Genomic DNA, 99,093 nt, shown 5'->3' with positions numbered 1-99,093 from the left:
TTTGACTGCCATCTCAGCCAGGTCTTAGCTGAGACTGCCTGCGTTACCGCAGGACTCTTGATCCTGGCGTCCCCACGGGGATTCGAACCCCGGTTATCGCCGTGAAAGGGCGGTGTCCTAGGCCTCTAGACGATGGGGACTCTATTTGATGCCAAGTCGTTTGGTGGAGGTAAGCGGGATCGAACCGCTGACCTCTTGCATGCCATGCAAGCGCTCTCCCAGCTGAGCTATACCCCCGTGCAACGAGAAGCGCATTATAGACACCACTCCGCTCTCTGTAAACCCCTTTCTGAATTTTCTTCAAAAAAACTGCGTCAGATCGCCTCGAACGGAGCACGCAACACCTTACCGGGGTTCATCAGACCCTGCGGATCGAAGGCCAGCTTGATGCGCGCCATCAGTTCCAGCTCGACCGCCGACTTGTAGTCGGGCAGCAGATCGCGCTTCAACTGACCGATGCCGTGCTCCGCCGAGATCGAACCGCCGTACGCCTGAACCAGGTCGTAGACGACCCGATTCACTTCCAGAGTGCGTGCGATGAAGGCGTCGTTCTCGCCGCGCAGCGGACGCGAGGGGTTGTAGTGCAGGTTGCCGTCGCCAAGATGGCCGAAACACACCACGCGCAAGCCCGGATACGCAGCTTCGAGCGCCCGCCCGGCCGCATCCAGAAAGGCCGGAATCGCGCTGACCGGCACCGAGATATCGTGCTTGATGCTCACGCCTTCGCGCTTTTGCGCCTCGGAGATGTTCTCGCGCAGCCGCCACAAGACCGCGGCCTGGGCGCCACTGACCGCGACACTGCCGTCGAGAACACCCCCCTCCTCCAACGCCTTCTGCAAGGCAGACTGCAGCAGATCGTCCAGCCCAGAATCGGCGCGGGTATCCGACAATTCGACGAGGACGTACCACGGGTACGGCGCATCCAGCGGATCGCGGGCATCGGGAAAATGCTTCAGCACCAGGGCCAGCGACGGCCGACTGATCAGCTCGAAGGCCGTCACCCGATCTCCCGCCACGGCACGCAGACGGGCGAGGAGCGCGACCGCCGCCGCCGGATCGGCCAGCGCGACCCACCCGGTGGCGGTGCTCGCCAGGGCAGGAAAGAGCTTCAACGTTGCCGCCGTGACAATCCCTAGCGTGCCTTCGGCCCCGATGAAAAGCTGCTTCAGATCGTAGCCGGTGTTGTCCTTGCGCAGCGCCCGCAGCCCATCCCAGATACGCCCGTCGGGCAGCACCACCTCCAGGCCGAGCACGAGCTCACGGGTATTGCCGTATCGCAGCACCTGCACGCCCCCGGCATTGGTGGACACGAAGCCGCCCACCTCGCAGCTGCCCTCGCTGGCAAGCGAAAGCGGAAAAAGCCGATCGACCCCCTGCGCCGCCGCCTGCACCGCCGCGAGCGTGACGCCTGCCTCGACGGTGATCGCGTTGTTGGCCGCATCCACCGCGCGCACTGCGCGCAACCGGGAAAGGTTGAGCACCACTGCCGCGCCATCGTCGAGCGGCGTGGCACCGCCGCACAGCCCGGTGTTGCCGCCCTGGGGAACGATGCCGCAGCCGACGTCGGCACAGGCCCGCACCACCGCCGCCACCTGGGCGGTGTCGGCGGGCAGCACGACGGCCCGGGCACGGCCGGTGTAGCGCCCCCGCCAGTCGGTGAGGTAAGTCGCCGTGTCCGCATCGGCGACGAGACAATGGGCTGCGCCGACGATGTAGCGCAGGCGGTCGATCAGGTCTGGCATGGCGTGACGCTCCCGGTCGGGGAAGGAACGGAATCAGTGCGCGAGGGCGCGGCGGATCGACGGCAAGGCCACCTCGACAGCCGCCTCGCCTTCGGCGATCGCCTCGGCACCGCGGTGGTAATCCATCAAGCCGAGCTGGGCGAGACGCGGTGAGATCAGCACGTCGGCCGGCTCGCCGGCGAGTCGGCTGCGGGCGATGCGGACCGACATGATCGAGATGCTGCTCTGCATCACGGTGAGCATCGAGGGCAGACTCTCGGACGGCTCGGGCGGCGGCGCCTCGGAGGGCGCGGGCTCGCTGCGTCCGAACCGGGCGAGCAGACGCTTCGACCAGCCGTTGGCGCCATCGGGGCTGCGCTCGGGTTCCGGACGATTTCGCCAGGCGGCCCCGACCACGTCGGAGTTGAGATCGACCGCGATCACGATATCGGCGCCCATCGCCCGCGCCAGCGAGACCGGCACCGGATTGACCAGCCCGCCATCGACCAGCAGCCGGCCATCCTGCCACGACGGCGTGAGCAGGCCCGGCAAGGCGATCGAGGCACGTACGGCGGCGGAGACGCTGCCTTCGCGCAGCCACACTTCGTGACCGCTCTGCAGATCGGTCGCGACACAGCCGAAGCTGCGTCCCAGAGACACGAAGTCGCGATCGACGAAATTTCGCTCGAAGAAGGTGATCAGCTTGTCGCCCTTGATGAGCCCGCCGCGCAAGCCCATGTCCATCAGGCCCACCACGTCCTGCCAGCCTAGGGTTTCGACCCAGCCACCGAGCTTTTCGAGATCGCCGGCCGCCGCCACCGCACCGACGAAGGCGCCGATCGAGCAACCCGCGATGATCTGCGGTTCGATCCCCTCGCGCGCCAGGGCGCGCAACACGCCGACGTGCGCCCAGCCGCGGGCGGAACCGCTGCCGAGGGCGATACCGATCCGTGGTGCGCGTTTCACGCCGGCTGCGCTCAGAGCGGCTCGGCGTAGAGGTCGTGCACGTCGCAGTCGGTGATGCGCACGCGGGCAAACTCGCCGGGTTCGAGGTTTTCGCCAGCGGGAATGATGACGAGGCCGTCGATCTCCGGCGCATCGCCGGGCGAGCGGGCCAGGGCGCCCTCCTCGTCGATCTCGTCCACCAGCACCGTCATCTCGCGGCCGATGAAGCGCTCGAGGCGTTCGGTGGAGATGTCCTCCTGGAATTCCATCAGCTGAATGCGGCGTTCCTCGCGAATCTCCTCCGGCACGGGGTCGGCCAGATCGTTAGCCGCGGCGCCCTCGACCGGCGAATACGCGAAGGCGCCCACGCGGTCGAGCTTGGCCTCTTCGAGGAATTGCAGCAGCGCCTCGAAATCGGCATCGGTCTCGCCGGGGAAGCCGGTGATGAAGGTCGAACGGATCGTGAGATCCGGGCAGATCTCGCGCCAGCGGCGAATGCGCTCGAGGTTGTTCTCGGCGCTGGCCGGCCGCTTCATGGCCTTGAGAATGCGCGGGCTGGCGTGCTGGAAGGGCACGTCGAGGTAGGGGAGAATCTTGCCCTCGGCCATCAGCGGGATGATGTCGTCCACGCTCGGATAGGGATAGACATAGTGCAGGCGCACCCACACATCCAGCTCGCCGAGCGCCTTGCACAGGTCATAGAGCTTGGTGCGCATCGGGCGACCACCCCAGAAGCCGGTGCGATATTTGGTGTCGACGCCGTAGGCGGAGGTGTCCTGCGAGACCACCAGCAGCTCCTTGACGCCGGCATTGACGAGGTTCTCCGCCTCGCGCATGACCTCGCCGATCGGTCGGCTGACGAGGTCGCCGCGCATCGACGGGATGATGCAGAAGGTGCAGCGGTGGTTGCACCCCTCGGAAATCTTCAGGTAGGCGTAATGATTCGGGGTCAGCTTGACGCCCTGAGGCGGCAGCAGATCGATGAACGGGTCGTGCGGCTTGGGCAGGTGCTTGTGAACCTCCTGCATGACCTGCTCGGTCGCGTGCGGGCCGGTGACCGCGAGTACCTGGGGGTGCGCCGCCATGACCACGTCTTCCTTGGCGCCGAGGCAGCCGGTGACGATCACCTTGCCGTTTTCACTGAGCGCCTCGCCGATCGCATCGAGCGATTCCTCGACCGCGGCGTCGATGAAGCCGCAGGTGTTGATGACCACCAGGTCCGAGCCCTCGTAGGACGGCGAGATCTCGTAGCCCTCGGCCCGCAGGCGGGTGAGGATGTGTTCGGAGTCAACGAGCGCCTTGGGGCAGCCGAGGGAAACGAAGCCCACTTTGGGGGCCGCTGCGAGCTTGGTGGTCTGAGTCATGCGTCAAGAAAATCGAAGGGTGAAAAGCGCAAGGGCCGCGACGTTTGCGCGGCCCGGTGATTATTTTTTGGACGGTTCCGTCGGCTCGCCGCCGGACGTGGGCGGCTCGCCCTTGTCACCCGGAAAACCACCCGCCCCGAAGTTGGGGAACTGGAATCCGGAGAACAGATTGCGCGTCTGGCTGTCGAGCTGCTCCTGCATCTGGGCGTACATCTTCTTGCTCTGTTCCATGTAGGCGCCCATCATGCTCTGCATCGCCGGGCCCTGGAAATTCAGGAACTGGGCCCACAGATCCTGGCTCACGGTGGCGTTTTCGCCATACACGGAGCGTACCTGTTCCTGCAGCTTGCCCTGCATGTCGGTGAAGGCCTTGATGTTGTTCTCAAGGTACTTGCCCATCATTCCCTGCATGGCATTGCCGTAGAAGCGGATCATCTGGGAAAGCAGGTCGCTCGTGAACATCGGCGCACCACCCGCTTCCTCCTCGAGGATGATCTGCAGCAGGATATTGCGGGTCAGATCTTCGCCGGTCTTGGCGTCGACCACCTGGAAGCTTCCGTGTTCAAGAACGAGTTCCTTCACGTCTGCGAGCGTGATGTAGGAACTGGTCTGAGTATCGTAAAGGCGGCGGTTCGGGTACTTTTTTATCAGGCGAATTTGATCGGCCATCTGTGTTTTCTCCTCGGTGGCGATAGAGTCGCCTTCGGAGATTATACTGCGGTGCGCAAAAAAAAACCCCGCCATGCGGCGGGGTTCATGTGACGCTTGTTGCAGCCGCTTACTGGTAGTACAGGCCGCCGTTCACGTTCAGGGTGGCACCGGTCACGTAGCCAGCCAGCTCGGAAGCCAGATAGACCACGGCCGCACCGATTTCTTCCGGCTTGCCAAGACGCTTGACCGGCACGGTGTCGATGATGCCCTGACGGATTTCTTCCTTGATCGCCATGACCATATCGGTGCCGATGTAGCCCGGGGCGATGGCGTTGACGGTCACGCCCTTGGTGGCCAGCTCAGCAGCCAGCGCCTTGGAGAAACCGATCACGCCGGCCTTGGCGGCGGAGTAGTTGGTCTGACCGGCCTGACCCTTGACGCCGTTCACCGAGGAGATGTTGATGATGCGGCCCCAGCCACGTTCCGCCATCTTCGGGGAAATGGTGTGGGTCACATTGAAGAGGCTGGAGAGGTTGGTCGCGATGACCGCATCCCACTGACCCTTTTCCATCTTCGGGAAGAACTTGTCGCGGGTGATGCCGGCGTTGTTCACCAGGATGTCGATCGGGCCGACTTCGTTGGTGATCGCCTCAACGGCCGCCTTGCACTGTTCGTAGTCGGAAACGTCGAAACCGTACAGCGGGATATCGAGGCCTTCCGCCTTGCGAGCTTCGACCCAGGCGTCCTTGGCGGGATCGCCAGGGAAGAAGTTCCCCACCACGCGGACACCCGCGGCGGACAGGGATTTACAGATCGCGGTGCCAAGACCACCGACGGCACCAGTTACAAGGGCGATGCGTTGAGACATTTTGACTTCCTTCTTTTGTTGCGGTGCGAAAACCTTATTAGAACATATGCTGCCCGCCGTTGATAGAGATGTTGGCGCCCGTCACGAAGGCGGCTTCATCGGAGGCGAGGTATGCAATCAGACCGGCGATTTCCTCGGGCTTGCCGAGGCGGCTCATCGGAATCTGGGGCAGGATCTTGGTTTCGAGAACCTCCTGCGGGATGGCCAGAACCATCTTGGTCCCGATGTAACCCGGGGAGATGGTGTTGACGGTGACGCCGGACTTGGCGGTCTCGAGGGCCAGGGATTTGGTGAAGCCGTGCATGCCGGCCTTGGCGGCAGCGTAGTTGGTCTGACCGAATGCGCCCTTGATGCCGTTCAGCGACGAGACGTTGATGACACGCCCCCACTTGCGCTCGACCATGCCGTCCATGACCTGCTTGGTCATGTTGAACACGCTGTCGAGGTTGGTGTGAATGACGGCGTCCCAGTCGGCTTTGGTCATGCGCTTGAACGTCATGTCGCGGGTGATGCCGGCGTTATTGACCAGCACGTCCACGGGACCGATGTCGTTGGTGATCTGCTCGACGCAGGCCTTGCACGAGTCGAAGTCGGCCACGTCGCAGGGGTAGGCCTTGAAGCCGTAACCCATGTTGTTCATGGTCTGAAGCCATTCAGCGGCGCCGGCGTTGCCCGGCGAATGGGTGGTGACAACCTTGTATCCGAGCGCCGCCAGCTTAATGCAGATCGATTCGCCCAGACCGCCCATACCGCCAGTTACGAGTGCTACACGTGCCATGTCTCTCTCCCTCAAAGATGTGAGTGCGGGGGTAAGCTGAAATCGGCAGCGCCCCCCTTTTTTATCCCGCTGCCGACTTTTCTTGATTTTCTCTCCGGGGTCGCCCCCGGAGGCGTGCTGCAGCGATCAGACCGTTTCCTTGACGTAGCGCCCCGGCGCGGCCTCGATCACCTTGTACTTCGCGTTGCCGGGCTTGTTGCGGGCAGCGACCATGCTGCCGCTGCGCGGCTTGAGCCATTCGATCCAGTGCAACCACCAACTGCCCTTCTGCTCGGCGGCAGTCGCCAGCCACTCTTCGGGCACCGACGCCTTGGATTCGCTGGTCCAGTAGCTGCGGCGGTTCTTCGAGGCCGGGTTGATGGCGCCGGCGATGTGGCCGCTGGCGCCGAGCACGAAGGTTGATTCGCCGCCGAGGATCTGGCGCACCAGGTAGGCGCTGGTCCAGGGCACGATGTGATCTTCACGGGTCGCGAGCAGGTAGGACGGCAGATCGACCTTGCCCATATCCACCTTGACGCCGAGCATCTCCAGCTTGCCCGGCACGCGCAGGTTGTTCTCGAGGTACATGTTGCGCAGGTACCAGGCGATGAACGGACCGGACAGATTGGTGCTGTCGGAATTCCAGTACAACAGGTCGAAGGCGTCCGGCGTCTTGCCCTTGAGGTAGTTGCCGACCACGTACTGCCAGATCAGATCGTTGGCGCGCAAACTCGAAAACACCTGCGCCAGTTCGCGGCCGGAGAACACGCCACCGCGGCCGATGGAAGCTTCGCGGGCGGCCACCGAGGCCTCGTCCACCAGGCAGCCGATCTCGCCGGCATCGGCGAAGTCGAGCAGGGTCGTCATCAACGTGAGGCTCTCGGCCGGATCTTCGCCCTTGCCGCGCGCCACCGCCAGGGCCGACGACAGGATGGTTCCGCCGACGCAGAAACCCAGCACGTTGGGCTTGGCAACCTTGGTCACATCGCGCACCACCTGCAGCGCCGTGAGCGGGCCCTTCTCGAGGTAGTCGTCCCAACCGAAATGGGCTTCGCTCTCCTTGGCGTTCTTCCAGGACACCAGGAACACCGTGAAACCCTGCTCGACAATGAAGCGCACCAGCGAATTCGCCGGCTGCAGGTCCATGATGTAGAACTTGTTGATGCAGGGCGGGACGATCAGCAGCGGCGTCTTGTAGACCTTCTCGGTCATCGGCGCGTACTGGATGAGCTGGATCAGCTCGTTCTCGTAGATCACCGAACCCGGGGTGGTCGCGAGGTTACGGCCGATCTCGAAGGCCGAATCGTCGGTCATCGAGATGCGACCCTTCTCCATGTCGGCAATCAGGTTCTTGATGCCCTGGGTGATGCTCTCGCCCTTGGAATCGAGCGCCGCCTGGATGAACTCGGGATTGGTCGCCGCAAAGTTGGACGGCGCCATCGCGTCCACGTACTGGCGGGTCAGGTACTGCATGCGCGCCTTGGCACGGCCATCGGCGACCGGCATGGCGTCCGCGACCTTGTTCAGGTAGTCGGCGTTGAGCAGATAAGCCTGGCGGATGTAATCGAAGACCGGGCTGGACGACCACTCGGGCGCGCTGAAGCGACGATCGCCCGGCGGCGGGGACACCATCGGCTCGGTGGCCTCGCCGGGACGCGCCTGCGCCATGGCGGCCCACAGGCGGGCGTGGGACTCGGCGAGCTCCTGCTGCAGGCGGGCGAACGCCTCGGCCTCCGGCAACGGCAGCTGCGGCGCCTGGGCCGGCGCGGCCTGCTGGAAGGCGGCGCTCTGCTTGTTGAGGAAATCGAAGAAATTGGCCGCCATCGACTGGCCAAACTTGAACATGCCTTGCAGCGCTTCGGCAGACTGCTCCGGTGTTACAGACATCCACCTCTCCTTTGTGTCGTCGGATTCGGGCTACGCATCGGCCGGCTGCACACCGGCAGACTCCCTCCTGCCACAGCAGCGATCGCAACGGGCCGCACTTCACCCCGGCCTGCTTGCGCCGAGTAGAATCCGGGTATGTATATCGTTGCTATTGCTTGGCTTTACGTCGCGCTGCTGGCTACCGCAGCGGAAACCACCGTGGTCGGCGGGGTGCTGACTTTCTTGTTCTATGGCGTTGCGCCGCTCTCCCTGTTTCTCTGGCTGTTCGGTACGCCGGCCCGCCGTCGCCGCTCAGCCCAGCGCTCGCTCCGCGAGGGGGTGGGCAAAGACGATCGAGGCGATCCCGGCAGCGATCAATAATACCTGCTGCGCCGTGGCGCGCAATTCCGTTCGCTTGTGCAAGCCTGGAATGAGATCGGCCACCGCGACGTAAATCATACTCGCGGCGGCCAGCGCGAGGAACACCGGCACCAGCGACTGCACATGGGATAGCGCGAAGTAGGCGAGGATGCCCCCGACCAGCGTCGCGAGACTCGAAAGCAGGTTGAACACCAGGGCCCGGGTACGGCTGTAGCCCGAGTGCAGCAGGATCAGGAAATCCCCGACTTCCTGCGGAATTTCGTGGGCGATGATCGCCAGCGCGGTGACGATGCCCAGCGGCGTGCTCTCGACGAAGGCAGCGGCGATGAGGATACCATCGACGAAGTTGTGGAAGGTGTCGCCGACCAGGATCAGCAGGCCGCTGCGCCCATGATCATGGCCATGACCGTGGCCGTGCTGTCCGCCGCCGTGTTCGTGGCCGGCACAGCCTTCGTCGTGGCAATGTCGCCACAGAACCAGTTTTTCGAGCACGAAGAACAGCATGATTCCGGCCAGCACGTTCATCGCCGCTTTCTCGGGGCTTTCGGCGGCCTCGATGGCGTGGGGCAGGACTTCAAGGAAGGATGCCCCCAGCAGCGCGCCGATGGCGTAGCTGATCAGCACCGGCACCCAGTTCGGGCGAGCGGCAAAGGCAAAAACGGAAGCCACCAACACGCTGAGCAGCCCGCCGGCAAAACTCATTACAACAATCCAGGCGAGGGGCGTCATGGTCATTCGGGAAGCAAGAGGGCCACGCAGTATACCGTCAGTCGCGCGCCGCGCCGCGGCGGCTCAGGTCAGCCAGACCAGCGACGCCATGCGTCCGGTCGTGCCATCGCGGCGATAAGAGAAGAACCGCCCCGACTCGGCCACCGTGCAGAAATCGCCTCCGAAGACGGCGGACACGCCGAGCGCCGCGAGTCGCCGGCGCGCCAGCAGGTAGAGATCGGCGAGCCATTTGCCCGGCGCACCTGCCGACTGGAAGGCCGCTTCGGCGCCCGGATCGACAACCACAAAGGCCGCTCTCACCTCGTCGCCAACCTCGAAAGCCTTGGGGCCGATGGCCGGACCGAGCCAGGCGATCAGCTCGCCGGGCGCCACCCGCATCGCTGCCACCGTCGCCTCGATCACGCCACCGTGCAACCCACGCCAGCCAGCGTGGGCCGCGCCGACCACGCTGCCGGCACGGTCGCACAGGAGCACCGGCAGGCAGTCGGCGGTCATCACGACGCACACCGCGCCGGGCGTGCGACTGACGGACGCATCGGCGTCGGGCACGTCGCCATCGCCCGCGGCATCCACCACCTGGATGCCATGCACCTGGTTGAGCCAGCGCGGCTCGGACGGCACGACGTGCCGCAACCTGGCGCGGTTGGCGGCCACGCGCGCCGGCAGGTCGCCCACGTGGGTGCCGAGATTGAGGCTGTCGTAGGGCGTCTCGCTGAAGCCGCCGGCGCGGGTCGTCGACAAGGCGCGCACGCGGGCCGGCGCCGGCCATTCGGGAACGATCCAGGCATCACTCATGGGTCGATGCACCTCGCAAGGTTTCGAGCAGGCCGGCGAAATCGGCCGGCAGGGGCGTCTGCCAACGGCAGGCTTCGCCACTGACTGGATGAATCAGGCCGAGTTGCCAGGCGTGCAGGGCCTGGCGCGCAAAGGCGTCGAGCCGCGGATCGGCGCTGCGGGCCTTGCCGTAGGTGGCGTCGCCCACCAACGGGTGGCCGATGTGCGCCATATGAACGCGAATCTGGTGGGTGCGCCCCGTGGCGAGCTCGCACTCGAGCAGCGTGGCGCGAGCAAAGCGCTCCAGGACGCGATAACGGGTCAGCGCCTCGCGCCCGCCCGGCACCACCGCCATCTTGGTGCGCTGCACCGGATGGCGGCCAATGGGCGCATTGACCTCGCCGCTCGGCGCGGGCTCACCGTGCACCAGCGCGAGGTAATGCCGCTTCACGGTTCGGGCCTGCAACTGGCGCACCAGATCGGTCTGCGCCTGCAGCGTTTTGGCCACCACCAGCAGACCGCTGGTGTCCTTGTCGAGGCGATGCACGATGCCGGCACGGGGCAGCTCGCGAAACCCGGCGCCGTGGTGGAGCAACGCATTGAGCAGCGTGCCCGACCAATTTCCACTGCCGGGGTGGACGACCAGCCCCACCGGCTTGTCGATCACCACCAGGGTGTCGTCCTCGAACACGATCTGCAGCGGGATGTCCTCGGCCTGCTCGGCCAGCATCGCCTGGCTCGGCTCCGGGCTGACGAACACCACTTCGCCTCCCCACACCTTGCTCTTGGCGTCGGGTGAGGCGTCGTCGATGAGGATCCGCCCCGACTTGAGCCAGGCCTGCAGGCGGCTGCGGGAATGCTCGGGAAACAGCTGCGCCAGCGCCTGATCGGCGCGCAAGCCGGCGCAGCCGTCGGGAATCACGACGCGCTGCGGCATCGCACTGGCGGACGAGGGGGAATCGGAAGGATCGGCTGGGCTATAATCGAGCCAGTCTTCTTCCAAAGAGTTTTCGATGGCGCATTTCACCCTGCGTAGTTTAACGCTTGTCGGCGCGCTGCTGCTCGCCGGCTGCGGCCTTCCCGACCAGATCGATGAAACCCTCGGCTGGAACGCCCAGAAGCTCTACGCCGAAGCAAAGGAGTCGATGGCCGACGGCGCCTGGGATCGCGCCATCAAGATGTTCGAGAAGCTGGAAGCGCGCTACCCCTACGGCCGCTACGCCCAGCAGTCGCAGCTCGAGGTCGCCTACGCCTACTACAAATCGGGCGAACAGGCCTCGGCGGTGGCGGCCTGCGACCGCTTCATCAAGCTGCACCCCAACCACCCGAACGTCGACTACGCCTACTACCTCAAGGGTCTGGCCTACTTCAACGAAGACCTCGGCATGCTCGGCACCCTGGCCGACCAGGATTTGTCCGAGCGCGACCCGAAGGCCACCCGCGAGTCGTTTGCCACCTTCAAGGAACTCAGCCAGCGCTTCCCCGAGAGCAAATACACGCCCGACGCGCAGCTGCGGATGCGTTATCTGGTCAATGCCCTCGCCAACCACGAGGTCCACGTCGCCCGGTACTACTACAAGCGTGGCGCCTACGTGGCCGCCGCCAACCGCGCCCAGGCGGCGATCAAGGATTTCCCCCAATCGCCGGCCGTCGAGGAAGCCCTGTTCCTGCTCGTCCAGAGCTACGACGCGATGAACCTGCCGGCGCTGCGCAAGGACGCCGAACGGGTCATGCGTCAGAACTTCCCGAACAGCCGCTATTTCGCCGGCAACCCGCAACCCGCCGACGCCACCACGCCGTGGTGGAAGCTCTGGTAAGCAGGACGCGCCGCGATGGATGGAGCGGTACGGCTGGCCCTGGCCAAGTGGCCGAACGTGCCGGCCTGCACCGGATGGTTGCGTCTGTCGCGGCGGGGCGAATGGTGCGTCCCCGAAGGGCCGATCCGCCACCCCGGTCTGCGCGCCTTCATCGGCCGCAATTACTCGGCCACACCGGACGGGCAGTGGTTTTTCCAGAACGGCCCGCAGCGGGTGTTCGTGGATCTCGACTACACGCCGACGGTGCTCCACCTGGCCACCCCCAACCGCCTCGAAACCCATACCGGGGCGGCGGTCGACACGCTCTCGGGAGCCTGGCTCGACGACGAGGGCAGCCTGCTGCTCGCCAGCAAAGCCGGCATCGCGCTCCTCGACGATCGCGACCTCGTCGCGATCCTGCCCCACCTTTCGGGCGATCTGGAAGACCCGGACGCGCCGATGGCGCTCGATTGGGCCGGCGACCGCCTGCCCGTCGGCCGCATCCGCCGGGAGGCGGCAGCCTCGCACTTCGGCTTCGTCGCCAGGCCCTCCCTGACGACGGCCTGACCGCGGGTCACGGCCAGCCCCGCGCCTCGGGCCGGCCGGCGCGGCGCTCAGCCGCGACCGTAGGTATCCTCGAAGCGCACGATGTCGTCCTCACCCAGATAGCTGCCCGACTGCACCTCAATGATCTCGAGCGGCAGTTTGCCGGGGTTGGCGAGCCGATGCACGTGGCCCAGCGAGATGAAGGTCGATTCGTTCTCGCCCAGCAGAAACACCTTGTCGCCGTTAGTGACCTCCGCAGTGCCCTTCACCACGATCCAGTGCTCGGCCCGATGGTGGTGCATCTGCAGGCTCAGGCGGGCGCCCGGATTGACGACGATGCGCTTCACCTGGAAGCGCCCGCCGGCGTCGATGGAGTCGTACCAACCCCACGGGCGGTGAATCTTGCGGTGCGCCGAGGCCTGACTGCGGTTCTCGAGCTTCAGCGCCGCGACGATCTGCTTGACGTTCTGGGTCTTGTCCTTGCGCGCCACGAGCACGGCATCCGGCGTCTCGACGATCACCGCGTCGTCGAGCCCCACGCAGGCCACCATGCGATCCTGGGCGTACACGAGGGTGTTGCGGCTGTCCTCGAAGAGCACGTCGCCGCGGGCCACATTGCCGGCGGCGTCCTTGTCGGCGATCTGCCACAGGGCGTCCCAGGCGCCCACGTCCGACCAGCCGGCCGCCATCGGCACCACGCAGCCCGCGATGCCGAGCCCGACCGCATCGGCGAGCTTTTCCATCACCGCGTAATCGATGGAGTCCGACGGGCAGGCGGTGAAGATGTCCTTGTCGACGCGCACGAAATCCGCATCCCGCGCGCCCTTCTGCCAGGCCGCCCGGCAGGCTTCCGCCATGGCCGGCTGCAGCGCCGCCAGAGCCTTCAGCCAGGTGCTGGCGCGCACCATGAAGAGGCCGCTGTTCCAAAGGTATTCGCCGCTGTCGAGGTAGCGCTGGGCGGTGGCCGCGTCGGGCTTCTCGACGAAGGCAGCGATGGCCTTGCTGCCGTCGGGGCGCGCGGTACCGAAGCGGATGTAGCCGTAGCCGGTCTCGGCGCGGTCCGGCACGATGCCGAAGGTCACGATGGCACCGCCGAGGGCCGCCGGAATGCCGGCATCGATGGCCGCCTGGAAGGCCGCGAGATCGCGGATCACGTGGTCGGCCGGCATCACCAGCAGCACCGGATCGGCCTCCTCCACCGCCAGCGCGGCCAGAGCGAGCGCCGGCGCGGTGTTGCGCCCGATCGGTTCGAGCACGATGTGACGGCTGCCGCGCCCGATCGAGCGCAGCTGCTCGGCGGTGACGAAGCGGTATTCCTCGTTGCACACGACGATCGGCGCCGTGGCCACAGGCAGCCGGCCACCGAAACCGGCGAGCCGGCCGGCCGTCGCCTGCAGCATGGTTTCGTCGCCGACCAGGGCCAGCAGCTGCTTCGGGTACTGTTCGCGGGAGAGCGGCCACAGGCGCGTGCCAGAGCCACCGGAGAGGATGACGGGTTGGAGTTCCATGACAGGTCGGAAAATGGGAAGCGAAAAATCTAGGACCGGCCCGGACGCAAGGCCCGTCACCGGCAACCCGCCATTGATAGCACAGATTGGGGCCAAGAACCCGGCGTCATTTCACGCCAGCAGCCGGATCGGTGCAACGCTTCGTCAAACCTCGTCGGACGGCGCCAGCCAGGCGCCCACCACCCGCTCGACCTCCTCGACGCCGGTCTTCTTGAGGCTCGAGAACAGCTGCACGGTGACCTGCTCCCCGAAGGGCGCGAGCTCCTTGCGCACCGCCGCCAGCGTCGCAGCGGATTCGCTGCGGGTCAGCTTGTCGCTCTTGGTCAGCAGCACGTGGATCGGCCGCCCGCTCGGGGCGAACCAGCCGATCATCACCCGGTCGCGCTCCTTCAGCGGATGACGGGAATCCATGATGAGCACCAGCCCGACGAGGTTCGGACGCTTGGTCAGGTAGTCCTCGAGCAGGTTCTGCCACTGACGCCGCACCGCCTCCGGCACCTCGGCGTAGCCGTAGCCGGGCAGATCGACCAGCACCGCACCGTTGTTCAGGCGGAAGAAATTGATGAGCTGCGTGCGTCCCGGCGTCTTCGACACGAAGGCGAGTCGGGTATGGTTGGCGAGGGTATTGATCGCACTCGACTTGCCGGCATTGGAGCGGCCGGCAAAAGCCACCTCGGGCCCACTGGGCGGCGGCAGGCCGCTGGGCTTGGCAATCGAAATCTCGAACTGGGCGTTGCGGAACAGTGACATGGGGACGGAAAGATGTGCTGCAGGGGCGCGTCGGCACAATCCTGCTTCGCGCAAATGACTGGAATTGCTATAGAATAGCAGGTTTGAGACATCCACATTCTTGGCTTCCGAGGACATCATGATCAAGCGTTCCCTGCTGCTTTCGCTGTTTCTGGCCACCGGCGCGGTTCAGGCCCAAGACAAGGCTTCTGCCCAGCCCGACCTGGCCAAGGCAAAACAGACTGCAGAACAGGTTTGCGGTGCCTGCCACGGTGCCGATGGCAACAGCCAGATTCCCACGAATCCGAAGCTGGCCGGCCAGCACGCTGAGTACCTCAACAAGCAACTGAACAACTTCAAGAGCGACGGCGGCAAGCCGGCCGAGCGTGCCAACGCCATCATGGGCGGCATGGTCGCAGCCCTCTCCCCCGAAGACATGAAGGGTCTCGCCACCTACTTCGCCAGCCAGCAGCTCAAGCCCGAATCCGCCAAGAACAAGGCCACCATCGATCTCGGCCAGCGCCTGTGGCGCGCCGGCGACCTGAAGCGCGGCATCCCCGCCTGCGCCGCCTGTCACGGCCCGGCCGGCGCCGGCCTGCCCGCCCAATACCCGCGCCTGGCCGGCCAGTTCGCCGACTACACCGAAGCCCAGCTGCGCGCCTTCCGCGCCGGCGAGCGCGCCAACGATCCGGCCAAGATGATGCGCACCATCGCGCTCAAGATGACCGATCCTGAAATCAAGGCGGTCGCCGATTACGCCGCCGGCTTGCGCTGAGTCAAGGCGCTCTCCAGCGCCCGGCAGCTATAAAAAAGGGGTGGTTTAGGCCACCCCTTTTTCCATTGCAGCCAGGCTCGCCGGCACGCAATCGCCCACCGCCCTTCCCCCCCGCCCAACCGCTCGACACTGCCCATGCGACATCGCAGCACCCTCCGCGCCCTGTACGAACTGCTCAGTTCGATGCGCTTCGCGATCAGCCTGCTGACGATCCTCGGGATCGCCTCCATCATCGGGACGGTGCTCAAGCAGAACGAGCCCTACAACAACTACCTCAACCAGTTCGGTCCTTTCTGGTTCCCGGTCTTCGAGAAGCTCGGGCTCTACGCGGTCTATAACTCGAGCTGGTTTCTGCTCATCCTGGGCTTTCTGGTGCTCTCCACCAGCTTCTGCATCGTCCGCCAGACCCGCCCGATGCTGAAGGACATGCGCGGCTTTCGCGAGCACGCCCGGGAAAGCTCCCTCGCCCAGTTCCAGCACCACGCCCGGCTCGAAGTGCGCCTCGCCACCGCCGATGCCCAGACCGTCACCCGCAGCTATCTCGAACGGGCCGGCTTCACGGCGCGCGTCAATCCCCGCGACGATGGCGTGCTGCTCGCCGCCAAGCAGGGCAGTTGGACGCGCATCGGCTACTTCCTGGCCCACGCCGCCATCGTGCTGATCTGCATCGGCGGGCTGCTCGACGGCAACCTGCCCCTCAAGGCGCAGATGGCCCTCGGCGGCAAGACACCCACCTCCGGCAATCAGCTGATCGCCGACATCGGCCCCGGCAGCCGTCTCGGCCTCGACAACTGGAGCTTCCGCGGCAACGTGTTCATCCCCGAGGGCAAGAGCGCCAACGTGGCGGTGCTCAACGTGCAGGACGGCATCCTGCTGCAGGATCTACCCTTCACCGTCTCCCTCAAGAAGTTCCACATCGAGCACTACGACACCGGGATGCCCAAGCGCTTCGCCAGCGACATCATCATCACCGACAACACCAGCGGCCGCTCCGTCGAGAAGACCATCGAGGTCAATAAACCCTTCGAGTTCGACGGCGTCATGATGTACCAGGCCAGCTTCGAGGACGGCGGCTCGCGTCTGCGCCTCGTCGGTCACGATCTGCGCCCCGGCGCCCACGACACCGCCTTTCCCGTCGAGGGCGCCATTGGCGACTCGGTCAAGGTGAGCCACGCAGGCATCGAGCAGACCCTCGAACTGGGCACCTTCCGCGCCTTCAACATCGAAAACATGGCCGACGAGGACAAGACCGAGGTGGACACCGTCGCGCGCCTCGAAAAGCACCTGGGCAGCGGTGCCAAGTCGCCCACCAGGAAGGACATGCGCAACGTGGGGCCGAGCGTGCAGTACAAATTGCGCGACAGCGCCGGGCAGGCCCGGGAATACCAGAACTACATGCAGCCGATCGAACAGGACGGCGCCTGGTATCTGCTCTCCGGGATGCGCGAGTCGGCGTCGGCGCCATTCCGCTTCATGCGCATCCCGGTCGACGAAGACGGCAAGGCCGACACCTGGCTGGCCATCCGCGGCATGCTGATGGACAAGACCCGTCATGCCACCATCGCCCAGCGCTTCGCCGCCACCGCACTCGGCCCCGGCGTAGACGCCGGCGTGCGCGCCCGCATGGAGGACACGACCCGCAAGACGCTCGAGCTGTTCGCCATCGGGGGCTTCGAGAGCCTCGGCAAGTTCATCGAAAGCACCATTCCCGAGGCGGAGCGGGACAAGGCCGCCGACGTCTTCATCAAGATCCTCGAAGGCGCCACCTGGGAAGCCTGGAAGCAGCGCCGCGCCGACGCCGGCCTGCCTGCCATCGAACTCGACCCGAAGCGCGCGCGGCTGCTGCGCGACACCCTCAACGCCACCAGTGACAGCCTGCACTACGGAGCTCCCGTGTATCTGCAGCTCACCGGCTTCGAGGAAGTGCGCGCCACCGTCCTGCAGGTCACCCGCTCGCCAGGCAAGCCGATCGTCTATTTCGGCTCGCTGCTGCTCGTTCTCGGCGTGTTCGCCATGCTCTACATTCGCGAACGTCGGCTCTTCGTGCTGATCAAAGATTCGGGCGAGGCGCTGATCGCCCTCAGCTCGAACCGCAAGTCGATGGACGTCGAAGCCGCCTTCCGGCGTCATCGCGATGCGATCGCTGCCCTGCTCAAGCCCGGCGCCAACCCCTGACCCGCACCGTCGTTTTCCTGAGGTTTTCCTGAGAGGCCAAAGCCCATGGACATTGCCCACACCGACCCCAGCTCTTCATTCCGCCGCCTGAACTTTGGCGACTGGCTGTTCGCCCTCGCCCTGGCGGGCGCCGCCGCCTTCGCGCTGCGCCAGTACGGCGGCTTCATGGACATCTACGAGAAGGCCATCCTGCTCCTCGCCGTCCCGTCGCTCGCCGCCGTCGGCTGGGCCTGGAAACCGTTCCGGCTGTTCCTCGCCGTTTCCGCCGGCCTTGCGCTCGCCAGCATCGCGCTCTACCAAGGCGATCTGGCCCGGGCCGAAAAGGTGTTCTTCCTGAAGTACCTCATCTCCAGCCAGACGGCGATCATGTGGATGAGCGCCCTCGTCTTCATCGCCACCGGCGCCTACTGGCTGGGCCTGCTGGCGCGTTCCGACTTTGCCGAGAAAACCGGCTCCGCGCTCACCTGGAGCGCCGCCACGATGGGCACCACGGGCCTCTTCGTGCGCTGGTACGAGAGCTATCTGATCGGCACCGACGTGGGCCACATCCCCATCAGCAACTTGTACGAAGTCTTCGTGCTGTTCTCGCTGATCACCGCCCTGCTCTACCTCTATTACGAAGGCCGCTACGCCACGCGGCGGATGGGTGCCTTCGTACTGCTGGTGATCTCGGCGGCGGTGGCCTTCCTGCTGTGGTACACCTTCTCCCGCGAGGCCCAGGAGATCCAGCCGCTGATCCCCGCGCTGCAAAGCTACTGGATGAAGGTGCACGTGCCAGCCAACTTCATCGGCTACGGCGCCTTCGCGCTCGCCGCGATGATCGGCGTGGCCGACCTGCTGGTGCGCAAGGGCATCCTCGCCAGCCGCCTGCCCACCCCCGAAGTGCTCGACGACGTGATGTACAAAGCGATCGCCATCGGCTTTGCGTTCTTCACCATCGCCACCATTCTCGGCGCCCTGTGGGCCGCCGAGGCCTGGGGCACCTACTGGCAGTGGGACCCGAAGGAAACCTGGGCCTTCATCGTGTGGCTCAACTACGCCGCCTGGCTGCACATCCGCCTGACCAAGGGGCTGCGCGGCGCGCTGCTCGCGTGGTGGGCCGTGGTCGGTCTGGTCGTCACGGCCTTTGCATTCGTCGGCGTCAACATGTTCTTGTCGGGCCTGCACTCCTACGGATCGCTCTAAGGCGCCCGGCGCGGTCTGCCGCCCTCCAGCCGGGCAATCTCGGCCGCACTGAAGCCCGCCCTCCGGCGGGCTTCAACGTTCAAGGGCTTGGGTGGCCACGGCGCGTCGAAATCGGTCATCAGCGCCAGGTAAGTCGGCTCGGGGTCCAGCCCCCGTTCGGCACAGAAATGACGGAACCAGCGGTCGCCCAGCGCCACGTGACCGATCTCGTCACGCAGGATGATGTCGAGCACCGCGATGCTCGCCTCGTCGCCGATGCGGCGCAGACCGGCCACGATCGGCGGCGTCGCATCCAGCCCGCGCGCCTCCAGCACCCGGGGCACCAGCGCCATGCGGGCAAGCGGATCGTTGGCAGTCTTGACTGCCATGTCCCACAACCCGCGATGGGCCGGGAAATCCCCATAAACGTGGCCAAGCGCCGTCAGTCGATCGCACACCAGCCCGAAGTGGTAAGCCTCCTCGGCCGCCACCTGTAGCCAGCCGGCGTAAAAATCGGCAGGAAGCCCGCGGAAGCGATAGACGCAGTCGAGCGCCAGATTGATCGCGTTGAACTCGATGTGGGCGATGGCGTGCAGCAGGGCGGCATGCCCCTCGGGCGTGCCCGGTTTGCGCCGTGGCACGGCGGTATGGGCAATCAGGACTGGCAGCGCCGGCCGCCCGGCATCGTCCACCGCCACCACCGCACAAGCGCTGGCAACCGGAACGGACAGCCGGGCATCCTGCCAGTCGCGCCAAAGTTGCCCGGCGCGTCGGCACTTATCGGCCGGATCGGTGCTCATCAAAGCCTGCCAGGCCCGGGCATGGAGATCGTCGTCTTCGCTCATGGGGCGCGATGGTAGCGCGACGGCTGGCAGACAACGCAAAAAAAGGCCGCATTCTCGCGAATGCGGCCTAATACCCTTGAAACTCGGTTACGCGATCAGGCCGGCGTCTTGCGGCGCGCAGCGGCCGCCGGCTCGGCGATGCGCTTGAGCGCCTCCAGATTGGATTCGGCAATGCTGCCGAACTCGCCAGCCACCTTGGAGATGGAATCGAAGGCGGCCACCTGGCTGTCCAGGCTCTTGCGAATCGCCTCGAACAGCGGCGCAAAACCTTCCGGCGCCCCCTCGGCGATGCGCTCGATGTTCTCGCGAATCTGACGGGTGGCGTCGGTCGTCGACTGCTTGACGGCGTCGGCCAGGATGTCGCGCGTTTCGACGAGCACCGCGTACTGCTGGCGGGCTGCTTCCGCTGCACGATCGAAGTTGGGCTGGACGTAAGTCGCCTGCCAGACACTCAGCGCAGCGGGGTCCTTCACGCTCAGGAGCGCCTGCGTGGCCGCCAGCGCCTCGCGGGAAGACTGCATGCCGGCCTCGACCTGCAACCGGGTGATCTTCTCCACCTGCGTGGCAATGCTCTGCCCCAGTTCAATCAAACTGTCGAGGGTCGCGTCCCGAAACGGGCCGAACTGTGCAAAGCCTTGAGTCTGCATGTCTTCTCCTGAATCCACGGTGGGCGCCTGGGCTGCTTCGGGGGCGTCTCCTCCACCCGAGCTTGTCTTGGTTTCGTTTAGCCGCTTGGCAATCGTGACGGATTTTGCCAAATAAGGTGTTTCCACCAAATCCGGCCTTTCCCGATGGCCGATCCGGGAAAACCCGGATGTCCGCCTCAATGGGCGCCAGCCCGGACGACGATCCGGACCAGTTCGGCGAGCGAGTCCACCTGGAGTTTCTCCATGACGCGGGCACGGTGCTGCTCGACGGTTTTCATGCTGATCCCGAGATCCTCGGCGATCTGCTTGTTGAGCCGGCCCGCCACCATGCCTTCCATGACGTCGCGTTCGCGGGCGGTGAGGCTGTCGAGCCGGCCCAGCACTTCGGCCTGCCAGGCAGCCTCCTGACGGCGCCGCGCGGCGAGCTGGACGGCCTCGTGGACGCGATCGAGGAGCATCTGCTCGTTGAAGGGCTTCTGCAGAAAATCGAAGGCACCGTCCCGCATTGCGCGGGCCACCATCGGCACGTCGCCGTGGGCCGACACGAAAATGATCGGGGCATTGCAACCGAGCCGGATCAGCCGCTCCTGCAGCCCGACGCCGGACAGGCCCGGCATGCGCACGTCGAGCACCAGGCAGTGGGCCTGGGTCATCACCTCGGCATCGGCCAGCATGTCGACGGCGCTGGCAAAACTTCGCACCGGCAAGCCCAGGGTTTCGATGAGCAGGCCGATCGAAAGCCTGACCGCATCGTCGTCATCCACAACACAAACGAGCGCCTCGTCCATGTCAGCCTCCTCTCTGCCTTCGTTCTTTTTATGTCGTGCTGCCGGCGTTCAGGGCGCCACGGCCGAGGGTAGCGCGAAACAGAAAGTCGTGCCGCTCGCCGTACTGGATTCGACCCACAGTCGTCCGCCGTGGTTCTCGATGATCGTGCGACAAATTGCCAGACCGAGCCCGACGCCATCGGGCTTGGTGGTGGCGAAGGGGGCAAAGGGGTCGTGACGGACCGATTCGGCCAGGCCTTCGCCGACGTCGATCACCCCCACCTCGACGCTTCCGTCGCCCGCCACGCGGGTCCGGATCACCAGCTCCCGCTCGCCCGGGCTGGCGCTCATCGCATCGATGGCGTTCTTGACGAGGTTGCTCAGGACCTGCTCGAGCTGCACCTGGTCGCCGAGCACGCTCGGCAGCGGCTCCGACAGCTCGAGGCTCATCTGCACCGCGTGGGCGCGGGCCTCGAACTCGGCGAACCGCACCACGCTGCGCACCACGTCGTTGATCGCCACCGGTACCGGCACGAGACCGCCACGCCGCACGAAACCGCGCACCCGGTGGACGATGTCGCCGGCGCGCAGCGACTGTTCGGAGATCATCTTGAGCGGCTCGCGGATGCGCTCGCCGGCGGCACCGAGTTCCTCCAGCCGCCGCAGCGCGACCGCGCTGAAATTGCGCAACGCGGTGAGAGGCTGGTTGAGCTCGTGGGCCAGCGCCGAGGCCATCTCGCCCAGATGGATCAGACGGGCGGCGCGGGCCAGTTCGCCCTCCTGGCGCTTTTCGCGGGCCACGCTGAGATAGCGGTCGTGCACATCGCGCACCGTGCCGATCATCCGCGCCGGCCGGCCCTGGGCATCGCGCTCCATGACCTTGCCGCGCAGCGACATCCAGCGGTAGTTGCCGTCATCCACGCGCAGCCGGAACTCCACCTCCGTGATCGGACGGCCGCCGGCCAGATGAGCGTTGAAGGCCGCCATCGCCCGACGCAGGTCGTCCGGGTGCAGGCGCTCCGGCCAGATGTCGTTGCCGCGCAGCGGCACGTCGTCGGGCCAGCCGATGATGACCCGGAAGGACGGGCTCAGGTTGATCTCGCCGCTGTCGAGCGTCCAGTCCCACAAGGCGTCGCCGTGCCCCTCGAGGGCGAACTGCCAGAGGCGCTCTGAGGCCTTGAGGGTCTCGACGCGCTCCCGCGCCGCGGTGATATCCCGGTGAGTGCCGACAACCCGCAGCGGCTCCCCGGCGGGGCCGCGCTCGACCACCCCGCCGCGGGCCGATATCCAGCAGTAGCGACCATTCCGGCAGCGCAGCCGGAACTCCGCCTGATACGACGCCTGCTCGCCCGAGAGGCAGGCTTCGAGGCTGGCGAGGGCGGCTTCGCGGTCGTCCGGATGAAGCAGCGCGCGCCACCCCAGCCGCGCAGCCTCGGTCGGTGCGTAGCCCAGCATCGCCCCCCATCGCGGCGAGCGATAGACGCGGTCCTCGGCCAGGTTCCAGTCCCACAGCCCGTCGCCGGCAGCCTCGATGGCAAGCCGCCAGCGATCGTCCGCGGCCATCGCCCTCTCCTCCCCGGCGCGCGCCGCCGACATGGTTTCTGCCCGATGGCTGCGGAATCGACTCAGCGCAGGCCGCCGCCGGGCATCAGCCCCTTCATGGCACGCATCATCTTCTGCATGCCACCCTTGGAGAACTGCTTCATCATCTTCTGGGTTTGCTCGAACTGGCTCAGCAGGCGATTGACCTCCTGCACCGTCACCCCGGCGCCGGCGGCGATCCGCCGCTTGCGTGACGCCTTGAGGAGTTCCGGCTTGGCCCGCTCGAGCGGGGTCATCGAGTTGATGATGCCCTCGATGCGCTTGACGGCCTTCTCCTCGACGCCGCCCTGAAGCTGGCCCGCGGCCTGCGCGAACTGCGCCGGCAGCTTGTCGAGCAGGCTGGTGAGGCCACCCATCTTCTTCATCTGGCCGAGCTGGTCCTTGAAGTCGTTCAGGTCGAAGCCCTTGCCACTCTTGAGCTTCTGGGCGAACTCCTTGGCCTTCTCTTCATCGACGCCGCGGCGGGCATCCTCGACCAGCGACAGGATGTCGCCCATGCCAAGAATCCGGCTGGCCATCCGCTCGGGATGGAACTCCTCGAGGCCGGCCAGCTTCTCGCCGACCCCCGCAAACTTGAGCGGCTTGCCGGTCACGTGACGCACCGACAGGGCCGCGCCGCCGCGGGCATCGCCGTCGAGCTTGGTGAGCACCACGCCGGTGAGCGGCAGGGCATCGTTGAAAGCGCGGGCGGTATTCACCGCATCCTGGCCGAGCATCGCATCGACGACGAACAGGGTTTCGATCGGCTTCACCGTCGCGTGCAGCGCCTGGATTTCCTCCATCATCGCCTGGTCAATGGCGAGCCGGCCGGCGGTATCGACGAGCAGCACGTCAAAGTAGTGGCGACGGGCGTAATCGACGGCCGCCAGGGCGATGTCGACGGGCTTCTGATCGACGGAGGACGGGAAGAACGCGATGCCGGCCTGCTCGGCCACCGTCTGCAGCTGAGCGATGGCCGCCGGACGATAGACGTCGGTGGACACGGTCAGCACCTTCTTCTTCATCCGCTCGACGAGCATCTTGCCGAGCTTGCCGGTGGTCGTCGTCTTGCCGGCGCCCTGCAGACCCGCCATCAGGATGATCGCCGGCGGCTGGGTGGCCAGGTTGAGCCCGGCATGGGCGCCCCCCATCAGGTCGGTGAGTTCGCGATGCACCACGCCGACCAGGGCCTGGCCCGGCGTCAGCGAACTGAGCACCTCTGTGCCGACGGCCTTTTCCTTCACCCGGGCGATGAAGTCCTTCACCACCGGCAAGGCCACGTCGGCCTCCAGCAAGGCCATGCGGACCTCGCGCAGGGCGTCCTGGATGTTGTCTTCGGTCAGGCGAGCCTGACCGCGCAGGGTTTTAACGACTTTGGCAAGTCGCGTCGTGAGGTTATCCAGCATGATGGTTTGTAGCGGAGGCCTTGGGGTAAACTTCGAAGATGCCCGCGATTCTACTTCATCTCCTCCCCGCCTCCCTGTACGCACTGCTTGGCGTGCATTTCTGGCACAGCCGCTGGGTCGCGCCAACCGCCGCCCCACGCCAGGGCCTGCAGCCCAAGGAGCGCCTGTTGATGCTCGCGGCGCTGATCGCCCACGGCTTCGCGCTCAACAGCACGTTCTTCTCGGCGGAGGGCATTCATTTCGGTTTCAGTCTCGCGCTGTCGCTCATGCTGTGGCTGGCGATCCTGTTCTACTGGATCGAGAGCCTCTACGCCCGGCTCGAAGGCCTGCAGACCCTCGGCATGCCCGTTGCGGCCGTGTGCTCGCTGCTGCCGGCTTTCTTTCCCGACACCCACGTGCTCGAGAACGCCAACTCGCCGCTGTTCCGCGCCCACTTCGTGGTGGCGATGCTGGCCTACAGCCTCTTTACCCTGGCCGCCCTGCACGCGGTGCTGATGGCCGCCGCCGAACGTCGCCTGCACAGCGCGCGCCTCACCCGCGCGATCGCCGCGCTGCCGCCGCTGCTTACGATGGAAACCCTGCTGTTCCGGCTGATCGGGATCGCCTTCGTGCTGCTCACGCTGACCGTCGGCTCGGGCATCCTGTTCTCCGAAGCCTTGTTCGGCAAGGCCTTCCGCTTTGACCACAAGACGGTTTTCGCGGTCATCTCGTGGCTCATCTTCGGTGGCCTGCTGGCCGGCCGGCATTTCCAGGGCTGGCGCGGGCGCAAGGCGCAATACTGGACCCTGGCCGGCTTCATCGCGCTGATGCTGGCCTACGTCGGCAGCCGCTTCGTCGCCGAGGTGCTGCTCGGCCGCAGCGCTTGACAAGGCCCGACCCGGCCTGAATACTCGGTCGGCCTTTTCAACGGAATCACCCGCACCCCGCGTGGACGCCATCCCGCTTTACGCCCAGTCGGCCATCCTGGCCGCATTGCTGGCGCTTTCCGGTTTCTTCTCGATGGCCGAAACGGCCATGATGGCGGCCAACCGCTATCGCCTGCGCTCCGCCGCCAGCCTCGGCTCCCGTGGCGCTCGGCTGGCCCTCGAGCTGCTCGACCAGACCGACAAGCTGCTCGGCATCATCCTGCTGTTCAACAACCTCGTTAACGCCGCGGCGGCCACGCTGGTCAGCGTCATCACGATCCAGCTCTTCGGCAACGAGGAATGGGTGCTCGGCGTGAGCACCCTCGGCGTCACCTTCCTGATCCTCGTCTTTGCCGAGATCACCCCGAAGGTGATCGGCGCGAACCACGCTAATCGCCTCGCCAGCATCGTCAGCTACCCGCTTTCCGGGCTGCTCAAGGGGCTGTATTTCGTGGTGTGGTTCGTCAATCTCTTCGTGGCCGGCCTGCTCCGCCTGCTGCGCCTCGACAGCGATGGCAGCCAGACCGCCCAGCACTTGTCCACGGAAGAGCTGCGCACGATGGTGATCGAGTCGGGCGGCTTCATCCCGCCCAAACACCGCAGCATCCTGCTCAACCTGTTCGAGCTCGAGGACATTACCGTCGAGGACGTGATGACGCCGCGCAACCAGATCGAGGCCGTCAACATCGCCGATCCCATCGACGTGATCGAGGGCCACCTGGCCACCTGCTACCACACCCGGCAGCCGGTCTTCGACGGCGAGATGAACGCGGTGATCGGCATACTCCACGTCCGTCGCGTCCTCGGCCAGACCCTCGAACGCAGCCTGAGCGCCGCGGACATCCGCGAAACGCTGTCGCGCCCCTACTTCATTCCGGCCAGCACGCCGGTCTATTCGCAACTCCAGTTCTTCCAGGAAAACCGCGAGCGCCTCGGTCTGGTGGTGGACGAATACGGCGAGTTGCTGGGCCTCGTGACCCTCGAGGACATCATCGAGGAGCTGATCGGCAAGTTCACCACCAGCGCCCCCGGCGGCGCCGAACGCCTTGCCTGGCAGGGCGACAGTCTGCTCGTGGACGGCGGTCAGCACCTGCGCACCGTTAACCGCAAGCTCGGCCTCGACCTGCCGCTCGACGGCCCCAAGACGCTCAACGGGCTGCTCCTCGAACACCTGCAGGACATCCCCGAAGCCGGTCTGTCGATCAAGATCGCCGGCGTTCCCATCGAAGTGGTCCAGGCGGAGGACCGTCGCATCAAGACCGTGCGAATATTCCGCCCCAATGCAAAAAAGTAGCCACAAAACGTGTCGCGGCTTTACAAGCCCCGGGCCTGACGGCATGATCCAAGCACATTTCAGGCCGACCAACCACATCGACGTTCAGGCATGTCAGCAACTCCCCAAGCCGCCCTGAGCGGGCTCGCGCGCGCCCTGGTTCAACACGGCCGGCTCCTCGAGGCCGAGGCCGTCCAGTGCTCGTCGACCTCGGGAAACCCGAACGAGTTCGTCCTCGAAGTCATCAACCGGGGCCTGATGAGCGCCAACGACGTCGCCCGCTTCGCGGCCGAGACCTTCGGCTCGCCAGCCCTCGACCTCGGCGCCTTCGAACCCAGTTACCTGCCCGTCGACGCCATCGACCGCAAGCTGATGATCAAGCATCAGGTCGTCGCGCTCGGGCGGCGCGGCAACCGGCTCAGCCTGGCATTGGCCGATCCGTCCAATCTGCGCGTCCTCGACGAGATCCGCTTTCAGACCGGCCTGGTCGTCGATCCGGTGGTTGTCGAGGCGCCCAAGCTGGTTGCCCTGGTCGAACGACTCTCGGAAAGCGCCACCGCCACCCTCAAGGACCTCACCGGCGAAGAATTCGACATGGATCTGCTCGGCCAGGACAGCCCGGCCGACGCTCCGCCCATCGAAGACAGCGCCTCCGAAGTCGACGACGCGCCCGTCGTGCGCTTCATCCAGAAGCTGCTGATCGACGCCATCAACGAAGGCGCCTCGGACATCCACTTCGAGCCCTACGAGAAGTACTACCGCATCCGCTTCCGCACCGACGGCATCCTGCGCGAGATCGCCCAGCCGCCCCTCGTCCTGAAGGAAAAGATCGCTGCCCGAATCAAGGTCATCTCGCGGCTCGACATCTCCGAGAAGCGCGTGCCCCAGGACGGCCGGATGAAGCTGGTGCTCTCCAAGAACAAGGCCATCGACTTCCGGGTCTCGACGCTGCCCACGCTTCACGGCGAAAAGATCGTGATGCGGATCCTCGACCCCACCTCGGCCATGCTGGGCGTGGATGCCCTCGGTTACGAACCCGACCAGAAGGCCGCCCTGCTCGAAGCCATCGCCCGGCCTTACGGCATGGTCCTCGTCACCGGCCCGACCGGCAGCGGCAAGACGGTCTCGCTCTACACCTGCCTCAACATCCTCAACAAGCCGGGCGTCAACATCAGCACCGCCGAAGACCCGGCCGAAATCAACCTGCCCGGCATCAACCAGGTCAACGTCAACGAAAAGGCCGGCCTCACCTTCGCGTCGGCCCTGCGCGCCTTCCTGCGCCAGGATCCGGACGTCATCATGGTGGGCGAAATCCGCGATCTCGAAACCGCCGAGATTTCCATCAAGGCGGCGCAAACGGGCCACATCGTGCTGTCGACCCTGCACACCAACGATGCCCCGTCCACGCTCGAACGCCTCAAGAATATGGGCGTCGCGCCGTTCAATATAGCCTCGTCGGTGATCATGATCACCGCCCAGCGGCTAGCCCGCCGCCTGTGCAGCTGCAAACAGCCGGTCGACATCCCGATCGAAGCCCTCATCTCGGCGGGTTTCACCCAGGAGGACATCGACGGCACCTGGCAACCCTACGGCCCCAAGGGCTGCGAGCGATGCAAGGGTAGCGGCTACAAGGGGCGGCTCGGCATTTACCAAGTGATGCCGATCTCCGAAGAGATCGCACGTATAATCATGACGAACGGCAACTCGATGGATATCGCGGCCCAAGCCCAGATCGAGGGCGTCAGGGATCTGCGCCAGTCCGGCCTGCTGAAGGTGAAGCAAGGGGTCACGTCGCTGACCGAAGTCCTCGCCTGCACGAACGAGTGATTGCTTCACGCGGAAACTATCGATGGCCACTGCACCGAACAAGAAAGCCCCTTCCCGCGCCGCCTCCAACATCGCGCGCGAACACCTTTTCATCTGGGAAGGCAAGGACAAGACCGGCAAGATCATCCGGGGTGAAATGCGCGCCACGACGGAAACCGTCGTGCAGACCATCCTGCGCCGTCAGGGCATCCTGACCCACAAGATCCGCAAGCAGGCCTTCGCCCGCGGCCGCAAGATCACCGACAAGGACATCGCGCTCTTCACCCGGCAGCTCGCCACGATGATGCGATCCGGCGTGCCGTTGCTGCAATCCTTCGACATCTCGATCAAGGGCTGTGGCAACCCGTCGTTGGCCCGCTTGCTCAACGACGTTCGCGCCAACGTCGAGACCGGCAGCAGCCTTTCCCAGGCGTTCCGGCGCCACCCCGACCACTTCGACGCGCTGTTCTGCAACCTCGTCGCGGCCGGCGAACAGGCGGGCATCCTCGACTCCCTCCTCGATCGTCTTGCCACGTACAAGGAAAAAATCCTCGCCATCAAGAGCAAGATCAAGTCGGCGATGTTCTACCCGGTTGCGGTGGTCGTCGTGGCCGCACTGGTCGTCTCGGTCATGATGCTGTTCGTGGTGCCCGAGTTCAAGAAGGTGTTCGCGAGCTTCGGCGCCGACCTGCCCGCCCCGACGATGCTGGTCATTGCCATTTCCGACTTTTTCCTCGCCTATTGGTACATCGGCTTTACCTTGCTGATCGGCGGCCTGCTGGGCATTTCCTACGCGTACAAGCATTCCGTTCCGATGCAGGTGGCCGTCGACAAGATGACGCTGCAGATCCCCGTCATTGGCGAAGTCGTCCGGAAAGCCACCATCGCCCGCTGGACGCGTACGCTGTCCACGATGTTCGCCGCCGGTGTTCCCCTCGTCGAAGCCCTGGACTCGGTCGGTGGCGCAGCGGGCAACGTGGTCTATCGACAGGCCACCCGACAGATCCAGTCCGAGGTGAGCACCGGTACGAGCCTCACCGTCGCGATGCAAAATGCCCTCGTGTTCCCGACCATGGTCATCCAGATGGTGTCCATCGGCGAAGAATCCGGCCAGCTCGACTCGATGCTCAGCAAGGTCGCCGACTTCTTCGAGCGCGAGGTCGATGATGCCGTCGCCGGCCTGAGCCAGCTGCTCGAACCGATGATCATGGTTTTCCTCGGCGTAGTGATCGGCGGCCTCGTCGTCGCGATGTATCTTCCGATCTTCAAGATCGGCGCGGTCGTCGGCTAAGCCGGCGGATTTCGATGGACATCTTTCGCGATCCGCTGGTCTTCGCGGCTGTCTGCGCGCTGCTCGGACTCTTCATCGGCAGCTTCCTCAACGTCGTCATCCACCGCCTGCCGGTGATGATGGAACGCGAATGGCAAGCCGAGGCGGCAAGCCTGCGTGGCGAGGAAGCGATCGAGACGCCGCGCTTCAACCTCGCCACACCGCGCTCCCGCTGTCCGCACTGCGGACACCCGATCGGCGCGCTCGAGAACATCCCGGTGGTCAGCTACCTGCTGCTGCGTGGTCGCTGCCGCCATTGCAGCGGTCCGATCAGTGCCCGTTACCCCTTGATCGAGCTGCTCTGCGCCGCACTGTCGGGTGTCGCGGCCTTCCACTTCGGCTTCGGCGTTGCCGCCGCCGGCGCCCTGGTCTTCATCTGGGCCATGATCGCGCTGTGCTTCATCGACCTCGACACCCAACTGCTTCCCGACAGCATCACCCTCCCGCTGCTGTGGCTTGGCTTGCTGCTCAATCTGGGGGGCACCTACACCGACCTGCCCAGCGCGGTGATCGGTGCCGCGGCCGGCTACCTCTCGCTGTGGTCGGTGTTCTGGCTGTTCAAGCTCGCCACCGGCAAGGAAGGCATGGGCTACGGCGACTTCAAGCTGCTCGCGGCCATCGGTGCCTGGCTCGGCTGGCAGGTGCTCCCGCTCACCATCCTGCTGTCTTCGCTGGTCGGTGCGGTGGTCGGCATCGCCCTGATCGTGCTGCGCCAGCATGGCCGGGAGATTCCCATCCCCTTCGGCCCCTACCTGGGCGCCGCCGGGCTGCTCGCGCTGTTCTGGGGCGCACCGCTGACCGCCGCGTATCTCGGGATGCTCTGACCCCGCATCTTGAAAACAAGGGTTCCGCCCCCACCTCGGCGGAACCGGGCCGTGTTTCGCCCGATGTTGCGATGCGCTAAACTTCGCCCCATTGACTTTCCGGAGCTCGTCATGCCCATCTACGAGTATCGCTGCAGCACCTGCGGCCATCAAAAAGATCACCTTCAGAAAATGAGCGACGCACCGCTCACCACCTGCCCCGCCTGTGGCGCCGAGACCTACGCCAAGCAATTGTCGGCCGCGGGCTTCCAGCTCAAGGGTAGCGGCTGGTACGCCACCGACTTCAAGGGTGGCTCCGGCGCCAGCCCGAAATCCGAACCGGCGAAATCGGAGGCTCCGGCTTCGACACCCTGCGGCGGTAGCTGCGCGTGCCACTGAGCGCCCGCGCGCCCCTGACCGCTGAATGAAAAAATACTTTGTCACCGGCCTGCTGATCTGGATCCCGGTCGTCATCACCTTCGTGGTGCTGGCGTGGATCGTCACCACCCTCGACCAGATCCTGCTGCTCGTCCCCGCCTCGATCCGCCCGGACGCCCTGTTCGGTTTTCATGTGCCGGGTGTCGGCGTCGTCGTGTCGCTGCTGGTGATCCTCGCTACCGGGCTGGCCGCCGCGAACTTCGTCGGCCAGCGCATGGTGCGCTTCTGGGAAAGCCTCCTGTCGCGCATCCCGGTCGTCAAGTCGATCTACTACAGCGTCAAGCAGGTCTCCGACACCTTGCTGTCGAGCAACGGCCAGGCCTTCCGCAAGGCACTGCTGATCCAGTACCCGCGCGAGGGCATGTGGACCATCGGTTTTCAGACCGGCGCGCCCGGCGGCGATGCGGCCCATCACCTGGGCGGCGATTTCGTCAGCGTCTATGTGCCGACCACGCCCAACCCGACGTCCGGCTTCTTTCTGATGCTGCCCCGCAAGGACGCCATCGAGCTCGACATGAGCGTCGACGAGGCCCTCAAGTACATCATCTCGATGGGCGTCGTCGCCCCGCCGCCGCCCGCCCGGCCCGCGGCCCTTCAACCGGCGGCGGCCCTCCTGAACCAGTAAGCGAATCCACGACGCGTCTGCCCGGCAGGCGCGTTCCGTTCTTCCAGAAAACAAAGACTCCACCATGCGAACTCAATACTGCGGCCTTGTATCGACCGCCTACCTCGACCAGATCGTCACCCTTTGCGGCTGGGTTCACCGTCGTCGCGATCATGGCGGCGTGATCTTCATCGACCTGCGCGACCGCGAAGGTCTCGTCCAGGTGGTGTGCGATCCCGATCGCGCCGAGATGTTCCAGGTGGCCGAATCGATCCGTGGCGAGTTCGTCCTCAAGATCACCGGCAAGGTGCGCCGCCGCCCGGCCGGCACCGAGAACACCAACCTGGTCTCCGGCGAGATCGAAGTGCTGTGTCACGAGATCGAGATCCTCAACACCTCCGCCACGCCGCCGTTCCAGCTCGACGAGGAAAACCTCTCCGAGACGACCCGTCTGACCCACCGCGTCATCGACCTGCGCCGCCCGCAGATGCAGAAGAACATGATCCTGCGCTACCGCACGGCCATGGCCTTCCGCCGCTTCCTCGACGCCCAGGGCTTCATCGACATCGAAACGCCGATGCTCACCAAGAGCACCCCGGAAGGCGCCCGCGACTACCTCGTACCCTCCCGCGTGCATGACGGCCAGTTCTTCGCGCTTCCCCAGTCTCCCCAGCTGTTCAAGCAGATGCTGATGGTGGCCGGCTACGACCGCTACTACCAGATCGTCAAGTGCTTCCGCGACGAAGACCTCCGCGCCGACCGTCAGCCCGAATTCACCCAGGTCGATATCGAGACCTCCTTCCTCACCGAAGCCGAGATCACCGCGATGATGGAGGAGATGATCCGCACCATCTTCAAGGAAGTCCTCGCCGTCGAACTGCCCAACCCGTTCCCGCGCATGAGCTACGCCGAGGCGATGGACCGGTTCGGCTCCGACAAGCCCGACCTGCGCGTCACCCTCGAACTCACCGACGTCACCGACCTCGTCAAGGACGTGGCCTTCAAGGTCTTCTCGGGCCCCGCGACCTCCGGCGGCCGCGTGGCGGCGATCCGCGTCCCGGGCGGCGCCAGCCTGTCCCGCGGCGAGATCGACGAATACACCAAGTTCGTCGGCATCTACGGCGCCAAGGGCCTCGCCTACATCAAGGTCAACGATGCCAGCCAGCCCAACGAAACCGGTCTGCAGTCGCCGATCGTCAAGAACATCCACGCCACCGCGCTGTCGGCCATCCTCGAACGCACCGGCGCCCAGTCCGGCGACCTGATCTTCTTCGGCGCCGACAAGACCAAGATCGTCAACGACGCCCTCGGCGCGCTGCGCATCAAGCTCGGCCACGAGAAGGGCTACGTCAACGGCAAGGCCTGGGAGCCGCTGTGGGTCGTCGATTTCCCGATGTTCGAGTACGACGAGGACGACAAGCGCTGGACCGCCTGCCACCACCCCTTCACCAGCCCGAAGGACGAGCACCTCGAGCTGCTCACCAGCGACCCCGGCAAGTGCCTCGCCAAGGCCTATGACCTGGCCCTCAACGGCTGGGAAATCGGCGGCGGCTCGGTGCGCATCCACCGCGCCGAAGTTCAGGAAAAGGTCTTCTCCGCCCTCAACATCGGGCCGGAAGAACAGCAGGCCAAGTTCGGCTTCCTGCTCGACGCCCTGCGCTACGGTGCGCCCCCGCACGGCGGCCTCGCCTTCGGCCTCGACCGCATCGTCACCATGATGACCGGCGCCGAGTCCATCCGCGACGTGATCGCCTTCCCCAAGACCCAGCGCGCCCAGTGCCTGCTCACCGACGCCCCGTCGCCGGTGGACGAAAAGCAGCTGCGCGAACTGCACATCCGCCTGCGCAACAATCCGGGTGCGACGCCGGCCGCCTGATTGCCGCATTACAGCAGCACCAGAATGGGGCAGACGGTTCGCCGTCTGCCCCATTTTCTTGCATCAACCTATCAAGATTCACCACCGGCGGCCGTTTGCAGAGTCAATCGCCCCTGACCTGCCTCTGCCACCGTGATCGACCTGGACACCATCTCCGCCCTCATCGTCGAAGCCAATCCGAACATGCGGACTCAGCTTCGCAACATGCTCAACATGAGCGGCATCGCCAAGGTCCAGTTCGCCGTGACCGCCGGCGTGGCGGTGCGCAAGCTGCGCGACGCGCGCTTCGACCTGATCCTCTGCGAATACCACATCGGCGACGGCCAGGACGGCCAGCACCTGCTCGAAGACCTGCGCCACAACGCGATCATTCCGCTCTCGACGCTGTTCGTGATGGTCACCGGCGAGCGTCAGTATGAACGCGTCGTCAGTGCGGCCGAACTCGCACCCAACGACTACATCCTCAAGCCCTTCGCCGCCGACACCCTGCACGAGCGCATCCTGCGTGCCCTCGAGAAGCGCGACGCCTTCATGCCGGCCTACCGCCTCATCGAGCTCGGCAACGTTCCCGACGCGATCACCTACTGCGCCGACGCGGAAGAAAAATTCCCCCAGTGGCAGCTCGACTTCATGCGCCTGCGCGCCGAGCTCCACGTGGCCAGCGGCAACGCCGACGAAGCCCAGCGGCTTTACGAGCGCATCCTCAGCACCCGCAGCATTCCGTGGGCCCGGCTCGGTCTCGCGAAATCGCTGTTCATGCAGAAGTGCTATGCCGAGGCCGAGGACATGCTCCAGTCGCTGGTCAACGAGAACGACCTCTTCGTCGATGCCTACGACTGGCTGTCGCGCACCCGCGAGGCCGCCGGCGAGCTCGAATCCGCCCGCAGCATCCTCGCCAGCGCCACCGCCCTGTCGCCCCATCGCGTCGGCCGCCTGCGCCGCCTGGGCGAACTCTCCATCGAGACCGGCGATCACGAGGCCGCCGAGAAGATCCTCAGCGAGGTCGTGCGCAAGGGCAAGTATTCCGATTTCCGTGACCCGGAAGACCACGTCCGTCTGCTCCAGGCCCAGCTCGGCAAGGGCGACACCACCCAGGCCGAGGCCACCATCCGCGACCTCGAACGTTCGATGGCCGGGCTCGACAAGACGCGCTCGTGCTCGGCCCTGTCGAGTGCGCTGGTGCACGTCAAGAAGGGCGACACCGAGCGGGCCGGCGAAGCCATCAAGCAACTGCTGGCCGATCAGGGGGCCGCCCAGGCGCTTTCGCCCCGCCTCAAGGGCGAACTTGCCCGCGCCTGTTTCGCCACCCGGCTCGACGACCATGGAACGGAAGTGGTCCTCGACATCATGCGCAACGCCCCTGACGATCGGGCCGTCGCCCACGCCAAGGACATGCTGAAGGCCGTCGGCAAGGCCGAACTGGGCGAACAACTCGCCGGTCAGATCAACGGCGAGGTCAAGGATCTCGTCTCCGAAGGCGCCCGCAAGGCTCAGGACGGCGATTACGACGGCGCGGTGCAGTTCATGCTGAGCGCCGTGCGGCGCATGCCCGGCAACACCCACGTCCTGTTCAACGCCACGCTGGCACTGCTCAAGCACATTGAGCACTGCGGCTGGAACGAGCGCTTCGCCGAGCAGGCCCGCGGCATGATGGAACGCGCCCGCAGCCAGGACCCGGGCAACAGTCGCCTGCCCGCCCTCACCGCCTACTACTACAACCTGCTCAAGAAATACGGCATCCAGGCCTGAGACGGCGCTGCTAAACTGACGGCGGATTTCAACACGCCCGCTGCCCGCCATGCTCGCCCGTTGCCTTCGCCTCGTCGCCCTCGTCCTCCTCGTCGTCGCCCAGAGTGCCCATGCCCGCGACCTGCTCGACTGGCGCGGTGCAGACATCCCCGGCGTCGCTGTCGGCGCTCTGCCGGCCGAGGCCCGCGACACCCTGGCGTTGATCCACCAGGGCGGCCCCTACCCCTATCGACGGGACGGCATTCCCTTCCAGAACCGCGAAGGCCGCCTGCCCGACGCCGCCCGAGGCTATTACCGCGAATTCACCGTGACCACCCCCGGTGCCCGCGACCGGGGCGCCCGACGCATCATCAGCGGCGGCAATCCGCCCGCGGTGTTCTACTACTCCGACGACCACTACCGCAGCTTCCGCCGCATCCGGGAGTAACGCCATGTCCCGCGCACCTTTCCATTCCCTGCTCCCCCGCGCCGAACGGGCCGGGCTCTACCACATGCCCTACGCCGCCGACCTCGCCCTCGAAGAAGCCGCCGAAAGCCTCGACTACCCGATGCACCGGGTGGACCTCTCGAAGGTCACCGACAAGGCGGGTTTCCTCGCCGCCATCGGCACCGCCCTGAATTTTCCCGACTGGTACGGTCACAACTGGGACGCGCTGGCCGACTGCCTCACCGACCTGTCGTGGATGGCCGCCGACGGCTACGTGATCGTCCTCGACCACGCCGACGGCTTCGCCACCGCCAGCCCCACCGATTTCGCGACGGCCCTGTCGATCTTCCAGGATGCCGCCGACACCTGGCGCGAAGACGGCATTCCGTTCTGGACGCTGGTTGGCACCGCCAGCGACGGCATGGCCTGGCTGCAGGATCTGGAGTAAATCCGATTTACAAGCAGCCCGTCTCGGTGCTGGTGGTGATCCACACCCCACAGCGCGACGTCCTCGTCCTCGAGCGCGCCGGCAGCCCGGGCCTGTGGCAGTCGGTCACCGGCAGCCGCGAGGCCGACGAATCCCTCGCCACGACGGCGCTGCGCGAAGTGGCCGAAGAGACCGGCATCGTCGCCGAGGCGGCCGATCTCACCGATTGGCGACTCGCCAACCGCTTTCCGATCCTGCTCCGCTGGCGCGGTCGCTACGCGCCGGGCGTCACCCACAACACCGAGCACGTCTTCAGCCTGTGCGTGCCGACCGCCGTGGCGGTTCGCCTCGCCCCCGCAGAGCACACCGCATCCGCCTGGCTCCCGTGGCACCTCGCAGCCGGGCGGGTGTTCTCGTGGACCAATCGGGACGCGATCCAGCTGGTCGCGCAGCGCCTCAGCGCGGCGGTGCCGCCTCGATCCGCTTCCTGAGGCAATCCGGGCAATAGCAGCTACCCGTCTGTTCGTCGGCCGGCACCGCCAGCAGGGGCGGAAAGGCCGTGCACCAGCAGGTCGTCTCGCCGGCGTTCATGCCGCAGGTGAATTGCGCGCCGCACGCGGGACAGACATTGGTGGGCGGCGGGAACAGCGGTTTTTCCATGGGCAACTCCTTCGGTCGTCGAGGGCGGGAGTGTAGCCGCTCCGACCCACTTGAAGTCCTCCGACGCGCACCCTATATACGGATCAGAGAGGGCACCCGGCCCTCGATACCGCAACCAGGACAAGGAGATTTACGCATGAGCAACCTGACTCGCCGTGACCCTTTGGACGACTTTTTCCGCGGCTTTTTCGTCCGCCCGGTCGAATACGGCAGCACCGCCACCACCGAAGCCCCGCAGATGCGGGTCGATGTGAAGGAGATCGGCGACGCGTACCAGGTGCACGCCGAACTGCCCGGCATCAAGAAGGAAGACATCCACGTGCACATCGACGGCCCGGTGGTGTCGATCAGCGCGGAGCGCAAGCAGGACAAGGAAGAGAAGGAAGGCGAACGCGTGCTGCGCACCGAGCGTTACTTCGGTCAGGTGTCGCGCAGCTTCCAGCTCGGCCAGGACGTCGACGAATCCAGGGCCTCCGCCCGCTTCACCGACGGCGTGCTGGAACTGAACCTGCCCAAGAAGATCGCCGCCCAGGCCAAGCGCCTCGTGATCGACTGAACGCCGGAGCGGCCCAGCCACAAAAGCGGGAAGCGCAATCTTCCCGCTTTTTGTTTGCCGGTGGGCTCATTACAATCGCGCCTACCCGCAACCAACCTGCGCCGCAACCGATCATGACCCAGCACCTCGACACCTCCGACCTGTCCCCGGCCCAGAAGGCCGCCATCATCGCCGAAGCCCTGCCCTACATCCGCCGCTTCCAGGACAAGACCCTGGTCATCAAGTACGGCGGCAATGCGATGACCGATCCGCACCTCAAGGAATGCTTCGCCCACGACGTGGTGCTCCTCAAGCTGGTCGGCTTCAACCCGGTGGTCGTCCACGGCGGCGGCCCGCAGATCGAGACCATGCTCTCCCGTGTCGGCAAGAAGGGCGAGTTCGTCCAGGGCATGCGCGTCACCGACGGCGAGACGATGGAAGTGGTCGAAATGGTGCTCGGCGGCCAGGTGAACAAGGAAATCGTCAGCCTCATCAACCAGGCCGGCGGCAAGGCCGTGGGCCTCACCGGCAAGGACTCCAACTTCATCCGCGCCAAGAAGCTGATGATGGAAAACAAGGATGCGCCGGGCGAGTTCATCGACATCGGCCAGGTGGGCGACATCACCCAGATCGACCCGAGCCTGATCTCCTTCCTCGACAAGGGCGACTTCATCCCGGTGATCGCCCCGATCGGCGTCGGCGAGGACGGCGAGAGCTATAACATCAACGCAGACGTGGTTGCCGGCAAGCTCGCCGAAATCCTCAAGGCCGAGAAACTGGTGCTCCTCACCAACACCCCGGGCGTGCTCGACAAGCAGGGCAAGCTGCTCACCGGCCTCACCCCGCGCCAGATCGACGAACTCGTGGCTGACGGCACCCTGTCCGGCGGCATGCTGCCTAAGATCGGTTCGGCGCTCGACGCCGCCCGCAACGGCGTGAAGAGCGTGCACATCATCGACGGGCGCGTCGAACATTGCCTGCTCCTCGAGATCCTCACCGACCACGGCGTCGGCACGATGATCAAGAGCAAATAAGCCCACCGCCCACCGGCCCCGGCTCGAGACGAGGCGCTGCGGCGCCTCGTCTTGCGTTCACCCGCCGAAAAAATCCGGGAACTCTGTCAAATAGTGACAACGCTACGGAGTCCGTCCAATCGCTCACAGCCCCTCCCGCCGCACTCGGGGCATTTTGTAGCGATCTACAAAAACATCGCCGGCCAACGCCGGACCAGCCCGCGCACCATGACCCTCCTTTCCCGCACTACCGCCCAGCGCCTCGGTCTCGCCTGTTTCGTCTCCCTCGGTCTCGCCGCCTGTGGCGGCGGCGGTGGCGGTGGCAATCCCGCGGCGGCCCCCGGCAGTACCACGCCGCCCGTGACGATCACCCCGCAGAACGCCGCCCTGTGGTTCGGCAGCACCAGCACCGGCCGCAGCCTCAACATCGTCGTTCTCGACGGCGGGCGCAGCTTCATCCTCTACAGCGCGATCGGCAACCCCGCGACCACGGGCGGTGCCATCGTCGGCAGCGCCACCCAGAGCGGCGCCAGCCTGGCGATCGACGCCGTGGACTTCAGCTGGGAAGGCCTCAGCAGCGCCCGCGCGCGGGTTGCCGGCAGCCTGGACAGCAGCGTCGGCTACAACGGCATCACCACCTACGACAGCGACGCCAGCCGCAATTTCAGTTTCACCACCAGCTACCGCCAACCCAGCGCCCAGGTGATCGGCATGAGCGACGTGGCGGGCGCCTATGCCGGCACCGACCACGCCACCGTGCTCACCATTGGCGCCGACGGCACCATCCGCGGTATCGCCTTCTCGCCCGACTGCGCCTTCACCGGCACCATCGTCCCGTCCAAGAACTACACCACCCTGATGCACATGGCGCTCACCTTCCAGGGCGGCTCCTGCGCGTTCGGCACCAACACCCTCGAGGGCATCGCCATCTACGACCCCAGCCTCGCCACCATGCAGGGCATCGCGCTCGTCAATACCGGTGCCAGCATCGCCCTGTTCCAGGCCCACAAGTCCTGAGCACCAGCGGGGGCCGGGCAACGGCCCCCGACACGGCCCGGACCGCTACAATGAAGCTCGTTCCTACCCCGCGTTTTCCGACGATGTTCTCCCGCCTGCCCTTTCGCCTGCTCGCCCTCGCCCTCTTCGCAACCTGCGCCAGCCTGCTGGCCGCCGGCCTCTACATCCAACACGTGCAGGGCATCGAGCCGTGCCCGATGTGCATCCTGCAGCGCTATGCGCTGATGGTGTGCGGCGTGATCGGCCTCATTGCCGGCCTTCACAACCCGGGCCGCGGCGGCCAGAACGGCTACGCCACCCTGCTGGCCATCGCGGCCGTCGCCGGCGGCGGGGTGGCTGCCCGCCAGTCGTGGATCCAGTGGTATCCGCCGGCCGTGTCGGAATGCGGACCGGGCCTGGAATACATGCTCGAGCGCTTTCCCCTCGCCTCGTCGCTGCCGATGATCTTCCGCGGCGCCGGCGACTGCTCGGTGGTGGACTGGACCTTCCTCGGCCTGACCATCGCCAACTGGTCCTTCCTCGCCTTTGCCGCGATCCTCGCCGGCCTCGTCGCCTACCTGCTGCAGCGCCGCACCCGCGGCGCCTGAAAGACGCCCCAGCGCGGGGCCGGGCGCACCACCCAGGTGCGCCAGATATCGCCAATACCCCCCTTTCCACGCCGACTTTTCGTCAATGGCGCGGCCTTTCAAGGGTGGCACACCCTTTGCTTTAATTCCTCCAACAAATGCGGTGGGCGGCAACAACGATTTTGCTGCGCCGCCCGCAACCTGACTCCAGGTGCAAGCGCGCAGCTTCCCGCTCGAAGCCGCGACGCGGAACGGCCAACGGCGGCCCGCCCGCGATCAACGACGATTTCTCCTGCCAAGGCTTACCGCCCGCATCGGCCGCCCCGCGCCCGGTCCGGGGAGAATCAATCGTCGGAGGCATCATGCGCAAACTCAAACTGGTCATGGTCGGCAACGGGATGGCGGGCGTCCGCACCCTGGAAGAACTGCGGAAGATCGCCCCGGAGATGTACGACATCACCGTGTTCGGCGCCGAACCCCATCCGAACTACAACCGCATCCTGCTCTCGCCCGTCCTGGCCGGCGAGATGACGATCCAGGACATCATCCTCAACGACCTGGACTGGTACGCCGACAACGGGATCACCCTGCACCTGGGCGCCCGCGTCACCGAGATCGACCGTCGCAACCGTTCGGTCGTCGCCACCGGCAAGGACGGCGAGCGGATCGTCGCCGACTACGACCGCCTGCTGATCGCCACCGGCTCGACGCCTTTCATGCTGCCCATTCCAGGCAGCGACCTGCCGGGCGTCATCGCCTACCGCGACATCCAGGACACCGACGCGATGATCGACGCGGCGGCACGCTTCAAGCACGCGGTGGTGATCGGCGCCGGGCTGCTCGGCCTCGAAGCGGCCAACGGTCTGGCACTGCGCGGCATGGACGTGACCGTGGTGCATCTGTCCGAGTGGATCATGGAGCGTCAGCTCGACCGCACCGCCGGCAAGATGCTGCAGGCCGCGCTCGAGACCAAGGGCATGAAGTTCCGGCTGAACGCCCAGACGGCCGAGCTGGTGAAGGGTGAATCAGGCCGCGTCTGCGCCGTGAAGTTCAAGGACGGCGCCTGTATCCCGGCCGACCTCGTCTGCATGGCCGCCGGCATCCGCCCGAACGTTGCGCTGGCAGAGAAGGCCGGCATCCACTGCAACCGTGGCATCGTCGTCTCCGACACCCTGCAGACCTACGACCCGCGCATCTACGCCGTGGGCGAATGTGCCAACCACCGCGGCACCGCCTACGGCCTGGTCGCGCCGCTGTTCGAGCAGGCCAAGGTGTGCGCCAACCACCTGGCCATGCATGGCATCGGCCGCTACCAGGGCTCGGTGACCAGCACCAAGCTCAAGGTGACGGGCATCGACGTGTTCTCGGCGGGCGACTTCTCGGGGGCGGAAGGCACCGAGGACATCGTCCTCCACGACCCGGGCATGGGCGTTTACAAGCGCCTCGTGCTCAAGGACGACCGGCTCGTCGGCGCCGTGCTCTACGGCGACACCAAGGACGGCGCCTGGTATTTCCAGCTACTCAAGGACGCGCAGGACATCGGCGACATTCGCGACCACCTCGTCTTCGGCAACGCCCACCTGGGCGACGTGGGCCACAAGGGCAACAACCTGGCCGCCTCGATGCCCGACAGCGCCGAGGTGTGCGGCTGCAACGGCGTGTGCAAGGGCACCATCGTCAAGGCGATCCAGGAGCACGGCCTCTTCACCCTGGAGGACGTGCGCAAACACACCAAGGCGTCGAGCTCCTGCGGCTCGTGCACCGGGCTCGTCGAGCAGATCCTCGCCTCCACCGTCGGCGGCGCCTACCAGCCGGCCGACTCCAACAACAAGCCGGTGTGTGGCTGCACCGACCATTCCCACGGCGAGGTGCGCAAGGCGATCCGCGAGCACAGGCTGCTTTCCGTGGCCGCCGCCCAGCGCTTCCTCGACTGGAAGACGCCCAACGGCTGCGCCACCTGCCGGCCGGCGCTCAACTACTACTGCCTGTCCACCTGGCCCCACGAAGCCATCGACGACCCGCAGAGCCGCTTCATCAACGAGCGCGCCCACGCCAACATCCAGAAAGACGGCACCTACTCGGTGGTGCCGCGCATGTGGGGCGGCCTCACCAACCCCACCGAGCTGCGCGCCATCGCCGACGCCGCCGAGAAGTACCGGGTGCCCACCGTCAAGGTCACCGGCGGCCAGCGCATCGATCTGCTCGGCGTGAAGAAGGAAGACCTGCCCGCCATCTGGGCGGATTTAGCCAGGGCCGGCATGGTCTCCGGCCACGCCTACGGCAAGAGCCTGCGCACCGTGAAGACCTGCGTGGGCAGCGAGCACTGCCGCTTCGGCACCCAGCGCTCGATGGATCTGGGTGTCAAGCTCGAGAAAATGCTCTACGGCATGTGGAGCCCCCACAAGGTGAAACTGGCCGTCTCGGGCTGCCCGCGCAACTGCGCCGAATCGGGCATCAAGGACATCGGCGTGATCGGCGTCGATTCGGGCTACGAGCTTTACATCGGCGGCAATGGCGGCATCAAGACCGAGGTGGCGCAATTCTTCTGCAAGGTGAAGGACGACGACGAGGTGATGGAATACGGCGGCGCCTTCATCCAGCTCTACCGGGAGGAAGGCTTCTACCTCGAACGCACCTGCCACTACCTCGAACGCGTGGGCATGGAGCACATCCGCCAGCAGGTGCTGGACGACGCCGGCACGCGCAAGGCACTGCACGAGCGGCTGCTGTTCGCCCTCCAGCACTACCAGGACCCGTGGGCCGAGATCGTCGAGGACGTCGCCGGCGGCACCCACAAACGTCAATTCGAAATCATCAAGGTGTGAGGGCCGCCGCCATGCGCAACTGGAAGCGAATCTGCCCCGTGGTCGACATTCCGCTGCTCGGCTCGCGTGTCATCGACAGCCAGGTCCACGGCCGCATCGCGGTGTTCCGTGGCGACGGCGACGCGGTCTTCGCGGTGCGCGACAAGTGCCCGCACAAGGCCGGCCCCCTGTCCCAGGGCATCGTCCACGGCACGACTGTCACCTGTCCGCTGCACAGCTGGAAGATCCAGCTCACGGACGGGCAGGTGGTGGCGCCCGACGTGGGCTGCGTCAAGCCCTTCCCGGTCAAGGTCGAGGACGGCGACGTGTTCCTCGACCTCTAGCCGCTCACGTCACGGGGACGGCGTCCGCCCCGGCGTCTCCCCCGCCGCCCCCGGGGCGTGAATCTCCCGAATCCGCAAGCACCGCTCAGGCAGCGCCCCCAGGCGCCGCCAGGCCCAACTCATCCCAAGGAGTCCCGAAATGGATCGCAAATCCTTCCTCCAGGCCGGTCACACGCCCACGCTGCTGGCCGCCTTCCTCTACTTCGACCTCGCCTTCATGGTGTGGGTGCTGCTCGGCCCTCTGGGCGTGCAGATCGCCGCCGACCTTGGCCTGACCCATGCCCAGAAGGGCCTGATGGTCGCCACCCCGGTGCTCGCCGGCGCGCTGCTGCGCCTCGTCATGGGCGTGCTGGTGGACCACCTCAAGCCCAAGATGGCCGGCGCCATCGGCCAGCTCATCGTGATCGCCGCGCTGACCGTGGCCTGGAAGTTCGGCATCCACAGCTACGCGCAGACGCTGATTCTCGGCCTCTTCCTCGGAGTGGCCGGCGCGGCCTTCGCGGTGGCGCTGCCGCTCGCCTCACGCTGGTATCCGCCCGAACACCAGGGCACCGCGCTCGGCATCGCCGGCGCCGGCAACTCCGGCACCGCGCTGGCCGCGCTGTTCGGCCCCGGTCTCGCCGCCGCCTATGGCTGGACCAATGTCTTCGGCCTGGCGCTGATCCCGCTGTCGATGGTCTTCGTGGCCTACCTCGTCCTCGCCAAGGACGCCCCCGAATGCCCGCCGGCCAAGTCGCTCACCGAATACCTCGCCGTGTTGCGCGACAAGGACGCCTGGTGGTTCATGTTCTTCTACTCGGTGACCTTCGGCGGCTTCGTGGGGCTGGCTTCCTCGCTCACCATCTACTTCAACACCCAGTACGGGCTCGACCCGAAGACCGCCGGCTTCTTCACCGCCGCCTGCGTGTTCGCCGGCAGCCTGGTGCGCCCCATCGGCGGCAACGTGGCCGATCGCATCGGCGGCATCAAGAGCCTCACCGCCATGTACGTGCTGGCCGCGCTGTTCCTCGCCATCGTCAGCGTCGGCCTGCCCGAAGCGTGGCAGGCGCTGGCGATCTTCGTCTGTGCCATGCTGTCGCTCGGCATGGGCAACGGGGCAGTGTTCCAGCTGGTGCCGCAGCGCTTCCGCAAGGAGATCGGCGTGATGACCGGCCTCGTCGGCATGGCCGGCGGCGTGGGCGGCTTCTACCTCGCCTCCAGCCTCGGCTACAGCAAGCAGGTGACCGGCAGCTACCAGTCCGGCTTCCTGATCTTCGCCGCGCTGGCCATCGCCGCGCTGCTCGGCCTCACCGCCGTCAAGCGCCGCTGGCGCACCACCTGGGGCGCTCCGCACCTCACCGCCGCCAAGATCTGAACGGCGCGGGGGCCGTGGCATCCGGTGCCGCGGCCCGCCCCGACGGATCGTTCCACAACCCTCGCGTACGCACCCCGATGCCCCTCGCCCCCTCGCTCCAGACCGACCTCGGCCATGCCTCCCTCACCGGCCCCCGCCCGCACAACGAGGATTTCTGCGGCGCGGCGACGCCCGACGGCGCGGAGCTAAGCGCCAAAGGCATCCTCGCGGTGGTGGCCGACGGCGTCGGCGGTCACGCCAACGGGCGCGAAGCCTCCGAATACACCGTCCGCGGCCTGCTCTCCGACTACTACGCCACGCCCGACACCTGGGCGGTGAACAAGGCCCTCGACACCGTCCTGACGGCGCTCAACCGCTGGCTCGTCGCCCACGCCACGCGCACCCGCGAGGCCGCCGGCATGGCCACCACCCTGTCGGCCATCGTGCTGCGGGGGCGTCGCTACTATCTTGCCCACGTGGGCGACACGCGCATCTACCGATTGCGCGCCGGCCGGCTCGAACAGCTCACCACCGATCACGTTTGGGAGCACCCCGAACTCAAGAACGTACTCTCCCGCGCAGTCGGGCTCGACGCCCACCTGTCGGTGGATTACGCCGACGGGGAGCTGGAAACCGGCGACGTCTTCGCGCTGCTGAGCGACGGCGTCTGGGGCCAGCTCGGCGACGCGCGGATCGCCGAACTGCTCGCGGCCGCCAGCACCCCGCAGGCGGCCGCCGAGCGCCTCGCAGGCAGCGCCGAGGACGGTGGCAGCCAGGACAATTGCACGGCCCTGGTGCTGCGCGTCGATGCCCTGCCCCCCGACCGCCTGCGCGACACCATCGCCCGCCTGCACCGTCTGCCGCCGCCACCGCGCCTCAAACCCGGCCAGCAGCTCGACGGCCTGACGGTGGACGCCCTGCTCCACGAATCCATCGCCACCCTGCTCTACCGGGTGCGCGACGCCCGCGGCCAGCTCCGCGTGCTCAAAACCCTGCGCCCGGATCACGGCGACGCCGAGGCCGCAGCCGCCCTCGCCCACGAAGAATGGCTCGCCCGACGGGTCAACGATACCTGGTTCCCGGCCGTCGTCCCGCACCCGGCGCGCAGCCACCTCTATTACCTGATGAGCTGGCACGAGGGCGCCAGCCTCAAGGCCCGGCTCGACGCCGGCCACCGCTTCGGCCCCGGCGAGGTGACCGAGCTGGGCACCCGCATCCTCAAAGGCGTCGCCAGCCTGCACCGGCTCTCCATCGTCCACCGGGACATCAAGCCCGACAACCTGCATCTCGACAGCGAGGGCCGCCTGCGCATCCTCGACCTGGGCGTCGCCGCCTCCGACGCCGCCACCGCCGACGGCCAGAAGTTCGAGGAAATCAACAACCCCGGCACCCCCAGCTACATGGCCCCCGAGCTCCACGGCCCGCGCCCCGCCGCCGCCAACGAACAGACCGACCTCTACGCCGTCGGCGTCACCCTCTACGAACTGCTCACCCGCAAGTTTCCGTACGGCGAGATCGAACCCTTCCAGACACCCCGCTTCGGCGACCCGGTGCCGCCCACCCGCTATCGCCCCGACATCCCCGCCTGGCTCGAGGCCGTGCTGCTCAAGGCCGTCGCCCGCGAGCCCCGGGCCCGCTTCGAGACCGCCGAGGAATTCCTCCTCGCCATCGAGCGCGGCGCCCACCGGCCGCTGGTCGTGCCGCGCCGCTCGCCGCTACTCGAACGCGACCCGCAGTTCGGCCTCAAGCTCCTCGCCGCCGCCTCGCTGGTGCTCAACGTGCTGCTGATCTACCTGCTGCTGGCGCGCTGAACCCCGCGCCCCTTTGGCTCAGCCCGAACCCGCTTTACAATAGCGGGTTTTCCGGCACGCTCTGCCGGAAGCCTCTGAACATCAAAGGAATTCCATGGCTCTCCAATGCGGCATCGTCGGCCTGCCCAACGTCGGCAAATCGACCCTCTTCAACGCCCTCACCAAGGCCGGCATCGCCGCCGAGAACTACCCGTTCTGCACCATCGAGCCCAACGTCGGCATCGTCGAAGTGCCCGACCCGCGCCTCGATGCCCTGTCCGAAATCGTCAAGCCCCAGAAGGTTCAGCCGGCCATCGTCGAATTCGTCGACATCGCCGGCCTCGTCGCCGGCGCCTCCAAGGGCGAAGGCCTCGGCAACCAGTTCCTCGCCAACATCCGCGAGACCGACGCCATCGTCAACGTGGTGCGCTGCTTCGACGACGAGAACGTGGTCCACGTCAACGGCAAGGTCGATCCGCTCGCCGACATCGAAACCATCGTCACCGAGCTCGCCCTGGCCGACATGGCCGCCGTCGAAAAGGCCATCCACCGCGAAAGCAAGAAAGCCCGCGCCGGCGACAAGGACGCCCAGAAGCTAATCGCCGTCCTCGAAAAGCTCATGCCGCACCTCAACGAAGGTCAGCCGGTGCGCACCCTCAAGCTCTCCGACGACGAGAAGGCGCTCCTCAAGCCCCTGTGCCTGATGACCCTCAAGCCCGCCATGTACGTCGGCAACGTGATGGAAGACGGCTTCGAGAACAACCCCTACCTCGACCGCCTGCGCGAGCACGCCGCCAAGGAAGGCGCCCCGGTCGTCGCCCTGTGCGCCAAGATCGAAGCCGAACTGGCCGATCTCGACGACGAAGACAAGATGGCCTTCCTGGCCGACCTGGGCCTCGAAGAACCGGGCCTCAACCGCCTGATCCGCGCCGGCTACCAGTTGCTGGGCCTGCAGACCTACTTCACCGCCGGCGTCAAGGAAGTCCGCGCCTGGACCATCCACGTGGGCGACACCGCCCCCCAGGCCGCCGGCGTGATCCACACCGACTTCGAGCGCGGCTTCATCCGCGCCCAGACCATCGCCTTTGAAGACTTCATCAAGTACAAAGGCGAAGCCGGCGCCAAAGAAGCCGGCAAGATGCGCTCGGAAGGCAAGGAGTACGTGGTTAAAGATGGCGACGTACTGAACTTCCTGTTCAACGTCTGACCCACATCGACCACCTTTCCGCTACACGATCCAGCCCCGGCATGCCGGGGCTGTTTTTTTTTTGCCGCCCTCTTGGCGGACGCTTGGAGATGGCGCCTCGAACCGCAGCGGTGTCGTTTCGTCGCTTGCCGTGTGCCGCTGACCCGCCCGGGGCGTCTCAGCGGAAGTCGAACAGCTCGCGATGGAAGTCGGCGGGGCGCACGCGACCGTCGGCGGTGAGCGCCCGCGCCAGATGCTCGCCCCAGGCAGCCGGGCCGCAGAACCACACGCTCCCGCCGGGAGACACGCGGTCGCGGATCGCCGCGTCGCCCAGGCGCCCGTCGCGGCTCGACAGGTGGCGATGCAGCGTGACGCCGGCCGCCGCGCACAGCGCCGGCAGAGCGTCCGCGTAGCCGCCCGGCACCTCCGCATCGGTGCAATAGACCAGCGCAACCGGCGTCGACGCCCCGCCCTGCGCCGCCAGCGCCTGCAGGCGGCCGACGAAGGGCGTGATGCCGATGCCGCCGGCAATCCAGAGCTGCGGCCCGGCCGCGCCGGAGAACGTGAAGCCGCCGTATGGCCCTTCGATCGTCACGGCCTGGCCGACCGCGAGCCGGCCAGGCAGCAGCCGGGTGTAATCGCCAAGCGCCTTGATGGCGAAGCGCAGCGTCCCGTCCGCCGGATTCCAGGCGCCGGCGAGGGTGAAGGGATGCGCGCCCTCGCCCGGGTGGCCGAAATCCACCAGCGCGTGCTGCCCGGCCCGATGCCCCGGCCAGGGCCCGCTCGGGCGGCATACCACTTCGGTCACCGCGTCGGGGTAGCGGTGAATGGCCGTGATCCGCGCCTCGGTGCGCCGGCGACGACCAATGCGACCGGCCAGGGCGAGCCCGGCGGCGATCACGCCGGGCAGCGCGACGAGTGCCGTGAGCCATCCCAGCGGCCCCTGCCAGTAGCTGTCGGGCATCAGCATCAGACCGTGGTAGACACCGGCGACGAAGACCAGCGGAAACAGCTTGTGCAGCCAGCGGAAGTAGCGGTACGGGATGCGCCGCACCAGCGCGATCACCACCAGCGCCAGCAGGATGTAACCCGCCCACTCGCCGATGTCCTTGGCCAGCTCCACCCACAGGCTCTCGTCGCCGCCGGGCGGACGCGGCCCACGGGCCGGGCGGGTGATGAAGCCGGCCTTGGCGAGCTTCTTGGGCAGCCATTCGAGCATCCAGTGGGTGAACACGATGACCCCGGCGCCGATGCCAATGTGCTTGTGCAGGCGGTACAGGCGGTCGAGCCCGCCGAGACGGCGCTCCAGCAGCGGCGGACGTGCCGCCAGCAGCGTTCCGGTGCTCATCCACCACAAGGCCAGGGTGCCGGTGAGCAGGATCAGCGCGCGGCGCCAATCCCAGGCCGTACGGGCGGCGGCGGCGACATCCGGCATCACGAAAAGCCCCCACAACAGCAGGGGCACGCCGGCGAGGACGACAAGAGGGCGTTTCATTGCAAGAACTCCAGGAGACAGGCCTGCCAGACCAGACCAGACCAGACCAGACCAGACCAGCAGACGATAAAACACGCCAGGACCACGGCGCCCGACAGCATGGCGGCGGGGTGCGCAGTATCGCCGATCCCGGACAGGGCGCCGTCGGAAGCTTCGGTCGCCGACACGCCGCGTGCCCCGATGGCGCCATTCTGGAAACAGAATGTGCAGCAAATTTGGAGACATTGTGGAGATCGGGTGCCGCCGGTTGATCTTCGCAGCCCGGCGCGGCTTAATGGGGCCAACCGCCGCCGCCTCTCCCCGCCCATGAAGATCGGGATCACCACCAAAGCCTTCTGCGCCGTCCTGCTGGTCGCCCTCGCCGTGCTGCTGGCGATGGGCGTGGCCGGACGCTGGAGCTTCTCGCGCGGCTTCATCGGCTACCTGGACGAACTGGCCCAGGCCCGCCTCGAGGAAGTGGCCCCGCGCTTCACCCAGGCCTATCGCGAGCACGGCAGCTGGGATTTCCTGCGCGGCAACCGGCGCACCTGGTTCCACCTGTGCTCGCCCCACTCGCCCGACGACGATCTGCGCGCCCAGCGTACCGCGCCACCGCCCGAGTCCGACCTCACCGGCGCGGTGTTCCGCCTGAGCCTGCTCGACGCCGACGGCCGCTTCGTGATGGGCAACGCGGCAAGCGCCCGGGCCGCCGAAGCGGCCCGCCGGGCGGTGCTGATCGACGGGCAGCGCGTCGGCTGGCTGGTCATGGCGCCCTTCGAGAGCGCCAGCGGCACCGCGGTGCAGCGCTTCTTCGACGACCAGCTCCACGCCACCCTGTTGATCGGCGGACTCGCCGCCCTCGTCGCGGCGGCGGTGTCGCTGTGGATCGCCCGCAGCCTGGTCGCGCCGATCAAGCAGGTCGCCACCGCCACCCACCGCCTCGCCGCCGGCGACTACACCGGCCGGGTCACCCCCAGCAGTCACGACGAGGTCGGCCAGCTCGCCCGCGACTTCAACCGCCTCGCCCGCAGCCTCGAAGCCACCGAGAAGACGCGGCGCGCGTTCATGGCCGACGTCTCCCACGAACTGCGCACCCCGCTCGCGGTGCTGCGCGGCGAGCTCGAAGCGATGGAAGACGGCCTGCGCCCCGCGGACGCCGACGCCCTGCGCTCGCTGCAGGCCGAAGTGCGCACCCTCACCCAACTGGTGGACGACCTCAACGAACTGGCCCTCGCCGACGTGGGCGCCCTCGCCTACCGCAAGGCGCCGGTCGACCTGGCCGACTGCCTGGAACGCACCCTCGACGCCTGCCGCGACCGTCTCGCCGCCGTGCCGCTCGCGCTCGAAACCGCCTTCGCACCCGGTCTTGCCGTGCTGGCCGACGACGCCCGCCTGGGCCAGCTGTTTCGCAACCTCGTCGAGAACACCCTGCGCTACACCGACCCCGGCGGCACCCTCAAGGTCGTCACCCGGCGCGACGGCCCGACGGTCTGCATCGATTTCCTGGATTCGGCGCCCGGCGTGCCCGACGCGCTGCTGCCCCGACTCTTCGAGCGCTTCTTTCGCGGCGAGAACTCGCGCAGCCGCAGCACCGGCGGCGCCGGCCTCGGCCTGGCGATCTGCCGCAGCATCGTCGAGGCCCACCACGGCACCATCACCGCCCATCCCTCGCCGCTCGGCGGCGTGTGGGTCGCACTGCGCTTTCCGGCGCTGGAGAACTGACCGATGGGCACCCCCCAACAGATCCTGATCGTCGAGGACGAACCCAAGCTCGCCGCCCTGCTGGCCGACTACCTCAAGGCCGCCGGCTACGCTCCCCGTCACCTCGCCGACGGCCTTGCGGTGATCCCCGCGGTGCGCGCCGAGCCCCCCGATCTGATCCTCCTCGATCTCATGCTGCCCGGCCGCGACGGCCTCGACATCTGCCGCGAGCTGCGCGGCTTCAGCAACGTGCCGGTGATCATGATGACCGCGCGGGTCGATGAGATCGACCGCCTGCTCGGCCTCGAACTCGGCGCCGACGACTACATCTGCAAACCCTACAGCCCGCGCGAGGTCGTCGCCCGCTGCAAGGCCGTGCTGCGCCGCCTGCATCCGCCCGAACCCGCTGCCGCCCCCGCGCTGAGCATCGACGCCGACGCCTGGCGGGCCCGCTACCACGGCGTCGAGCTGGATCTCACGCCGGTCGAATTCCGACTGCTGCGCACCCTCGCCCGCGCGCCCGGACGGGTCTTCTCCCGTGAGCAGTTGCTCGACGGCCTCTACGACGACCACCGGGTCGTCACCGACCGCACCGTCGACAGCCACGTCAAGAACCTGCGCCGCAAGCTCGAACAGGCCGCCCCAGGCGAACCGCCGATTCGCTCGATCTACGGCGTCGGCTACCGCTTCGACTGACCCCACATCCCCCAACCACCGAGAGAGACGCCCGTGACGCTCCCCCTTGCCCCCACCCTCACCCTCGCCAACGGCGTCGCCATGCCCCAGCTGGGCCTCGGCACCTGGCCGATGAACGACGCCGAGGCCGCCGTGGCCGTCGCCACCGCCCTCGACCTGGGCTACCGCGCCATCGACACCGCCGAAAACTACGCGAACGAACGCGGCGTCGGCGAAGGCATCCGTCGTTCCTCGGTAAAGCGCGAAGACGTCTTCGTCACCACCAAGTTCAACCGCAAGTGGCACAGCTTCGACGGCGCCCGCCAGGCCTGCATCGCCAGCCTCGAGCGGCTCGGCCTCGACTACATCGACCTGCTCCTGATCCACTGGCCCAACCCCGACCAGGACCGCTTCGTCGAAGCTTACCTGGGCTTGGTGCGCCTGCTCGACGAAGGCCTGGTGCGCGCCATCGGCACCTCCAACTTCAAACCGGCGCACCTTGAACGACTGTTCAAACTCGGCCTCGTCCCGCACCTCAACCAGATCCAGCTCGACCCCTACCACCGCCGCGACGATCTTGTCGCGATCCACCGCGACCGCGGCATCGTCACCGAATCCTGGCGCCCGCTCGGCTTCGGCTCAGACCTGCTGGCCGACCCGGCCATTGCCGACATCGCCACCCGCCACGGCCGCACACCGGCGCAGATCGTGCTGCGCTGGACCGTCCAGCAGGGCTTCGCCACGGCGCCCAAGTCGGCCACGCCCGACCGCATGGCGCAGAACCTCAACATCTTCGACTTCGCCCTCTCGGCCTCCGAGATGGCCACCCTCGACGCGCTCGACCGCCCCGATCCGGGCATGTTCGACGCCGACAGCTTCGGCCACTAAACCCGTCGGGCACACGATGTTCAATCTTTCTTCAAAAAATGCTTGACCCAACGAAGCGACTTGTCTAATATGGCGTTTCTCCGACGCGGGGTGGAGCAGTCTGGCAGCTCGTCGGGCTCATAACCCGAAGGTCGCAGGTTCAAATCCTGCCCCCGCAACCAGTTTCAAGCATCAAGGCTCGATCACTCAGGTGGTCGGGCCTTTTTGTTTTGCGCGCCTGGAGCGCGGACGTGACCGACCCTCCCCGCGCCCGGGTTCGAGGGCCGACTGGCGAATCCGCATTCAACGCTGCGGCTTGGGCGCGGCGCGCACCATCACGGCGCACACCGCCCGGGTTCGGTGCAACAGGCTAGCGGCAACCCGGGCCGTCCGCCGGATGTTCGAAACCGTCGCCGTCGCGATCGTAGGCGGACAAGCCCAGCGTCGACAGCCGCGCCGAACGGCTCTGACGGGTGGTATCGGCGATCCAGTCGAGCACCGCGTGAAAGAGGGCGCTCCAGTGAATGGGTGCGTGCAAGAAGTTCATGACTGTGTCTCCTGTCTTTTGACTTATTGATTTCAGCAACTCTCGTACCAGTATTACGGTAATACCACAACGAGACTTGAGTCAGTGACAAAATCCACGCGACATGGCGTTTGACCTCGCCCGACCGCGGCCTGAAAGACCGCCTGAACAGGACTGGACGCAGACGTGCGCGGTCACGGGTTGGACCAAGCCGGCCCGCAGAAATTCAGGCGCGCCAGGGCTGGCGAGACCGCAGGCCGAAACAGCACCGACCCGTTTGGGTGGCGCGAAGACAGACGCAGCGGCAAGGGGGGCGGGGCGATGGCCCCGACGAAAAACCGGGCGATGCCGCTCAGTTCCGCCAGCCGCGCGCCTCGACGGCGGCGGCGCAGGTGGCGCAGCCTTCCCACGGCAGGCAGTCGCAGCTCAGCGCGAAGTAGCGCTCGCCGGTCTTTGCCGACGCCGCCTGAGCGCGAGTGGCGACAGGCCGCGCCGCAGCCGGAGCAGCATCGGACGGCGACGGCAGCCAGCGCGCGAAGGCGGCAAGGTTGGGCGCATTCTGCACGTACCAAACCTTGCGCGCCGCATCCCAGCGGGCGCCAAGGCGCTTGGCCTCGTCCTTCTCGGCAAACGGCACGCGCAGATCGGTTCTCATCGCTGTCTCACTTTCCCTTCAGGCGCGACGCAAGCCGGCGCCGCTTTTCTTCGGCCTGCCGGCTCCTGCGCACGTCCCAGACGAACGACGCCGCCGCGATGGCGACCAGGCAGACGCACCCGCCGATGATGATGTAACCCACAAGACCGTGCATTTCTGGATGCCGCTTTGAGACTGCCGGGCGCGAGAGAACCCTTGAGACGCCTCCGCCGGACCAGCCCGGTGGCGGCTCAACGAAAAAGCCGACCCTCGGGGATCGGCCTGTGCTTCGGGTGCGGTTGGTGCCGGTGAAAGGAATCGAACCCTCGACCTTCGCATTACAAGTGCGCTGCTCTACCAACTGAGCTACACCGGCGGGATCGCACATCTTCCGCAACGCCGGAAAGCCCGATACGCATGGACGGAAAAGGCTGGCCTGAACTATCCTTTGAGGCTGCGCAGGCCCTGCGAGGGCCGGATTATAAACAAAAGCGACTCATTCACGCAGCCCACTCGACACGTATGTCCCCTGCCCTCAAGCCGGACGCCCCCTCCGCCGGCGCGGACTGCCAGCCCAAACCGCCGATCCGACTGCTGTTCATCGAAGACGCCGAGAACGACGTCATCCTGCTGCTGCACCGCTTCCGCAACGCCGGCTACGCGCCCACCTACCTGCAGGTGGCCACCGAAGAGGGCGTGCGCGAGGCGCTGCAGCGGGAAAACTGGGACGTCATCCTGTGCGACCACAACCTGCCGGGCTTCAACGCCCAGGCGGCCCTGCGCACGACCCAGGAACTCGGCATCGACCTGCCCTTCATCATCGTTTCGGGCGTGATGCAGGAGGACGAAGCGATTGCCGCGATGCGGGCGGGCGCCCACGACTACCTCAGCAAGAACAACCTCGACCGCCTCGTTCCGGCGGTCGAACGGGAGATGCGCGAAGTCTGCAACCGCCGCGAGAAGCGCCGCGCCGAGCAGACCCTGCGCCAGAGCGCGGCACGCCTGCGGGCCCTCACCGACAACATCCCGGGCGTGGTGTTCCAGATGGGCTACACGCCCGACGGCATGCTCGGTTTCCAGTATCTCAGCGAGGCGGCGACGATGCTCTTCGGCACCTCGGCCGACGAGCTGATCGGCAGCGCCGCCGGCTGGATGAACTGGCTGCTGAAGGAAGACCTGCCCGGCTTCATGGAGGCCGCCTCGACCTCGGCCGAGCACCTGTCCACCCTCAACTGGGAAGGCCGCATCCAGCTGGCCACCGGCGAGCAGAAATGGATCAACCTGCGCAGCTCGCCGCGCCTCTCCGAGATGGGCGCGGTGGTGTGGGAGGGCGTGATGTGGAACATCACCCACAGCAAGCGCGTCGAGGCCGACCTGCGCGAATCCCGCAGTCAGCTCGCCGCGCTGTCCAACCACCTGCAGCGCATCAAGGAAGACGAGCGCGAGCGCATCGCCCGCGACGTGCACGACGTGCTCGGCGGCACCCTGGTCGCCATGAAGTTCGAGATGTCGCTGCTCGAGTCCAAGCTCGACAACAACCCGGCCCAGGCCCGCGAACGGGCCCGCAACGTGGGGCGGATGGTGGACGACGCCATCGCCACCGTCGGCCGCGTGACCCGCGAGCTGCGCCCCGGCATCCTCAAGGATTTCGGCCTCGCCGCGGCCATCGAATCCCAGGGCGAGGACTTCGCCCAGCGCACCGGCATCGCCTGTAACATTCTTTGTACCGACCATGATCTCGACCCGGACTACGATACGGCTCTGGCCTTTTTCCGCGTCTTCCAGGAGGCGCTGACCAATGTCAGCAAACACGCCCGCGCCACCGCGGTCACGGTCAGACTCATGCAAGAGGGAGACGAAGTGGTACTCGAGATCGCCGACAACGGCTGCGGCCTCGCCGCCACCGATCTGCAGAAGCCGCGCTCCTTCGGGTTGCGCGGCATCCGCGAGCGGCTCACCAGCCTGGGCGGCCATCTCGACCTGCGCGACGTCGAGCCCCACGGAACGCGCCTGACCCTGCGCGCGCCCCTCCTGACCACGCCTTCGGAGGAGGCGCCCACCCCCAACCGGAGCACCCCATGAGCAAGCCCATCCGGGTACTGATAGCCGACGACCACGCGATCGTCCGCCAGGGCCTGCGCCAGATCCTTTCCGACACCCCCGACCTCACCGTCGCCGGCGAAGCCGAGAACGGCGTCCAGGCCGTGCAGCTCGTGCGCCAGGGCGAGTGGGACGTCGTGCTGATGGACGTCTCGATGCCCGACCGCAACGGCATCGACGCCCTCAAGATCATCAAGAAGGAATTCCCGCGCCTGCCGGTACTGATCCTCAGCATGTACCCCGAGGAGCAATACGCGATCCGCGCCCTCAAGGCCGGCGCGGCCGGCTACCTCACCAAGCAGAGCGCGCCCGAGCTGCTGGTCACCGCGATCCGCCAGGTCGCGAGCGGCAAGAAATACGTCAGCCCGTCGCTGGCCGAGGAACTCGCCAACGCCATCGGCGAAGACACCGAGCGCCCTCCTCACGAAAAGCTCTCCGACCGCGAATACCAGACGCTGTGCATGATCGCCTCCGGCAAGACGCCCACCGAGATCGCCGAGGCACTCAACCTCAGCGTCAAGACGGTGAGCGTCTATCGCGCACGCCTCCTCGAGAAGATGAATCTGCGCAACAACGCCGAGCTGACCCATTACGGGCTCAAGCACGGACTGGCCGAGTAAACCCAACGGAATAACATTTTTTTCACATCGGGTCGCCCGACAGCCTCAAGGCATGTCGGGCACGGCCGTTATCTGACGCGTTCCACCCTGTTATGTTCTCGGACCTGCGGGCCCATCGCCCCAGCAGGATGTCGGATGCACCCCAAAGCCGCCGCTGCCCCGCGCAGACCCAAGATGATCGACACCACCCAGCCCTCGGACGTTGCCCGCGAGACGCTCCGCCAGCTCGCCCTGCGCCGGATCGCCCCGACACCCGACAATTACCGCGCGCTCTACCACGAGATCGCCGGTACGGTTGCCGAAGACATCTTCCCCGAGCGCGCCCTCAAGCAGCTCGCCGCCGCCCTTCCGCGCCACAACCACGAAGCCCTGCGCATCGCCCGCGAGTTCGAGAGCGCCATCGCCCAGGAGGACTGGCAGGCCGTGCGCACCGTCATCGTCGACAGCCTGTCGATCGCCGACGTCCCCGAACTCAACTGGGGCAGCCTGCTGCGCGAATTCGTGGCCGAATGGGACCGCCGTCAGGGCGGGCTCACCCAGGCCCGCAAGCGCGAAATGCTCGACCGCGTCCTCAGTGCGTCCGGCACCCACCCGGAACGGCTCGCCGAACGCCTACAGGGCCTGCTGCGCGCCTGGTCCCGCAACAGCGACGAAGACCAGCCCGCCGGTGACCTGGTCAGCCCGCCCGCGTCCCGCGCCACGACCATCGCCCAGGCCGACGACACCCCCACCTTCGCCGACCTCCTCGCCAGCCTGCTCGACAGCCTCGCGGGTCACGCCGGCGAATCCGAACTCGCCAGCGAGACCCGCGCACTCGCCGCCGCCCTGCGCCAGCAGCCCATCGCCATCGCCCGCGAAGCCCTCGAAGCACGCCTCGCCCAACTGCGAGCCCGCATCGAATGGACCGCCGAGGACCAGCAAGCCCTGCGCGACGCCCTCCAGCGCGTGCTCCAGCTCATCCTCGAGAACATCGGCGAACTGGTCGTGGACGACCGCTGGCTGCACGGCCAGATCGTCCTGATCGGCGAGATGTTCGCCCAGCCCCTCGACGTGCGCCTCCTCGGCGAACTCGAAAATCGCCTGCGCGACGTCATTCACCGCCAGGGCGCGCTCAAGGTCGAACTCTCCGACGCCCAGGCGCGCCTCAAGGAAATGCTCAGCCGCTTCGTCGACCGCCTCGGCGAGTTCTCCGACTCCACCGGCGACTACCACGACAAGATCGAACAATCCGCCGAACGCATCGCCGGCGCCCGCGACATCGCCGAACTCACCGACGTGATCGCCGACCTGATGCGCGAAACCCGCCTCGTCCAGCAGACCACTGCCCGCTCCCGCGACGAACTCGTCGAGCTGCGGGCGCGCGTCGACGACGCCAACGCCGAGATCACCCGCCTGCAGGGCGAACTCGAACAGACCAGCGAACTCATCCGCCACGACCCCCTCACCGGCGTGCTCAACCGCAAGGGCCTCGACGAAGCCCTGACCCGCGAAACCGCCTTCGCGCGGCGACGCGGCACCCCGCTGTGCCTCGGCCTGCTCGACATCGACAACTTCAAGCAGATCAACGACACCCACGGCCACCAGACCGGCGACGAAGCCCTCCAGCATCTCACCGAAGTCGTCCGCGAGAACATCCGCCCGCAGGACTCCGTCGCCCGCTACGGTGGCGAGGAGTTCGTCATCCTGCTCCCCGACACCCCGCTCGACGCCGCCGTCGCGGCCCTCGTGCGCCTCCAGCGCGCCCTCACCAAGCGCTTCTTCCTGGCCCGTCAGCAAAAGCTGCTCATCACCTTCAGCGCCGGCGTGGCCCAGCTCAAGGACGGCGAGGACACCGATCAGACCCTCGACCGGGCCGACAAGGCCATGTACATCGCCAAGCGCTCCGGCAAGAACCGCGTCCTCGCCGCCCACTGAGCAGCCTCGCCCTTCCGCCCCACCCGGCACGGACTATGCTAAATTCGTGCCGTCATGCCATTCAAATCCACCCGCCGGGGCGCCGTCCTCCTGCCGCTGCTCGTGCTGTCGAGCCTTTTGCTGGCGATCGTTCCGGCCCGCTACGGGTACGCCGAGCCCCTCGGCCGACTGTTCTTCACCCCCGCCGAGCGTCATCGCATCGACCGCCCGGTTCGCAGCCCAGAACCGCCCGCGCCGCCACCGCGGCTCGACGGCATCGTCACCCGCAGCGCCGGCCGGCCCACCGTCTTCCTTGACGGCGAGGCCATCCCCGCCGACGCCCGCCAGATCCGCATCGACACCGCCACCGCCCGCGTCACCGGCCCGGACGGGCGCTCGCACCGGCTGCGTGTCGGCGACCCGCCTCCCGACACCCCCTGATGCGGTGCGCCCGCCGCCAGCGCGGCATGATTCTCCCGGCCTTGCTCGTTCTCCTCGTCGTCGGCGGTCTCGGCTGGCTGCTGGCCCGGCAGGACAGCCGTGCCCACCGCGAGCTCGCCCACGAAATCCGCACCGGCCAGGCACTGGCGCAGGCCCGTGAAGCCCTCCTCGGCTTCGCCGCCACCTACCGCAACGCCGAGCACCCCAACGCCGACTTCGGCTACCTGCCCTGCCCCGACCTGGACGGCGACGGCTCCGCCGAAACCTGCGGCACCCAGGGCCAGGCCAGCATCGGCCGCCTGCCCTACCTCACCCTCAACCTGCCCGACCTGCGCGACGGCAGCGGCGAGTGCCTGTGGTACGCGGTGTCCGGTGCCGTCAAGAACAACCCCAAGCCGGACGTCCTCAACTGGGATAGCAGCGGCACCTTCCGACTCGAAGACGCCGCCGGCCAGCCGGTCATCCTCCCCGGCGACCAGGCCGGCCATGCCGTCGCCCTCGTCATCGCCGCCGGCCCGCCCCTGCCGACCCAGGCACGCAGCCCGGGCCCGGACCGCTGCGGAGGCGACTCGGACGCACGCCAGCTCCAGCACTACGTCGAAGCCCTCACGGCCAGCACCGGCAGCGTTCCCGTCGCCGTCCGCCCCGCCGCCGGCAACGACCGCATCGCCGCGATCACCATCGACGACATCTTCAGCCAGCTCAAACGTCGCCCGAGCTACGGGCCATGGCTGCAGAAAGTCCTCCAGGCCACCGCCGACTGCCTGGCCAAGCCCACCCTCCCGCCGGTCGTCGGCCCCAGCCGGCACGGCCCGGTCGAACTCGGCCGCGTGCCGCCGCTGACCCAGCTCAGCGGCACCTGTCGCACCGAAACCTTGCGCGACGCCACCGCCAACTGGGCCGACACCCTGCGCTACGCCCGCTGCATCGGCGACACCGACTGCCTTGCCGGCAACGGCCGGCGCTGTCGCGGTGCGCTGATCTTCGGGGGCGAGCGGGCCACCAGCGGCCAGCCTCGTCTCAGCCCCGCCGACAAGCTCGACACCGCCCACTACCTCGAACCCGCCACCCTGGCCGCGCTGGCCGCCGGGCAGCTCGCCGCGCTACCCGACACCCTCGTCCTGCCCACCACGCCCCATCCTCCCGCCGCCACCGCCGACGTCGCCCTATGCCTGCCCTGAATCGCCCCCACCACGGTTTCACCCTCGTCGAAATGGCGGTGGTGCTGCTGATCGTGACGCTGCTCGGTGGCGGAATCGCCACGGGCCTGTCCGCCCACCTCGCCCGCCGCGCCGAAGCCGCCACCGACGACGCCCTGACCGAGGCCCGCGACGCCCTGCTCGGCTACGCGATGCGCACCGGCAACCTCCCCTGCCCCGCCAGAAGCGCCACCGACGGCGCCGAAGACCGCAGCGGCACCACCACCTGCCGCAAATACACCGGCCTGCTGCCGTGGGCCACCCTTGGCATCGCCGGCCTGGACGGCTGGGCGCACCGCCTGCGCTATGCGGTCGCCCAAAAATACGTCGCCCCGCTCGGGGGCACCGGCAACACCGAAAAGGTCAGCCTCGCCGACGGCGACATCGAGATCAAGACCCGCAGCCTCGACGGCAGCGAACTCTTCCTCACCACCGAAGGCGGAAAAAGCCCCGCCCTGCTCCTCTCCCACGGCGCCAATGGCCTCGGCGCAATCGACGCCCAGGGCGTTGCGCTCGCCCCTCCGATGGCCGGCAGCGACGAAGCCCGCAACGCCGCCGCCGACGCCCGGCTCTTCTACAGCCGCGGCGTATCCGAAAACCCCACCGCGCCCGGCGGCGCCTTCGACGACCGGGTCACCTGGCTCTCGCCCAACCTCGTCGCCCACCGGCTCGTCAGCGCCGGCCGGCTCCCGTGATGCGGCCCATTGTGTAGCCATTGGTTTCACCCCCACGCCGCGTCGCCTCGACTGCGTACTACGACACACATCCCAACAATCAGCCCCGTCCGCCACCTTGACCCTGCTTTCCCGCCGGCGTGAAACTTGTCACGGTTTTCAGCCTCAGGACAGCCGATGCCGGACAACCGGCCCACCGACGCCCCGCCGCGCTCCACGCTCCGCCGCCTCCTGCGCGCCATCCTCGACATCGGGGCGCACGCGGACGACGACGACGAAACCAGCATCAGGAAGATCCTCCTGAACCTGGCCAGCGTGCTTTTCGCCACCGCCGCCCTCGTCTGGGTCGCGGTGGCCTGGGTCGTGGACGACGCGCCGGACGTGCTCCCCGCCGCCGGCGTGCCCGCCCTCGCGCTGCTCAACCTCGCCGTGTTCCAGCGCCACGGCCGCGCCGACACTTATGGCATCCTGCAGCTCGGGCTGATGCTCGCCTTCCCGTTCGTCGCCCAGGGCCTGCTCGGCGCGGCACCGATGGCCGCCGGACTGCCGGCCTGGGCCATCCTGGCCCCCGCGAGCGCCCTGCTCAGCCTCGGCGTGACGGGCGCCACGCCCTGGTTCGTCGCCTTCATCGTCGCGCTGACGGCCCTCGCGCTGCGCGCCCCCGCCGACGCACCCGGCCACGCGCCGCATCTCGCCGTTCACCTCGCCCTGGTGGGCTCGGTGCTCTTCATGCAGTGGCGCTTCGCCCTGGGCCAGCGCAACAAGACCCGCGAGCGCCTCGCCGACGCCCACCACCAGCTGCGGCTCGCCCAGGAGCGCTCCGAACGTCTGCTCCTGAGCATCCTGCCGGCGCCCATCGCCGCCCGCCTCAAGGACACCACCGCCACCATCGCCGACGGCCACCCGGAAGTCGTGGTGATGTTCGCCGACATCGTCGACTACACCCGCATCGCCAGCGGCATGACGCCGATCCAGGTGTTCGAGATGCTCAACCGCATCTTCTGCCGCTTCGACGAACTGTGCGAACAGCACGGCATGGAACGCATCAAGACCATCGGCGACGGCTACATGGTGGCCGGCGGGCTGCACGCCCACCCGGTCGAGCCCCACGCCGCGATGGCCGCCCTCGCCCTCGACATGCAGGCCGCCCTGCGCAACCACGACTTCACCGACGGGCTGGCCCTGGAGGTACGCATCGGCATCGCCTCCGGGCCGGTGGTGGCCGGCGTGGTCGGGCGCGGAAAGTTCATCTACGATCTGTGGGGCGACACGGTCAATCTCGCCTTCCGCCTGTGCACCGAAGGCGAACCCAGCGTGATCCAGTGCTGTGGCCGCAGCTTCGAGCGCCTGCGAGGCGCCTTCGTGTTCGCCAAACCGCTCCTGCTGCTGCTCAAGGGCAAGGGCTACGTGCCGGTCTATCGCCTGCAGAGCCCGCGCATCTTCGCCGTGCCCGCCTCGGCACGCAGCCAACCCCCCCAGGCCGCCTGACGGCACCGCCGCCGGCGTCAACCCGCTGTCGCAACCACCCAAACTGCATTAAACTATCCATCCTGTATGGATAGACACATCCGCCCGGGCGGGCGATGCACAACGGGAAATCCCATGAGAAACCGGCAACACGGCTTCACCCTCGTCGAGATCGCCATCGTCCTGGTCATCATCGGGCTGCTGCTCGGCGGCGTCCTGAAAGGCCAGGAACTCATCAACAGCGCCAAGGTAAAGAACGCCATCGGCGAATACCGCAACCTCTCGACCTATATCTATGCCTACCAGGATCGCTTCCGGGCGCTGCCGGGCGACGACCCGGGCGTGGCCAACCGCCTGAGCGGCGCGACCCGGGCCAGCACGGGAGGAACGGTCGGCAACGGACGCATCGACGGCGCCTGGAACTCCACCACCGGCAGCGACGAGAGCGTGCTGTTCTGGCAGCACATCCGGCTCGCCAATCTCGCCAGCGGCGACGGGCGCGATCCCATGGCCAATGGCGTCACCCTGCTCGACTGGCTGCCGCGCAACGCCTTCGGCGGGCGCATCGGCGTGACCGGCAACAGCCCGGTGACCGGCTGGAGCGGCAGCTTCTTCATCTGTCAGGACAACCTCGCCGGCAACTTCGCCCGCCAGATCGACATCGCGATGGACGACGGCCTGCCCTCGACCGGCTCCGTGCGCCTGCTGGCCAACAGTGCCGCGAGCGGCACGGCGATTGCCCCCACCGCCCTGAACGACGCCAGCCTCTACACCGTCTGCGCGGCTTTCTGACCGCCACCCGTGGCGGCGCGATCGAAACGCGCGCAACCCCGGGACGCAGGCGCCGATCGGGTCAAAGCCCCTTGTACAGACGCGTCTCGGCGTTGGTAAGCTGGGACGGGGTGCCGAGCAACACCAGCACGTCTTCCAGCTCGAGCATCAGATCGGGCGCCGGGTCGTCCATGCGCACCCGCTGCCGCCGCAGGGCGCTCACCTCGACGCCGAGTTCCTGCAGGCGCAGTTCGGCCAAGCGCTTGCCAATGGCGTAGGTGCCGGCATCCATCGTCACCGAGTGCAGACGCACCTGCTGGCGCTCCTCCAGCGACTCCTCGTGCAGGTGCTCGCCACCCCGATAGATGCCGCGCAGCAGATGGTAGCGCTCGGCGCGAATCTCTCGGATGCGCTTGAGGATGCGTGGCAGCGGAATGCCCACCAGCGCCAGCGCATGGGACGCCAGCATCAGCGACGACTCGACCGACTCGGGCACCACCTCAGCGGCACCGGCCTGCTGCAGGCGCTCCAGATCGACCTCGTCGGCGGTACGCACCACCACCGGCACGTCGGGCCGGCAGGCACGCACCATGCTCATCGCACGCAGCGCCGCATCCGTGTCGGCGTAGGTGATGACCACCACCGACGCCCGCGAGATGCCCGCAGCCATCAAGGTCTCGCGCTTCGCCGCGTCGCCGAACACCACCGTCTCGCCCGCCGCCGCCGCCTCGCGCACCCGCTCCGGATCGAGGTCCAGCGCAATGTAGGTGATGCCTTCCTGCTCCAGCAGCCGGCCCAGATACTGGCCATTGCGCCCGAAGCCGCAGAGGATCGCGTGCTTGTCCACGAACATCGACTGGGTGGCGATGCTGGTCAGCTGCAGCGAACGGCTCATCCACTCGGACGGCACCAGGCGCAGCACGATCTTCTCGCTCGCCTGCACGATCAGCGGGGCCAGCAGCATCGACAGCACCAGCGCCGCCACCACCACCTGCGACAAGGCCGCCGGCAGCAGGCGCGCCTCGTCGATCTGCGACAGCAGCACGAATCCGAACTCACCCCCGGCACACAGCCACAGACCGGTGCGCGCCGCCGTACCCTGTGGACTGCCCAGCAGCCGTGACGCCGCGCCGGCGATCAGGAACTTGCCCACCAGCAACGCCGCCAGCATGGCCAGCACCGCCGGCAGGCTGACGATGATCTGCCCCACGTCGAGGAACATCCCGACGGTGACGAAGAACAGGCCCAGCAGCACGTCGCGGAAAGGCTTGATGTCCTCCTCCACGTGGTAGCGATACTCGGTTTCGGAGATCAGCATACCGGCCAGGAAGGCACCGAGCGCCAGCGACAATCCCGCCGTCTCGGTGAGCCACGCCAGGCCCAGGGTGATCAGCAGCACGTTGAGCATGAACAGCTCGGCCGATTTCTGCCGTGCGACGTAGAAGAACCAGCGTCGCATGATCTTCTGGCCGAAGAACAGCACCACACCGAGCATCAGCACCGCCTTGCCGGTAGCCAGCGCCAGGGTATTGACCAGTTCGTCCGCGGGCCGCGAGAGTGCCGGGATCAGGATCAGCAGCGGCACCACCGCCAGATCCTGGAACAGCAGGACGCCGATCGTCTCGCGGCCATGGCGCGAATCCAGCTCCAGGCGGTCGGACAGCAGCTTGGACAGGATCGCCGTGGACGACATCGCCAGCGTGCCGCCGAGCGCGAATCCCGCCCCCCAGCCCAGACCGCCGAGCCAGCCGACCAGGGTCACCAGCACGATGGAGGCCAGCACCTGCGTCGCCCCCAGTCCGAACACGATGCGCTTCATGCTGTACAACCGCGGCAGCGAGAACTCCAGCCCGATCGTGAACATGAGGAACACCACCCCGAACTCGGCGAGATAGCGCGCGCCGCCCGTGTCGGGCAACAGGTTCATGGCGTGCGGGCCGACGGCCGCGCCAACCGTCAGATAGCCGAGCACCGGCGGCAGGTTGAGGGACCGGAAGATCCCCACCACCAGCACCGCACCGGCAAGAAGAGCGAGCACCAGCTCGAGGGTATTGACCATGGAAGGTGAACGGGGCGCCCGGGACGGGCTGAATAGTCGATCTGATATACTCCTGAGCCCGATTATACCCACGCCGCCATGAGCTCAGCCCCGAATCCCGCCGCGCCCGCCCACGTCATCGATCTCGCCCGCCGTGTGCTCGAGATCGAGGCCGACGCCGTGCGCGCCCTGGTCGACCGGCTGGACGAGCGCTTCGTCACCGCGGTGACGCTGATCCTCGCCTCGAAAGGCCGCGTGATCGTCTCCGGCGTCGGCAAGTCGGGCCACATCGGACGCAAGTTTGCGGCCACCCTCGCCAGCACCGGCACCCCGGCGTATTTCGTGCACGCCGCCGAAGCCGCCCACGGCGACCTCGGCATGATCACCGCCAACGACGTGCTGGTGGCGCTGTCCTATTCCGGCAGCGGCGAGGAACTTCTCAAGATCGTCCCCCTCGTCAAGCGCCAGGGCGCCCGGCTGATCGCCATCACCGGCAATCCCGACTCCCCCCTCGCCCGCGAGGCCGACGTTCACCTCGATGGCGCGGTCCGGGAAGAAGCCTGCCCGCTCAACCTCGCGCCCACCGCCAGCACCACCGCCGCGCTGGCCCTCACCGACGCCCTGGCGGTCGCGCTGCTCGACGCCCGCGGCTTCGGCCCCGACGATTTCGCCCGCTCCCACCCCGGCGGCGCACTGGGCCGCCGCCTGCTCACCCATGTCTCCGACGTGATGCGCAGCGGCGCGGCCGTCCCGCGGGTTGCCGAAGACGCCCTGCTGGCCGACGCCCTGATGGAAATGACCCGTGCCGGCATGGGCATGACCGCCATCGTCGACGCCAACGAGCACATCGTTGGCATCTACACCGACGGCGATCTGCGCCGCTCGCTGGCCAGCGGATGCGACTTCGGCACCGCCCGGGTCGCCGACGTGATGAGCCGCGGCCCCAAGACAATCCACGCCAACGCCCTGGCCGTCGAGGCCGCCGACATGATGGAAACCCGGCGCATCAGCCAACTGCTGGTGGCCGACGCCGGAGGCCGCCTGATCGGCGCGCTGAACCACCACGATCTGATGCTCGCCAAGGTCATCTGATGCGCGCCGCCCACTCTCGCCCGCGGAGCATCCGATGAACGGCCGCGGCCACAGCCTGTTCCCGCTTGTCGTTCTGACGCTGCTCGCCGGCGTGTCGGTGTGGCTCGACCGCGTCACCCAGCAACCGCCCGTCACCAAGACCGACAAGACCCGCCACGAGGCGGACTTCTCGGCCGACAAGCTCACCCTGCACCGCTACGACGTCACCGGCAAGATCCAGTACGTACTGGTCGCCGACCGCATGGTCCACTACGCCGACGACGAATCCACCGAACTCGTCAAACCGCGTCTCAACTACCTCAACCGGCCGGAACCGGTGTGGATCGAATCCAATTTCGCCCAGGTCAGCAAGGACGGCGAGACGGTCGTCCTCACCGACCAGGTCTTCCTGCGTCGCGACGCCCACGCCGACAAGCCCGAATCCACCCTGCGCACCGAAGAGATGACGGTGTGGCCCGACGACGAGAAGATGCGCGCCGACAAGCCCGTCACCCTCACCCAGGGAAAGACGGTGATCACCGCCGAGCGCATGGAAAGCGACAACATCGTCGGCGAGGTCCGGCTCCAAGGCCAGGTCCGCGGCATCCTTTACCGAAATACCCCGACGCCGAAACCATGAAATCCATCTTCCGGCTCAGCGCCTTCAGCCTCACCCTTGCCACGCTCGCCTTCACGGCCGCCCCGTCCTACGCCGAAAAGGCCGACCGGGGCAAACCCGTCAACATCGAGGCCGACAAGGTCACCGTCGACGACAAGAACAAGATCCATATCTTCGAAGGTCACGTGGTGCTCACCCAGGGCACGCTGACCATCCGCAGCGACAAGCTGGTGGTCAGCCAGGACACCGAAGGCTACCAGCGCGGCATCGCCACCGGCGGCGAGGGCGGACTCGCCCGCTTCCGCCAGAAGCGCGAAGGCAAGAACGAATGGGTCGACGGCGAAGGCGAGCGCATCGAGCACGACGCCCGCAGCGAACTGTCGCAGTTCTTCCTGCGCGCCCGCGTGAAGAGCGGCGAGGACGAAGTGCGCGGCCAGTACATCCAGTTCAACGGCGTCACCGAGACCTACCTCGTCACCAACGGCCCCAACGCCACCACGCTGCCGAGCCAGCAAGGCCGCGTGCAGGTCACGATCCAGCCCAAGAAGAAGGACGGCACCGCACCGCAATAAGTGCCTCCGCAGCGCGCAGACCCGCGCCAGCACTTGCTTTCCGGGCGCCACCCAAAACAGGTCAAGGCGCTGTTTACAAAGGAGTTACAGCAGCAAGAAATTTTCTTGTGCGACGCAACAAAAAAGTATTGACAGCACTCCCGTCGTGAATATAATAACCCTCAATGCTGCAACGCACAAAGCATTGCATCGCCAAAGTGTCATCAAAAGTATTCCACCCATTCACGAAGGAGATTGTCATGACCACCCCCGAGCAAATCGTCGCCGCCAACAAGGCCAACGTTGAAACCCTGCTGACCCTGGCCAACACCGCCTTCGCCAGCGCCGAGCGCATCGCCGCCCTGAACCTGAACACCGCCCGTGCCGTGCTGGAAGACTCCGTCGCTTCCGCCAAGGCCCTGCTGGCCGCCAAGGACGTGCAAGAGCTCGTCGCCCTGCAAACCTCCCTGGCCCAGCCGGTCGTCGAGAAGGCTGTCGCCTACTCCCGCAGCATCTACGAAATCGCTTCCCAGACCCAGGAAGAAGTTTCCAAGCTGTTCGAAGCCCAGGTCGCCGAAGCCAACAAGACCTTCGCCGCCGCCCTCGACAAGGCTGCCAAGTCCGCTCCGGCCGGTTCCGACGTTGCCGTCGCCGCCGTGAAGTCCGCGATCGCCGCCGCCAACTCCGCCTACGACAGCGTGACCAAGGCTGCCAAGCAAGTCGCCGAGATCGCCGAAGCCAACGTTGCCGCTGCCACCAGCGCCACCGTCAAGGCTGTCAGCGCCTCCACCCCGGCCAAGTCCTCCAAGAAGGTTGCCTGATCCGGCTTCCTGACGGAAGGACGGCGCCTCCGGGCGCCGCCCGACTGGCTCGAGAAAAGCCCGCCCTGCTTCGGCAGCGCGGGCTTTTTGCATTCCGAAGCCGCCACCGGCGTCGTCAAATTCTCGGCAAGCCCCACACTCAGGATGCAGAGGCGCGGGATACGTGATATTTTTCTCAGGTTGTGAAATCGCATTTCACAAGTAATCCGGGCCAGCGAGGGTTGCACCGGATCGTCGTCAAAAAAATTGAACACTGAGGGAAGACTAATGGCTACTGGGAACTCGAAGATCATCTACACGCTCACGGACGAAGCGCCGCTGCTCGCCACGTGTGCATTTCTTCCCATCATCCGGACCTTCACCAACCCGGCCGGCATCGAAATCGAAAAGGCGGACATCTCCGTCTCCGCCCGCGTGCTGGCCGAATTCGCCGAGTTCCTGACCGATGAGCAAAAGGTGCCGGACACCCTGGCTGAACTGGGCAAGAAGACCCTCGAGCCGGACGCCAACATCATCAAGCTGCCGAACATCAGCGCCTCCGTCGCTCAGCTGAAGGCCTGTGTGAAGGAGCTTCAGGCCAAGGGCTATGCCATCCCGGACTACCCAGAAGCCCCCGCCACCGACGAAGAAAAGGCCATCGCCACCCGCTACGGCAAGTGCCTCGGCTCCGCCGTGAACCCGGTGCTGCGCGAAGGCAACTCCGACCGCCGCGCGCCCCTCGCCGTCAAGAACTACGCCCGCAAGAACCCGCACTCCATGGGCGAATGGAAGCCCTGGTCGCGGACCCACGTGTCCCACATGCACCACGGCGACTTCTACCACGGCGAAAAGTCGATGACCGTCGACAAGGCTCGCAACGTGCGCATGGAACTGATCGCCAAGGGCGGCAAGACCACCGTGCTCAAGCCCAAGCTGGCCCTCCTCGAAGGCGAGATCATCGACTCGATGTTCATGAGCAAGAAGGCGCTGTGCGACTTCTACGAGAAGGAACTGGAAGACTGCCGCGAGTCCGGCATCCTGTTCTCGCTGCACGTGAAGGCCACGATGATGAAGGTCTCGCACCCGATCGTCTTCGGCCACTGCGTCAAGATCTTCTACAAGGAAGCCTTCGAGAAGCACGGCAAGCTGTTCGACGAACTGGGCATCAACGTCAACAACGGCATGGTCGACCTTTACGAGAAGATCAAGACCCTGCCCGAATCCAAGCGCGACGAGATCATCCGCGATCTGCACGCCTGCCAGGAGCACCGTCCGAAGCTGGCGATGGTCGACTCCGCCAAGGGCATCACCAACTTCCACTCGCCCAACGACGTGATCGTCGACGCCTCCATGCCGGCGATGATCCGCCAGGGCGGCAAGATGTGGGGCGCCGACGGCAAGCAGTACGACACCAAGGCCGTCATGCCGGAATCGACCTTCGCCCGCATCTACCAGGAGATGATCAACTTCTGCAAGACCAACGGCAATTTCGACCCGCGCACCATGGGCACCGTGCCGAACGTCGGCCTGATGGCGCAGAAGGCCGAGGAATACGGCTCCCACGACAAGACTTTCGAGATCGCCGAGGACGGCATCGCCAACATCGTCGACATCGACACCGGTGAAGTGCTGCTCACCCAGAACGTCGAAGCCGGCGACATCTGGCGCATGTGCCAGGTGAAGGACGCCCCGATCCGCGACTGGGTCAAGCTGGCCGTCACCCGCGCCCGCAACTCCAACACCCCGGCCGTATTCTGGCTCGACCCGTACCGCCCGCACGAGAACGAGCTGATCAAGAAGGTCCAGAAGTACCTGAAGGACCACGACACGACCGGCCTCGAGATCCACATCATGTCCCAGGTCCGCGCGATGCGCTTCACCCTGGAGCGCGTGATCCGCGGCCTCGACACCATCTCGGTGACCGGCAACATCCTGCGCGACTACCTGACCGACCTGTTCCCGATCATGGAACTGGGCACCAGCGCCAAGATGCTCTCCATCGTTCCGCTGATGGCGGGCGGCGGCATGTACGAAACCGGCGCCGGCGGCTCCGCGCCGAAGCATGTCCAGCAGCTCACCGAGGAAAACCACCTGCGCTGGGATTCGCTGGGCGAGTTCCTGGCGCTGGCCGTGTCGCTGGAAGACCTCGGCATCAAGGAAGGCAACAAGAAGGCCGTGCTGCTCGCCAAGACCCTGGACGCCGCCACCGGCAAGCTGCTCGACAACCGCAAGTCGCCGTCGCCCAAGACCGGGGAACTCGACAACCGCGGTTCGCAGTTCTATCTGGCCATGTACTGGGCCCAGGAACTGGCCAACCAGACCGAAGACGCGGAACTCGCCGCCCACTTCGCCAAGCTGGCCAAGACCCTCACCGACAGCGAAGCGCAGATCGTCGCCGAGCTGAAGACCGTCCAGGGCAAGGCCGTGGATATCGGCGGCTACTACAAGGCCGATTCCGACAAGTGCAAGGCCGTGATGCGTCCGAGCCCCACGCTCAACGCCGCCCTCAAGGCTGCCCGCGTCTAAGCCGCGCGTCGTCGTCAAGCAAAACGCCGTTTCCCTCACGGGAAACGGCGTTTTTTATTGGCGGGGCGACTGGCGCCCCGACCTGTCCCGGGATTACATCCGCGCGATCATTGCATCGCCGAACTCCGAGCACGACAACTCGTTGGCGCCGTCCATCAGGCGCGCGAAGTCGTAAGTGACCTGCTTGTCGCCGATCGCCGCCTCCATCGCGCGGATCACCAGATCGGCCGCCTCACGCCAGCCGATGTGGCGCAGCATCATCTCGGCCGAGAGAATCAACGAGCCGGGATTCACCTTGTCGAGACCGGCGTACTTGGGCGCGGTGCCATGGGTCGCCTCGAAGCAGGCGTACTGGTCGGAAATGTTCGCCCCCGGCGCGATGCCGATACCGCCCACCTGCGCCGCCAGCGCGTCGGAGATATAGTCGCCGTTGAGGTTGCAGCAGGCGATCACGTCGTACTCGGCCGGGCGCAGGAGGATCTGCTGCAGGAAGGCGTCCGCAATGGCGTCCTTGATGACGATCTCGCGGCCGGTCTTCGGGTTGGCGAACTTGCACCACGGGCCGCCGTCGATCGGCTGGGCGCCGAACTCGCTCTGCGCCAGCTTGTAGCCCACATCGCGAAAGAGGCCCTCGGTGAACTTCATGATGTTGCCCTTGTGCACCAGCGTCACCGAGCGGCGGTCGTTGTCGATGGCGTACTTGATGGCCGCCCGGACGAGGCGCGACGTGCCCTCCACCGACACCGGCTTGACACCGATGCCACAGTGCTCGGGGAAGCGGATCTTCTTGACGCCCATTTCCTCGCGCAGGAACTTGATGACCTTCTCGGCACCTTCCGAATCGGCCTGCCATTCGACCCCGGCGTAGATGTCCTCGGTGTTCTCGCGGAAGATCACCATGTCGGTCTTGGTCGGGTCCTTCAGGGGCGATGGCACGCCCTTGAAGTAGCGCACCGGCCGCAGGCACTGGTACAGATCGAGTTCCTGGCGCAGCGCGACGTTGAGGGAGCGGATGCCACCACCCACCGGCGTGGTCATCGGCCCCTTGATCGACACCGAGTATTCGCGCAGGGCGTCGAAGGTCTCCTTGGGCAGCCACTCGTCGGGGCCGTAGAGCTGGGTGGATTTCTCGCCGGCGTAGACCTCCATCCAGTGGATCTTCCGCTTGCCGCCGTAGGCCTTGGCGACCGCAGCGTCGATGACCTTGATCATCACCGGGGTGATGTCGACCCCGATGCCGTCACCCTCGATGAACGGGATGATCGGGTTGTCGGGCGTGGCCTGGCCCGGAACGATTTTTTGACCGCCGGCCGGCACCTTGATCAGAGAAGCACTCATTCCAACTCCCTCGCATAGATTTAGCATCGAACGGGCGGATCGGCCCGGGGAAGGAAACTGCGCCGCAAGGCTTTCCGCGAGGAACGCCACCGGCAGGACACACCCCGCCACCGACTCGCAGCCTACCCCGCCCATCCCGTTGCCGGACGGGGCAAACGCCATCGATTATGGACGAAACGGCAGCCGGGTCAAAGCCTCCGATCGCCGCGGCCAGCAAGGCTTTCCACGCCGCAGTGCACCAACTCCGGCCCTCCCTGCCGGGGCCCGTCGCGGTGCTAAACTCGTCGTTATTGAGGGCGCGCCGGGCCGCCGCCACGCGCCGGACACCGCATCGACAGCAGGGGAAAGGGAGGCACGATGGACAGCAGCACCCACGAAAACCCGGTCGCTCAGGCCATCGCCCAGGCGATGGTCGAAGGCTTCAACAAGCACTACCGGATCTTCCGCGAAACCTCCCGTCGTGCCAAGGAAAGCTACGAGGCCGCCGACTGGCAGGACCAGCTCTCGGCGGTGCGCGAGCGCGTGCAGTTCTACGACGACCGGGTGGTCGAGACCGTGCAGCGCCTGCATGAGGAGTTCAACGCCGAGGCGATCGACGATGCGACCTGGCAGGCGGTCAAGCTGCAGTACATCGGGCTGCTCATCAACCACAAGCAGCCCGAACTGGCCGAAACCTTCTTCAACTCGGTCACGACCAAAATCCTGCACCGCGACTACTTCAACAACGACTACATCTTCGCCCGTCCGGCCATTTCAACCGACTACATCGAATCCTTCCCGCCCACGTACTCGAGCTACTACCCGCAAGACCAGGGCCTGCGCGCGACGATTCGCCGGGTGATCGAGGATTTCGACTGGCAGCGCAGCTTCGAGGATCTCGACCGCGACGTGGATTACGTGATGCGCACCATCGAGAAGCACCTGGGCGAATGGCCGAAGATGGAGGTCAACTGCCAGATTCAGGTGCTCTACTCGGCCTTCTACCGCAACAAGACGGCCTACATCATCGGCAAGGCCATCAACGGCTATCAGGAATACCCCTTCGTGATCGCCGTGCGCCACGGCGCCTCGGGGATGCTGTACCTGGACACCATCCTCCTCGACACCTGGCGCATCTCGCTGCTGTTCTCGTTGTCGCGCGCTTACTTCCTGGTGGACATGGAGGTGCCGTCGGGCTACGTGCAGTTCCTGCGCAGCATCATGCCCACCAAGCCGCGCTCCGAGCTCTACACGATGCTGGGCCTCGGCAAGCAGGGCAAGACGATCTTCTTCCGCGATCTCATCGCCCACCTGCGCCACTCCAACGACCAGTTCATCGAGGCGCCGGGCATCCGCGGGCTGGTGATGCTGGTGTTCACGCTGCCGTCCTATCCCTACGTCTTCAAGATCATCAAGGACGTGTTCGGCAGCTCGAAGAACATGGACCGCGCCACGGTAAAGAAGAAATACCTGCTGGTCCGCCAGGTGGACCGGGTCGGGCGAATGGCCGACACCCTCGAGTTCTCCAACGTCGCCCTGCCGCGCAGCCGCTTCCATCCCGACCTCATCACCCAGCTCCGCCAGCTCGCCCCGTCGGTCATCGAGGAGGCCGGCGAAACGCTCGTCATCAAGCACCTGTACATCGAACGCCGCATGACGCCGCTCAACATCTACCTCGACAAGGCCACCGAGGAGCAGGTGGACCACGCCGTGCGCGAATACGGCCAGGCCATCAGCGAACTGGCCATCGCCAACATCTTCCCCGGCGACATGCTGTGGAAGAACTTCGGCGTCACCCGCTACGGCCGCGTCGTGTTCTACGACTACGACGAGATCGAGTACATGACCGACTGCAACTTCCGCAAGATCCCTCCGGCCCCCAACGAAGAAGCCGAGATGGCCAGCGAGCCGTGGTACACCGCCGGCCCGATGGACGTCTTTCCCGAAGAATTCGCCACCTTCCTGCTCGGCCAGATGAAGATCCGCAAGGCCTTCATGAAGCACCACCGCCGCCTGCTCGACCCCCGCTTCTGGCAGGACGCCCAGGAAAAGATCCGCAGCGGCTACGTCGAGGACTTTTACCCCTACCCGGTCGAACTGCGCTTCTGCAACGCCTTCGCTGACGCCGTGCCACCGCCCGACGCCTGAGGCCCACCCTCCCGCACCCCGCCGGCCCGTCCGGCGGCGGCCTCCCGTTCGCGTAAACCCCAGTGTCGCCCGCGCCCGCCAGGCACCACTATCCGATCCGGATGCCGCAGCAGCGGCACCATCCCGAACTCATAATCGGAGGAGACACATGAAGAACCGGTTTCGCCTGCGGGCCCTCACTCTCGCCGTCAGCGGCGCCCTGATCCTGACCGCCTGCGGCGGCAGCGGCAGCCACCACGACAGCCTCAGCGGTACCGCCGCCGAAGGCCTCGCCATCGCCAACACCACCGTCAGTGTCAAGGACGCGGGCGGCACCGTGCGCACCGCCACCACCGACGCCAGCGGCAACTACAGCCTCGACACCAGCGGCCTCAGCTACCCGCTGATGCTCCAGGTCACCGGCAGCAAGGGCACTTGGCACGCCCTCGTCACCGCCGATGACCGCGGCAAGCCGGCCAACATCAACAACGTCACCGACAGCATCGCCCTCGCCGCCCTCGGCGTTGCCGCCAATGCCGACCTGCAATCCGCCTTCGCCGCCGGCAGCTTCCGCAACGTGAGCGCCGCCGCCGTCGCGAGCGCCGACCAGAAGCTCCTCGACGCCCTCGAAGCCGAACTCGGCAAACGTCCCGAGAGCCTGCGCAGCGCCCGCTTCACCCCCGGCACCCCCGACGCCGATGGCGACGAGACCGACCGCCTGCTCACCCTCGTCGAAGCCCGCCCGAGCGGCGGCGGCTTCGGCACCTACAACGTGCTGCCCGAAAAAATCTGGGCCGACACCTACACCACCAAGACCTACGACGGCGTGAGCGACGATCTGCTCACTGCCGGCTACGGCAAGACCGGCCTCGCCGCCGCCACCACCGCGATCTTCGGTAGCGCCGCCGATCTGCGCCGCTACGCCATCCACACCAACTACCGGGCGCTGGTGGACGCCAACAAGGCCGCCGGCGGCTTCGGCACCCTGTACGGGCCCAACATCGACATCAACGGCAACGACACCCTCGGTGAAGGCAAGATCGCCGGTCTCGAAGCCATCGCATACTCGGGTGACGCCAGCGGCAAGCGCAAGGTCACGCTGATGGTCCAGGTGCCCGACAGCTTCGATCCCACCAAGCCGTGCATCGTCACCGCCACCTCGTCCGGCTCCCGCGGCATCTACGGCGCCATCGGCACCTCCGGCGAATGGGGCCTCAAGCACGGCTGCGCCGTCGCCTACACCGACAAGGGCAGTGGCAATGGCATGCACGACCTGGCGCGCGATACCGTCAACATGATCGACGGCACCGTCCAGACCGCCTCCAGCGCCGGCAAGAAGGCCCACTTCGCCGCCGATCTCAGCAAGACCCAGCTCGACGCCCTGAACGCCGCCTTCCCCAACCGCATCGCCTACAAGCACGCCCACTCCGCCCAGAACCCCGAGCGCGACTGGGGCCGCAACACCCTCGACGCGATTGCCTTCGCCTTCTACGTGCTCAACGAGCAATACTCGACCGCCGACGCCAGTGGCAAGAAACCGCGCGTGATCCGCCCGGCCAACACCATCGTGATCGCCTCGTCCGTTTCCAACGGCGCCGGCGCCGCGCTGATGGCCGCCGAGCAGGACAAGCTCGGCCTCATCGACGGCGTGGCGGTGAGCGAACCGCAGATCCAGCCGAAGGACGTCGGCGGCCTCACCATCAAGCAGGGCAGCGCCACCGTGCCGACCATCGGTAAGCCGCTCCTCGACTACTTCACCTACGCCAACCTCTACCAACCCTGCGCCGCCCTCGCCACGGCGGCGGCCGGTGGTCCGCCCGCCGCAGCGCTGGCGCTCTACGCCGCCGACCGCTGCACCTCACTCAAGGAAAAAGGGCTGCTCAGCGCCGCCACCGCCCAGGGGCAAGCCGACGAAGCCCTGCAGAAGCTCCACGCCTACGGCTGGGCCGACGAACACGACGCACTGCACGCCACCCACCACGCCTTCGCCACGCCCTCCATCGTCGTCACCTACCTCAACGCACTGGGCCGCTTCAGCGTCGCCGACAACGTCTGCGGATTCAGCTTCGCCACCACGTCGGGCACCGGGGCCGTCACCGCCACCGCGGCCCTCGTCCAGTCGATGATCTTCTCGGTCGGTAACGGCGTGCCGCCCACCAGCGGCATCAACCTGGTTTACAACGACGCCGTCGGCGGCCCCACGCGGGACATCAACGCCCGCTCGCCCTCCACCAACCGCGCCGACGGCGCGCTGGACGGCGCCCTGTGCGCCCGCGCCCTCGCCACCGGCATCGATCCGGTCACCGGCGCGCGCCTCACCGGCCCCCAGCTCGCCCTCTCGGAACGCGTGCAGAAAGGCATCCGCGAGGTACAGGTGGAAGGCCAGCTCGGCAACCGGCCAACCATCGTCGTCGCCGGCCGCAGCGATACGCTGATTCCGGTCAACCACGCCGCCCGCGCCTACGTCGGCGCCAGCCAGCGGGCCGGCAGCAGCCTGCTGCGCTACTACGAAGTCACCAACGCCCAGCACTTCGACAGCTTCATCGACCTGCTGCCGGGCTACGACAACCGCCTCGTGCCGTTGCACGTGTACTTCAACCAAGCCCTCGACCTGATGTACGCGCACCTGCGCAGCGGCGCCCTGCTACCCGCCTCGCAAGTGGTGCGCACCACGCCGCGCGGTGGCGTGGCCGGCAACGCGCCGGCGATCGGCGCCGCCAACGTGCCCCCCATCGCCACCACCCCGGCGGCGGGCAACGCGATCACTTACGCCGGCGGCACCCTGAGCGTCCCGGACTGATCCGGTATCCGCCCAGACGAAAAAGCCCGGCACAACGTGCCGGGCTTTTTTGTGCAGCGCCACCGCGCATCGCCGGTCAGGTCCAGCCCGACTCCCGGATCCACGGCGAATCGCCCTGCCGCAGCGCCTCGCGGATGTAAGGCACCGTAGCCTCGGGCAGCGCGTTCCGCGCGCACCAGTACAAGTCGTCGCAGCGGTGCGGCTCGGCAATCCGCGGCTCGCCGGACCACTCGAGCGCACGCACAAAGAAGTCGATCCGATTGGTGTCGGAACGCCGATGCACCACCCCCACCGTAACCAGAGCCGCCTCGGCCACGTCGATCCCCAGCTCCTCGCGCATCTCACGCACGGCCGTGGCGCGGATCGACTCCCCCTCCTCCACGTGGCCGCCGGGCAGGCTGTAGAGGCCATCGAAGAAACCCGTGCCCGCGCGGCGCATCAGCAGCACGCTGCCGTCCCGCTCGAGCAGCACGTGCACACCGGTCGGGATGCCCGTCCGGCCCATCAGTGCTTGCCCGTGCTGCCGAAGCCGCCTTCGCCGCGCGCGCTCTCGTCGAACGACTCCACCACGTTGAAGCCCACCTGCAGCACCGGCACCACCACCAGCTGGGCCACACGCTCCATCGGCTGAATGACGAAATGATCGTGCCCCCGGTTCCAGACCGACACGAAGATCTGCCCCTGGTAATCCGAGTCGATCAAGCCCACCAGGTTGCCGAGTACGATCCCGTGCTTGTGCCCCAGGCCGGAGCGCGGCAGGATCATCGCCGCCAGACCCGGATCGGCGAGGTGGATCGCGATGCCGGTCGGCACCAGCGTGGTGTGCCCCGGGGCCAGATCGATCGGCGCATCCAGGCAGGCGCGCAGATCGAGCCCGGCCGAGCCACTCGTGGCGTAAGCCGGCGGCTGCTGCTTGAGGCGGTCGTCGAGGATGCGGATGTCAATACGGTGCATGATCGGAGTGCTCATGTTGGAAGGGTCAGGATTGGGGCAACAGGCCCGCCAGATGCGCGACGATGGCGCGAGCCACGTCCGGCTTGGGCGCCCGCGGCAGCGGATGCCGACCGGCGGCGTCGAACAGCACCACCTCGTTGTCGTCGCCGCCGAGGCCGTCCTGCACCAGATTGCCGACGATCAGCGGCAACTTCTTGGCCTTGCGCTTGCCCTCGGCGTATTCGTCCAGGTTGCGGCTCTCGGCGGCGAAACCCACGCAGAACGGCGGATTCGGCAGCCCGGCCACGTCGGCGAGGATGTCCGGGTTCGGCGTCAGCGTGATCGCCATCTCGGCGCCGGACTTCTTGATCTTGTGTTCGGCCGAGGCCATCGGGCGATAGTCGGCGACAGCCGCGACGCCGATGAACACGTCGGCACCGGGCAACGCCGCGAAGACCGCGTCGCGCATCTCCAGGGCGCTCCGGACGCTCACCCGCGCGCAGCCCGCCGGCACCGGCAGGGCCACCGGGCCGCTCACCAGGGTAACCTCGGCGCCGGCCTGGGCGCAGGCACGGGCCAGGCCGTAAGCCATCTTGCCCGAGCTGGAGTTGGTGATGCCCCGCACCGGATCGATCGCCTCGAACGTCGGCCCCGCCGTCATCACGATGCGCCGGCCAGCCAGCAACTTGGGCTGAAAGAAGCCGATCACCGCCTCGCACAACGCCTCGGGCTCCAGCATGCGCCCGAGGCCCACTTCGCCACAGGCCTGCTCGCCGGCGTCCGGTCCCAACAGCGTCACGCCGTCGGCCACCAGCTGGGCCGCGTTGCGCCGCGTCGCCGGGTGCTCCCACATCTGGCGGTTCATCGCCGGCGCCACCAGCAGCGGACAATCGCGGGCGAGGCACAGCGTGGTGAGCAGGTCGTCGGCCTGGCCGTGGGCGAGTTTCGCCATCACGTCGGCGGTGGCCGGCGCGATCAGGATCGCGTCCGCGTCACGGGTCAGGTCGATGTGCGCCATGTTGTTGTCCATGCGCGGATCCCACAGGTCGGTCCACACCCGGTTGCCCGACAGCGCCTGGAAAGTGACCGCCGTGACGAAGCGCGCACCGCTTTCGGTGAGCACCACGTGCACGTCCGCGCCCGCCTTGCCCAGCAACCGCGTGAGTTCTGCCGCCTTGTACGCCGCCACCCCGCCGGTCACGCCCAGCACCAGTTTCCTGCCCTTCAGCTCGCTCATGCCAATGTTATTATCCGCAACTTTCGGAAGCTGGAATTGTACACGCCATGGCAATCACCGACTGGCCCGTCGACGAGCGCCCCCGAGAGCGCCTGCTCGCCCAGGGCGCCGCAGCCCTGTCGGACGCCGAACTGCTGGCCTTGTTCCTGCGCGTCGGCATCCGCGGCAAGAGCGCGGTCGACCTCGCCCGCGACCTGCTCACGCACTTCGGCAGCCTCTCGGCGCTGTGCACCGCGTCGGCCCCCGCCTTCTCCGCCATCCCCGGCATGGGGCTCGCCAAGTACGCCCAGCTCCAGGCGGTGCTCGAATTGGCCCGACGCGCCCTCGGCGAGGAAATGGCCAGCCGCGACGTCATCGACTCTCCCGCCGCCGTGCGCGACTGGTTGCGCCTGAAGCTCGCCCGTACGCCCCACGAAGTCTTCCTCGTCCTGCTCCTCGACGCCCAGAACCAGGTCATCGGCAGCGAGGAGTTGTTCCGCGGCACCCTCGCCCAGACAGCAGTCTATCCCCGCGAAGTCGTCAAACTGGCCCTCGACCGCAACGCCGCTGCCATCATCCTCGCCCACAATCACCCCTCCGGCGTACAGGAGCCCAGCCACGCCGACAAGGCGCTGACCGACACGCTCAAGCAGGCGCTAGCGCTGGTGGACGTGCGGGTTCTGGACCATTTCATCGTCGCCGGCAATGCCCCGCCGTTCTCCTTCGCCGAACGCGGCCTGCTCTGATGCGCCCGCCTCCAGCGAGCACTTCACACGAAAATTGCAGCAAGGCCTTGATTCGACCGAACTTCATCACCTATAATCGACGGTCTTACCGAATCAAAACCAGTTTGGAGCAACAAATGGCTCGCGTTTGCCAAGTGACCGGAAAAGCACCGATGGTGGGCAACAATGTTTCCCACGCGAACAACAAGACCAAGCGCCGTTTCCTCCCGAACCTGCAGAACCGCAAGTTCTGGAGCGAAGCCGAGAACCGCTGGGTGCGCCTGCGCGTATCCAACGCTGCCCTGCGCACCATTGACAAGAAAGGCATCGACGAAGTCGTCGCCGAGCTGCGCGCTCGCGGCGAGAAGGTCTGAGCCTTTTAACACCAGGAGATAAATCGAAATGGCAAAAGGCGGCCGCGAAAAGATCAAGCTCGAGTCCACCGCTGGGACCGGGCACTTCTACACCACCTCCAAGAACAAGCGCACCACCCCGAACAAGCTTGAGTTCAGCAAGTACGACCCCGTTGCCCGCAAGCACGTGCCGTACAAGGAAGTGAAACTCAAGTAATTGCTTCCGGCACGCGATTACCGCTTGTTGCACTGCTAGCTTCAGACAAAAAACCCGCCTTGAGCGGGTTTTTTGTTGCCCGACACTTTTGAAGAACTCACCCGGAAACCAGCCCCGCCGATCGGCAACACAAAAACAAAACCGCCGGCACGCTTTCACGTGCCGGCGGTTGTGGATCACGACGTCAGGACAAAGCCCTGCGCGGACTCGAAGAAATCAAGCGCGCTGAATGTTCGACGCTTGCTTGCCCTTCGGACCTTGAGTGACCTCGAACTGAACCTTCTCCCCCTCCTTCAGCGACTTGAACCCAGCCATGTTGATGGCGGAGAAGTGCGCAAACAGGTCTTCGCTACCATCGTCCGGCGTGATGAAGCCGAAGCCCTTGGCGTCGTTGAACCACTTAACAGTACCAGTTGCCATATTGCAAGTTCCTTCTTGATTTCAGTAATACGATCCGGACTTCCGGTGTGCGCTCGGTCAGGAAAGGGGAGGACTTCCGCGGAGAACTTTCGAGGCTGCCGCCCCGAAAACGCGACGCCAGAACGTCGCCTCTACCTTGTCGCGAACACGGCTCGACTTTTACGTGACTTGATTCGCGGCGTCAACGCATTTGTCGGGTCTCTAATTTGCTGCAGCACAACAAATTTTCGTACTTTTTTTCACAATTTTTCTATCAAAAAAGACAAAAGTCTTATTTCCTCGCAACTTAATATTTTCGTGCAACGCACCAAAAACACCCCGCCGCGACACCTCGAAACGGGCTAAAAAACTGTGCCAATTCTCTCTTGCACAATCATCGAGGTTGTTTAGAATGAGTCGCATGGTCATCAAAAAGCAGGAAGAATCGGTTCTTGAATCAGAGGTCACGCGCGCCAAGCCGCCACCTCTGTTCAAGGTAATGCTCCTCAACGACGATTTCACCCCGATGGATTTCGTGGTGACCGTAATACAGAAATTCTTTGCCATGGACCGCGAACAAGCGACGCGGGTCATGCTCAAAGTCCACAGAGAGGGCGTTGGCGTATGTGGCGTTTTCCCCCGGGACATCGCCGCCACCAAGGTCGAGCAGGTCATCGCGTACGCGCGCCGGCATCAGCATCCGCTGGCGTGCGTCATGGAGGAAAACTGAAATGATCGCGCAAGAGCTGGAAGTCAGTCTGCACATGGCCTTTGTCGAAGCACGACAGAAGCGTCATGAGTTCATCACCGTGGAGCATCTCCTGCTCGCGCTGCTCGACAACCCGTCCGCTGCGGAGGTGCTGCGCGCCTGCGCCGCCAAGACCGACGAGTTGCGCAAGGAACTGACCGACTTCGTCAATGAGCACACACCCAAGGTGGAAGGCTCCGAAGACATCGACACCCAGCCGACCCTCGGCTTCCAGCGGGTCATCCAGCGCGCCATCCTGCACGTCCAGTCCTCGGGCAAGAAAGAGGTCACGGGGGCCAACGTGCTGGTTGCGATCTTCGGCGAAAAGGACTCCCACGCGGTTTACTTCCTGCAGCGGCAGAACATCTCCCGCCTCGACGTGGTGAACTTCATCTCCCACGGCATCACCAAGACGCCGCAGCCGGGTGCCAATCCGCAGCGCCCTTCGGGCGACGCCGAGCAGGGCGATCAGGAACAGGAAGCCGCGACGCCCGGCGGCGCCCTCGACAATTACACCCAGAACCTCAACCAGCAGGCACTCCTCGGCAAGATCGACCCGCTGATCGGCCGCGACAAGGAAGTCGAGCGCGTCATCCAGACCCTCTGCCGTCGGCGCAAGAACAATCCGCTGCTGGTCGGCGAGGCCGGCGTCGGCAAGACCGCGATCGCCGAAGGCCTGGCGCGCCGCATCGTCGAAGGCCGCGTACCCGACATTCTGGCCGACGCCCAGGTCTACGCTCTCGACATGGGCGCGCTGCTGGCCGGCACCAAGTATCGCGGCGACTTCGAGCAACGCCTGAAGGCAGTCCTCAAGCAACTCGTCGAGCACAACAACGCGATCCTGTTCATCGACGAGATCCACACCCTGATCGGCGCCGGCGCTGCCTCGGGCGGCACGCTCGATGCGTCGAACCTGCTCAAGCCGGCCTTGTCTTCCGGCCAGCTCAAGTGCATCGGCGCCACCACCTACACCGAGTTCCGTCAGATCTTCGAAAAGGACCACGCCCTGTCGCGGCGCTTCCAGAAGGTCGACGTAGTCGAGCCCTCGGTCAATGAGACCGTGGAGATCCTCAAGGGCCTGAAATCCCGCTTCGAACAGCACCACGGCATCAAATACTCCGCCTCGGCGCTGTCCAGCGCCGCCGAGCTGTCGGCCCGCTACATCAACGACCGCCACCTGCCCGACAAGGCCATCGATGTGATCGACGAGGCTGGTGCCGCCCAACGCATCCTGCCCAAGTCACGCCAGAAAAAGCTCATCGGCAAGACCGAGATCGAGGAGATTGTCGCCAAGATCGCCCGCATTCCGCCGCGCAACGTTTCCAACGACGACCGCGCCGCGCTCAAGACGCTCGACCGAGACCTGAAGAACGTCGTGTTCGGCCAGGACGCCGCCATCGAGGCGCTCGCCAAGGCAATCAAGATGTCCCGGTCCGGCCTCGGCAACCCGCAGAAGCCGATCGGCGCCTTCCTGTTCAGCGGCCCCACCGGTGTCGGCAAGACCGAAGTCGCCCGCCAGCTCGCCTACACCCTCGGCATCGAGCTGGTGCGTTTCGACATGTCGGAATACATGGAGCGTCACGCGGTGTCGCGCCTCATCGGCGCGCCGCCGGGCTACGTCGGCTTCGATCAGGGCGGCCTGCTCACCGAACAGGTCAACAAGAAGCCCCATTGCGTGCTGCTCCTCGACGAGATCGAAAAGGCCCATCCGGACATCTACAACATCCTGCTGCAGGTGATGGACCACGGCACGCTCACTGACAACAACGGTCGGCAGGCGGATTTCCGCAACGTGATCCTGATCATGACCACCAACGCTGGCGCAGAGACGATGCAGAAAACGGTCATGGGCTTCTCGGCCAAGCGCGAAGCGGGCGACGAAATGGCCGAGATCAAACGCCTGTTCTCGCCGGAGTTCCGCAACCGGCTCGACGGCACGATCTCGTTCAAGGCGCTCGACGCCGACATCATCATGCGGGTTGTCGACAAGTTCCTGATGCAGCTCGAAGCTCAGCTCCACGAGAAGAAGGTCGAAGCCCACTTCACCGAAAAGCTCAAGAACTGGCTCGGCCAGAAGGGGTTCGACCCCCTCATGGGCGCCCGCCCGATGGCACGCCTGATTCAGGACACGATCCGTTCGGCACTCGCCGACGAACTGCTGTTCGGCCGGCTCGCCAACGGCGGCAGCGTTGTCATCGACATCGACGACAACGGCAAGGCGCTGCTGCAATTCGAGGAATTGGCGGAAGCTACGGTATAGTTTTCATCGCGCACGCAAGCGATGACATGCGGGCGGCCTTGGCCGCCCGTTTGCATTTGTGCCGCGCATCCCACCCACTTTGATTTTCACGGAGTTGCCATGGAATTCCAGACCACCGATCTTTGCGATGCCAACGAAGGCAAGGTGCGCGCCGTCGCCCCGATGTTCCGCAGCTTTGGCGGCAAGACGCGCTTTGCCGGCCCGATCCGCACGCTGAAGGTTTTCGAGGACAACGCTCTGGTCCGCTCGACCCTCGAGACCCCGGGCAATGGCGCCGTGCTGGTCGTGGATGCGGGCGGCTCGATGCGTTGCGCGATGGTCGGCGACCAGCTCGCGCTGCTCGGCGTCAAGAACAACTGGGCTGGCGTCGTCATGTATGGCTGCATCCGCGACTCCGGTCCGATCGCCGGCATGAACATCGGTGTCTTCGCCCTCGGCACCCATCCGATGAAGAGCGTCAAAAAAGGCGCCGGCGACGTGGACATCCCGATTACCTTCGGTGGCGTCACCTTCACCCCGGGTCAGTGGCTGTATGCCGACGAAGACGGCGTGATCGTCTCCGAGGCGCCACTGCTGTAATTCGTCACACCGGAGCGACGCAGCGCAGCGAATTTTTATTTCACTGACGCTGACGTCGTTTTGCGATGTGAAAAACAGCAAACAAGGCACTGAAAGACAAAGAAAATTTATTTCTTATGTCTTATATAAGACCTGTTGCTGCCATGCAAAATCCTGCCTTATACTATCGACCATTGATCGCCGCCCCGAATCGGCCTCTCCGCCGCCCCGAGCCCCGATCAATCAGCGCACCAGCTCTCCGACGTATCGCCCGACGAAGGCAAGGCTTGCGCCACTAGGCTTCCCCTTCTCTCAATGTTTTTAAAGGATGTCGTATGTCTCTGACCCGCGAACAGCAAATCGCCGCCCTCGAAAAAGACTGGGCTGAAAACCCCCGCTGGAAAGGCGTCAAGCGCGGTTACTCCGCCGCTGACGTGGTTCGTCTGCGCGGCAGCCTGCAGCCCGAGTACACCCTGGCCCAGCGCGGCGCCAAGGTTCTGTGGGACAAGGTCAACGGTGGCGCCAAGAAGGGCTACGTGAACGCCTTCGGCGCGATCACCGCCGGTCAAGCCATGCAACAGGCCAAGGCTGGCCTCGAGGCCGTCTATCTGTCCGGCTGGCAGGTCGCCGCCGACGGCAACACCTCCGAAACCATGTACCCGGACCAGTCGCTGTACGCCTACGACTCCGTCCCGACCATGGTTCGCCGCATCAACAACACCTTCAAGCGTGCCGACGAGATCCAGTGGTCCCGCGGTATCAACCCGGGTGACGAAGGCTTCATCGACTACTTCCTGCCGATCGTGGCCGACGCGGAAGCCGGTTTCGGCGGCGTGCTGAACGCCTTCGAACTGATGAAGAACATGATCGCCGCCGGTGCCGCCGGCGTGCACTTCGAAGACCAGCTGGCCGCCGCCAAGAAGTGTGGTCACATGGGTGGCAAGGTCCTCGTGCCGACCCGTGAAGCCGTCGAGAAGCTGATCTCCGCTCGTTTCGCCGCCGACGTCATGGGCGTTCCGACCCTGATCCTGGCCCGTACCGACGCCGAAGCCGCCAACCTGATCACCTCCGATTACGACGAGAACGACAAGCCCTTCCTCACCGGCGAGCGCACCCAGGAAGGGTTCTTCCGCGTCAAGAACGGTCTGGAGCAGTCCATCAGCCGTGGCGTCGCCTACGCGCCGTACGCCGACCTCGTCTGGTGCGAAACCGGCGTGCCCGATATCGGCTTCGCCCGTGAATTCGCACAAGCCGTGCTGGCCGCCTGCCCGGGCAAGCTGCTGTCCTACAACTGCTCGCCGTCCTTCAACTGGAAGAAGAACCTGAACGACTCTCAGATCGCCTCCTTCCAGGAAGAGCTGTCCGCACTGGGCTACAAGTACCAGTTCATCACCCTGGCCGGCATCCACGTCAACTGGTACAACACCTTCAAGTTTGCCCACGCTTACGCCCGTGGCGAAGGCATGAAGCACTACGTCGAGATGGTCCAGGAGCCGGAATTCGCCGCTCGCGAAATGGGTTACACCTTCGTGTCCCACCAACAGGAAGTCGGCACCGGCTACTTCGACGATGTGACCACCGTGATCCAGGGCGGCTCCTCTTCCGTCAAGGCCCTCACCGGCTCCACCGAAGAAGAACAGTTCCACTAAGAAAAAACCCGATCGGCCGGTATCCCTCACCGGCACGCTTGGTTGAAACCCCCGCGGGCTCAAGCCCCGGGGGTTTTTTCGTGGACGGCGCCCAGCGCGGGGTCCGGTAGAATCGCGAACTTTTTCCGGCCTCGCCCCCCAGCCATGCAATCCCTCTGGATGATCGCCGCCAGTCTGCTTTTCGCCTGCATGGGCGTTTGCGTAAAGCTCGGTTCGAGCCAGTTTTCCACCGCCGAACTGGTGTTCTACCGCGGCTTCGTCGGCCTGCTGATGATGATGGCGCTGGCGCGCTGGCAGGGCATTCCGTGGCACACCCCACACTGGCGGCTGCAATTGTCGCGAGGACTGTCGGGCACGGTGTCGTTGATGAGCTACTTCTTCGCGCTGGGCGCGCTGCCCCTCGCCACCGCCGTCACCCTTAGCTACACCTCGCCGCTGTTCGTGGCGTTGCTCCTCGTACTGTGGTTCCGCGAACCCCTGAGCCGAGGGGCGGCGACCGCCATCGCGCTGGGCTTCACCGGCGTGGTACTGCTACTCAAGCCCACTCTCCAGGCCGACCAATGGTTTGGTGCGACGATCGGTCTCGGCGCCGGCATGCTGGCCAGCGTGGCCTACGTGAATGTGCGCGAACTGGGCCGTGCCGGCGAACCCGAGGCACGCACGGTGCTGTGGTTCTCGGCGGTGACCAGCCTATTCGGGCTGGGCTGGGCACTGGCCAGTGGCGGCCTGCACCCCATCGACGACCGCGGCGCCGCGATACTGCTCGGAGTCGGCGGCTTCGGCGGCTGCGCCCAGCTGGCGATGACCCGGGCGTACCGACTCGGCAAGACGGTCGTGTCGGCCAACCTGTCGTACTCGACGGTGATCTTCTCGAGCCTGTTCGGGGTCGCCCTGTGGGACGAGCGCCTGCCCTGGACCTCGATACTGGCCATCGCGATCATCATCGCCAGCGGCGTGCTGATCTCCCTCGCCTCGCGGCAACCCGCGCCAATACTGGAATCCGATTGAAGCGCCGCGTCTGCCGGACTAAACTGGCGACATCCCGTTCGCCCTGAAAGGCCCAGGCAATGATCACCACCGACCAAAAAGAAAACCGGGTGAACCTCACCGTCTTCGGCGAGTTCACGCTGGCCGACTACAAGGAGTTCGAAGAGGTCGTCAATTACAAGATCAAGTTCGAAGGGCCGGTCAGCCTGTTCTTCGACTTGCGCGAAATGAGCGGCTTCACCGTGGACATGGCCCTCGAGGAGCTGCGCTTCGCCCGCAGCCATGCCCAGGACTTCGCCCGCATCGCCATCGTCACCGACGACCAGTGGGTGACCTGGAGCGCTTGGCTGTCGCAGATTTTCATCGACGCCAAGGTCCGCGTCTTCGAGGACCCGAGCGACGCCGAGGCCTGGCTCGCTGGCGTCGAATCGCCGGTCGCCTGAGGGCCACGGCGTGCCGCAGCCCTTCACGCAGCTGGTCAGCGTCGCCGAACTGGCCAGCCTCGCCACGCCCGCCTGGCGGATCTTCGACTGCCGCTTCAATCTTGCCGACCTGACCGCCGGCCGCCAGGCATATGCCCAAGGGCATCTGCCTGGCGCTTTTTTTCTCGATCTCGAGGATGACCTGTCCGGCCCGCGTTCGGGCCTCAACGGCCGTCACCCTTTGCCCGACCCCCAGTTGCTTGCGGACAAGCTCGGCAGCGTCGGCGTCGCGCCCGGCACTCAGGTGGTGGCCTACGACGACGCCGGCGGCATGTTCGCCGCGCGCCTCTGGTGGCTGCTGCGCTGGCTCGGTCACGACCGGGTCGCCGTCCTGAACGGCGGCATCCAGGCATGGGCCGCGGCAGGACATCCCTTGGTCACCGAACAACCCGACGCCCGCGCCACCACTTTCGTAGCGCGACGGCAGAAGGGGATGCGCGTCGACGCCGACTTCGTGCTGAGCCACCTCCACAGCGCCGAGATGCAACTCATCGACGCCCGTGCCCCCGACCGTTTCCGAGGCGAGAACGAGACCCTCGACCCCGTTGGCGGCCACATTCCCGGCGCAATCAATCGCTTCTTCCGCGACAATCTGGACGCCAGCGGCGCCTTCAAGCCCCCCGCCCAGTTGCAGGAAGAGTTCGGCGCCCTCATCAACGGTGGCGACGCCCATCGGGTAGTCCTGTCCTGCGGCTCCGGCGTCACCGCGTGCCACAACCTGCTGGCCATGGAGGTCGCCGGACTCTCCGGAGCCCGCCTCTACGCCGGCTCGTGGAGCGAATGGTGCGCCGACCCTTCCCGTCCGGTGGCAACCGGCGCCTGAACCGCGCGCCGACGTGAAACGGGCGAAGCGTTGACGCTTCGCCCGTCTGCCAATCGACCGAGCGTCGCCTTACTTGCCGAGCATCGCAGCCAGCCCCGTCAGGGCGTCGCCCAGATCGAGATGGCCGCCCTCGGGCATCTGGCCGCTCGGGGTCATCTGGTCGACCACCTGCGGCAGAAAGTTGGCGATGTGGCCGGCGAGCTGCTCCGACGGAATGCCCAGTTGGGCCGCCATGTCGCCGAGCGCGCCACCGCCGAGGGCCTGACCGATCTGGTCGGCGCTCACCGGCAGGTTCTGGCCGGTGCCCACCCACGACGCGACCTGCTCACCGAGCCCCGCCTGACTGAGCTTGCCGAGCAGGCCACCCAGCCCACCCTGGCTCTGCAGCAGGCCGAGCACCAGTTGCAGCAGCACTGCCTGGCCGCCGCCACCTTGTTGCGGCTGGCCCTCGCCCGCCAGCGAACCCAGAACCTGTCCGGCCAGTTGATCAAGCAAACCCATATGCTGCTCCCTGAAAGAATGTTGTTCGAGACGTCGATGTCGCGCCCATTCGCCCGAGCGGGAAATGTGGCTGCGGTGTAACACTTTATACGCGGGCGGCGCGTCGGGTGTAACGCTTTGTGGAATCGCGGCAACACTGCACGGGCGTGAACTCGCCGGCAGTCCCGGTTAAAATCTGCGTTTCGCTTACCGGCAATCCATCATGACCCAGGACGAACTCAAGCAACAGGCCGCGCTGCGCGCGCTCGATTACGTGGTCGAAGGCAGCATCATCGGCGTCGGCACCGGCTCGACGGCCAATTTCTTCATCGACGGCCTGGCCGGCATGAAGGATCGCATCGCAGGCGCCGTCGCCTCGTCGGAAGCCTCGGCCAAGCGCCTCGCCGGCCACGGCATCAAGCTGTTCGACCTGAACGACGTCGAAAGGATGCCAGTCTACGTCGATGGCGCCGACGAGATCGACAACTCACTCGCGATGATCAAAGGCGGTGGCGGAGCCCTCACCCGCGAGAAGATCGTCGCCGCGGTGGCCGACACTTTCGTCTGCATCTGCGACGCAACGAAGAAGGTCGACTGCCTCGGCCGCTTTCCGCTGCCGGTCGAGGTGATCCCGATGGCGCGCGCCCAGGTGGCACGCCAGCTTGGCGCCCTTGGTGGCCGGCCGGTGCTGCGCGACGGCTTCGTGACCGACAACGGCAACCTGATCCTCGACGTGCATGACCTGCAGATCGCCGACCCCACCCAGCTGGAGAGCCGCATCGACGGCATCGTCGGCGTCGTCACCAACGGTCTGTTCGCCCGTCGTGGCGCAGACGTGCTGCTACTCGCCACCGCCGGCGGCGTGCAGGTCTTCGAGCGGACTTGAAACACAAGCGTCACAAAGGCCTGTTAACCTCCCGTACTTGTCATCCACCGGATAGCCACAGGATTTTCAATGAACGAGCACACCTCCAAGAAGTTCGACGCCGAACTGGAAGGCATCCGCACCCGGGTCCTGCAGATGGGCGGGATGGTCGAATTGCAGATCGTGAAGGCGATGGAAGGGCTGACCGACGGTGACACGCTGCTCATCGAGCAGGTCATCGAGAACGACAACCGCGTCAACCTCCTCGAGATCGAACTCGACGAAGCCTGCAACCAGGTCATCGCGAAGCGCCAGCCCACCGCGGTGGATCTTCGCATGGTCAGCACCGTGCAGAAGACGATCACCGATCTCGAGCGTATCGGCGACGAGGCGAAGAAGATCGCCAAGACCGCCAAGCAGCTCCACGACACCGGCTCGCCCTTCACGCCGCAGATCCGCCTCGGCCACATCGCCGACGCGGTGGTGGACATGCTGCGCACCGCCCTGGACGCCTATGCCCGGCTCGACACCGTCTCGGCGGCCCAGGTGGTTCGCCAGGACAAGGAAGTCGATGCCGAGTTCAAGGGCATCATGCGCCAGCTCATCACCTACATGATGGAAGACCCGCGCACCATTTCCCAGGCCATCGAACTGATGTTCGTCGCCAAGTCGGTCGAACGCATCGGCGACCACGCCAAGAACATCGCCGAATACGTGGTGTACATGGTCAAGGGCCGCGACGTGCGCCACACCAGCCTCGAGGAAATCGAGCGCGAAGCCACGCGCTGATCCCGATCCGGGCTTGATCGCCGCGGGGGACGGTTCGCCGTCCCCCGCGTCTTTATTCAGAGATCAACGGACTGAGTGGGCACAGCTCTTGCTGTGACAGCGGGATGACCGTGCGGGCTGATAAAATCGGCCCATCCTCCGACCTCGGACGCCACTCGCCCACCATGCCGCTCAAGTTCGAACTCCTGCAGGCCGACGACCACTCCCGCTATCTGCTGCGCGGAAAGACCGACATCCTCTTCAACCTGCGCCACCTGGTGCAGAAGCGGGCGATGATCAGCGCCTTCATCGACGCCAGCGCCGACTCCTTTCTCACTGCGCTGCTCGAAATCGACGCCGACAACGGCTACCTCATTCTCGACGCGGCCACCGACGACGCGATCAACCGCCGCGTCGAAGCCGCCGACCAGCTGATCTGCGTCACGCAGCTCGACAAGATCAAGATCCAGTTCGCGGCCCGCGGGCTGGTACGCATCACCCACGCCGGCCATGCCGCCTTCCGCTGCGCGCTACCCGACGTCCTGTTGCGCCTGCAGCGCCGCGAATACTATCGCCTGATCGCCACCAACCCGCACAACCTCAGCTGCCTGATCCCGGTGACCCGCGACGGCGAGCAGCGCATGATCTCGGTGGAAGCCACCGTGCTCGACATCAGTGGCGGCGGCCTCGCCCTGCTCGTGCCGCCCGGCGACCCGAGCTTCGAGCCCGACCGGATCTTTGCCGACTGCCGCCTGATGCTCCCGGAAAGCGGCCCCATCACCACCTCGCTGCGCGTCCGCAACCTGTTCCGCATCACCAACCGCGACGGTAGCGTGATGCTGCGCGCCGGCTGCGAATTCATCGACCTTTCGAGCAGCATGGCCTCGACGATCCAGCGCTACATCTTGAAAGCCGAACGCGAACGCAACGCCCGCGAGCGAACCCGCTGAATCCCGCCCAAAAGCAAAAAACCGGCAGTTGCCGGTTTTTTTGGGACCACTTCGTCCTCAGAAGAGTAACGAGAAAGCCGTCTCGCCCTGCCCGAGGGTGCGATCCCGCGGGGGAAGTCCAAGCTTACGTCGGGCATCCACCGAGACCGAATCGCGACCAGTAGGTCGCCTCTCCCGTCAGACGGACATGTTCATGATGTCCTGGTAGGCGGTGACGAGCTTGTTGCGCACCTGCACCATCTGCTGGAACGACAGGTTGGCTTTCTGCAGATTCACCATCACGTCCTGAAGATTGACGTTGGGGTCGCCCGACGAGAAGCCCTTGGCCATTTCCTGGGCCTGCATCTGGGCCGAACTCACCTGTTCGATGGCGCCCTGCAGAACCTGGCCGAAATCCACCTGGCCCTCGGCCTTTGCGGCCTGGGCCGGCTTGCCCGACGCCACCTGCGACGTGGCGCGAAGCTCGGACAACATCTGATCGATTCCGCGGGTATCCATGATCCTGCTCCTTTTTCTCCACTATAGCAGAGCAAGCCGCGTGCCAAGCGGCAGGATGACACTTCAGCCGCTGAACAGCCCTTCCTCGCGGTACTGCTGGAGCTTGTAGCGCAGGGTGCGTTCGGAGATGCCGAGCTGCGCCACGGCACGCTTGCGCGACCCGCCGACCTCCCGGAGCACCTGCAGGATGTGTTCGCGCTCCAGATCCTTCATGTTGGCAGGGCGGCCGGCGTCGCGGGCATCGGCGGCAGCCTCGACGGCAGGATTTGCCGGCTCCACGGCAAAACTCGCCGGCACCACCGGCGGCGGCACGGCAAGACGCACCGGCTCGCCGTTCCAGTGGGGCAGGCACAGGCGGATGGTTTCGGCCGAGACCGCCTGACCGCTGCTGAGGATCAGCGCGCGCTGAACGGTGTTTTCCAGCTCGCGGACGTTGCCCGGCCAGTGGTAGGTCACGAGTACCGACTCGGCCTCGGGCGACAGGCGCCCCGCACGCTTGAGGCGAACACCGTGGAGCAGCGCGAAATGCCGGGCCAGCGGCACGATGTCGCCCGGGCGCTCGCGCAGCGACGGAATCGCCAGCGGGAACACGTTGAGCCGGTAGAACAGATCCTCGCGGAAGCGCCCCGCCGCCACCTCCTTGCTCATGTCGCGGTTGGTGGTGGCCAGCACGCGGATGTCGAGCGGAATCGCCTTCTTGCCGCCCACTCGCTCCACCTCGCGCTCCTGCAGCACGCGCAGCAGCTTGGCCTGCAGACCCAGCGGCATCTCGGAGATTTCGTCCAGCAGCAGCGTTCCGCCCTCGGCCTGCTCAAACTTGCCCGGCTGGGCCGTGGCGGCGCCGGTGAAGGCACCCTTCTCGTGGCCGAACAGGGTCGCCTCGAGCAGGGTGTCGGGGATCGCCGCGCAGTTGATCGCGACAAAGGGGCCGCTGCGGCGCGGCGAATGCTCGTGCAGATAACGCGCGAAGACCTCCTTGCCGGTCCCCGACTCGCCGGCCAGCAGCACCGTGGCGTCGGTCTCGGCGACCTTGTCGGCCAGGGCCAGCAGCTTGCGGGTGTGGGGGTCGGCGGCGATCATGTCGTCGTCGCGGCGGGCCACGGCGTAGCGCTCAACGTGTTCGAGGAGCACCTTGGGCTCGAAGGGTTTCATCAGGAAATCGCAGGCACCGCCGCGCATGGCGTCGACGGCCTTCTCGACGTCGCCGAAGGCGGTCATCAGCAGCACCGGCAGCTGGGGCAGGCGCTGGCGCAGCTCGGCCAGCAGCTGCAGGCCGTCCATCGGCTGCATCTTGAGGTCGGACAGCACCAGGTTGAAGGCCTGCTTCTCGACCTCGGTCAGCGCCGCCGGCCCGTCGCCGACGCCGGTGACCGCGTGGCCGGCCACTTCGAGGGTCAGGCACACGGCGTCGCGCAGGGGCGCATCGTCTTCGACTACCAGGATGTTGAGGGCTTCAGGCATGGACATCTCTCAAAAACGGGATGCAACCGGGCGTCAGGCGCCCATGGCGAGGGTCAGCGAAAAAACCGTGCCGTGACCGGGTTCGGACGCGATGCCGATGTCGCCCCCGTGGGCCCGGGCGACGCCCCGCGCGATTGCCAGGCCCAATCCGGTTCCATCGGGCCGAGTGGTAAAGAACGGCTCGAAGAGCCGCGACTGAAGGGCCGGCTCGATGCCGCGGCCGTTGTCGGCAACCGTAAAGCGCACCACGGCGCCATCGGGCGCCGCGTCGAACTGGATCTTTCCGCCGGCTTCGAGCGCCTGCACGGCGTTCTCGAGGAGGTTGGTCAGCGCCCCCGCAATCGCCTTGCGGTCGCCGACGACCACGGTGTCGCCACAGGCGCAGGCGGAGTCCAGCTGAATGCCCTTGGCGCGGGCCAGGGGGTCGAGGGTCTGGGTGAGTTCGGCCACCAGCTCGCAGATGCCGAAGGGCTCGCGACCGAGGGTTTCGCCGCGGGCGAACAACAGCATGTCGCGGATCAGCTTTTCGAGGTGGCGCAGGCGCTCGATGGCGCGGTTGCCGATGCGCTCGCGATCGGCCGGCCCCATTTCCTGCTGAACCAGGGTCGCGGTGTAGAGCAGCGCGGCGGCCAGGGGCGTGCGCAGCTGGTGGGCCAGACCGGCCACCATCTCGCCCATCGCGGCGAGGCGTTCGTTGCGCTCGGCGGCCAGACGCATGCGATGGGCGTCGGTGACGTCGCTGAGCAGCACGATGTGGCCGTCGCCGGATTCGAGGGCGGCGTCGACGCGGGTCACGCGGCGCGCCTCGCCGGCGGCGTCCACCTGCCACTCGCCCGGGGTCTCGGTGGCGGCGAGGCGCGCGGCCGAGAACGCGGCCCAGTCGACGCCCGCCAGGGGCGCACCGAACATGGCCTCCACCGCCCGGTTGGCCTGCATCACGCGCCCCTCCCGGTCGAGCACGACGACACCCGCCGGCAGCGCGCCCATCAGCACGCTGAGCCGCTCGGTGAGCTGGCCGACCTGGGTCTGCAGGCCGGCGTAGGCGCCGGTCAGGGCCTCGGACGCCTCGCTGAACTGGCGAAAGGCTTCGGCCAGCTGGCGGGCGTCGAGACGGTCTTCGGTGGCGGGCAGGTTCATGGAGGCATCGGGGCGAAATTCACCGGTTCGCAGCTTAGGCCTGCCGGCGGCAAGCCGAGCCGGCAAAAAGGCGGCAAAAAGTGCTGCTAATCCCGCCCTTGATCCGCTTGCGGCTCGCCCAGAATGCGAGCATCCGTAAGAGGGGAATGTTTCCATGGCAGCAGAAGACGCCGCCGTTGCTCCGTCGCCGCCGGCCTCGCCACTCAACCAGGTGCTGGAGAACATCCGCAATCTGTCGCAGCGCCAGAAGCTCGCCGCGGGCGCGGCCCTGGCCTTCGCGATCGCGTTGATCGTCGGCGTGGTGCTGTGGAGCCGCCAGCCGGACTACGCCGTGCTGTTCTCCAACCTGGCCGAGAAGGACGGCGGCGCCGTCGTCGCCTCGCTGCAGCAGCAGAACGTGCCGTACAAGTTCTCCGACAACGGCAACGCCATCCTCGTGCCCGCCGTGCAGGTGCACGACCTGCGCCTGCGCCTCGCGGCGCAAGGCATCCCGAAGGGGGGGCTGGTGGGCTTCGAGCTGATGGAAACCCAGAAGCTCGGCCTGTCCCAGTTCCACGAACAGATCAATTACCAGCGCGCCCTCGAAGGCGAGCTGTCGCGCACCATCTCGTCCATCGCCAGCGTGGCTGGCGCCCGCGTGCATCTGGCGATCCCCAAGCAGACCGCGTTCCTGCGCGACGAGCAAAAGCCCACCGCCTCGGTGATGGTCAACCTGCACACCGGCCGTGCCCTCGACCCGGGCCAGATCGCCGGCATCGTGCACCTGATCGCCTCCAGCGTGCCCAACCTCACCAACGACAACGTGAGCGTGATCGATCAGGACGGTACCCTGCTCACCAAGAAGCCCGATCCGCTGCGCACCAACCTCGACGCCACCCAGATCAAGTACACCCGCGAGCTCGAGGAAGGCTACATCGAGCGCATCAACGCGATCCTCACGCCGCTGTTCGGCAAGGGCAACTTCCGCGCCCAGGTGTCGGCCGACGTGGATTTCAACGTCACCGAGCAGACCGCCGAGACCTATCGCCCCAACCCGTCGCCCGATCAGGCGATCCGCAGCCAGCAGAGCAACGAGAGCACCACCCGCGAGCAGGCCGCCCAGGGCGTGCCGGGCGCGCTCACCAACCAGCCGCCAGTGCCCGCCACCGCGCCGCTCACCACCCCGCCGGTGCCCGGCACCGCCGGTCCCAACCAGCAGCCGCCGCTGTCCGCCACCAAAAGCGCCACCATCAACTACGAGCTGGACAAGACCATCCAGCACACCCGCAAGGCCCTCGGCCAGATCAAGCGCCTGTCGGTGGCGGTGGCCCTCAACCAGAAGGAAGAAAAGGACAAGAACGGCGTCGCCAAGCCCGTCCCCCTCACCGAGGAAGAGCGCAAGCGCGTCGAGGATCTGGTCCGCGAGGCGGTGGGCTACAGCAAGGACCGCGGCGACACCATCAGCGTCGCGAGCAGCCCCTTTGTCGCCTCCGACAAGGATCTGCTCGAAACCCCGATCTGGAAGGACCCGGACAATGTCGCCCTGTTCAAGGAACTCATCAAGTATCTGGTCATCGCCGGAGTGATCGCCTTCGTGGCTTTCGGGGTGATCCGCCCGCTGATGAAGCAGGTGCTGCCGCAGCCCGAGCCCAAGGAAGAGGAAGAAGGCGCCGAAGCGCGCGAACCGGGCGAAGGCGAGGCCGGCGAAGGCGAGGAAGGCGAAGAGGACGAAGGCGCCGAGGTGGCCCTGTCGCCCGAAGCCGCCGCGCGCCTCGCCTACGAGGAAAAGCTCGCCAAGGCGCTGGCCCTCGCCAAGGAAAACCCGCGCATGGTCGCCAACCTGATCAAGGAATGGATGGGAAGCAATGAGCAGCAACGATGAAGGGCTCGAAAAGAGCGCCCTCCTCCTCCTGACCCTCGGCGCCGACGAGGCCGCCGAAGTGCTCAAGCAACTCGGCCCGAAGGAGGTCCAGAAACTCGGCGCCTCGATGGCGGGAATGCCCGCCCAGCCCCGCGAACGGGTCGAGACCATCCTCGACGAGCTGATCGCCTTCTCCGAGAAAGGCTCGCCCATCGAGGCCGACCACGAGCACATCAAGGCCATGCTCACCAAGGCGCTGGGCGACGAGCGCGCCAACCACCTGATCGGACGCGTGCTGCAAGGCTCCGACACCGCCGGCATCGAAAGCCTCAAGTGGATGGACGCCGCCACCGCCGCCGATCTCATCAAGAACGAGCACCCGCAGATCATCGCGACGATCCTGGTTCACCTCGAATTCGACCAGGCCGGCGAAATCCTCAAGAACTTCACCGACCGTCTGCGCAATGACGTACTGCTGCGCATCGCCACCCTCGACGGCGTGCAGCCGGTGGCCCTGCGCGAGCTCAACGAAGCCCTCACCCGGATGCTCTCCGGCGCCACCACGATCAAGAAGACCGCGATGGGCGGGGTGCGCCACGCCGCCGACATCCTCAACTTCGTGGGCTCCGCCGCCGAGACGGCGATCCTCGACAACGTGCGGGAATACGATCCCGACCTCGCCCAGAAGATCCTCGACGAGATGTTCGTCTTCGAGAACCTCATGGACCTGGACGACCGCGGCATCCAGACCCTGCTGCGCGAGGTGCAGAGCGATTCGCTGGTCATCGCCCTCAAGGGCGCGCCGCCCGAGATGCGCGAGAAGATCTTCAAGAACATGTCCCAGCGGGCCGCCGAAATGCTCCGCGAAGATCTCGAATCCCGCGGCCCGGTGCGCCTGTCCGAAGTCGAGGCCGAGCAGAAGGAAATACTCAAGACGGCCCGCCGTCTGGCCGAGGAAGGCCAGATCGCCCTGTCGAGCGGCGGGGGCGACGATGCCTTCGTGTAACGCCGGAGCCACGCGATGAGCCCCCATCAGGCCGCCGGCGCCTACCGACGCTGGAATCCGCCGTCCTTCGACGAAAGCCCCGCCGCGGCGGTCGAGCCCGAGGCCGTGCTCGTCACCCCGCCGCCGCCCGCCCCGCTCCCCGAGCCGGAGCCTGAGCCCGAACCCATACCGGAATTCGTCGCCCCGCTGCCGCTGCCCGAGCCGGACATCCACCTGCCCACCGCCGAAGACATCGAGCGCATCCACGACGAGGCGCGCAAGGACGGCTACGCCGCCGGCTACGAGGAAGGCACTGCCCGCGGCCGCATGGAGGCGATGCAGTTTCACGGGCTCGTCCAGGGGCTCGAGACGGCGCTCACCACCCTCGACCAGGAAGTCGCCGACGAAGTGTTGGCGCTGGCCATCGAAGTGGCCCGGCAGATGATCCGCCACAGCCTCGTCGAGCACCCCGAATCCGTGGCCGAACTGATCCGCGAGGCCCTGCTCCAGCTCCCCCAGACCCACGCCATGGTCCACCTCCACCCCGACGATCTGGCGATGGTGCGCGACTACCTGGGCGAGCAGCTCACCCACGGCGGCCATCGGCTGGTGGAGGACAGCAGCATCGCCCGCGGCGGCGTGCGCATCGACGCCGGCGGCAGCCAGATCGACGCCACCTTGCAGACCCGCTGGCGGCGGATCATGGACAACCTCGGCCGCAACGTGCAGTGGGACGGGGACGGCAGTTGATGGAACACGGCACCGAAACCTGGAAATCCTTCCTCGCCGACGGCCGCAAGCTGGTCGGCGCCACGCCGCCGTACCAGGTGTCGGGCCGCCTCACGCGGATCAACGGCCTCGTGATGGAAGCTTCCGGCCTCAAGCTGCCGCTGGGTTCGGGCTGTCGCATCGTGGTGCCCGGCGGCAGCTCGGTCGAGGCCGAGGTGGTCGGCTTCCACGGCGAAAAGATCTTCCTGATGCCCACCGACGACGTCTTCGGCCTCGCGCCGGGCGCCCAGGTGCTGCCGGTCGAGGCCACCCAGCCGCCGCTGATCGCCGGCGAGCGCATCGAACCGCGCCGTCGCGCCTCCGACCGCGCCAAACACCTGCCGATGGGCGACGAACTGCTCGGCCGCGTCGTCGACGGCGCCGGCCGCCCGCTCGACGGACTCGGCCCGCTCGCCGTGCGCCACTCGCGTCCGCTCCAGTCGCGCCCGATCAACCCGCTGCAGCGCGCGCCCATCAGCCAGTCGCTCGACGTGGGCATTCGCGCCATCAACGGCCTGCTCACCGTCGGCCGCGGCCAGCGGATGGGCCTGTTCGCCGGCTCCGGCGTCGGCAAGTCGGTGCTCATCGGCATGATGGCCCGCTACACCGCCGCCGACGTGATCGTCGTCGGGCTGATCGGCGAGCGGGGCCGCGAGGTGAAGGAGTTCATCGAGCACAACCTCGGCCCCGAAGGCCTGGCCCGCTCGGCGGTGATCGCCGCGCCGGCCGACTGCAGCCCGCTGATGCGCCTGCAGGGCGCCTCCTACGCCACCACGGTGGCCGAATACTTCCGCGACCAGGGCAAGCAGGTGCTGCTCATCATGGACTCGCTCACCCGTTACGCCATGGCCCAGCGCGAGATCGCCCTGGCCATCGGCGAACCGCCGGTCACCCGCGGCTACCCGCCGTCGGTGTTCGCGCGCCTGCCGGCGCTGGTGGAGCGTGCCGGCAACGGGCCCGAGGGTGGCGGCTCGATCACCGCCTTCTACACCGTGCTCGCCGAAGGCGACGACCAGCAGGACCCGATCGCCGACTCGGCCCGGGCCATCCTCGACGGCCACATCGTGCTGTCGCGCAACCTCGCCGACCAGGGGCACTACCCCGCCATCGACATCGAGCAGTCGATCTCCCGCGCGATGCACAACCTCGTCAAGAGCCAGCACTTCGACATGGTGCGGCGCTTCAAGCAGCTGTTCTCGCGCTACCAGCGCTCCCGCGACCTGATCGCCGTCGGCGCCTACCATGCCGGCTCCGACCCGGTGCTCGACCAGGCCGTGGCGATGTACCCGCGGCTCGAAGCCTTCCTGCAGCAGCGCATCGACGAAAGCGAACCCTACGAATCCGCGGTCGAGAAGCTCCACGCCCTCTTCGGAGCCACCCCATGACCCGCCCCCCTTCCCCGCAAGGCCATCGCGCCCCGGCCCTAAAGAATTCCGTCCCCCGCCCGATAACGCCGAAGGAACGTGAAGATGACTGAGCCGTTCCCGCTGCAAACCCTGCTGGACCTGGCGAACAGCCGCATGGACGACGCCGCGCGCAAGCTCGGCGAGCTGATTGCGAGCGAGCGCGCCGTGGAGGAAAAACTCTCGCTGCTGGTCGACTATCGCAACGAATACCAGGCCCGCTTCCTCGAAGCGGCCCGCAACGGCATCGGCCCCGACGCCTGGCGCAATTACAGCGCCTTCCTCGGCAAGCTCGATGATGCGATCGCCCAGCAACAGAAGGTGGTCTCCGACTCCAAGCAGCGGACCGAGCGCGGCCAGCAGGCCTGGGTGGATGAGCGGAACAAGGTGAAGGCCTTCGACACCCTCTCCCACCGCTACCAGGCCGAGCAAGCCCGCAAGGAAGCCAAGCAGGAGCAACGGCTCACCGACGAACACGCCGCCAAGCAATTCCGCGATCGCAACGACGAGGAATGAGCGTCGCCGGGCCCGGCCTGGCACGTGGATTGCTGAGTGACGGACGTCTGCATCCTCACCAGGACTCCCATCATGCCCGGACCGGCCTTGAACCCCATCGCCAACACCGCTCCTGTCGCCCCCGCCAAAGCCGCCACCGGCTCGCGCCCCGACGCGCCCGACACCGCCGGCGGCACGTCCGCGCCCGAGCAGGGTTTCGCCTCCGAACTCAAACGCCAGATGCAGGGCGACGCGACGCCCGAGCAAGGCGCCGACGCCAAGGCCGCGGCGGCCCGGGCCGCCGGCGACGACAGCGCCGAC

Annotated in this window: 95 protein-coding genes and 4 tRNA genes; 64 read left to right on the top strand and 35 right to left on the bottom strand. The window is 66.5% G+C overall.

The genetic code is table 11. From position 1 onward, the window contains the following. Positions 1–64 precede the first annotated feature (64 nt). The 12 genes from ACE3P2_RS13060 to rluD form a co-directional block, all read right to left on the bottom strand. Positions 65–140, bottom strand: a tRNA-Glu gene (locus tag ACE3P2_RS13060). Positions 141–161: 21 nt separating this feature from the next. Continuing rightward, positions 162–237, bottom strand: a tRNA-Ala gene (locus ACE3P2_RS13055). Between the two features lie 77 nt (positions 238–314). Further along, on the bottom strand, positions 315–1,742 hold the full coding sequence (locus ACE3P2_RS13050) for an FAD-binding oxidoreductase (RefSeq protein ID WP_374265113.1): 1,428 nt from the start codon (positions 1,740–1,742) through the stop codon (positions 315–317). A gap of 33 nt (positions 1,743–1,775) precedes the next feature. Beyond that, positions 1,776–2,687: a patatin-like phospholipase family protein gene (locus ACE3P2_RS13045; protein ID WP_374265111.1), complete on the bottom strand. Its 912-nt coding sequence runs from the start codon at positions 2,685–2,687 to the stop codon at positions 1,776–1,778. Positions 2,688–2,698: 11 nt separating this feature from the next. Next, the gene (gene rimO / locus ACE3P2_RS13040) at positions 2,699–4,030 is read right to left on the bottom strand and encodes a 30S ribosomal protein S12 methylthiotransferase RimO (protein ID WP_374265109.1); all 1,332 of its coding nucleotides are present in this window, start codon (positions 4,028–4,030) and stop codon (positions 2,699–2,701) included. 60 nt (positions 4,031–4,090) lie between these two features. Then, on the bottom strand, positions 4,091–4,699 hold the full coding sequence (gene phaR, locus ACE3P2_RS13035) for a polyhydroxyalkanoate synthesis repressor PhaR (protein WP_374265107.1): 609 nt from the start codon (positions 4,697–4,699) through the stop codon (positions 4,091–4,093). 109 nt (positions 4,700–4,808) lie between these two features. Next, complete coding sequence (gene phbB / locus ACE3P2_RS13030) at positions 4,809–5,549, bottom strand: acetoacetyl-CoA reductase (protein ID WP_374265105.1); 741 nt, start codon at positions 5,547–5,549, stop codon at positions 4,809–4,811. A gap of 37 nt (positions 5,550–5,586) precedes the next feature. Then, positions 5,587–6,327, bottom strand: coding sequence for an acetoacetyl-CoA reductase (gene phbB / locus ACE3P2_RS13025; RefSeq protein WP_374265103.1), 741 nt, complete (start codon positions 6,325–6,327; stop codon positions 5,587–5,589). Between the two features lie 126 nt (positions 6,328–6,453). Next, complete coding sequence (locus ACE3P2_RS13020; RefSeq protein ID WP_374265101.1) at positions 6,454–8,193, bottom strand: PHA/PHB synthase family protein; 1,740 nt, start codon at positions 8,191–8,193, stop codon at positions 6,454–6,456. Positions 8,194–8,484: 291 nt separating this feature from the next. Beyond that, positions 8,485–9,282, bottom strand: coding sequence for a ZIP family metal transporter (locus tag ACE3P2_RS13015; protein WP_374265099.1), 798 nt, complete (start codon positions 9,280–9,282; stop codon positions 8,485–8,487). A 63-nt stretch (positions 9,283–9,345) separates the two neighbouring features. After that, entirely contained in the window at positions 9,346–10,077 is a 732-nt protein-coding gene (gene pgeF / locus ACE3P2_RS13010) for a peptidoglycan editing factor PgeF (protein WP_374265097.1), read from the bottom strand. Continuing rightward, complete coding sequence (gene rluD, locus ACE3P2_RS13005; protein WP_374265095.1) at positions 10,070–10,993, bottom strand: 23S rRNA pseudouridine(1911/1915/1917) synthase RluD; 924 nt, start codon at positions 10,991–10,993, stop codon at positions 10,070–10,072. The genes pgeF and rluD overlap by 8 nt, the downstream gene beginning before the upstream one ends. 76 nt (positions 10,994–11,069) lie before the next feature. Here rluD and ACE3P2_RS13000 point away from each other — a divergent pair, with 76 nt between their 5' ends. Further along, the gene (locus tag ACE3P2_RS13000; RefSeq protein WP_374265093.1) at positions 11,070–11,873 is read left to right on the top strand and encodes an outer membrane protein assembly factor BamD; all 804 of its coding nucleotides are present in this window, start codon (positions 11,070–11,072) and stop codon (positions 11,871–11,873) included. A gap of 15 nt (positions 11,874–11,888) precedes the next feature. Next, on the top strand, positions 11,889–12,419 hold the full coding sequence (locus ACE3P2_RS12995; protein ID WP_374265091.1) for a DUF2946 family protein: 531 nt from the start codon (positions 11,889–11,891) through the stop codon (positions 12,417–12,419). Positions 12,420–12,466: 47 nt separating this feature from the next. Here the strand turns inward: ACE3P2_RS12995 and ACE3P2_RS12990 are convergent, their stop codons facing one another. Then, positions 12,467–13,906 (bottom strand): mannose-1-phosphate guanylyltransferase/mannose-6-phosphate isomerase, encoded by a 1,440-nt coding sequence (locus ACE3P2_RS12990; RefSeq protein WP_374265088.1) that lies wholly within the window; start codon positions 13,904–13,906, stop codon positions 12,467–12,469. 144 nt (positions 13,907–14,050) lie between these two features. Beyond that, entirely contained in the window at positions 14,051–14,656 is a 606-nt protein-coding gene (yihA, locus tag ACE3P2_RS12985) for a ribosome biogenesis GTP-binding protein YihA/YsxC (RefSeq protein WP_374265084.1), read from the bottom strand. A 118-nt stretch (positions 14,657–14,774) separates the two neighbouring features. Between yihA and ACE3P2_RS12980 the strand changes: the two genes are divergently transcribed. The 3 genes from ACE3P2_RS12980 (at position 14,775) to ccsB (ending at position 18,770) form a co-directional block, all read left to right on the top strand. Then, the gene (locus ACE3P2_RS12980; protein ID WP_374265082.1) at positions 14,775–15,410 is read left to right on the top strand and encodes a cytochrome c; all 636 of its coding nucleotides are present in this window, start codon (positions 14,775–14,777) and stop codon (positions 15,408–15,410) included. Positions 15,411–15,545: 135 nt separating this feature from the next. After that, positions 15,546–17,585, top strand: a complete 2,040-nt coding sequence (locus ACE3P2_RS12975; protein ID WP_374265080.1) for a cytochrome c biogenesis protein ResB — start codon at positions 15,546–15,548, stop codon at positions 17,583–17,585. A 45-nt stretch (positions 17,586–17,630) separates the two neighbouring features. Next, the gene (gene ccsB / locus ACE3P2_RS12970; RefSeq protein WP_374265078.1) at positions 17,631–18,770 is read left to right on the top strand and encodes a c-type cytochrome biogenesis protein CcsB; all 1,140 of its coding nucleotides are present in this window, start codon (positions 17,631–17,633) and stop codon (positions 18,768–18,770) included. On the opposite strand, the gene ACE3P2_RS12965 is transcribed toward ccsB, so the two are convergent. The 5 genes from ACE3P2_RS12965 to ffh all read right to left on the bottom strand — a co-directional run bounded on the left by ACE3P2_RS12965 (position 18,767) and on the right by ffh (position 23,995). Then, positions 18,767–19,594, bottom strand: a complete 828-nt coding sequence (locus ACE3P2_RS12965; RefSeq protein WP_374265076.1) for a ferritin-like domain-containing protein — start codon at positions 19,592–19,594, stop codon at positions 18,767–18,769. The two genes, ccsB and ACE3P2_RS12965, sit on opposite strands and share 4 nt — an antisense overlap. A 95-nt stretch (positions 19,595–19,689) precedes the next feature. Continuing rightward, a complete protein-coding gene (locus ACE3P2_RS12960; protein ID WP_374265074.1) occupies positions 19,690–20,352 on the bottom strand; it encodes a phasin family protein in 663 nt (220 codons plus the stop codon). A 65-nt stretch (positions 20,353–20,417) separates the two neighbouring features. After that, the gene (locus ACE3P2_RS12955; RefSeq protein ID WP_374265072.1) at positions 20,418–21,029 is read right to left on the bottom strand and encodes a response regulator transcription factor; all 612 of its coding nucleotides are present in this window, start codon (positions 21,027–21,029) and stop codon (positions 20,418–20,420) included. A gap of 48 nt (positions 21,030–21,077) precedes the next feature. Continuing rightward, on the bottom strand, positions 21,078–22,571 hold the full coding sequence (locus ACE3P2_RS12950) for a PAS domain-containing protein (protein WP_374265070.1): 1,494 nt from the start codon (positions 22,569–22,571) through the stop codon (positions 21,078–21,080). A gap of 62 nt (positions 22,572–22,633) precedes the next feature. Next, positions 22,634–23,995: a signal recognition particle protein gene (ffh, locus tag ACE3P2_RS12945; RefSeq protein WP_374265068.1), complete on the bottom strand. Its 1,362-nt coding sequence runs from the start codon at positions 23,993–23,995 to the stop codon at positions 22,634–22,636. Between the two features lie 38 nt (positions 23,996–24,033). On the opposite strand from ffh, the gene ACE3P2_RS12940 reads away from it, so the two are divergent. The 12 genes from ACE3P2_RS12940 (at position 24,034) to nudB (ending at position 36,124) form a co-directional block, all read left to right on the top strand. Further along, a complete protein-coding gene (locus ACE3P2_RS12940; protein ID WP_374265066.1) occupies positions 24,034–24,861 on the top strand; it encodes an inner membrane protein YpjD in 828 nt (275 codons plus the stop codon). 61 nt (positions 24,862–24,922) lie between these two features. Then, positions 24,923–26,194, top strand: a complete 1,272-nt coding sequence (locus ACE3P2_RS12935) for an HlyC/CorC family transporter (protein WP_374265064.1) — start codon at positions 24,923–24,925, stop codon at positions 26,192–26,194. A gap of 90 nt (positions 26,195–26,284) precedes the next feature. Then, positions 26,285–28,000, top strand: a complete 1,716-nt coding sequence (pilB, locus tag ACE3P2_RS12930; RefSeq protein WP_374265062.1) for a type IV-A pilus assembly ATPase PilB — start codon at positions 26,285–26,287, stop codon at positions 27,998–28,000. A gap of 22 nt (positions 28,001–28,022) precedes the next feature. Further along, on the top strand, positions 28,023–29,270 hold the full coding sequence (locus ACE3P2_RS12925) for a type II secretion system F family protein (RefSeq protein WP_374265060.1): 1,248 nt from the start codon (positions 28,023–28,025) through the stop codon (positions 29,268–29,270). A gap of 14 nt (positions 29,271–29,284) precedes the next feature. Next, the gene (locus ACE3P2_RS12920; RefSeq protein ID WP_374265058.1) at positions 29,285–30,133 is read left to right on the top strand and encodes an A24 family peptidase; all 849 of its coding nucleotides are present in this window, start codon (positions 29,285–29,287) and stop codon (positions 30,131–30,133) included. A 111-nt stretch (positions 30,134–30,244) separates the two neighbouring features. Continuing rightward, positions 30,245–30,511 (top strand): FmdB family zinc ribbon protein, encoded by a 267-nt coding sequence (locus ACE3P2_RS12915; RefSeq protein WP_374265056.1) that lies wholly within the window; start codon positions 30,245–30,247, stop codon positions 30,509–30,511. 25 nt (positions 30,512–30,536) lie between these two features. Next, positions 30,537–31,175, top strand: a complete 639-nt coding sequence (locus ACE3P2_RS12910) for a DUF502 domain-containing protein (RefSeq protein ID WP_374265055.1) — start codon at positions 30,537–30,539, stop codon at positions 31,173–31,175. A 64-nt stretch (positions 31,176–31,239) separates the two neighbouring features. After that, a complete protein-coding gene (gene aspS / locus ACE3P2_RS12905) occupies positions 31,240–33,030 on the top strand; it encodes an aspartate--tRNA ligase (RefSeq protein ID WP_374265054.1) in 1,791 nt (596 codons plus the stop codon). Positions 33,031–33,162: 132 nt separating this feature from the next. Beyond that, positions 33,163–34,779, top strand: coding sequence for a tetratricopeptide repeat protein (locus tag ACE3P2_RS12900; protein WP_374265053.1), 1,617 nt, complete (start codon positions 33,163–33,165; stop codon positions 34,777–34,779). A gap of 49 nt (positions 34,780–34,828) precedes the next feature. Further along, a complete protein-coding gene (locus tag ACE3P2_RS12895; protein WP_374265052.1) occupies positions 34,829–35,206 on the top strand; it encodes a ribonuclease domain-containing protein in 378 nt (125 codons plus the stop codon). Positions 35,207–35,210: 4 nt separating this feature from the next. Then, positions 35,211–35,654 carry a barstar family protein gene (locus ACE3P2_RS12890; RefSeq protein WP_374265050.1) on the top strand — a complete coding sequence of 148 codons (444 nt, stop codon included), beginning with the start codon at positions 35,211–35,213 and terminating at the stop codon, positions 35,652–35,654. Beyond that, complete coding sequence (gene nudB / locus ACE3P2_RS12885) at positions 35,573–36,124, top strand: dihydroneopterin triphosphate diphosphatase (RefSeq protein WP_374265117.1); 552 nt, start codon at positions 35,573–35,575, stop codon at positions 36,122–36,124. Before ACE3P2_RS12890 ends, nudB begins: the two co-directional genes overlap by 82 nt. Here nudB and ACE3P2_RS12880 read toward each other — a convergent pair. Continuing rightward, complete coding sequence (locus tag ACE3P2_RS12880; RefSeq protein WP_374265049.1) at positions 36,090–36,293, bottom strand: cysteine-rich CWC family protein; 204 nt, start codon at positions 36,291–36,293, stop codon at positions 36,090–36,092. The two genes, nudB and ACE3P2_RS12880, sit on opposite strands and share 35 nt — an antisense overlap. 136 nt (positions 36,294–36,429) lie before the next feature. On the opposite strand from ACE3P2_RS12880, the gene ACE3P2_RS12875 reads away from it, so the two are divergent. The 9 genes from ACE3P2_RS12875 to ychF all read left to right on the top strand — a co-directional run bounded on the left by ACE3P2_RS12875 (position 36,430) and on the right by ychF (position 46,902). After that, complete coding sequence (locus ACE3P2_RS12875) at positions 36,430–36,849, top strand: Hsp20/alpha crystallin family protein (RefSeq protein ID WP_374265047.1); 420 nt, start codon at positions 36,430–36,432, stop codon at positions 36,847–36,849. A gap of 113 nt (positions 36,850–36,962) precedes the next feature. Next, positions 36,963–37,862, top strand: coding sequence for an acetylglutamate kinase (argB, locus tag ACE3P2_RS12870; RefSeq protein ID WP_374265045.1), 900 nt, complete (start codon positions 36,963–36,965; stop codon positions 37,860–37,862). Between the two features lie 207 nt (positions 37,863–38,069). Further along, positions 38,070–38,858: a hypothetical protein gene (locus tag ACE3P2_RS12865; RefSeq protein ID WP_374265043.1), complete on the top strand. Its 789-nt coding sequence runs from the start codon at positions 38,070–38,072 to the stop codon at positions 38,856–38,858. 50 nt (positions 38,859–38,908) lie between these two features. Continuing rightward, a complete protein-coding gene (locus ACE3P2_RS12860; protein WP_374265041.1) occupies positions 38,909–39,445 on the top strand; it encodes a disulfide bond formation protein B in 537 nt (178 codons plus the stop codon). Positions 39,446–39,786: 341 nt separating this feature from the next. Then, positions 39,787–42,249, top strand: a complete 2,463-nt coding sequence (gene nirB, locus ACE3P2_RS12855) for a nitrite reductase large subunit NirB (RefSeq protein ID WP_374265039.1) — start codon at positions 39,787–39,789, stop codon at positions 42,247–42,249. An 11-nt stretch (positions 42,250–42,260) separates the two neighbouring features. Continuing rightward, positions 42,261–42,572: a nitrite reductase small subunit NirD gene (nirD, locus tag ACE3P2_RS12850; protein WP_374265037.1), complete on the top strand. Its 312-nt coding sequence runs from the start codon at positions 42,261–42,263 to the stop codon at positions 42,570–42,572. 139 nt (positions 42,573–42,711) lie between these two features. Next, positions 42,712–43,926: a nitrate/nitrite transporter gene (locus ACE3P2_RS12845; RefSeq protein ID WP_374265035.1), complete on the top strand. Its 1,215-nt coding sequence runs from the start codon at positions 42,712–42,714 to the stop codon at positions 43,924–43,926. A gap of 77 nt (positions 43,927–44,003) precedes the next feature. Then, the gene (locus ACE3P2_RS12840; RefSeq protein WP_374265033.1) at positions 44,004–45,716 is read left to right on the top strand and encodes a bifunctional protein-serine/threonine kinase/phosphatase; all 1,713 of its coding nucleotides are present in this window, start codon (positions 44,004–44,006) and stop codon (positions 45,714–45,716) included. A gap of 94 nt (positions 45,717–45,810) precedes the next feature. Beyond that, entirely contained in the window at positions 45,811–46,902 is a 1,092-nt protein-coding gene (ychF, locus tag ACE3P2_RS12835) for a redox-regulated ATPase YchF (protein ID WP_374265031.1), read from the top strand. A 157-nt stretch (positions 46,903–47,059) separates the two neighbouring features. Here ychF and ACE3P2_RS12830 read toward each other — a convergent pair whose 3' ends face one another. Next, positions 47,060–48,376 carry a ferric reductase-like transmembrane domain-containing protein gene (locus tag ACE3P2_RS12830; RefSeq protein ID WP_374265029.1) on the bottom strand — a complete coding sequence of 439 codons (1,317 nt, stop codon included), beginning with the start codon at positions 48,374–48,376 and terminating at the stop codon, positions 47,060–47,062. 99 nt (positions 48,377–48,475) lie between these two features. Here ACE3P2_RS12830 and ACE3P2_RS12825 point away from each other — a divergent pair, with 99 nt between their 5' ends. From ACE3P2_RS12825 to ACE3P2_RS12810, 4 genes are all read left to right on the top strand, one after another. After that, a complete protein-coding gene (locus tag ACE3P2_RS12825) occupies positions 48,476–50,077 on the top strand; it encodes an ATP-binding protein (RefSeq protein WP_374265027.1) in 1,602 nt (533 codons plus the stop codon). A 3-nt stretch (positions 50,078–50,080) separates the two neighbouring features. Continuing rightward, on the top strand, positions 50,081–50,752 hold the full coding sequence (locus tag ACE3P2_RS12820; RefSeq protein WP_374265025.1) for a response regulator: 672 nt from the start codon (positions 50,081–50,083) through the stop codon (positions 50,750–50,752). A 33-nt stretch (positions 50,753–50,785) separates the two neighbouring features. Next, positions 50,786–51,619 (top strand): aldo/keto reductase, encoded by an 834-nt coding sequence (locus tag ACE3P2_RS12815; RefSeq protein ID WP_374265023.1) that lies wholly within the window; start codon positions 50,786–50,788, stop codon positions 51,617–51,619. Positions 51,620–51,703: 84 nt separating this feature from the next. Beyond that, a tRNA-Met gene (locus tag ACE3P2_RS12810) sits at positions 51,704–51,780 on the top strand. 188 nt (positions 51,781–51,968) lie between these two features. On the opposite strand, the gene ACE3P2_RS12805 is transcribed toward ACE3P2_RS12810, so the two are convergent. From ACE3P2_RS12805 to ACE3P2_RS12790, 4 genes are all read right to left on the bottom strand, one after another. Continuing rightward, positions 51,969–52,145 carry a hypothetical protein gene (locus ACE3P2_RS12805; RefSeq protein WP_374265021.1) on the bottom strand — a complete coding sequence of 59 codons (177 nt, stop codon included), beginning with the start codon at positions 52,143–52,145 and terminating at the stop codon, positions 51,969–51,971. A gap of 331 nt (positions 52,146–52,476) precedes the next feature. Next, complete coding sequence (locus tag ACE3P2_RS12800; RefSeq protein WP_374265019.1) at positions 52,477–52,779, bottom strand: DUF5710 domain-containing protein; 303 nt, start codon at positions 52,777–52,779, stop codon at positions 52,477–52,479. 7 nt (positions 52,780–52,786) lie between these two features. Continuing rightward, entirely contained in the window at positions 52,787–52,921 is a 135-nt protein-coding gene (locus tag ACE3P2_RS12795; protein WP_374265017.1) for a hypothetical protein, read from the bottom strand. 137 nt (positions 52,922–53,058) lie between these two features. Next, positions 53,059–53,134 (bottom strand) — tRNA-Thr (locus ACE3P2_RS12790). 146 nt (positions 53,135–53,280) lie between these two features. Between ACE3P2_RS12790 and ACE3P2_RS12785 the strand changes: the two genes are divergently transcribed. The 8 genes from ACE3P2_RS12785 to ACE3P2_RS12750 all read left to right on the top strand — a co-directional run bounded on the left by ACE3P2_RS12785 (position 53,281) and on the right by ACE3P2_RS12750 (position 61,944). Beyond that, the gene (locus ACE3P2_RS12785; protein WP_374265015.1) at positions 53,281–54,840 is read left to right on the top strand and encodes a histidine kinase; all 1,560 of its coding nucleotides are present in this window, start codon (positions 53,281–53,283) and stop codon (positions 54,838–54,840) included. Further along, the gene (locus ACE3P2_RS12780) at positions 54,837–55,478 is read left to right on the top strand and encodes a response regulator (RefSeq protein ID WP_374265013.1); all 642 of its coding nucleotides are present in this window, start codon (positions 54,837–54,839) and stop codon (positions 55,476–55,478) included. The genes ACE3P2_RS12785 and ACE3P2_RS12780 overlap by 4 nt, the downstream gene beginning before the upstream one ends. A 174-nt stretch (positions 55,479–55,652) precedes the next feature. Then, on the top strand, positions 55,653–57,392 hold the full coding sequence (locus tag ACE3P2_RS12775) for a diguanylate cyclase (RefSeq protein WP_374265011.1): 1,740 nt from the start codon (positions 55,653–55,655) through the stop codon (positions 57,390–57,392). Between the two features lie 54 nt (positions 57,393–57,446). Further along, positions 57,447–57,812 carry a hypothetical protein gene (locus ACE3P2_RS12770; RefSeq protein ID WP_374265009.1) on the top strand — a complete coding sequence of 122 codons (366 nt, stop codon included), beginning with the start codon at positions 57,447–57,449 and terminating at the stop codon, positions 57,810–57,812. Beyond that, positions 57,812–58,993, top strand: a complete 1,182-nt coding sequence (locus tag ACE3P2_RS12765) for a hypothetical protein (protein ID WP_374265007.1) — start codon at positions 57,812–57,814, stop codon at positions 58,991–58,993. Before ACE3P2_RS12770 ends, ACE3P2_RS12765 begins: the two co-directional genes overlap by 1 nt. Then, complete coding sequence (locus tag ACE3P2_RS12760) at positions 58,981–59,706, top strand: type II secretion system protein (protein WP_374265005.1); 726 nt, start codon at positions 58,981–58,983, stop codon at positions 59,704–59,706. The genes ACE3P2_RS12765 and ACE3P2_RS12760 overlap by 13 nt, the downstream gene beginning before the upstream one ends. A gap of 156 nt (positions 59,707–59,862) precedes the next feature. Further along, positions 59,863–61,173 carry an adenylate/guanylate cyclase domain-containing protein gene (locus ACE3P2_RS12755; RefSeq protein ID WP_374265003.1) on the top strand — a complete coding sequence of 437 codons (1,311 nt, stop codon included), beginning with the start codon at positions 59,863–59,865 and terminating at the stop codon, positions 61,171–61,173. 114 nt (positions 61,174–61,287) lie between these two features. After that, positions 61,288–61,944 carry a prepilin-type N-terminal cleavage/methylation domain-containing protein gene (locus ACE3P2_RS12750; RefSeq protein ID WP_374265001.1) on the top strand — a complete coding sequence of 219 codons (657 nt, stop codon included), beginning with the start codon at positions 61,288–61,290 and terminating at the stop codon, positions 61,942–61,944. A gap of 61 nt (positions 61,945–62,005) precedes the next feature. Here the strand turns inward: ACE3P2_RS12750 and ACE3P2_RS12745 are convergent, their stop codons facing one another. Then, a complete protein-coding gene (locus tag ACE3P2_RS12745; protein ID WP_374264999.1) occupies positions 62,006–63,982 on the bottom strand; it encodes a cation:proton antiporter in 1,977 nt (658 codons plus the stop codon). A gap of 78 nt (positions 63,983–64,060) precedes the next feature. Between ACE3P2_RS12745 and ACE3P2_RS12740 the strand changes: the two genes are divergently transcribed. The 5 genes from ACE3P2_RS12740 (at position 64,061) to ACE3P2_RS12720 (ending at position 69,528) form a co-directional block, all read left to right on the top strand. Continuing rightward, positions 64,061–65,053, top strand: coding sequence for an SIS domain-containing protein (locus ACE3P2_RS12740; RefSeq protein WP_374264997.1), 993 nt, complete (start codon positions 64,061–64,063; stop codon positions 65,051–65,053). 34 nt (positions 65,054–65,087) lie between these two features. Next, complete coding sequence (lptC, locus tag ACE3P2_RS12735; protein WP_374264995.1) at positions 65,088–65,672, top strand: LPS export ABC transporter periplasmic protein LptC; 585 nt, start codon at positions 65,088–65,090, stop codon at positions 65,670–65,672. Further along, positions 65,669–66,223 (top strand): lipopolysaccharide transport periplasmic protein LptA, encoded by a 555-nt coding sequence (lptA, locus tag ACE3P2_RS12730; protein ID WP_374264993.1) that lies wholly within the window; start codon positions 65,669–65,671, stop codon positions 66,221–66,223. The genes lptC and lptA overlap by 4 nt, the downstream gene beginning before the upstream one ends. Positions 66,224–66,462: 239 nt before the next feature. After that, entirely contained in the window at positions 66,463–67,023 is a 561-nt protein-coding gene (phaP, locus tag ACE3P2_RS12725; RefSeq protein WP_374264991.1) for a TIGR01841 family phasin, read from the top strand. A gap of 267 nt (positions 67,024–67,290) precedes the next feature. Further along, a complete protein-coding gene (locus tag ACE3P2_RS12720; protein WP_374264989.1) occupies positions 67,291–69,528 on the top strand; it encodes an NADP-dependent isocitrate dehydrogenase in 2,238 nt (745 codons plus the stop codon). A gap of 93 nt (positions 69,529–69,621) precedes the next feature. Here ACE3P2_RS12720 and icd read toward each other — a convergent pair whose 3' ends face one another. Next, positions 69,622–70,866: an NADP-dependent isocitrate dehydrogenase gene (gene icd / locus ACE3P2_RS12715; protein WP_374264987.1), complete on the bottom strand. Its 1,245-nt coding sequence runs from the start codon at positions 70,864–70,866 to the stop codon at positions 69,622–69,624. Between the two features lie 357 nt (positions 70,867–71,223). Between icd and aceK the strand changes: the two genes are divergently transcribed. Together aceK and ACE3P2_RS12705 are read left to right on the top strand one after the other, a co-directional pair. Continuing rightward, positions 71,224–72,993 (top strand): bifunctional isocitrate dehydrogenase kinase/phosphatase, encoded by a 1,770-nt coding sequence (aceK, locus tag ACE3P2_RS12710; RefSeq protein ID WP_374264985.1) that lies wholly within the window; start codon positions 71,224–71,226, stop codon positions 72,991–72,993. Positions 72,994–73,141: 148 nt separating this feature from the next. Beyond that, positions 73,142–75,772 carry a 3-hydroxybutyrate oligomer hydrolase family protein gene (locus tag ACE3P2_RS12705; RefSeq protein ID WP_374264983.1) on the top strand — a complete coding sequence of 877 codons (2,631 nt, stop codon included), beginning with the start codon at positions 73,142–73,144 and terminating at the stop codon, positions 75,770–75,772. Between the two features lie 76 nt (positions 75,773–75,848). Here the strand turns inward: ACE3P2_RS12705 and ACE3P2_RS12700 are convergent, their stop codons facing one another. From ACE3P2_RS12700 to coaBC, 3 genes are read right to left on the bottom strand one after another with little or no spacing between them, the layout of a single operon-like run. Next, positions 75,849–76,277, bottom strand: coding sequence for an NUDIX domain-containing protein (locus ACE3P2_RS12700; protein WP_374264981.1), 429 nt, complete (start codon positions 76,275–76,277; stop codon positions 75,849–75,851). Further along, positions 76,277–76,726, bottom strand: a complete 450-nt coding sequence (gene dut, locus ACE3P2_RS12695; protein WP_374265115.1) for a dUTP diphosphatase — start codon at positions 76,724–76,726, stop codon at positions 76,277–76,279. Before dut ends, ACE3P2_RS12700 begins: the two co-directional genes overlap by 1 nt. A gap of 25 nt (positions 76,727–76,751) precedes the next feature. Then, complete coding sequence (coaBC, locus tag ACE3P2_RS12690) at positions 76,752–77,942, bottom strand: bifunctional phosphopantothenoylcysteine decarboxylase/phosphopantothenate--cysteine ligase CoaBC (RefSeq protein ID WP_374264979.1); 1,191 nt, start codon at positions 77,940–77,942, stop codon at positions 76,752–76,754. A 47-nt stretch (positions 77,943–77,989) separates the two neighbouring features. Here coaBC and radC point away from each other — a divergent pair, with 47 nt between their 5' ends. From radC to rpmG, 3 genes are all read left to right on the top strand, one after another. Continuing rightward, positions 77,990–78,667, top strand: a complete 678-nt coding sequence (gene radC, locus ACE3P2_RS12685) for a DNA repair protein RadC (RefSeq protein ID WP_374264977.1) — start codon at positions 77,990–77,992, stop codon at positions 78,665–78,667. Between the two features lie 116 nt (positions 78,668–78,783). Then, positions 78,784–79,020, top strand: a complete 237-nt coding sequence (gene rpmB, locus ACE3P2_RS12680) for a 50S ribosomal protein L28 (protein WP_153161167.1) — start codon at positions 78,784–78,786, stop codon at positions 79,018–79,020. A gap of 28 nt (positions 79,021–79,048) precedes the next feature. Then, entirely contained in the window at positions 79,049–79,216 is a 168-nt protein-coding gene (gene rpmG, locus ACE3P2_RS12675; RefSeq protein WP_153161166.1) for a 50S ribosomal protein L33, read from the top strand. 216 nt (positions 79,217–79,432) lie between these two features. On the opposite strand, the gene ACE3P2_RS12670 is transcribed toward rpmG, so the two are convergent. Further along, on the bottom strand, positions 79,433–79,636 hold the full coding sequence (locus ACE3P2_RS12670; protein ID WP_298603546.1) for a cold-shock protein: 204 nt from the start codon (positions 79,634–79,636) through the stop codon (positions 79,433–79,435). A 400-nt stretch (positions 79,637–80,036) separates the two neighbouring features. Here ACE3P2_RS12670 and clpS point away from each other — a divergent pair, with 400 nt between their 5' ends. The 7 genes from clpS (at position 80,037) to ACE3P2_RS12635 (ending at position 87,122) form a co-directional block, all read left to right on the top strand. Further along, positions 80,037–80,345, top strand: coding sequence for an ATP-dependent Clp protease adapter ClpS (gene clpS, locus ACE3P2_RS12665; protein ID WP_374264975.1), 309 nt, complete (start codon positions 80,037–80,039; stop codon positions 80,343–80,345). Position 80,346: 1 nt separating this feature from the next. After that, the gene (gene clpA, locus ACE3P2_RS12660; RefSeq protein ID WP_374264973.1) at positions 80,347–82,623 is read left to right on the top strand and encodes an ATP-dependent Clp protease ATP-binding subunit ClpA; all 2,277 of its coding nucleotides are present in this window, start codon (positions 80,347–80,349) and stop codon (positions 82,621–82,623) included. Between the two features lie 99 nt (positions 82,624–82,722). Then, positions 82,723–83,202, top strand: a complete 480-nt coding sequence (rraA, locus tag ACE3P2_RS12655) for a ribonuclease E activity regulator RraA (protein WP_374264971.1) — start codon at positions 82,723–82,725, stop codon at positions 83,200–83,202. A 314-nt stretch (positions 83,203–83,516) separates the two neighbouring features. Then, the gene (gene aceA / locus ACE3P2_RS12650) at positions 83,517–84,830 is read left to right on the top strand and encodes an isocitrate lyase (protein ID WP_374264969.1); all 1,314 of its coding nucleotides are present in this window, start codon (positions 83,517–83,519) and stop codon (positions 84,828–84,830) included. Positions 84,831–84,974: 144 nt separating this feature from the next. Next, positions 84,975–85,838, top strand: coding sequence for a DMT family transporter (locus ACE3P2_RS12645; RefSeq protein WP_374264967.1), 864 nt, complete (start codon positions 84,975–84,977; stop codon positions 85,836–85,838). A gap of 59 nt (positions 85,839–85,897) precedes the next feature. Next, complete coding sequence (locus ACE3P2_RS12640; RefSeq protein ID WP_374264965.1) at positions 85,898–86,260, top strand: STAS/SEC14 domain-containing protein; 363 nt, start codon at positions 85,898–85,900, stop codon at positions 86,258–86,260. Between the two features lie 10 nt (positions 86,261–86,270). After that, on the top strand, positions 86,271–87,122 hold the full coding sequence (locus ACE3P2_RS12635; protein ID WP_374264963.1) for a sulfurtransferase: 852 nt from the start codon (positions 86,271–86,273) through the stop codon (positions 87,120–87,122). A 69-nt stretch (positions 87,123–87,191) separates the two neighbouring features. On the opposite strand, the gene ACE3P2_RS12630 is transcribed toward ACE3P2_RS12635, so the two are convergent. Continuing rightward, positions 87,192–87,623 (bottom strand): YidB family protein, encoded by a 432-nt coding sequence (locus tag ACE3P2_RS12630; protein ID WP_374264961.1) that lies wholly within the window; start codon positions 87,621–87,623, stop codon positions 87,192–87,194. Between the two features lie 202 nt (positions 87,624–87,825). Between ACE3P2_RS12630 and rpiA the strand changes: the two genes are divergently transcribed. The 3 genes from rpiA (at position 87,826) to ACE3P2_RS12615 (ending at position 90,185) form a co-directional block, all read left to right on the top strand. Continuing rightward, entirely contained in the window at positions 87,826–88,488 is a 663-nt protein-coding gene (rpiA, locus tag ACE3P2_RS12625) for a ribose-5-phosphate isomerase RpiA (protein ID WP_374264959.1), read from the top strand. A gap of 69 nt (positions 88,489–88,557) precedes the next feature. Next, the gene (phoU, locus tag ACE3P2_RS12620; RefSeq protein WP_374264957.1) at positions 88,558–89,256 is read left to right on the top strand and encodes a phosphate signaling complex protein PhoU; all 699 of its coding nucleotides are present in this window, start codon (positions 88,558–88,560) and stop codon (positions 89,254–89,256) included. A gap of 164 nt (positions 89,257–89,420) precedes the next feature. Next, positions 89,421–90,185, top strand: coding sequence for a flagellar brake protein (locus ACE3P2_RS12615; RefSeq protein ID WP_374264955.1), 765 nt, complete (start codon positions 89,421–89,423; stop codon positions 90,183–90,185). A gap of 177 nt (positions 90,186–90,362) precedes the next feature. On the opposite strand, the gene fliE is transcribed toward ACE3P2_RS12615, so the two are convergent. The 3 genes from fliE to ACE3P2_RS12600 form a co-directional block, all read right to left on the bottom strand. Further along, entirely contained in the window at positions 90,363–90,683 is a 321-nt protein-coding gene (gene fliE, locus ACE3P2_RS12610) for a flagellar hook-basal body complex protein FliE (protein WP_374264953.1), read from the bottom strand. A 63-nt stretch (positions 90,684–90,746) separates the two neighbouring features. Continuing rightward, complete coding sequence (locus tag ACE3P2_RS12605; protein ID WP_374264951.1) at positions 90,747–92,144, bottom strand: sigma-54-dependent transcriptional regulator; 1,398 nt, start codon at positions 92,142–92,144, stop codon at positions 90,747–90,749. 33 nt (positions 92,145–92,177) lie between these two features. Beyond that, positions 92,178–93,281: a PAS domain-containing sensor histidine kinase gene (locus ACE3P2_RS12600; RefSeq protein ID WP_374264949.1), complete on the bottom strand. Its 1,104-nt coding sequence runs from the start codon at positions 93,279–93,281 to the stop codon at positions 92,178–92,180. A 154-nt stretch (positions 93,282–93,435) separates the two neighbouring features. On the opposite strand from ACE3P2_RS12600, the gene fliF reads away from it, so the two are divergent. The 6 genes from fliF to ACE3P2_RS12570 all read left to right on the top strand — a co-directional run. Continuing rightward, the gene (fliF, locus tag ACE3P2_RS12595) at positions 93,436–95,142 is read left to right on the top strand and encodes a flagellar basal-body MS-ring/collar protein FliF (RefSeq protein WP_374264947.1); all 1,707 of its coding nucleotides are present in this window, start codon (positions 93,436–93,438) and stop codon (positions 95,140–95,142) included. Continuing rightward, positions 95,126–96,127: a flagellar motor switch protein FliG gene (gene fliG / locus ACE3P2_RS12590; RefSeq protein WP_374264945.1), complete on the top strand. Its 1,002-nt coding sequence runs from the start codon at positions 95,126–95,128 to the stop codon at positions 96,125–96,127. Before fliF ends, fliG begins: the two co-directional genes overlap by 17 nt. Before the next feature lie 15 nt (positions 96,128–96,142). Further along, a complete protein-coding gene (locus ACE3P2_RS12585) occupies positions 96,143–96,856 on the top strand; it encodes a flagellar assembly protein FliH (RefSeq protein ID WP_374264943.1) in 714 nt (237 codons plus the stop codon). Continuing rightward, positions 96,856–98,259, top strand: coding sequence for a flagellar protein export ATPase FliI (gene fliI, locus ACE3P2_RS12580; RefSeq protein WP_374264941.1), 1,404 nt, complete (start codon positions 96,856–96,858; stop codon positions 98,257–98,259). The genes ACE3P2_RS12585 and fliI overlap by 1 nt, the downstream gene beginning before the upstream one ends. Before the next feature lie 84 nt (positions 98,260–98,343). Beyond that, complete coding sequence (fliJ, locus tag ACE3P2_RS12575; RefSeq protein WP_374264939.1) at positions 98,344–98,793, top strand: flagellar export protein FliJ; 450 nt, start codon at positions 98,344–98,346, stop codon at positions 98,791–98,793. A gap of 72 nt (positions 98,794–98,865) precedes the next feature. Beyond that, on the top strand, positions 98,866–99,093 hold a 228-nt coding region (locus ACE3P2_RS12570), incomplete at its 3' end, for a hypothetical protein (RefSeq protein ID WP_374264937.1).

This window comes from Zoogloea sp. (assembly GCF_041911615.1).
Classification (GTDB): Bacteria; Pseudomonadota; Gammaproteobacteria; order Burkholderiales; family Rhodocyclaceae; genus Zoogloea.
The sequence above is the reverse complement of the archived record's forward strand: the minus strand, read 5'-3'. Positions and strand labels throughout refer to the sequence as shown.

Bases quoted from the DNA above. Each gene is read 5' to 3' on its own strand.
- ACE3P2_RS13050 (WP_374265113.1), bottom strand. From the start codon at position 1,742: ATGCCAGACCTGATCGACCGCCTGCGCTACATCGTCGGCGCAGCCCAT.
- rimO (WP_374265109.1), bottom strand. From the start codon at position 4,030: ATGACTCAGACCACCAAGCTCGCAGCGGCCCCCAAAGTGGGCTTCGTT.
- phaR (WP_374265107.1), bottom strand. From the start codon at position 4,699: ATGGCCGATCAAATTCGCCTGATAAAAAAGTACCCGAACCGCCGCCTT.
- phbB (WP_374265105.1), bottom strand. From the start codon at position 5,549: ATGTCTCAACGCATCGCCCTTGTAACTGGTGCCGTCGGTGGTCTTGGC.
- phbB (WP_374265103.1), bottom strand. From the start codon at position 6,327: ATGGCACGTGTAGCACTCGTAACTGGCGGTATGGGCGGTCTGGGCGAA.
- ACE3P2_RS13020 (WP_374265101.1), bottom strand. From the start codon at position 8,193: ATGTCTGTAACACCGGAGCAGTCTGCCGAAGCGCTGCAAGGCATGTTC.
- ACE3P2_RS13015 (WP_374265099.1), bottom strand. From the start codon at position 9,282: ATGACGCCCCTCGCCTGGATTGTTGTAATGAGTTTTGCCGGCGGGCTG.
- pgeF (WP_374265097.1), bottom strand. From the start codon at position 10,077: ATGAGTGATGCCTGGATCGTTCCCGAATGGCCGGCGCCGGCCCGCGTG.
- rluD (WP_374265095.1), bottom strand. From the start codon at position 10,993: ATGCCGCAGCGCGTCGTGATTCCCGACGGCTGCGCCGGCTTGCGCGCC.
- ACE3P2_RS13000 (WP_374265093.1), top strand. From the start codon at position 11,070: ATGGCGCATTTCACCCTGCGTAGTTTAACGCTTGTCGGCGCGCTGCTG.
- ACE3P2_RS12995 (WP_374265091.1), top strand. From the start codon at position 11,889: ATGGATGGAGCGGTACGGCTGGCCCTGGCCAAGTGGCCGAACGTGCCG.
- ACE3P2_RS12990 (WP_374265088.1), bottom strand. From the start codon at position 13,906: ATGGAACTCCAACCCGTCATCCTCTCCGGTGGCTCTGGCACGCGCCTG.
- yihA (WP_374265084.1), bottom strand. From the start codon at position 14,656: ATGTCACTGTTCCGCAACGCCCAGTTCGAGATTTCGATTGCCAAGCCC.
- ACE3P2_RS12980 (WP_374265082.1), top strand. From the start codon at position 14,775: ATGATCAAGCGTTCCCTGCTGCTTTCGCTGTTTCTGGCCACCGGCGCG.
- ACE3P2_RS12975 (WP_374265080.1), top strand. From the start codon at position 15,546: ATGCGACATCGCAGCACCCTCCGCGCCCTGTACGAACTGCTCAGTTCG.
- ccsB (WP_374265078.1), top strand. From the start codon at position 17,631: ATGGACATTGCCCACACCGACCCCAGCTCTTCATTCCGCCGCCTGAAC.
- ACE3P2_RS12965 (WP_374265076.1), bottom strand. From the start codon at position 19,594: ATGAGCGAAGACGACGATCTCCATGCCCGGGCCTGGCAGGCTTTGATG.
- ACE3P2_RS12955 (WP_374265072.1), bottom strand. From the start codon at position 21,029: ATGGACGAGGCGCTCGTTTGTGTTGTGGATGACGACGATGCGGTCAGG.
- ACE3P2_RS12950 (WP_374265070.1), bottom strand. From the start codon at position 22,571: ATGGCCGCGGACGATCGCTGGCGGCTTGCCATCGAGGCTGCCGGCGAC.
- ffh (WP_374265068.1), bottom strand. From the start codon at position 23,995: ATGCTGGATAACCTCACGACGCGACTTGCCAAAGTCGTTAAAACCCTG.
- ACE3P2_RS12940 (WP_374265066.1), top strand. From the start codon at position 24,034: ATGCCCGCGATTCTACTTCATCTCCTCCCCGCCTCCCTGTACGCACTG.
- pilB (WP_374265062.1), top strand. From the start codon at position 26,285: ATGTCAGCAACTCCCCAAGCCGCCCTGAGCGGGCTCGCGCGCGCCCTG.
- ACE3P2_RS12925 (WP_374265060.1), top strand. From the start codon at position 28,023: ATGGCCACTGCACCGAACAAGAAAGCCCCTTCCCGCGCCGCCTCCAAC.
- ACE3P2_RS12920 (WP_374265058.1), top strand. From the start codon at position 29,285: ATGGACATCTTTCGCGATCCGCTGGTCTTCGCGGCTGTCTGCGCGCTG.
- ACE3P2_RS12915 (WP_374265056.1), top strand. From the start codon at position 30,245: ATGCCCATCTACGAGTATCGCTGCAGCACCTGCGGCCATCAAAAAGAT.
- ACE3P2_RS12910 (WP_374265055.1), top strand. From the start codon at position 30,537: ATGAAAAAATACTTTGTCACCGGCCTGCTGATCTGGATCCCGGTCGTC.
- aspS (WP_374265054.1), top strand. From the start codon at position 31,240: ATGCGAACTCAATACTGCGGCCTTGTATCGACCGCCTACCTCGACCAG.
- ACE3P2_RS12895 (WP_374265052.1), top strand. From the start codon at position 34,829: ATGCTCGCCCGTTGCCTTCGCCTCGTCGCCCTCGTCCTCCTCGTCGTC.
- ACE3P2_RS12890 (WP_374265050.1), top strand. From the start codon at position 35,211: ATGTCCCGCGCACCTTTCCATTCCCTGCTCCCCCGCGCCGAACGGGCC.
- ACE3P2_RS12880 (WP_374265049.1), bottom strand. From the start codon at position 36,293: ATGGAAAAACCGCTGTTCCCGCCGCCCACCAATGTCTGTCCCGCGTGC.
- ACE3P2_RS12875 (WP_374265047.1), top strand. From the start codon at position 36,430: ATGAGCAACCTGACTCGCCGTGACCCTTTGGACGACTTTTTCCGCGGC.
- argB (WP_374265045.1), top strand. From the start codon at position 36,963: ATGACCCAGCACCTCGACACCTCCGACCTGTCCCCGGCCCAGAAGGCC.
- ACE3P2_RS12865 (WP_374265043.1), top strand. From the start codon at position 38,070: ATGACCCTCCTTTCCCGCACTACCGCCCAGCGCCTCGGTCTCGCCTGT.
- ACE3P2_RS12860 (WP_374265041.1), top strand. From the start codon at position 38,909: ATGAAGCTCGTTCCTACCCCGCGTTTTCCGACGATGTTCTCCCGCCTG.
- nirB (WP_374265039.1), top strand. From the start codon at position 39,787: ATGCGCAAACTCAAACTGGTCATGGTCGGCAACGGGATGGCGGGCGTC.
- nirD (WP_374265037.1), top strand. From the start codon at position 42,261: ATGCGCAACTGGAAGCGAATCTGCCCCGTGGTCGACATTCCGCTGCTC.
- ACE3P2_RS12845 (WP_374265035.1), top strand. From the start codon at position 42,712: ATGGATCGCAAATCCTTCCTCCAGGCCGGTCACACGCCCACGCTGCTG.
- ACE3P2_RS12840 (WP_374265033.1), top strand. From the start codon at position 44,004: ATGCCCCTCGCCCCCTCGCTCCAGACCGACCTCGGCCATGCCTCCCTC.
- ychF (WP_374265031.1), top strand. From the start codon at position 45,811: ATGGCTCTCCAATGCGGCATCGTCGGCCTGCCCAACGTCGGCAAATCG.
- ACE3P2_RS12830 (WP_374265029.1), bottom strand. From the start codon at position 48,376: ATGAAACGCCCTCTTGTCGTCCTCGCCGGCGTGCCCCTGCTGTTGTGG.
- ACE3P2_RS12825 (WP_374265027.1), top strand. From the start codon at position 48,476: ATGGCGGCGGGGTGCGCAGTATCGCCGATCCCGGACAGGGCGCCGTCG.
- ACE3P2_RS12820 (WP_374265025.1), top strand. From the start codon at position 50,081: ATGGGCACCCCCCAACAGATCCTGATCGTCGAGGACGAACCCAAGCTC.
- ACE3P2_RS12805 (WP_374265021.1), bottom strand. From the start codon at position 52,145: ATGAACTTCTTGCACGCACCCATTCACTGGAGCGCCCTCTTTCACGCG.
- ACE3P2_RS12800 (WP_374265019.1), bottom strand. From the start codon at position 52,779: ATGAGAACCGATCTGCGCGTGCCGTTTGCCGAGAAGGACGAGGCCAAG.
- ACE3P2_RS12785 (WP_374265015.1), top strand. From the start codon at position 53,281: ATGTCCCCTGCCCTCAAGCCGGACGCCCCCTCCGCCGGCGCGGACTGC.
- ACE3P2_RS12780 (WP_374265013.1), top strand. From the start codon at position 54,837: ATGAGCAAGCCCATCCGGGTACTGATAGCCGACGACCACGCGATCGTC.
- ACE3P2_RS12775 (WP_374265011.1), top strand. From the start codon at position 55,653: ATGATCGACACCACCCAGCCCTCGGACGTTGCCCGCGAGACGCTCCGC.
- ACE3P2_RS12770 (WP_374265009.1), top strand. From the start codon at position 57,447: ATGCCATTCAAATCCACCCGCCGGGGCGCCGTCCTCCTGCCGCTGCTC.
- ACE3P2_RS12765 (WP_374265007.1), top strand. From the start codon at position 57,812: ATGCGGTGCGCCCGCCGCCAGCGCGGCATGATTCTCCCGGCCTTGCTC.
- ACE3P2_RS12760 (WP_374265005.1), top strand. From the start codon at position 58,981: ATGCCTGCCCTGAATCGCCCCCACCACGGTTTCACCCTCGTCGAAATG.
- ACE3P2_RS12755 (WP_374265003.1), top strand. From the start codon at position 59,863: ATGCCGGACAACCGGCCCACCGACGCCCCGCCGCGCTCCACGCTCCGC.
- ACE3P2_RS12750 (WP_374265001.1), top strand. From the start codon at position 61,288: ATGAGAAACCGGCAACACGGCTTCACCCTCGTCGAGATCGCCATCGTC.
- ACE3P2_RS12745 (WP_374264999.1), bottom strand. From the start codon at position 63,982: ATGGTCAATACCCTCGAGCTGGTGCTCGCTCTTCTTGCCGGTGCGGTG.
- ACE3P2_RS12740 (WP_374264997.1), top strand. From the start codon at position 64,061: ATGAGCTCAGCCCCGAATCCCGCCGCGCCCGCCCACGTCATCGATCTC.
- lptC (WP_374264995.1), top strand. From the start codon at position 65,088: ATGAACGGCCGCGGCCACAGCCTGTTCCCGCTTGTCGTTCTGACGCTG.
- lptA (WP_374264993.1), top strand. From the start codon at position 65,669: ATGAAATCCATCTTCCGGCTCAGCGCCTTCAGCCTCACCCTTGCCACG.
- phaP (WP_374264991.1), top strand. From the start codon at position 66,463: ATGACCACCCCCGAGCAAATCGTCGCCGCCAACAAGGCCAACGTTGAA.
- ACE3P2_RS12720 (WP_374264989.1), top strand. From the start codon at position 67,291: ATGGCTACTGGGAACTCGAAGATCATCTACACGCTCACGGACGAAGCG.
- icd (WP_374264987.1), bottom strand. From the start codon at position 70,866: ATGAGTGCTTCTCTGATCAAGGTGCCGGCCGGCGGTCAAAAAATCGTT.
- aceK (WP_374264985.1), top strand. From the start codon at position 71,224: ATGGACAGCAGCACCCACGAAAACCCGGTCGCTCAGGCCATCGCCCAG.
- ACE3P2_RS12705 (WP_374264983.1), top strand. From the start codon at position 73,142: ATGAAGAACCGGTTTCGCCTGCGGGCCCTCACTCTCGCCGTCAGCGGC.
- ACE3P2_RS12700 (WP_374264981.1), bottom strand. From the start codon at position 76,277: ATGGGCCGGACGGGCATCCCGACCGGTGTGCACGTGCTGCTCGAGCGG.
- dut (WP_374265115.1), bottom strand. From the start codon at position 76,726: ATGCACCGTATTGACATCCGCATCCTCGACGACCGCCTCAAGCAGCAG.
- coaBC (WP_374264979.1), bottom strand. From the start codon at position 77,942: ATGAGCGAGCTGAAGGGCAGGAAACTGGTGCTGGGCGTGACCGGCGGG.
- radC (WP_374264977.1), top strand. From the start codon at position 77,990: ATGGCAATCACCGACTGGCCCGTCGACGAGCGCCCCCGAGAGCGCCTG.
- rpmB (WP_153161167.1), top strand. From the start codon at position 78,784: ATGGCTCGCGTTTGCCAAGTGACCGGAAAAGCACCGATGGTGGGCAAC.
- rpmG (WP_153161166.1), top strand. From the start codon at position 79,049: ATGGCAAAAGGCGGCCGCGAAAAGATCAAGCTCGAGTCCACCGCTGGG.
- ACE3P2_RS12670 (WP_298603546.1), bottom strand. From the start codon at position 79,636: ATGGCAACTGGTACTGTTAAGTGGTTCAACGACGCCAAGGGCTTCGGC.
- clpS (WP_374264975.1), top strand. From the start codon at position 80,037: ATGGTCATCAAAAAGCAGGAAGAATCGGTTCTTGAATCAGAGGTCACG.
- clpA (WP_374264973.1), top strand. From the start codon at position 80,347: ATGATCGCGCAAGAGCTGGAAGTCAGTCTGCACATGGCCTTTGTCGAA.
- rraA (WP_374264971.1), top strand. From the start codon at position 82,723: ATGGAATTCCAGACCACCGATCTTTGCGATGCCAACGAAGGCAAGGTG.
- aceA (WP_374264969.1), top strand. From the start codon at position 83,517: ATGTCTCTGACCCGCGAACAGCAAATCGCCGCCCTCGAAAAAGACTGG.
- ACE3P2_RS12645 (WP_374264967.1), top strand. From the start codon at position 84,975: ATGCAATCCCTCTGGATGATCGCCGCCAGTCTGCTTTTCGCCTGCATG.
- ACE3P2_RS12640 (WP_374264965.1), top strand. From the start codon at position 85,898: ATGATCACCACCGACCAAAAAGAAAACCGGGTGAACCTCACCGTCTTC.
- ACE3P2_RS12630 (WP_374264961.1), bottom strand. From the start codon at position 87,623: ATGGGTTTGCTTGATCAACTGGCCGGACAGGTTCTGGGTTCGCTGGCG.
- rpiA (WP_374264959.1), top strand. From the start codon at position 87,826: ATGACCCAGGACGAACTCAAGCAACAGGCCGCGCTGCGCGCGCTCGAT.
- phoU (WP_374264957.1), top strand. From the start codon at position 88,558: ATGAACGAGCACACCTCCAAGAAGTTCGACGCCGAACTGGAAGGCATC.
- ACE3P2_RS12615 (WP_374264955.1), top strand. From the start codon at position 89,421: ATGCCGCTCAAGTTCGAACTCCTGCAGGCCGACGACCACTCCCGCTAT.
- fliE (WP_374264953.1), bottom strand. From the start codon at position 90,683: ATGGATACCCGCGGAATCGATCAGATGTTGTCCGAGCTTCGCGCCACG.
- ACE3P2_RS12605 (WP_374264951.1), bottom strand. From the start codon at position 92,144: ATGCCTGAAGCCCTCAACATCCTGGTAGTCGAAGACGATGCGCCCCTG.
- ACE3P2_RS12600 (WP_374264949.1), bottom strand. From the start codon at position 93,281: ATGAACCTGCCCGCCACCGAAGACCGTCTCGACGCCCGCCAGCTGGCC.
- fliF (WP_374264947.1), top strand. From the start codon at position 93,436: ATGGCAGCAGAAGACGCCGCCGTTGCTCCGTCGCCGCCGGCCTCGCCA.
- fliG (WP_374264945.1), top strand. From the start codon at position 95,126: ATGAGCAGCAACGATGAAGGGCTCGAAAAGAGCGCCCTCCTCCTCCTG.
- ACE3P2_RS12585 (WP_374264943.1), top strand. From the start codon at position 96,143: ATGAGCCCCCATCAGGCCGCCGGCGCCTACCGACGCTGGAATCCGCCG.
- fliI (WP_374264941.1), top strand. From the start codon at position 96,856: ATGGAACACGGCACCGAAACCTGGAAATCCTTCCTCGCCGACGGCCGC.
- fliJ (WP_374264939.1), top strand. From the start codon at position 98,344: ATGACTGAGCCGTTCCCGCTGCAAACCCTGCTGGACCTGGCGAACAGC.